75 protein-coding genes, 1 tRNA gene, 37 pseudogenes and 1 riboswitch (1 of these 114 only partly in view) are annotated in these 115,343 nt (G+C 65.5%); of the genes and pseudogenes, 61 read left to right on the forward strand and 52 right to left on the reverse strand.

The features are described from left to right. Positions 1–354 carry the 5' end (the start) of a B12-binding domain-containing radical SAM protein gene (locus ACQEV2_RS42715; RefSeq protein WP_433055818.1) on the reverse strand. It extends 1,386 nt beyond the left edge of the window, so the window shows 354 of its 1,740 coding nt (coding positions 1–354); its start codon is at positions 352–354; its stop codon lies off the left edge, out of view. 744 nt (positions 355–1,098) lie between these two features. On the opposite strand from ACQEV2_RS42715, the gene ACQEV2_RS42720 reads away from it, so the two are divergent. Continuing rightward, positions 1,099–1,515, forward strand: a complete 417-nt coding sequence (locus tag ACQEV2_RS42720) for a hypothetical protein (RefSeq protein WP_433055821.1) — start codon at positions 1,099–1,101, stop codon at positions 1,513–1,515. 303 nt (positions 1,516–1,818) lie between these two features. After that, positions 1,819–1,912, forward strand: a tRNA-OTHER gene (locus ACQEV2_RS42725). Between the two features lie 366 nt (positions 1,913–2,278). On the opposite strand, the pseudogene ACQEV2_RS42730 reads toward ACQEV2_RS42725, so the two are convergent. Beyond that, a pseudogene (locus tag ACQEV2_RS42730) lies at positions 2,279–2,488 on the reverse strand (helix-turn-helix domain-containing protein); the annotation flags it as partial. A 653-nt stretch (positions 2,489–3,141) separates the two neighbouring features. Here ACQEV2_RS42730 and ACQEV2_RS42735 point away from each other — a divergent pair. Next, positions 3,142–4,349 (forward strand): annotated as a pseudogene (locus ACQEV2_RS42735) (IS110 family transposase). Between the two features lie 29 nt (positions 4,350–4,378). On the opposite strand, the pseudogene ACQEV2_RS42740 reads toward ACQEV2_RS42735, so the two are convergent. Both ACQEV2_RS42740 and ACQEV2_RS42745 read right to left on the reverse strand, forming a co-directional pair. Continuing rightward, positions 4,379–5,127 (reverse strand): annotated as a pseudogene (locus tag ACQEV2_RS42740) (transposase family protein). A gap of 467 nt (positions 5,128–5,594) precedes the next feature. Beyond that, positions 5,595–6,518 carry a methyltransferase gene (locus ACQEV2_RS42745; protein WP_433055824.1) on the reverse strand — a complete coding sequence of 308 codons (924 nt, stop codon included), beginning with the start codon at positions 6,516–6,518 and terminating at the stop codon, positions 5,595–5,597. A gap of 614 nt (positions 6,519–7,132) precedes the next feature. Between ACQEV2_RS42745 and ACQEV2_RS42750 the strand changes: the two genes are divergently transcribed. Next, entirely contained in the window at positions 7,133–7,900 is a 768-nt protein-coding gene (locus ACQEV2_RS42750) for a transposase (protein WP_433055727.1), read from the forward strand. A gap of 360 nt (positions 7,901–8,260) precedes the next feature. Here the strand turns inward: ACQEV2_RS42750 and ACQEV2_RS42755 are convergent, their stop codons facing one another. From ACQEV2_RS42755 to ACQEV2_RS42765, 3 genes are all read right to left on the reverse strand, one after another. After that, entirely contained in the window at positions 8,261–8,563 is a 303-nt protein-coding gene (locus tag ACQEV2_RS42755; RefSeq protein ID WP_433055827.1) for a hypothetical protein, read from the reverse strand. A 65-nt stretch (positions 8,564–8,628) separates the two neighbouring features. Beyond that, complete coding sequence (locus ACQEV2_RS42760) at positions 8,629–9,729, reverse strand: 2-oxoacid:ferredoxin oxidoreductase subunit beta (RefSeq protein ID WP_433055830.1); 1,101 nt, start codon at positions 9,727–9,729, stop codon at positions 8,629–8,631. Beyond that, positions 9,726–11,609, reverse strand: a complete 1,884-nt coding sequence (locus tag ACQEV2_RS42765; RefSeq protein ID WP_433055833.1) for a 2-oxoacid:acceptor oxidoreductase subunit alpha — start codon at positions 11,607–11,609, stop codon at positions 9,726–9,728. Before ACQEV2_RS42765 ends, ACQEV2_RS42760 begins: the two co-directional genes overlap by 4 nt. A gap of 365 nt (positions 11,610–11,974) precedes the next feature. On the opposite strand from ACQEV2_RS42765, the pseudogene ACQEV2_RS42770 reads away from it, so the two are divergent. Continuing rightward, a pseudogene (locus tag ACQEV2_RS42770) lies at positions 11,975–12,222 on the forward strand (IS1634 family transposase); the annotation flags it as partial. An 85-nt stretch (positions 12,223–12,307) separates the two neighbouring features. Here ACQEV2_RS42770 and ACQEV2_RS42775 read toward each other — a convergent pair. Beyond that, entirely contained in the window at positions 12,308–12,727 is a 420-nt protein-coding gene (locus tag ACQEV2_RS42775; protein ID WP_433056142.1) for a hypothetical protein, read from the reverse strand. Between the two features lie 375 nt (positions 12,728–13,102). Between ACQEV2_RS42775 and ACQEV2_RS42780 the strand changes: the two are divergent. The 4 pseudogenes from ACQEV2_RS42780 to ACQEV2_RS42795 form a co-directional block, all read left to right on the forward strand. Next, positions 13,103–13,478 (forward strand): annotated as a pseudogene (locus ACQEV2_RS42780) (NF041680 family putative transposase); the annotation flags it as partial. 591 nt (positions 13,479–14,069) lie between these two features. Beyond that, positions 14,070–14,251: pseudogene (locus ACQEV2_RS42785) on the forward strand (IS110 family transposase); the annotation flags it as partial. A 593-nt stretch (positions 14,252–14,844) separates the two neighbouring features. Beyond that, positions 14,845–16,053 (forward strand): annotated as a pseudogene (locus ACQEV2_RS42790) (IS110 family transposase). 21 nt (positions 16,054–16,074) lie between these two features. Continuing rightward, a pseudogene (locus tag ACQEV2_RS42795) lies at positions 16,075–16,372 on the forward strand (NF041680 family putative transposase); the annotation flags it as partial. 287 nt (positions 16,373–16,659) lie between these two features. On the opposite strand, the gene ACQEV2_RS42800 reads toward ACQEV2_RS42795, so the two are convergent. The 4 genes from ACQEV2_RS42800 to ACQEV2_RS42815 form a co-directional block, all read right to left on the reverse strand. Further along, positions 16,660–18,147 carry a pyridoxal-dependent decarboxylase gene (locus ACQEV2_RS42800; RefSeq protein WP_433055836.1) on the reverse strand — a complete coding sequence of 496 codons (1,488 nt, stop codon included), beginning with the start codon at positions 18,145–18,147 and terminating at the stop codon, positions 16,660–16,662. Between the two features lie 18 nt (positions 18,148–18,165). Continuing rightward, on the reverse strand, positions 18,166–18,576 hold the full coding sequence (locus ACQEV2_RS42805) for a nuclear transport factor 2 family protein (RefSeq protein WP_433055839.1): 411 nt from the start codon (positions 18,574–18,576) through the stop codon (positions 18,166–18,168). Between the two features lie 63 nt (positions 18,577–18,639). After that, positions 18,640–19,494, reverse strand: coding sequence for a cytochrome P450 (locus ACQEV2_RS42810; RefSeq protein WP_433055842.1), 855 nt, complete (start codon positions 19,492–19,494; stop codon positions 18,640–18,642). A gap of 338 nt (positions 19,495–19,832) precedes the next feature. Beyond that, positions 19,833–20,501 carry a class I SAM-dependent methyltransferase gene (locus ACQEV2_RS42815; RefSeq protein ID WP_433055845.1) on the reverse strand — a complete coding sequence of 223 codons (669 nt, stop codon included), beginning with the start codon at positions 20,499–20,501 and terminating at the stop codon, positions 19,833–19,835. 344 nt (positions 20,502–20,845) lie between these two features. On the opposite strand from ACQEV2_RS42815, the gene ACQEV2_RS42820 reads away from it, so the two are divergent. Both ACQEV2_RS42820 and ACQEV2_RS42825 read left to right on the forward strand, forming a co-directional pair. Further along, positions 20,846–22,126, forward strand: coding sequence for a hypothetical protein (locus ACQEV2_RS42820; RefSeq protein WP_433055848.1), 1,281 nt, complete (start codon positions 20,846–20,848; stop codon positions 22,124–22,126). After that, positions 22,126–22,476: a Rieske (2Fe-2S) protein gene (locus tag ACQEV2_RS42825; protein WP_433055851.1), complete on the forward strand. Its 351-nt coding sequence runs from the start codon at positions 22,126–22,128 to the stop codon at positions 22,474–22,476. Before ACQEV2_RS42820 ends, ACQEV2_RS42825 begins: the two co-directional genes overlap by 1 nt. 106 nt (positions 22,477–22,582) lie before the next feature. Here ACQEV2_RS42825 and ACQEV2_RS42830 read toward each other — a convergent pair whose 3' ends face one another. Next, entirely contained in the window at positions 22,583–23,497 is a 915-nt protein-coding gene (locus ACQEV2_RS42830) for a hypothetical protein (protein WP_433055854.1), read from the reverse strand. Between the two features lie 62 nt (positions 23,498–23,559). After that, positions 23,560–24,438 (reverse strand): MBL fold metallo-hydrolase, encoded by an 879-nt coding sequence (locus ACQEV2_RS42835; RefSeq protein ID WP_433055857.1) that lies wholly within the window; start codon positions 24,436–24,438, stop codon positions 23,560–23,562. Between the two features lie 12 nt (positions 24,439–24,450). Further along, positions 24,451–24,518, reverse strand: a riboswitch (guanidine-III (ykkC-III) riboswitch). Between the two features lie 344 nt (positions 24,519–24,862). Here ACQEV2_RS42835 and ACQEV2_RS42840 point away from each other — a divergent pair. The 4 genes from ACQEV2_RS42840 to ACQEV2_RS42855 all read left to right on the forward strand — a co-directional run bounded on the left by ACQEV2_RS42840 (position 24,863) and on the right by ACQEV2_RS42855 (position 27,920). Continuing rightward, complete coding sequence (locus ACQEV2_RS42840) at positions 24,863–25,726, forward strand: site-specific integrase (RefSeq protein ID WP_433055860.1); 864 nt, start codon at positions 24,863–24,865, stop codon at positions 25,724–25,726. Positions 25,727–25,735: 9 nt separating this feature from the next. Continuing rightward, positions 25,736–25,939: a tyrosine-type recombinase/integrase gene (locus ACQEV2_RS42845; RefSeq protein WP_433055863.1), complete on the forward strand. Its 204-nt coding sequence runs from the start codon at positions 25,736–25,738 to the stop codon at positions 25,937–25,939. Then, entirely contained in the window at positions 25,936–26,265 is a 330-nt protein-coding gene (locus ACQEV2_RS42850) for a helix-turn-helix domain-containing protein (protein ID WP_433055866.1), read from the forward strand. Before ACQEV2_RS42845 ends, ACQEV2_RS42850 begins: the two co-directional genes overlap by 4 nt. Positions 26,266–26,534: 269 nt before the next feature. Next, positions 26,535–27,920 carry a hypothetical protein gene (locus tag ACQEV2_RS42855; RefSeq protein WP_433055869.1) on the forward strand — a complete coding sequence of 462 codons (1,386 nt, stop codon included), beginning with the start codon at positions 26,535–26,537 and terminating at the stop codon, positions 27,918–27,920. Positions 27,921–27,951: 31 nt separating this feature from the next. Here the strand turns inward: ACQEV2_RS42855 and ACQEV2_RS42860 are convergent. The 3 genes and pseudogenes from ACQEV2_RS42860 to ACQEV2_RS42870 all read right to left on the reverse strand — a co-directional run. Further along, positions 27,952–28,131, reverse strand: a pseudogene (locus ACQEV2_RS42860) (hypothetical protein); the annotation flags it as partial. 103 nt (positions 28,132–28,234) lie between these two features. Further along, complete coding sequence (locus ACQEV2_RS42865; RefSeq protein WP_433055872.1) at positions 28,235–28,381, reverse strand: hypothetical protein; 147 nt, start codon at positions 28,379–28,381, stop codon at positions 28,235–28,237. A gap of 31 nt (positions 28,382–28,412) precedes the next feature. Continuing rightward, on the reverse strand, positions 28,413–28,538 hold the full coding sequence (locus ACQEV2_RS42870) for a hypothetical protein (RefSeq protein ID WP_433056107.1): 126 nt from the start codon (positions 28,536–28,538) through the stop codon (positions 28,413–28,415). Positions 28,539–28,685: 147 nt separating this feature from the next. Between ACQEV2_RS42870 and ACQEV2_RS42875 the strand changes: the two genes are divergently transcribed. From ACQEV2_RS42875 to ACQEV2_RS42910, 8 genes are all read left to right on the forward strand, one after another. Then, positions 28,686–29,545 (forward strand): IS5 family transposase gene (locus tag ACQEV2_RS42875; RefSeq protein ID WP_433055216.1). Its coding sequence is split into 2 segments (ribosomal slippage): positions 28,686–29,036 and positions 29,039–29,545, totalling 858 coding nucleotides; the frame shifts between segments, so codons are not numbered across the junction. Between the two features lie 51 nt (positions 29,546–29,596). After that, positions 29,597–30,295, forward strand: coding sequence for a site-specific integrase (locus tag ACQEV2_RS42880; RefSeq protein ID WP_433055875.1), 699 nt, complete (start codon positions 29,597–29,599; stop codon positions 30,293–30,295). Positions 30,296–30,306: 11 nt separating this feature from the next. Further along, a complete protein-coding gene (locus ACQEV2_RS42885; protein WP_433055878.1) occupies positions 30,307–31,023 on the forward strand; it encodes a hypothetical protein in 717 nt (238 codons plus the stop codon). Then, positions 31,023–31,649, forward strand: coding sequence for a hypothetical protein (locus tag ACQEV2_RS42890; protein WP_433055881.1), 627 nt, complete (start codon positions 31,023–31,025; stop codon positions 31,647–31,649). Before ACQEV2_RS42885 ends, ACQEV2_RS42890 begins: the two co-directional genes overlap by 1 nt. A 95-nt stretch (positions 31,650–31,744) precedes the next feature. Then, entirely contained in the window at positions 31,745–32,740 is a 996-nt protein-coding gene (locus tag ACQEV2_RS42895; RefSeq protein ID WP_433055884.1) for a hypothetical protein, read from the forward strand. Then, positions 32,737–34,914 carry an integrase gene (locus ACQEV2_RS42900; protein ID WP_433055887.1) on the forward strand — a complete coding sequence of 726 codons (2,178 nt, stop codon included), beginning with the start codon at positions 32,737–32,739 and terminating at the stop codon, positions 34,912–34,914. Before ACQEV2_RS42895 ends, ACQEV2_RS42900 begins: the two co-directional genes overlap by 4 nt. Then, positions 34,904–35,332, forward strand: coding sequence for a hypothetical protein (locus tag ACQEV2_RS42905; RefSeq protein ID WP_433055890.1), 429 nt, complete (start codon positions 34,904–34,906; stop codon positions 35,330–35,332). The genes ACQEV2_RS42900 and ACQEV2_RS42905 overlap by 11 nt, the downstream gene beginning before the upstream one ends. Positions 35,333–35,402: 70 nt before the next feature. After that, positions 35,403–36,209 (forward strand): hypothetical protein, encoded by an 807-nt coding sequence (locus ACQEV2_RS42910; protein ID WP_433055893.1) that lies wholly within the window; start codon positions 35,403–35,405, stop codon positions 36,207–36,209. A gap of 39 nt (positions 36,210–36,248) precedes the next feature. Here ACQEV2_RS42910 and ACQEV2_RS42915 read toward each other — a convergent pair. Further along, positions 36,249–37,066, reverse strand: a protein-coding gene (locus ACQEV2_RS42915) for an IS5 family transposase (protein WP_433054013.1) whose coding sequence is annotated in 2 segments (ribosomal slippage) — positions 36,249–36,724 and positions 36,724–37,066 — 819 coding nt in all. Because the reading frame shifts where the segments join, the coding sequence is not laid out codon by codon here. A gap of 85 nt (positions 37,067–37,151) precedes the next feature. On the opposite strand from ACQEV2_RS42915, the gene ACQEV2_RS42920 reads away from it, so the two are divergent. Together ACQEV2_RS42920 and ACQEV2_RS42925 are read left to right on the forward strand one after the other, a co-directional pair. Further along, a protein-coding gene (locus ACQEV2_RS42920; RefSeq protein ID WP_433056110.1) for an IS5 family transposase occupies positions 37,152–37,951 on the forward strand; the annotation gives its coding sequence in 2 pieces (ribosomal slippage) (positions 37,152–37,500 and positions 37,500–37,951; 801 coding nt in all). Positions 37,952–38,738: 787 nt separating this feature from the next. Beyond that, entirely contained in the window at positions 38,739–38,987 is a 249-nt protein-coding gene (locus tag ACQEV2_RS42925) for a hypothetical protein (protein ID WP_433055896.1), read from the forward strand. A gap of 152 nt (positions 38,988–39,139) precedes the next feature. On the opposite strand, the gene ACQEV2_RS42930 is transcribed toward ACQEV2_RS42925, so the two are convergent. After that, positions 39,140–39,907, reverse strand: a complete 768-nt coding sequence (locus tag ACQEV2_RS42930) for a transposase (protein WP_433055727.1) — start codon at positions 39,905–39,907, stop codon at positions 39,140–39,142. Positions 39,908–39,983: 76 nt separating this feature from the next. Between ACQEV2_RS42930 and ACQEV2_RS42935 the strand changes: the two genes are divergently transcribed. Both ACQEV2_RS42935 and ACQEV2_RS42940 read left to right on the forward strand, forming a co-directional pair. After that, positions 39,984–40,535 carry a SigE family RNA polymerase sigma factor gene (locus ACQEV2_RS42935; RefSeq protein ID WP_433055899.1) on the forward strand — a complete coding sequence of 184 codons (552 nt, stop codon included), beginning with the start codon at positions 39,984–39,986 and terminating at the stop codon, positions 40,533–40,535. Continuing rightward, complete coding sequence (locus tag ACQEV2_RS42940; protein ID WP_433055902.1) at positions 40,532–41,176, forward strand: hypothetical protein; 645 nt, start codon at positions 40,532–40,534, stop codon at positions 41,174–41,176. Before ACQEV2_RS42935 ends, ACQEV2_RS42940 begins: the two co-directional genes overlap by 4 nt. An 80-nt stretch (positions 41,177–41,256) precedes the next feature. On the opposite strand, the gene ACQEV2_RS42945 is transcribed toward ACQEV2_RS42940, so the two are convergent. Then, positions 41,257–42,291 (reverse strand): GlxA family transcriptional regulator, encoded by a 1,035-nt coding sequence (locus ACQEV2_RS42945; protein ID WP_433055905.1) that lies wholly within the window; start codon positions 42,289–42,291, stop codon positions 41,257–41,259. A 54-nt stretch (positions 42,292–42,345) separates the two neighbouring features. On the opposite strand from ACQEV2_RS42945, the gene ACQEV2_RS42950 reads away from it, so the two are divergent. The 4 genes from ACQEV2_RS42950 (at position 42,346) to ACQEV2_RS42965 (ending at position 46,545) form a co-directional block, all read left to right on the forward strand. Continuing rightward, positions 42,346–42,645 (forward strand): putative quinol monooxygenase, encoded by a 300-nt coding sequence (locus ACQEV2_RS42950; protein WP_433055908.1) that lies wholly within the window; start codon positions 42,346–42,348, stop codon positions 42,643–42,645. Between the two features lie 44 nt (positions 42,646–42,689). Continuing rightward, positions 42,690–43,226, forward strand: a complete 537-nt coding sequence (locus ACQEV2_RS42955) for a PaaI family thioesterase (RefSeq protein WP_433055910.1) — start codon at positions 42,690–42,692, stop codon at positions 43,224–43,226. Between the two features lie 38 nt (positions 43,227–43,264). After that, positions 43,265–43,591 (forward strand): DUF4326 domain-containing protein, encoded by a 327-nt coding sequence (locus tag ACQEV2_RS42960; RefSeq protein ID WP_433055913.1) that lies wholly within the window; start codon positions 43,265–43,267, stop codon positions 43,589–43,591. Positions 43,592–43,668: 77 nt separating this feature from the next. Then, positions 43,669–46,545 (forward strand): ATP-binding protein, encoded by a 2,877-nt coding sequence (locus ACQEV2_RS42965; RefSeq protein WP_433055916.1) that lies wholly within the window; start codon positions 43,669–43,671, stop codon positions 46,543–46,545. Between the two features lie 910 nt (positions 46,546–47,455). On the opposite strand, the pseudogene ACQEV2_RS42970 reads toward ACQEV2_RS42965, so the two are convergent. After that, positions 47,456–48,647, reverse strand: a pseudogene (locus ACQEV2_RS42970) (IS110 family transposase). A 342-nt stretch (positions 48,648–48,989) separates the two neighbouring features. Between ACQEV2_RS42970 and leuA the strand changes: the two are divergent. The 7 genes and pseudogenes from leuA (at position 48,990) to ACQEV2_RS43005 (ending at position 55,538) form a co-directional block, all read left to right on the forward strand. After that, entirely contained in the window at positions 48,990–50,840 is a 1,851-nt protein-coding gene (gene leuA / locus ACQEV2_RS42975) for a 2-isopropylmalate synthase (protein WP_433055919.1), read from the forward strand. A 232-nt stretch (positions 50,841–51,072) separates the two neighbouring features. Further along, positions 51,073–51,555: pseudogene (locus ACQEV2_RS42980) on the forward strand (methyltransferase domain-containing protein); the annotation flags it as partial. A 234-nt stretch (positions 51,556–51,789) separates the two neighbouring features. Next, positions 51,790–52,589 (forward strand): IS5 family transposase gene (locus ACQEV2_RS42985; RefSeq protein WP_433056110.1). Its coding sequence is split into 2 segments (ribosomal slippage): positions 51,790–52,138 and positions 52,138–52,589, totalling 801 coding nucleotides; the frame shifts between segments, so codons are not numbered across the junction. Between the two features lie 724 nt (positions 52,590–53,313). Further along, positions 53,314–53,466: pseudogene (locus tag ACQEV2_RS42990) on the forward strand (metallophosphoesterase); the annotation flags it as partial. Then, a complete protein-coding gene (locus ACQEV2_RS42995) occupies positions 53,463–54,143 on the forward strand; it encodes a 4'-phosphopantetheinyl transferase family protein (RefSeq protein WP_433055922.1) in 681 nt (226 codons plus the stop codon). The pseudogene ACQEV2_RS42990 and the gene ACQEV2_RS42995, both read left to right, overlap by 4 nt. 243 nt (positions 54,144–54,386) lie before the next feature. Continuing rightward, positions 54,387–54,671: a helix-turn-helix domain-containing protein gene (locus tag ACQEV2_RS43000; RefSeq protein WP_433055924.1), complete on the forward strand. Its 285-nt coding sequence runs from the start codon at positions 54,387–54,389 to the stop codon at positions 54,669–54,671. Between the two features lie 492 nt (positions 54,672–55,163). Continuing rightward, the gene (locus tag ACQEV2_RS43005) at positions 55,164–55,538 is read left to right on the forward strand and encodes a hypothetical protein (RefSeq protein ID WP_433055927.1); all 375 of its coding nucleotides are present in this window, start codon (positions 55,164–55,166) and stop codon (positions 55,536–55,538) included. A gap of 109 nt (positions 55,539–55,647) precedes the next feature. On the opposite strand, the gene ACQEV2_RS43010 is transcribed toward ACQEV2_RS43005, so the two are convergent. Then, entirely contained in the window at positions 55,648–57,204 is a 1,557-nt protein-coding gene (locus ACQEV2_RS43010) for a S8 family peptidase (protein ID WP_433055930.1), read from the reverse strand. Between the two features lie 784 nt (positions 57,205–57,988). On the opposite strand from ACQEV2_RS43010, the gene sph reads away from it, so the two are divergent. Together sph and ACQEV2_RS43020 are read left to right on the forward strand one after the other, a co-directional pair. Continuing rightward, on the forward strand, positions 57,989–58,996 hold the full coding sequence (gene sph, locus ACQEV2_RS43015; RefSeq protein ID WP_433055933.1) for a sphingomyelin phosphodiesterase: 1,008 nt from the start codon (positions 57,989–57,991) through the stop codon (positions 58,994–58,996). A gap of 471 nt (positions 58,997–59,467) precedes the next feature. After that, positions 59,468–60,742 carry an IS701 family transposase gene (locus ACQEV2_RS43020; RefSeq protein WP_433034744.1) on the forward strand — a complete coding sequence of 425 codons (1,275 nt, stop codon included), beginning with the start codon at positions 59,468–59,470 and terminating at the stop codon, positions 60,740–60,742. An 84-nt stretch (positions 60,743–60,826) separates the two neighbouring features. Here ACQEV2_RS43020 and ACQEV2_RS43025 read toward each other — a convergent pair. After that, positions 60,827–60,973 (reverse strand): annotated as a pseudogene (locus ACQEV2_RS43025) (transposase); the annotation flags it as partial. A gap of 1,503 nt (positions 60,974–62,476) precedes the next feature. Here ACQEV2_RS43025 and ACQEV2_RS43030 point away from each other — a divergent pair. Next, a complete protein-coding gene (locus ACQEV2_RS43030; protein WP_433055936.1) occupies positions 62,477–62,626 on the forward strand; it encodes a hypothetical protein in 150 nt (49 codons plus the stop codon). 794 nt (positions 62,627–63,420) lie between these two features. Further along, a pseudogene (locus tag ACQEV2_RS43035) lies at positions 63,421–63,530 on the forward strand (alpha-amylase family glycosyl hydrolase); the annotation flags it as partial. A gap of 82 nt (positions 63,531–63,612) precedes the next feature. On the opposite strand, the gene ACQEV2_RS43040 reads toward ACQEV2_RS43035, so the two are convergent. The 8 genes and pseudogenes from ACQEV2_RS43040 to ACQEV2_RS43075 all read right to left on the reverse strand — a co-directional run bounded on the left by ACQEV2_RS43040 (position 63,613) and on the right by ACQEV2_RS43075 (position 74,892). Then, a complete protein-coding gene (locus ACQEV2_RS43040; protein ID WP_433055939.1) occupies positions 63,613–64,428 on the reverse strand; it encodes a tryptophan 2,3-dioxygenase family protein in 816 nt (271 codons plus the stop codon). Between the two features lie 346 nt (positions 64,429–64,774). Beyond that, complete coding sequence (locus ACQEV2_RS43045; protein ID WP_433055942.1) at positions 64,775–66,328, reverse strand: carbamoyltransferase C-terminal domain-containing protein; 1,554 nt, start codon at positions 66,326–66,328, stop codon at positions 64,775–64,777. A gap of 207 nt (positions 66,329–66,535) precedes the next feature. Next, positions 66,536–66,967: a nuclear transport factor 2 family protein gene (locus tag ACQEV2_RS43050; RefSeq protein WP_433055944.1), complete on the reverse strand. Its 432-nt coding sequence runs from the start codon at positions 66,965–66,967 to the stop codon at positions 66,536–66,538. Positions 66,968–66,988: 21 nt separating this feature from the next. Further along, positions 66,989–69,730, reverse strand: coding sequence for a beta-ketoacyl synthase N-terminal-like domain-containing protein (locus ACQEV2_RS43055; RefSeq protein WP_433055947.1), 2,742 nt, complete (start codon positions 69,728–69,730; stop codon positions 66,989–66,991). Positions 69,731–69,786: 56 nt separating this feature from the next. After that, positions 69,787–71,634 carry a non-ribosomal peptide synthetase gene (locus ACQEV2_RS43060; protein ID WP_433055950.1) on the reverse strand — a complete coding sequence of 616 codons (1,848 nt, stop codon included), beginning with the start codon at positions 71,632–71,634 and terminating at the stop codon, positions 69,787–69,789. 76 nt (positions 71,635–71,710) lie between these two features. Then, positions 71,711–73,015 carry a condensation domain-containing protein gene (locus ACQEV2_RS43065; RefSeq protein WP_433055953.1) on the reverse strand — a complete coding sequence of 435 codons (1,305 nt, stop codon included), beginning with the start codon at positions 73,013–73,015 and terminating at the stop codon, positions 71,711–71,713. Continuing rightward, entirely contained in the window at positions 73,008–73,259 is a 252-nt protein-coding gene (locus ACQEV2_RS43070; protein WP_433055956.1) for a phosphopantetheine-binding protein, read from the reverse strand. Before ACQEV2_RS43070 ends, ACQEV2_RS43065 begins: the two co-directional genes overlap by 8 nt. Beyond that, positions 73,256–74,892, reverse strand: a pseudogene (locus ACQEV2_RS43075) ((2,3-dihydroxybenzoyl)adenylate synthase). Before ACQEV2_RS43075 ends, ACQEV2_RS43070 begins: the two are co-directional and overlap by 4 nt. Before the next feature lie 706 nt (positions 74,893–75,598). Here ACQEV2_RS43075 and ACQEV2_RS43080 point away from each other — a divergent pair. The 3 genes and pseudogenes from ACQEV2_RS43080 to ACQEV2_RS43090 all read left to right on the forward strand — a co-directional run. After that, positions 75,599–76,458, forward strand: a protein-coding gene (locus ACQEV2_RS43080; RefSeq protein WP_433055216.1) for an IS5 family transposase whose coding sequence is annotated in 2 segments (ribosomal slippage) — positions 75,599–75,949 and positions 75,952–76,458 — 858 coding nt in all. Because the reading frame shifts where the segments join, the coding sequence is not laid out codon by codon here. A gap of 214 nt (positions 76,459–76,672) precedes the next feature. Next, a pseudogene (locus ACQEV2_RS43085) lies at positions 76,673–77,916 on the forward strand (IS256 family transposase). Positions 77,917–79,073: 1,157 nt separating this feature from the next. Continuing rightward, positions 79,074–79,236 (forward strand): annotated as a pseudogene (locus tag ACQEV2_RS43090) (aminoglycoside phosphotransferase family protein); the annotation flags it as partial. A 95-nt stretch (positions 79,237–79,331) separates the two neighbouring features. On the opposite strand, the gene ACQEV2_RS43095 reads toward ACQEV2_RS43090, so the two are convergent. From ACQEV2_RS43095 to ACQEV2_RS43105, 3 genes are all read right to left on the reverse strand, one after another. Next, a complete protein-coding gene (locus ACQEV2_RS43095) occupies positions 79,332–81,134 on the reverse strand; it encodes a SpoIIE family protein phosphatase (RefSeq protein ID WP_433056113.1) in 1,803 nt (600 codons plus the stop codon). Positions 81,135–81,259: 125 nt separating this feature from the next. Next, positions 81,260–81,856, reverse strand: coding sequence for a response regulator (locus tag ACQEV2_RS43100; protein WP_433055959.1), 597 nt, complete (start codon positions 81,854–81,856; stop codon positions 81,260–81,262). After that, positions 81,853–86,580 carry a HAMP domain-containing protein gene (locus ACQEV2_RS43105; protein WP_433055962.1) on the reverse strand — a complete coding sequence of 1,576 codons (4,728 nt, stop codon included), beginning with the start codon at positions 86,578–86,580 and terminating at the stop codon, positions 81,853–81,855. Before ACQEV2_RS43105 ends, ACQEV2_RS43100 begins: the two co-directional genes overlap by 4 nt. 646 nt (positions 86,581–87,226) lie before the next feature. Between ACQEV2_RS43105 and ACQEV2_RS43110 the strand changes: the two genes are divergently transcribed. Both ACQEV2_RS43110 and ACQEV2_RS43115 read left to right on the forward strand, forming a co-directional pair. Beyond that, positions 87,227–87,511 carry a hypothetical protein gene (locus tag ACQEV2_RS43110; RefSeq protein ID WP_433055965.1) on the forward strand — a complete coding sequence of 95 codons (285 nt, stop codon included), beginning with the start codon at positions 87,227–87,229 and terminating at the stop codon, positions 87,509–87,511. A gap of 1,151 nt (positions 87,512–88,662) precedes the next feature. Further along, positions 88,663–89,145, forward strand: coding sequence for a MarR family winged helix-turn-helix transcriptional regulator (locus ACQEV2_RS43115; protein WP_433055968.1), 483 nt, complete (start codon positions 88,663–88,665; stop codon positions 89,143–89,145). On the opposite strand, the pseudogene ACQEV2_RS43120 reads toward ACQEV2_RS43115, so the two are convergent. The 4 genes and pseudogenes from ACQEV2_RS43120 to ACQEV2_RS43135 form a co-directional block, all read right to left on the reverse strand. Further along, positions 89,127–89,210, reverse strand: a pseudogene (locus tag ACQEV2_RS43120) (hypothetical protein); the annotation flags it as partial. The gene ACQEV2_RS43115 and the pseudogene ACQEV2_RS43120 sit on opposite strands and share 19 nt — an antisense overlap. 40 nt (positions 89,211–89,250) lie before the next feature. Beyond that, positions 89,251–89,995 (reverse strand): annotated as a pseudogene (locus ACQEV2_RS43125) (transposase family protein). 5 nt (positions 89,996–90,000) lie between these two features. Further along, positions 90,001–90,294: pseudogene (locus tag ACQEV2_RS43130) on the reverse strand (Tn3 family transposase); the annotation flags it as partial. Positions 90,295–90,362: 68 nt separating this feature from the next. Then, complete coding sequence (locus ACQEV2_RS43135; protein ID WP_433055971.1) at positions 90,363–90,797, reverse strand: Tn3 family transposase; 435 nt, start codon at positions 90,795–90,797, stop codon at positions 90,363–90,365. A gap of 127 nt (positions 90,798–90,924) precedes the next feature. Between ACQEV2_RS43135 and ACQEV2_RS43140 the strand changes: the two genes are divergently transcribed. The 4 genes from ACQEV2_RS43140 to ACQEV2_RS43155 all read left to right on the forward strand — a co-directional run bounded on the left by ACQEV2_RS43140 (position 90,925) and on the right by ACQEV2_RS43155 (position 95,303). Next, on the forward strand, positions 90,925–91,239 hold the full coding sequence (locus tag ACQEV2_RS43140; RefSeq protein ID WP_433056116.1) for a transposase: 315 nt from the start codon (positions 90,925–90,927) through the stop codon (positions 91,237–91,239). Positions 91,240–91,871: 632 nt separating this feature from the next. Continuing rightward, positions 91,872–92,150 (forward strand): hypothetical protein, encoded by a 279-nt coding sequence (locus tag ACQEV2_RS43145; protein WP_433055974.1) that lies wholly within the window; start codon positions 91,872–91,874, stop codon positions 92,148–92,150. Between the two features lie 472 nt (positions 92,151–92,622). Then, positions 92,623–93,897, forward strand: a complete 1,275-nt coding sequence (locus ACQEV2_RS43150) for an IS701 family transposase (protein ID WP_433034744.1) — start codon at positions 92,623–92,625, stop codon at positions 93,895–93,897. A gap of 131 nt (positions 93,898–94,028) precedes the next feature. Then, complete coding sequence (locus tag ACQEV2_RS43155; RefSeq protein WP_433034744.1) at positions 94,029–95,303, forward strand: IS701 family transposase; 1,275 nt, start codon at positions 94,029–94,031, stop codon at positions 95,301–95,303. 94 nt (positions 95,304–95,397) lie between these two features. On the opposite strand, the pseudogene ACQEV2_RS43160 reads toward ACQEV2_RS43155, so the two are convergent. After that, positions 95,398–95,658 (reverse strand): annotated as a pseudogene (locus ACQEV2_RS43160) (IS5/IS1182 family transposase); the annotation flags it as partial. 72 nt (positions 95,659–95,730) lie between these two features. Here ACQEV2_RS43160 and ACQEV2_RS43165 point away from each other — a divergent pair. Beyond that, entirely contained in the window at positions 95,731–96,015 is a 285-nt protein-coding gene (locus tag ACQEV2_RS43165; RefSeq protein WP_433055977.1) for a hypothetical protein, read from the forward strand. A gap of 535 nt (positions 96,016–96,550) precedes the next feature. Further along, positions 96,551–97,372 (forward strand): lysozyme, encoded by an 822-nt coding sequence (locus ACQEV2_RS43170; protein ID WP_433055980.1) that lies wholly within the window; start codon positions 96,551–96,553, stop codon positions 97,370–97,372. A gap of 9 nt (positions 97,373–97,381) precedes the next feature. On the opposite strand, the pseudogene ACQEV2_RS43175 reads toward ACQEV2_RS43170, so the two are convergent. Together ACQEV2_RS43175 and ACQEV2_RS43180 are read right to left on the reverse strand one after the other, a co-directional pair. Further along, a pseudogene (locus ACQEV2_RS43175) lies at positions 97,382–98,152 on the reverse strand (IS5 family transposase); the annotation flags it as partial. Positions 98,153–98,195: 43 nt separating this feature from the next. Then, positions 98,196–99,083 (reverse strand): phytanoyl-CoA dioxygenase family protein, encoded by an 888-nt coding sequence (locus ACQEV2_RS43180; RefSeq protein ID WP_433055983.1) that lies wholly within the window; start codon positions 99,081–99,083, stop codon positions 98,196–98,198. A gap of 144 nt (positions 99,084–99,227) precedes the next feature. Between ACQEV2_RS43180 and ACQEV2_RS43185 the strand changes: the two are divergent. After that, positions 99,228–100,348 (forward strand): annotated as a pseudogene (locus tag ACQEV2_RS43185) (IS256 family transposase); the annotation flags it as partial. 96 nt (positions 100,349–100,444) lie between these two features. Here ACQEV2_RS43185 and ACQEV2_RS43190 read toward each other — a convergent pair. Beyond that, on the reverse strand, positions 100,445–100,972 hold the full coding sequence (locus tag ACQEV2_RS43190; RefSeq protein ID WP_433055986.1) for a hypothetical protein: 528 nt from the start codon (positions 100,970–100,972) through the stop codon (positions 100,445–100,447). A gap of 315 nt (positions 100,973–101,287) precedes the next feature. Between ACQEV2_RS43190 and ACQEV2_RS43195 the strand changes: the two are divergent. After that, positions 101,288–101,835: pseudogene (locus ACQEV2_RS43195) on the forward strand (transposase family protein); the annotation flags it as partial. 1,521 nt (positions 101,836–103,356) lie between these two features. On the opposite strand, the pseudogene ACQEV2_RS43200 reads toward ACQEV2_RS43195, so the two are convergent. The 3 pseudogenes from ACQEV2_RS43200 to ACQEV2_RS43210 all read right to left on the reverse strand — a co-directional run. Then, a pseudogene (locus ACQEV2_RS43200) lies at positions 103,357–103,817 on the reverse strand (IS701 family transposase); the annotation flags it as partial. 138 nt (positions 103,818–103,955) lie between these two features. Beyond that, a pseudogene (locus ACQEV2_RS43205) lies at positions 103,956–104,680 on the reverse strand (winged helix-turn-helix domain-containing protein); the annotation flags it as partial. A 74-nt stretch (positions 104,681–104,754) separates the two neighbouring features. After that, positions 104,755–105,371 (reverse strand): annotated as a pseudogene (locus ACQEV2_RS43210) (transposase family protein); the annotation flags it as partial. On the opposite strand from ACQEV2_RS43210, the pseudogene ACQEV2_RS43215 reads away from it, so the two are divergent. The 3 genes and pseudogenes from ACQEV2_RS43215 to ACQEV2_RS43225 form a co-directional block, all read left to right on the forward strand. Beyond that, a pseudogene (locus ACQEV2_RS43215) lies at positions 105,331–105,468 on the forward strand (IS630 family transposase); the annotation flags it as partial. The pseudogenes ACQEV2_RS43210 and ACQEV2_RS43215 overlap by 41 nt on opposite strands. Before the next feature lie 34 nt (positions 105,469–105,502). Continuing rightward, a pseudogene (locus ACQEV2_RS43220) lies at positions 105,503–105,757 on the forward strand (transposase); the annotation flags it as partial. A gap of 427 nt (positions 105,758–106,184) precedes the next feature. After that, on the forward strand, positions 106,185–106,433 hold the full coding sequence (locus ACQEV2_RS43225; protein WP_433056119.1) for a transposase: 249 nt from the start codon (positions 106,185–106,187) through the stop codon (positions 106,431–106,433). A gap of 36 nt (positions 106,434–106,469) precedes the next feature. Here ACQEV2_RS43225 and ACQEV2_RS43230 read toward each other — a convergent pair. The 4 genes and pseudogenes from ACQEV2_RS43230 to ACQEV2_RS43245 all read right to left on the reverse strand — a co-directional run. Further along, positions 106,470–107,061, reverse strand: a pseudogene (locus ACQEV2_RS43230) (transposase); the annotation flags it as partial. A 99-nt stretch (positions 107,062–107,160) separates the two neighbouring features. Further along, complete coding sequence (locus tag ACQEV2_RS43235) at positions 107,161–107,856, reverse strand: hypothetical protein (protein ID WP_433055989.1); 696 nt, start codon at positions 107,854–107,856, stop codon at positions 107,161–107,163. A 670-nt stretch (positions 107,857–108,526) separates the two neighbouring features. Then, positions 108,527–109,251, reverse strand: a pseudogene (locus ACQEV2_RS43240) (transposase family protein). Between the two features lie 163 nt (positions 109,252–109,414). Further along, positions 109,415–110,163, reverse strand: a pseudogene (locus ACQEV2_RS43245) (transposase family protein). A 1,090-nt stretch (positions 110,164–111,253) separates the two neighbouring features. Here ACQEV2_RS43245 and ACQEV2_RS43250 point away from each other — a divergent pair. Then, positions 111,254–111,777: pseudogene (locus ACQEV2_RS43250) on the forward strand (helix-turn-helix domain-containing protein); the annotation flags it as partial. 20 nt (positions 111,778–111,797) lie between these two features. On the opposite strand, the pseudogene ACQEV2_RS43255 reads toward ACQEV2_RS43250, so the two are convergent. Beyond that, positions 111,798–112,097: pseudogene (locus tag ACQEV2_RS43255) on the reverse strand (transposase); the annotation flags it as partial. Between the two features lie 423 nt (positions 112,098–112,520). On the opposite strand from ACQEV2_RS43255, the pseudogene ACQEV2_RS43260 reads away from it, so the two are divergent. Next, positions 112,521–113,612 (forward strand): annotated as a pseudogene (locus ACQEV2_RS43260) (IS110 family transposase); the annotation flags it as partial. A gap of 8 nt (positions 113,613–113,620) precedes the next feature. Here the strand turns inward: ACQEV2_RS43260 and ACQEV2_RS43265 are convergent. After that, a protein-coding gene (locus tag ACQEV2_RS43265; RefSeq protein ID WP_433056098.1) for an IS5 family transposase occupies positions 113,621–114,480 on the reverse strand; the annotation gives its coding sequence in 2 pieces (ribosomal slippage) (positions 113,621–114,114 and positions 114,114–114,480; 861 coding nt in all). Between the two features lie 46 nt (positions 114,481–114,526). On the opposite strand from ACQEV2_RS43265, the pseudogene ACQEV2_RS43270 reads away from it, so the two are divergent. Further along, positions 114,527–114,700 (forward strand): annotated as a pseudogene (locus ACQEV2_RS43270) (IS110 family transposase); the annotation flags it as partial. 20 nt (positions 114,701–114,720) lie between these two features. On the opposite strand, the pseudogene ACQEV2_RS43275 reads toward ACQEV2_RS43270, so the two are convergent. Continuing rightward, positions 114,721–115,323 (reverse strand): annotated as a pseudogene (locus tag ACQEV2_RS43275) (transposase); the annotation flags it as partial. Between the last annotated feature and the right edge of the window lie 20 nt (positions 115,324–115,343).

The raw sequence follows: 115,343 nt of genomic DNA on the forward strand, positions 1-115,343 counted from the left end.
TTCGATTTCGGTGAAATAGTCGTAGAAGAGGTACTGCTCGCGACTTTTGAGCACGCGGTGAAGCTCGCTGATGTCACCCTTGAATTCTCGTGAGTCCAATCGCACGTTGTTGCGTTCGACCGCGAAAGATTCGGATGGCGATGCGACTCTCGCCGATACCCTCTCAAAGACTACACGTGCGTCATAGCGTTGCAGAATCGAGGCCGCAGGGTCGCGAACAGTGCGCAGTGCCTGATCGACCGACTCGCCCCCGTGTCGTCTCAGAACGTACTCGACGGCTTCGATATGGCCGTAGTGCTGAACGACGCGATGCCCGTGCTGTTCAAGGACTGCAGCAAGATAGGCGGTGCCCATGGGGATATGCCAGACACTGGACACGGGAGGATAGGTCAGGTATATCGAGCACTGCTTACTCACAGGATTTCCTCCTGTTAGCCAATAAGGATGCAACCAAAAATATTCAGATCGCTTTGGGCCTGCCTGGGTATGTGGTACTCAGATCGCTTTGGTCCCAGGGTCTGTGCGGGATCGCGATTGGTCCGGTTCGCGTGTGACGTGACGTCATGTCCTCTGACGGGCCTGGGAAGCAGCACAGGCACGGTCCCGATGATTATGTGAGGGTCGAGTCCGTTGGCCACCGAGCGAGCCCGTGCCAGGCCCTGCATCTTCCCTCACGCCCGCTGTGCTGGAGCAACTGGTCCACGTCGATGCCCCGGCTCCTCTCGCTGACGCCGTCTGTTTGCGCGGCTTCCTGGAACTGCTACCCGATCCGCGTGACCAGCGAGGCCGCCGTTGCGCATTGGCCGCGCTCTGGGCGCGGTGGCCGCGAGCGTGCTGGCCGGCGCCCGCCCTGACCGCGCTCAGCGAGTGGATCGCGGACGCGCCGGTGGGCACTGCGCGCCCTGGGCTTCGCGTGCGATCCGCTGACCGGCCGCCTGGCCGTGCCGCACCCGGGCACCGTGCGCCGCCTGCTGGCTGCTGGCCCGGCTCGACGGCGACGCTCTGGACAAGGCCATCAGCGCCTTCCTCCGCGCCCGTCGACCCCCTCCCCCAGCGGCACCTCACCCCCGACTGCCCGTGACAGCCCTGCTGGCCGCCATGGAACCCACCGGGGAAGTCCTCGCCCAGCGCCAGGTCGCAGACAAGAGCAACGAGATCACCGCCGACGCCCGGCCCACCCGGCACAACCAGGGCGCCTACCTGAGCGAACGTGGCGCGCACTACCTCGCCGTCGTCAAGAAGAACCACCCCGGCCTGTTCAAGAGCGTCCGCACGCTGCCCTGGCGGGACATCGCGTTCGACCACTACGACCGCACTCGCGCCCACCATTGCATGGAGATCCGTCGCCTCAAGATGGCCGCCTTCCGCCACCTCGACTACCCCGACGCCCGCCAGGCCCTCCAAATCGTGCGCTGGCGCCGCGAGCTGGGCACCGGCAAGCTCACCATCGAACGCGTTTACCTGATCACCAGTCTGCCGCCCGGGGAGGCCACCGGCGAGCAACTCGCCACCTGAATCAGGAGCCACTGGCACATCGAGAACCTGCTCCACCACGTACGCGACCGGACCTTCCGCGAGGACGACTCCGAGATCCGCCCTGCTCACCTGCCCCGCACCATGGCCAGCCTGCGCCACCTCGCCATCGGCGTCCACCGCCAAGACGGCCGCACCAACATCGCGGACAGGCGGACGATCAAGAACTACAGCCGCCGTGTCAGATCGCTTTGAGCCTGCCTGGGTATGTCGTACTCAGTTTTCCTGCGAATAGGATTTCAGGCTTCACGTGAGTCCGGGCGGCTGTTAGCTTTGAAAGCGCAAGCCGGGGTGGCGGAATTGGCAGACGCGTCCGACTGTTTTGGTCGGATGCCCCCAGTTTGGGGGCATGAAGGTTCGAAACCTTCCCCCGGCACCAGCACTCAAAAGGCCTTCAATGCTAAGCAATTCGTATGCCTCGAGAGCAGGCGCCTCAGGCCGTAAGACTGCGGAGTCGGGCTCCACGTCCTCGATCTGATCCGCTGCCCACTCGCACCGTAGTCGACATCGCGATGGACAGGTCGTCACCAACGTCAAATCTGGGAGAATGCGGTCCGGGATTCGGGCCGAGCGCGGCGAGCCGAGCGTCCTCATGCACCAAAATCCTGTCAGATCACCGTGACCTCGGGCAGTCCCGAGAAATCCTGGCGAGGCTGCAGTTACCCGCCACATTATTGCCATTCGCCGGCTGCTGGGCTGTCTCACCAGTCTGCTACTGCGGCACCAGATCGGCGCTGCTGCCGCGAGACGCGTCACCCGCCGACCGCAGGGCACGCGGACCGCCCTTGTCCCAGGCCCGCCGCCACCGCTGCACCGACCGGACGCTGACCCGTAACCCCTTCGCGATCGCCGCACTCGGCTCACCCTCGGCGAACCGCTCGGCCGCCCTCATCCGGATCCCCTCGCCGAACCGCCGACGCTCGTCCGTCAAGCCCCCGCCCTGCACGTACCTCATGACAACGGCGTACCGCGACGATCAAACCCTGTCAGCAGCCACGACAAGCCGAGTTCAAGCTCAGCACTCTCAACCCCAACCCCACCGAGGACAACCGCCAGCTTCCCCCGCCCGAACCGAATCAGCTCGGCCGGTGACTACACCACTCGGCGGGACGGGATCTCGAGCCTGCGCTGGGCGAACCGGCACAAGTCGCGATAGCCGGCTCGGCTGACACGCAAGGCATCCAGCGGCCGCAGGCGGGCACCGACGGCGACAGCTGGCCAGGACGCTTTGTGTGGATCGACAGCGATGATGAGCTGGCCTGATATGACGTCATCAGAGCGTTGTGATGTCACGGAGATGCACGCCGAACGAAAGCCAGACCGCAGGAGGTGTAGCTTGCCGGCCGTCACCCGCTCGGGGTCCACTCTGAAGAGCTCCCTACGTTGTTCTGCGGGAGGTGGTGAGCCCTTCGTATGGTTCACCCACCCAGGGGCGTCGGGTGTGGTTCAAAGAGCTCTGCCACTTGTGGCTCGCACTGATTGGCCGCCCGGCGCCCCACGACGACTCGGCTGCCACTTGGGAATTGCGAATGATCGCTTCGTAGGGAATCGACAGCGAGGTCGTCCGTCGGGAGGCACCAGCAACTCACCGCACGGCGGCACCACCACATGGCCGCGATCTGGGCCGGCATCGACGCAGGCAAGACGCACCACCACTGCGTCGCGATCGACGAGAGCGGCCGTCGGCTGCTGTCGCGTCGCCAACGACGAGCCCGAACTGCTCGAACTCCTCACCGACGTCCTGGCTCTGGGCGACGAGGTGACCTGGGGCATCGACCTTGCCGACGGCGGAGCCGCCCTGGCCATCGCGATCCTGCTCAACCACGGCCAGCCGGTGCACTACATCTCCGGCCGGGCCATCCACCGCGCCTCCGAAAGCTACCGAGGCGAGGGCAAGACCGATACCAAGGACGCCGCGGTTATCGCCGACCAGATCCGCGTCCGCCGCGACCTGCACCTCTTACGCGCGCGACCTGCACCTCTTACGCGCCGACGACGACACCGTCACCGACCTCAAGATCCTCACCGGTCGGCGCATGGACCTGGTCGCCGACCGCACCCGCACCGTCAACCGCTTGCGAGCCCAGCTCACCGGCGTCTTCCCCGGCCTGGAACGAGCGCTGGATCTGACCAACACCGGCCCGCTCACGTTGCTGACCGGCTACCAGACCCCGGCGGCCATCCGCCGAATCGGCGCCAAGCGGCTGGAGGCCTGGCTGCGCAACCGTCACGTTGTGCGCCCCGGCCGGCTGGCCGAGATCGCCGTCCAGGCCGCGGAACGGCAGCACACCAGCCTGCCCGGCGAGAAGCTGGCCGCCCAGCTGGTGCACACGCTGGCGCAGGAGGTGCTGGCGCTCAACCAGCAAGTCGCCGCTCTCGACAAGGACATCAAGGCCCGGTTTCGCGACCACCAAGCCTTCGACGTGATCACCAGCATGCCCGGCCTGGGCGTCATCCTCGGCGCCGAGTTCCTGGCCGCCACCGGCGGCGACATGACGGTCTTCGGCACGGCTGACCGCCTCGCCGGCTTCGGCGGCGTCGTCCCAGTGCCCCGGGACTCAGGGAAGATCAGCGGCAACCTACGGCGCCCGCAGCGATACAACCGCCGCCTGCAACGCGTCTTCTACACCTCAGCGTTGTTCAGCCTCCGGCACTGCGACGAGTCGCGTCAGTTCTACGACCGCAAACGCGCCTAAGGCAAACGCCACACCCAGGCCGTCCTCGCCCTTGCCCGCCGCCGCGTCAACGTCCTCTGGGCCCTCCTACGCGACGGACGGTGCTACGAAGTCGCACCGCCCCGCGCTCTCGCCGCTTGACAGACGACATTAGGAATCGGTGAGGTCTTTCAGCGTTGCCGCTCCAGGGTGAGGACCGCTGCGGCCATTGACGTCATTCGATTCGGGCTGCACCGGGATCGGCGGAAGATCCGCCAGGACTTCAGACGGGCAATTCCACCCTCGACCGGGGCCCGTGCCTTCGACAGCGCCCGGTTGACGGTCTGCTGGGTCAGCGTCAGCTCGCCTCCCGCAGGCCGTCTGGTCGGAGTGGTCGCCCACGCGCCGGCACCGATGTAGGCGCGATCGGCCAGGATCAGCACCCCCTGACGCTCGCAGATCCTGATGATCCGATGGGTGCGGGCCGCGGTCAGGTCGTGGCAGCGCCCGGGCAGGGCCGGAGACAGCCACAGCACTTCGCCGTGCGGATCGGTGACCACCTGCACGTTCACCCCGTGTCGGCGGTGCTTGGCCGCGTAGTCGGCCCGGCTGTCACCGAGGCGGTCGCACTCGGCCAGGGGCCGTCCAGCAGGACGAACTCGGGGTCCGCCTCCCGCAGAGCACGCAACAGACCCGGGGCACGGGCGGCCAGCAGCTCGATGACCGCGCTGGTGTAGGCGTGCGCGGTGCCGACCGAGATGCCGAACCCGGCGGCGATCTGTGCGAGGGGCTCGTGCTTGCGCAGGTACACCAGAGCGACAAGGGCACGCTGGTGTGGTGGGAGCTTGCAGCGGCGGTCACCCTCTCGGGTGACGATGAGCATGGTGACCCACTCGATGAGCGCATGGGGCAGGTCGAGTGCGGCAGAATGAGGGACCAACAAGGCTCCTGCGCCGATGGGTTGAGACTTCGAACACCTCCCTCAACGGCACGGGAGCCTTGTGCGTTGTGGCCACGGCACCTGTCACTCGATCGGTGGCCACCCTGAAAGACCTCAGTGAACGCATCCCGCTTCCGTCACTTCGGCGACCGCCCGCCAAGGACAGCCCGTGGACAAACCCCTAAATGTGGCGTGGGCCCGTAGGTCCGTAGTCGTCTTCATCGGGAAAATCTCTCAACCCGCCCCTCAAGGCGAAGCCCGACAGCTGCTGAGCTCAACAGGGACACGCGGCCTGACTCATCGAGAGCACAAAGCGAGGATCGAAAACACCCACCTACGCCGCCGATATGTCTACACCGTTTGAGGAATCCAGCCCCTAGCGCCCTCACTCGCCTGGCAAGGTGTTCCTCGACCGGCTCGTCCAGGCATCAGAAAGCTGCCTCCCCTTTCCCAGACGCCTTCTTCTATCATTCTTTAGTTGCCGCTAGCAGAAATTGAGGATATGTTGCAAGATTCTGGTGCCGACTCGGACTTGAGAGGCCATCGGTAATCTCCTCTACCTCCGCCTCCGAAACGATCTTCGGGTTGGTCAAGCGAAAGACCTTCATCATATTATTGACCAGATCATAGAATTCCTGGCCGGCTTCCACGTTATTGCGTAGTGTGATATCGAACGCATCTATTTTAAATCCAGCCTTTGTTACGAATCCTGGAAGATACCTTCCGATTTTACTGTTACTCCCGCCCGCCAGAGTGACGCGCCTCCAAATGTCAAATGCAATCTCCATGGGACCCCACTTTGGCTGTGAGGTGAGAAACGCATCATCCTCTTCGATTATGTACAACTTTCCGCCAGAGGGTAGGGAATCGTAAACCGCACGAAGGAGACGAACTGGATCTGAAACATGATATAGAACGAAACGCAGGAGACACTGATCAAACTTTCCGGAAATTCTCTCTGGGAGCGGTTCGTCACCCACCTTGCAGATTTCTATTCCGTAGTTGTCGGGGCACTTATCGACGTCCATAAGGGAAGCTAGATTCGGGTTTGCCTCAAGGCCATAAATTTGCTTGTTGGGGAAATTCCGAGCCAAGTAGGATCCGTAGTTTCCGTTGGCGCTACCAATTTCCAGTATACCTGCCTGGCCACCCCCCATTCCGTTCACTCTTAGCCACGAAATTTCTCGGGCGCCAAGCATCTTTGTCTGAACATCAAGAAAAGTATCCCAGGCATTCAAGAGATTCTCATCGTCTATCTTTTCCATAATCCCGAGCGTGAGCCAAGGATTATTTTGGTCATCTGCGAGCAAATCATGGATGCCGCTATCCCTGTCGCCCCTGAAGGTGAGGTCTCCCCAGGAAGTGGGTTCTGAATTAGTCATGTCGCCCATATCTTTCTATCCAACAATCTTGAATATCGCTGGATTTCCAAAGGTCCACTTCAGGTTCAAGGCTCACGTTAACCAGAGGCCCTGACATGCCAAGTGAGTAGCTGTTACTCATTTATCATCTCCGAAGGTGGCGATGCAGTCGTGCCTAAGATATGATGCGCCCCCTAAAAGAAAAATCACAAAGAAACTCTCCTGCAGCGACTGTGATGCTCACTCGAAGATCACCGCATGCTGGAGCTGCAATTGAGCGAGCAGGTCATCGCAGAGCCATTTGGCCGGTCGGCTGTTGGGGATCACGCAACGGCTCAGATCCGTCACGGCAGCTGTAGTTCTTGATCATGCTGGTCGGGTCATGTCGTCGCGGCGGCGGTGAGGTTGTTCCAGCGGCGGTGTGCTTCGGCCGCGCGGTGCTGGTGTTCGTGGCGCCAGGCGGACCAGTGCAGCAGGTGATCGCGGTCACGGCTAGGGCAGCACGGTGGCCCGCGGCAGGCGGAGCAGTTCGCGGGCACTGACCGGGACGAGTCCGCCGCGGGTGGCCTGGGCGGTGGCGCGCGGGCGGGTGACGGCTAGAGGTTGTCCCGTAACCGGTGGGACGGTTGGTGCGTTGGCTGGGCATGGGTGGGGTGATCTCAGCGGATGATCCGAAGTGGATCGAGCCGTTCTCCGGGCTGACCGAGTCGCAGTTCACCAGGCTGGTGGCCTTGGTACGGCGTCGCGGTGGTGACGTTCAGCGCGGCCGTCCCTGGCGGCTGCCGCTGGAGAACCGGGTGTTGCTGGTGGCGACGTACTGGCGCACGAACCTGACGTTGCGGCAGGTGGCGCCGTTGTTCGGGGTCTCGAAGTCTGCGGCCGACCGCATCCTCGATCACCTGGCGCCCCTGCTGGCCATCTCGCCGGCCCGCCGGCCGCGCAAAGACACCGTCTACATCGTCGACGGCACCCTCGTGCCCACCCGTGACCGCAGCATGGCCGCCTCCAGCAAGAACTACCGGTACTCGACGAACGTGCAAGTCGTGATCGACGCCAACAGCCGCCTGGTGGTGGCGATCGGCCTGCCGCTGCCCGGCAGCCGCAACGACTGCCGGGCCTTCACGGAGTCCGGCGTCGACCGGGCCTGCCGCGGCGCACCGACCATCGCCGACGGCGGCTACCAAGGAACTGGCCTGCTCATCCCGCACCGCAAACGACGAGGTCAGACGCACCTCAGCCCACAGCAGGAAGCGGAGAACGCCGTCCACCGCCGGGCGCGAGCCCGGGTGGAACACGCCCTGTCGCGGTTGAAGAACTGGAAGATCCTGCGGGACTGCCGGCTCAAGGGCAACGGCGTTCACCAAGCCATGCTCGGCATCGCCCGACTCCACAACCTGGCCCTCACCGGATAACTCACACCCCATACGGGACAACCTCTAGTGTCATTCGCTTGTCATGACTACCGCCATCCACGGGCCGCCGCTCTGCCCGACAAGGCCTGACACGACGTCAGACACCTCACGCCAATGTGACCGCGTCCCCATGACGACTCACGGCCGACATGATCTCTCATCGGTTTGTCACCTTTGAAGGCGCTGGTGCCCCAGCCGCGCCAGTACCGCTCGCATCCTGTAGCGCGCCCACCGATGCCATCCTGCCGTGGTTATCTCACTCACCTCGCTTGCGTCCGATGGCGGAGTTTGTTGCTCCTGGTGGCCCTACGCGGACCGGTGGAGAAGGAAGGCGGCCAGGCCGTCCAGTTCGTCGAGCGCCTAGGTGTGGAACCGGCCGTTGTCCAGGGCCGCGAGGCTGCCCTGGACCAGGCGGCGGGCCTCGCGTGCGGCCTGCTGGTAGCCGCCGGCCTCGGCGACGAGGTCGCCGACTTGGGCCAGGTCCTCGTCGTCGGAGCGGGCCCGGTCCTCATCGCGGAGGCGGTCGTCGGCGACCATGACGGCACGCAACTGAGCTCTGGCGGGGCCCAGTGCGGAGAGTGCGGCCAGGACCGGGTAGGCCTTCTTCCGGGTCCGCAGGCCGCAACCGTGGCCGCGGCTCCGGAACCACCGTGGCACAGGCATGGCCGAGGACGGCCGGACGCGGCCTGACCGCGGTCGTGAGGTCGGGAGATATCAGAGACATACGGCTATTCCCCGTTCGGCTCCGGGTGACGTGGAGGTGGGACTTCGTGCCACGGTGCCGCCGGTACGGTCCAGGTGTCGTGGCCGTGTAGGAGGGCTCCGAGGTCACCGCGGCCCCGGTCGGCGACCGCGCGCTCCAGCTGCTCGGCCATCAGGTCGTCGTACACCGGCCGCTCGACGCTGCGCAGCACCCCGATCGGGGTGTGGTGGAGGGTGTCGTTGTCGGCGAGGCGGGTGAGGGCGAAGACGGTGGTGGGGCTGGGGTGGTGGGCGTCGTGGACGAGCAGGTGGGCCTCGTTGTCGGCGGTGACGGTGTCGATGCGCAGTTCGCCGTCGGGGGTGCGGAAGACGCCGCGGTCGATGCCGAAGCGGACGGGCTTGCCGTGTTCGAGGCGGATGAGGGCCTCGTCGCGGGTGCCGGGCTCCTTGAGGACGTCGAAGGCGCCGTCGTTGAAGATGTTGCAGTTCTGGTAGATCTCCACCAGGGCGGTGCCCTCGTGTTGGGCGGCGGCGCGCAGGACCGAGGTGAGGTGCTGGCGGTCGGAGTCGATGGTGCGGGCGACGAAGCTGGCCTCGGCGCCGATGGCCAGGGAGAGCGGGTTGAAGGGGGCGTCCAGGGATCCCATCGGGGTGGACTTGGTGATCTTCCCGACCTCGCTGGTGGGGGAGTACTGGCCCTTAGTGAGGCCGTAGATCCGGTTGTTGAAGAGCAGGATCTTGAGGTTGACGTTGCGGCGCAGGGCGTGGATGAGGTGGTTGCCGCCGATGGACAGGGCGTCGCCGTCGCCGGTGACGACCCACACGGACAGGTCGGGGCGGGAGGCGGCCAGTCCGGTGGCGATCGCCGGGGCGCGGCCGTGGATGGAGTGCATCCCGTAGGTGTTCATGTAGTACGGGAAACGGGAGGAGCAGCCGATGCCGGAGACGAACACGGTGTTCTCGCGGCGGATCCCGAGTTCGGGCATGAACGCCTGGACCGCGGCCAGGATCGCGTAGTCACCGCAACCCGGGCACCAGCGCACCTCCTGGTTCGACTTGAATTCCTTCACCGACTGCGGCTGGTCGCTCTTGGGCACCAGCCGGAGCGAGGGGAACGCGTCACTCATCGGTTGTCCTCCTCGTTCTCCTTCAGGTTGCCGATCGCCGCCCACAGCACGTCCGCCAACTGCGCCGCCTTGAACGGCAGACCGCGGACCTGGTTGTAGGACTGCGCGTCGACGAGGTACTTGGCGCGCAGCAGGAGGGCGAGTTGGCCGAGGTTCATCTCCGGGACGATGACCCGGTCGTAGCCGCGCAGCACCTGGCCGAGGTTGGTCGGAAAGGGGTTGAGGTGGCGCAGGTGCACCTGGGCGACGTGGCCGCCGTCGGCGCGGACCCGCCGCACGGCCGCGGTGATCGGCCCGTAGGTGGAGCCCCAGCCGAGGATGAGAACGCGGGCCCGGCTGCTCGGGTCGTCGACTTCGAGGTCGGGGACGTCGATGCCGTCGATCTTGGCCTGTCGGGTGTGGACCATGAAGTCGTGGTTGGCCGGGTCGTAGGAGATGTTCCCTGTCCCGTCCTGCTTCTCGATCCCGCCGATCCGGTGCTCCAACCCCGGTGTGCCGGGCACCGCCCACGGCCGCGCCAACGTCTGCGGATCACGCTTGTACGGCCAGAACACCTCACTGCCGTCCGCCAACGTGTGGTTCGGCGTGGTCGCGAACTCCACCGACAGGTCCGGCAGGTCCTCCACCGCCGGGATCCGCCACGGCTCCGAGCCGTTCGCCAGATACCCGTCCGACAACAGGAACACCGGGGTCCGGTAGGTCAACGCGATCCGCGCCGCCTCCACCGCCGCCGTGAAACACTCCGCCGAGGTCGCCGGAGCCACGATCGGCACCGGCGCCTCACCGTTGCGACCGAACATCGCCTGCAACAGGTCCGCCTGCTCCGTCTTGGTCGGCAGGCCCGTCGACGGACCACCGCGCTGGATGTCCACGACCAGCAGCGGCAACTCCAACGACACCGCCAACCCGATCGTCTCCGACTTCAACGCCACACCCGGACCCGACGTCGTCGTCACACCCAAAGCACCGCCGAACGCCGCACCCAGCGCCGCACCGATCCCGGCGATCTCGTCCTCCACCTGGAACGTGCGCACCCCGAAGTTCTTGTGCCGGCTCAACTCGTGCAGGATGTCTGAGGCTGGCGTGATCGGGTACGAACCCAAGAACAACGGCAACCTGGAGCGCTCCGCCGCGGCGATCAGGCCGTAGGAGAGCGCCAGGTTTCCGGAGATATTGCGGTAGGTGCCCGACGGCAGCGCGGCCGGGGCGATCTCGTAGGAGACCGCGAAGTCCTCGGTGGTCTCGCCGAAGTTCCAGCCGGCCCGGAACGCGGTGATGTTGGCCTCGGCGATGTCCGGCTTTTTGGCGAACTTCTGCCGCAGGAACGCCTCGGTGTCGGCGGTCGGGCGGTGGTACATCCAGGAGAGCAGGCCGAGGGCGAACATGTTCTTGGCCCGTTCGGCGTCCTTGCGGGCCAGCCCGCTGTCCTTGAGCGCCTCCAGGGTGAGCGTGGTCAGCGGCACTGGGTGCAACCGAAAGGCCTCCAGCGAGCCGTCGGAGAGCGGGTCGGCGGCGTAGCCGACCTTCGCGAGGGCGCGCTTGGTGAACTCGTCGGTGTTGACGATGATCTCGGCGCCGTGCGGCAGGTCCGCCAGGTTGGCCTTGAGGGCGGCCGGGTTCATCGCCACCAGCATGTTGGGGGCGTCGCCTGGGGTCAGGATGTCGTGATCGGCGAAGTGCAGCTGGAAGCTGGACACACCCGGAAGGGTCCCGGCGGGGGCCCGGATCTCGGCCGGGAAGTTCGGTAGCGTGGACAGGTCGTTGCCGAACAACGCTGTCTGAGAGGTGAAGCGGTCACCGGTGAGCTGCATGCCGTCGCCGGAATCGCCGGCGAACCGGATGATCACACGGTCGAGCACGGTCCTGGTGGTGAAAGCCACGGGCGAACTCCCTCGGGCGACGACATCACAGCCGCCATCGCGCAGACGCGGGCGGGTACTCGCCGCAGGGACGGGCCGCCCGGGCGCGCATCGCGCGCCTGCTCCCACCGTGACCCGGGCCCCACCGGGGCCAGGTGAGTAATTGGTACCTATAGGGGGATTTACCCAAACAGCTCGGGAACTGGCGAACCATGGAAATTTGCGGATGCAGCTGAGTTCCGCAGTTCGTGGGCGCGGAGGAGCCGCGCGCTCGGCGTCGGTGCAGGTCACGGGGTCGCAGGGTGTCCGGCAGCGCGGAAAAGCGTGGGTCCACGCCTATGAGTAGAGGTTTGTGGTGGACAGGTGTGGCCGTTCATGCTGGGGGCATGTACCTGCGGACCACCCAGCGGCAGAACAAGAACGGCACGACGGTCCGTTACGTGCACCTGGCCCAACAACCGGCGCATCAACGGAACCGCGCAGGCTGAGGTCGTGTACAAACAACTTCGGCCGCGAGGGCCGCTCGACACCGACGCTGCGCCGCCTGGTCGCCTCGGTCAACCGCTACCTCGGCGAGGACGGCATCGACCCAACTGCCCCGGTGGCCGGCGGCGGCCTGGAAGTGACCGACTCGCCATGCGCCAGCCGGCCCACGCCCTGCGGGATCTCACCGAGCGACTGCTGGAAGCACACCAGACACCCGAGGCCCAGCATCAGCCCTACGTGCTGCTGTGCGCGACGAGTCTGGACGCCAACATCGCCTGGAAGTTCGCCGACGTCATCGACAAGGCCGCCACGGTGCCCGTCACGCTCATCGCCCCCGCAAGCTCCCCGCCCCGCATTTCCCCGACGCAGAGATCGTCAACGCGTCCATCGATACGCCGCAGCACTTTGACTACCTCGGCGTCGAGAACACTGTGCAACGCCTGGAGCACGCCGCGTACCAGCAGATCACGACCACACTCGCGGTGTCCGGGCAGTCGGCTGAACCAGCCGAAGGGGCATGGCAGGAAGTTCCCGGCGGATCCGCACTGGGATGGCAGGCCGAACTGGCCGACTTTCCGTGGCCAGACGAGCCCGACCTTGACACGGAGACCGAGCCAGCCGTGCCGGAGCACAACACCGACGAAGGGATCCACGAAGGCGCTGGCACCGGTACCGAGACCTCTCCGCCGGCAGCGGCGGCGGACGTGAGCGGCGAGGTGTTCCTGGCTCTGCTGGCCGCCACTACCGATCCGTCCGGACTTTCATCTCCTGCCCACCGCCGCGACGTCGGCTCAGGAGGTCGACGCACCCGGCCCAGACGCCGAAGCAGCGCTCCAGACGGCCGCGGAGCCCAGGGCCGGTGAGGAGGCCGCGGCGGCCGACGACCACGAGGACTCAGTCGAGGACCATAAGGTGCCAGCGTCGACGCAGCCGTCGCCTACACAGACGACTCCGTCTGGGAACCCCTGTCCCACCCACACATTCTTCACCTACGTCCGGCTCTGGCTCGTACCTAGGCCCGGAAAGCCCGTCGGCGCTCTGGCCGAGCTACTCGCCGCCATCGGCCGTCGCAGCACGAGCACCGCGAACGCACCGCTGAACGCCTTAGCTTGTCCTACCCCCAGGGCGGGCGACCGCCGAAGCACGGCGAGGAGTTCCGCTTCGCCAAGCCGGAGACCTGGGGCGAGCCGGACGCGGCCACGACGCAGGTCACCGACCGGTACGGCACCGCCCGCGCGATGGCCTGGGACCGCATCCACCCCCGGCTGACCACCCGCTCCGCGTGGATCGACCACACCGGCGAACTCCCCATCATCGAAGGCACGCTGATCCGCCTCCAGGTCGACCAGCTGCCTGTGGACCCGCCCGAAGCTTCGCACCCCCGAGGCCAGCGACCGCTGGACCTAATTCCTTTCCAACGGCCCCGGTGGGTCAGGTCGAGTCACCGGGGCGTTCGAGTGGTGAGGGTCGTCACGCCTACTTCGAGCTGGGCTTGTGAAGCCTCTGGTTAGAGCGTGCGGACGGTCCTCCTGCTTGTGGTGGTGGCGATCGTGTAGGCGTCGAGCGGACGTCTTCACGCGACTTGGTCGAGGAGAGACCTATCCAGAGAACGGCGACGCTCGACGTCTTCACGACCGCCACGACCGACGCGTGGGTGGTGATGCTCCATGGGCGCCGAGCGGACGTCTTCGCTGGACCGGGCCTCGATGCCTCTAGCCAGAGCGACGACGTTCGGCGCCCTTGAAGCGTCAACACCTACTCGCTTGATCACTCGTTGGAGTTGATGGTACGAGCCCTCCGCACGGTGACCTCTTGATGCACCCGAGCCGTCCGAGCTCCCGAGTAGACCGAGGCCCGCGCGGTGCGCTGGTGCCACGAACACGGCTAATGAGGTGTCGGACCAGCCCCGGCGGCTGAGTCCTGGAATTAGGTCGCTGCGTGGCCCGCATGCGCTCGTGACCAGCGCAAACACCCGCACCTTGGGGAGGGAACATCTTGATCTACTGCGGTATCGACTGGCGGAACGGCACCACGACGTCGCCGTGGTCAACGACACCGGCGAGTTACTCGCCAAGCGCCGCATCACCGACGACGCGGCCGGCTACCGGCTCCTGCTGAACCTTCTCGCCGAGTACGGCGACACGGAAGACGCCCCGATCCCGGTCGCTATCGAGACCTAATCCGGTATTAGGGCGGTTCGAAGCGGACGGCACCTGCTGATGGCGCCGGACGGATGCCTTGTTGCCTACCGGCCCTGAGGCCTTGGTAGAGAGCGGCGGCGTCCGGCGTCGTCGCAACTGCCGCCAACCGCCGTGCAGCCCATCGGGGCCGGACGCATGCCTGATTGAGACCTGGCTGGAATGCCTTGCGGGAGAGCGGCAGCGTCCGACGCCTCGAGCTCGTCAACGCTGCCGCATTGATCACTCGTTGGTGTTGGTGGTGCGAGCCCGTCGCACGGGGACCCCTTGCAATGCCCGAGCCGTTCGAGCTCCCGCAAAGACCGGGGCCCGTGGGACGAGCTGGTGCCACGAACGGCTACCGAGGTGTCGGCCCGGCCTATGAAGGCCGGGGCCTGGGATTAGGGCGCCGCGTGGTTCCGCATGAGCTCGTGACCTGCACGAACTGCACCATGGGAAGGAACATCTTGATCTACTGCGGCATCGACTGGGCCGAGCGGACACACGACGTCGCTCTGGTCGACGACAGCGGCCAGTGAGCCTTTTCAAGTTGAGCGTCCGGGGACGAGCGCAGTCCGTCCTGACCTGCTCAGATCCCTGTGGGGTGTCACCCGATCGGTGGGCGAGTTGAAGAAGCTCAGTTACTGGCCAAGCGGCACATCACCGACGATGCCGCGGGTTACAAGATCCTGCTTGACCTGCTGGTTGAGTACGGTGACAGCGAGGAGAACCCGATCCCGGTCGCCATCGAGACATCCCGCGGTTTGCTGGTTGCCGTGCTGCGGACCGGGAAGCGCAAGGTCTCGCGATCAACCCAATGGCCGCATCCCGCTACCGCGACCGGCACTCCGTCTCCCGCAAGAAGTCCGACCCCGGCGACGCCCTGGTCCTGGCGAACATCCTGCGCACCGATATGCATGCCCACCGGCCCCTGCCGCAGGACACCGACCTGGCCCGCGCGATCGCCGTCCTGGCACGGGCTCAGCAGGACGCGACCTGGAACCGGCAGCAGATCTCCAACCAGCTCCGGTCGCTGCTGCGCGAGTACTACTCCTGCGCCCTGGACGCCTTCGCACCCTGGCAGAACGGTCTGTGCCGTCCCGAGGCCCGCGAGCTGCTCAAGCTCGCGCCCACACCGGCCACGGCCGCGCGGCTGAGCCGCACGCAGATCCAGGCCGCGCTCAAGCGCGCCGGCCGCAAACGAGGGATCGAGACCGAGGCCGACCGGATCCGTGACGTCTTCCGGGCCGACTGGGCCCACCAGCCGGCACTCGTCGAGGAGTCACTCGGCAAGCAGATGCTCGCCCTCCTCATCCAGCTGGAAGCCGCCTGCACCGCGGCCGATGACCTCGCCAGGGCGGTGGAGGAGGCCTTTCCCTCAGCACCCGGACGCTGAGATCCTCCTCAGCTTCCCCGGCCTCGGCGTCCAGCTCGGCGCCCGGGTGCTCGCCGAGATCGGAGACGACCACAGCAGGTTCGCCGACGCCCGCGGATTGAAGGCATACGCCGGCTCCTCACCCATCACTCGGGCCTCCGGCAAGAAATCGAGCATCCCCCGGCGGCGGGTGAGGAACGACCGTCTCAACCACGCTGGCTACCTGTGGGCTTTCGCGGCCCCGAACGGGTCACCCGGGGCCAAGGCCCACTACCGCCGTCGACGCGACGAGCACGGAGACTGGCACGCGGCCGCCCTGCGGCATCTTTTCAACCGGATGCTCGGCCAGCTCTACCGCTGTCTGCGGGAGCACGAGTTGTTCGACGAGCAGACAGCGTTACCCGCCCCGTTGGCCGCTGCAGCTTGACTCTTAGCTCCATGAGGTGTCTGGCTCGTCATCGCCGCCCATACCCAGCTCCGGCTCGTCCGTAAGGTTTGCCGCCGACCTGCGCCGACCGTGGGAAAGGCCCTCCGAGCCTGGTCGGCTCACCCCCGCCCGAGTCCGCCGGGGGTTTCGGCACCTCCGCCCGTACCTGGTCTGCCCGGCCCGTGCACCAAAACCGTCGCGTCCGGGTCCGGGAGGGCCGCTCGGTTCGAAGAACCGGCGCCCAGCCCCTCGTCACGACGTCGGCAAAACCGCTCAACGCCCCGGGACGATCATCGAGCGGAACCGTCTCAGTACCTGAAGCGCGTGCTCAGTGTCGCCTCAGGAGACAAATCCTACCGTCTTCACCGTAAGTCGAACTTCGCAACTACCGAAACCGTTGAACGACTGCGCCAGCATTCCGCTATCAATATTGAGGGAGGCTAGCTCCTCCCTAGTAAAAGTCCCGAAGTCATGTGAGTCCAAGCAGATCTTCTCGGTTTCACCACCGGTGAAATAGTCACCCAACGCCACACCCACCTTGACGCTCCCTGTAGGCAACGGCCATCAGCAACGATCCACCCCATTGTGTCAGCCGTTGTAAGAAGCTCAATAATGTTCCCTTACGCGTTGAACTTCAGTGGCTGCTTCGCAAATAATGATCCACGCTTCTTCCACATGGCGGCGCTCGGTCATCGGACTACCTACGCATAGACGCAGTGTTAGTTTGCCCCCCACTTTGGTGTGAGTAATGAAAATTCTTCCGTCGGCGTTAACGGCATTCATCAGAGCCATGTTCTGTGCATCCACATCTGTGCCGTCACCATCGCTGCGGAGACGGAATGTCACTAGGGCGAGCGGGTGTGGGGCAGGGATTTCGAACCTCTCGTCCTGTCCTACGAGTGCGGCAAACTGGGCCGCAAGATTAATCTGCTCCCTGATGTAGCCGCGCAATCCCTGGGCGCCGTACCAGCGCATGACGGCCCAGAGCTTAAGGGCCCTAAATCGCCTCCCGATGGGAACTTGCCAGTCACGGTAATCAATGACTGCTCCCGACTCTGAGGCAGAATTGCGCAGGTACTCTGGATGGATCGACAGGGCATCCATGAGCGCGGCCTTGTCTCGCACCCAGAACGCATCACAATCAAAGTTGGTCAGGAGCCACTTATGCGGGTTGGTAGCGTAGGAATCAGCGTACTCAATTCCGTCATTGATCCAACGCAATTCCGGACAAATCGCGGAAACACCCGCGTAAGCGGCATCAATGTGCAGCCAGAGGGCCTTGCGGCTACAAATCTCGCCAATATCGCGAAGTGGATCGATCGCGGTGGTAGACGTGGTGCCGACGGTCGCCACTACCAAGGCCGGCTCCAGCCCCGCGGCACGGTCGTCTTGGATGGCCTGCATGAGAGCGTCTGGCTCAAGCCCCCCGCTGCGGCGATCTATAGGGAGCAGGCGTACTGCGTCCTCACCTAGACCAGCAAGTACGGCAGCCTTAGTGACGGACGAATGGGCTTCGGTACTGGCGTAGAGCGTGTACCGGCCACGAGTACCGTGCTTCCGAGCTAGGCCACCGCTTACACGATGTAGCGCTGCGACGAGCGCTACCAACGTGGCGCTAGATGCTGAGTCTTGTATTACTCCGCCGCCTGTACCGGTCGACTGAAAATGGGCGGGGAGCCCAAGCAGCTCAGCGAGCCAGTCCAGGACATGCTGTTCGAGTTCGGTGCACGCTGGGCTAGTCAGCCACAACATGCCTTGCACGCCCAGCCCCGCACAGAGCAGTTCACCAAGAACGGCTGGGCCAGAGGAGTTCGCCGGGAAGTATCCAAAGAACCGAGGGTGCTGCCAGTGTGTTATTCCCGGTAGGATCACATGGTCGAGATCCTCCAGCAGGGCACTGAACGGCTCAGGGTGCTCCGGGGGATGCTTAGGGAGAGCAGCACGGACTTCACCAGGGTATGCTTGGGAGAGCACAGGCAGACTTTCGATGCCGGCCCAGTAGTCAGCGATCCAGTCTACAGTCTTGTGTCCATAATGGCGGAATTCTTCCGGGCTCATATGATCGGGCCTGGCGTGTGACGAGTAGTCAGTCATCTCCTTTTCTCCTCCGCTTTACCGGCCCCACCCTTCCGGAGCGGGCACGTGGGCCCCAAGCACTGCATACCAATATTCTCTCAGCTCTTCGCAGAGCCCGTTTTCCGCGAATCGCAGAACCATGCATCCTGGCAGAGTAACCCGATCGTCAGCGTGTGGCTGGGTCAGCCTTACATCGCGGAACATTGCCCACCATTCAACCGTTGCGCGACGTCCGACAATAAGCGGCTCGGAGAAACGCAGGTTCATTTCGTGCTGTGTCGCTGTCACCTCCCTCCAATAAGTCCTGATTCGAGCGCGCCCGCAATGCGGTTTCTCGGCTACGTGAGGGAAGTACAGGGCGTCTTCGGTGAAGAGCTCGGCCGCCCGATCAGCATCCTTGGTGCACCAAGCCGACTCGCATTGCTTAATCCATGACCAGATATCCATGAGTTCCTGCCTGACTATGTTCTCCGTTGACGTGGACAGAGTGACGCAGAGACTCGGCCGTATTCAGTCCCATACGACATACAATGCTCGGGGCCCTCTGAATTCCCAACCCCTCAGTAAGGTAGGTTTAGAGCCATCGGGCCGCATGTTCGGAAGGGCGTGCAAGATAACTTCCAACATCACCTGCGACGATTTTCGGGTGAACAGGGATCCAACACAGGCGTGTGGCCCAAACCCAAAAGCGGCGTTGCGCCCGTCTCTTCGATAAATATTGAATCTGTCGGGCTCCTGGAAGATTGCGTTGTCCCGGTTAGCAGACGAGATGAGGGCAGCTACCCGCTCACCCTGAGGAATTCGCGATCCCGCGATGGTGACCGACTGGGTTGTCTGCCTAGTTTGTGTGCCGATGGGAGACATCCAGCGAAGCGTCTCGTTGACGGCGCTCCCCAGCAGGGAGGAATCTTCCTGCACGTCCCGCAACTGGTCAGGGTGGCAAAACAGCGCGTAGAGCGTTGACGCGGAAGCATGGCCGGGTTCCTGCGCCCCGCCGATCATCAGCACCTTCAACGTCGGCAGGACTTCGTCCGGACGCCGGGGACATCCCTCCTCGCGGCCTCGGTGAAGCAGGTCGGATATGAGGGACGTACTCGGCTGAGCCGATTCCTGCTCGATCAGCGGCTGCAGTACGCGACTCATTTCCGAAGAGGCAGCATCGGCTGTTCCCTGCATGATAGGGTCTTTATCAAAATTGGAAGCACCGATAGCAAGATCCCTAACCCAGTTCCGCAGTGAAGAGATATCTTCTCTATCGATCCCTAGCACTACTGCCTGGGCCAGGATGCTGATTGGCTCGAAGTAATCGGCCAACAGATCTGCATGGCCTTGGTTGCGGATCTCCTCAACACGTTGCAGAGCCAAGGGCCTGACAAATGTCTCTACTAGCCGGTGCGTCCTTCGTGGAGTGTACTGGGACTTAATGCTTTCCCTGAGTTGAGCATGAAGACTCCCCTCGGAGGTGAGTACTGTGGGCCGCCCGCATGTACGGTCGAGGGGAGAGTCTGTAAGTTTCGCTGCAAATATCTCTGGAAGCGTCGCCACCTTAACTACATCTTCCCAGCGAGTCACGAACCAGAGTCCCGTTGATGGAACCCAACAGACCGGAGCCTCAGAACGAAGTTGTGCGTAAATAGGGTATGGGTCCTCCATCAATTCTTCTACGGCTACAGCTTCTCCGATCGCTGTCATGGTCGCCCTCACTACTGCACTCGCAGCGCTAGTGTTATTCCGTCTGCCATCGGCAGAAGGGAAATTTCCACCCTCGAGTCACCGTGTACCTTCATGTTAAACTTACGCAGCGCGACCGTCTCGGAATCATTTGCTTCTGGATCGGCTACCGCCCCACCCCAAAGGGTATTGTCTGCGGCGATCAGGCCGCCAACCCTGACCAAGTGCAAGGCAGATTCGTAGTAGAATTCATAGTTCTCCTTGTCTGCGTCAATGAATGCAAAGTCGAAGGCGCCCCGATTTGCAGACTCCGCTAGGAGAGATCGCAACGTTTCGCTGGCATCTCCAATACGCAGGTCAATTTTATGACTGATTCCTGCACGCTCCCAATGGCGGCGGGCGATCATAGTCACTGTTTCGTTGTTATCCAGTGCTATCACAGAGCCGTCGATCGGGAGCGCTCGTGCGGTACATAGGGCGCTGTATCCCGTGAACACACCTATCTCCAGCACCCTCTTTGCTCTAATTGCCTTCACGAGGAGTGAAAGAAATTGTCCCTCTTGTGGAGGGACCTGCATCTCGGCATCAGGGAGCCTCGAGGTTTCTTCTATCAACTCCCGTACCTCCGGCGTGGCTCTCCGGACGGCTATTTGGTTAATGTAGTGATTTAGTTGCTCAGTAACTTCCAGGGATCGCAACATTGAGAAGCCTCTTATCGAATCCCGACTGCACGAAGTCGGCGTGCGTCCCTCCGTGCGACGGTCGCCGGCCGCTTAGCGCACGAGTAGCTACGGCCAGCGTGCTCCATGGTTCCCTTGAACGCAATTGCTCCCTGAGCGACGAGCCCGCACGCGGCGGGAGTGGGATCCGTGGGCCGGCGGGCCCGGATGCCCAAGTGCCGGGGCGAGCCGTGGGTGCCGAGCCCGTAGGTGAGTATCGATTACTCACGCAAGAGGAGCCCAGATGCGCACACGGTAGAGTTGTTCTGCTGATCGGAAGGGCTGCGGAAGGCACACGAACCGCCCGAGCGCCCTGGGAGACAGACATGATTCTGGTCGAGCTGCCGTCCAAAGAGGCATCTGGAGCGATCGCCTTGGAGGCCAGCGAGTTGTATCGACGCCGGAGCGCCTTTTTGCCCATAGATGCAGTTCCCCGCCTTTCTCCCGAACTTTTGCGTGAGGGCAGGCCTGGGATTGCAGGAGTGCGCGCTCATCTCACCGAAGGTGCCCATGCGGCGCAGACCATCGTGCAGAAACTGTCGCAGGTCCCTCTCGCTCCTTTTATTACAAGCGGTTACATAGCAGGTCTTCGCGCGTATGCAACACGAGGCGCGGCGCTGCTGGAAGACGAGCTGGCCGACCTCAATGCTCATCATAATGATGACACCAGTGCTGAAGCGGTGCGCTGCTGTGTCACGGGTGACGAGCTACTCCTCCTCGGCCACACGCTTCAAGACCGATACTTCGGAATCCGTCGTGTGCCCGACATAACCTGGGGGCAGCTTGCGGCGCAGGTGTGCTCTACCGCCGAGGCCGTTCTGATCGATCTTCCCTTTACCTGCATCGACTTCGACGAGACAATCGCGATCACCAATGCACTGTCGCATGCATGGGGAATCCTCGGGAATGAACCTCCGAAGGAGCAGGCGACAATCTCACAGCCGCTTACAGTAAACGGCTCCGTCGAGCAGATATGGCGGCAGGCCTGGTCGTGGTCTAGTGAGACCGAATCCTTCGCCCGTACTGTTGCTGAGTACCGGTGGATCACCGGCCATCACTTCCTCAATCTGTGCTTCCTCTTCTGTCGCAGTGCCTTGCGTAGAGCGACAGAAGAAATGGGAAGGCAAAAGGTAGAGCGGGCGGCCAAAGCTGTGGACCAAGCAACAGTGTTCCTGCGCGGCACGACAGCAGCGATGCGGTATGCGGGAAACTTCCCGGCACACATCTATAACACTTTCACGCGCCCATCTATGGACAAAGTAGGCAGAGCGCACCCATTCGGCTTCTCCGGAACGCAGAATTGGGATTATGCCGCCTTCCGATCTACTATGCAGGCACTCACCGCCGAAGTCGAAGAGAATCGTGGCCCTCTGCGGGAACCAGATTATGCTCAGCTCCTCAAGGCGCTCCAAGTTTTCCGCGAAACTTACCTTGCCGACATGGAGCAACACGTCCTCATTGCGGCGTCCAAGGTGAGTACCGACGCTTCGCTCATGCAGAAAGCGGCCCGCCGGGGAATGCCAAGTTCATGCTCTATGAAAGAAAAGAGCGGAACGGAAATACTTCGCGACCTGGCCGCCCTTCGCAGAGAGGAACTCAACTGGTGATGTCGAAAAGCGAAGGATCTCCGATAATCAGGACGCGTCTGTGTGGAACAAGCGATATTCTGGACGGTCAGCTAAGGGTGACGGACGTAGGGCATAACGCCGTCGCAGTTTACCGGCATGACGGCGAATATTATGCAGTCGAGGGCACTTGCCCTCATAGGGGACTTCGGCTTGAGGGCTCGATCGTGGAGCAGGGAACAGTGATCTGCCCCAGCCACTTCTGGCGCTTCGATGCCGCATCTGGGCAAAACGTTTGGCCTAAAACGTCCCAGTGTCTGCGGCGCTATAGCCTCATAGCCGAAGGGGATAGCCTGTTTCTTCAGTTGGACCGGGATGGAAAGCCTGTGTAAGAGGCCCTTTTCATTGGCCGGATCACCACTAAAAAGATGGTGCGATGGGCATTGCTATGAACCGAAACTCTTCGATTGCCTTGTTCGTTGTGGTGCGTCCGGTTCGCTACGGTTCCCGATCTCCCAGGAGGACCGCGGCGCCGCCCACCCAGATGCCGCGCCCTTTCCCCTTCGTCAGGGTGAGGATCGCCGAACGGCTCGCCTGGGTGTATTGAGCGATCTGCAGCCGTTGACCTTCGCTGACGCGGGGGTCGGCGCTGACCTGGGCCGCGTTTGAAACGCCGGTGGCTCGGTCCACGGCAATCCGGCCGAGGTATGCGTTCGCCTGGATCGCGCGTTCGGGCATACCCGTGATGCCGTTGCGGCAGAACAGGTGGATCCCGTTGACGTTCAGCTCGCGCTGCAGGGCCATCAGCCGGTCGTAATCCAGACCGTCCAGTTCACGCCGCAGCCGCGCAAAAACGGCGGGTGTCACCTCGACGGTCAGCTTGGGCGAGCCGACGGACAGGACCGGCAGGCCGCCGGCCAAAGATGGCAGTGGCACATGGAAGATCTCCTCGAGTGCCTGCTCACGCCCGTATACGATCAAGGGCTCACTGGAGACGAAGTGCAGCATGACCGTGCAGCCGCCGGAGAGTGAGGCGCGCGCCGACCCTCCCGACGGCGTAGTGATCACCAGATCAAGGCCTACGGTGATGGGCCCGGTCTCGGCCAGCGCGTGCACGACGCCGATGAAGCCGTGGGCGCACGCCCCGAGTGTTTTCCCGGTCGGTGTCAGGACGGTGAGATCGAGCTCGTACTCGGAAGGGCGGTGGGGCTCGCACCGTTGGCGGACGGCGTCGATGAACACGGTTTCGGGTGTGCCGGTGCGGCGGGCCAGCGTCCGGCGTTGCGCTGCGCTCAACCTCCCCACCTCGGCACCCATGACGACGGCAAAGGGGTTGCCCACTCCGTTGCCAGGATCGCGGGGGTCGACGAAGGCCGAGCCGAAGACGACACGGATCCCGCCCGGCAGTATCACTTGTCGGATTGACATCTTCCCAGTCGAAGCACTGGGGAGGGGACCCGGTCTGTTCATGCCGCTCATGTGCTGGGGCAAAGGACGAAGAGCGGGAAGGCCCGGCGGCTGGGCCGGTCGTCGATCTCCTCCAACGCTGCGCGGATCTCGCGCAGGTGGTCGGTGGTCATCTGCAGCGGGGGCTCGTCGGGCTGGTAGACGGTACGGATCGGATAGTCCACACCAGGTTGCCGAGACATTTCGATGTGGCAGCCGAGCACGTGGGTGACCGTCCGGTGGTCGCAGAAGTCGATCAAGCGATCGATCGTCCGGATGAATGCCGGCCAGTCCTTGATGTAGAGCCGGCCGGGGTAGACCGTGTCACCGGTGAGGAGGAATCCGGTCCACGGATCGTAGAACGTGACCGCCGCCTCGTGGTGGCCCGGGGTCGCCAGGCACTCCAGCACTCGGCCCCCCAGGTCTACCTGCGCCACGGCATCAGGGTCGATGGCGAATCCGAAATACGGCCAGGCGGTGTCCGGCTCCGCACTGACCACCGTGGTGTCAGGACGATCGGTGAACTGGCCGTCGCCTGCGACGTGATCACCGTGCGGATGGGTGTGCAGCACCAGCAGTTGGTATCCGTGCCGCGGGTGACGCGCGAGCCAGGACTCCATGAGCTCGTCGACCACCTGGCGAAGAGGGAAGAACTCGGCGGATGCGGTGGCACCGGTGTCGATCAGCACCGCCTGCTCATTGCCGAACAGTAGGAATAGGAACGGCGCCTCATAGTCGATCGCCATGTTCTGCCGGAGGATGAACGTGTGCTCGTCATAGCCGTGGACCTGGATGTTCGGATCGGTGTTGTGCTTGGCCGACGGCGAGCCGTGAATCCACCGGACATTCAGCGCACGAGGCCTGGGAGTCGCTCCCGTGAAGTCGATTAGGGAAGTGCCGGCACCCATGACGTCTCCTTGAGCGCGTCGTCTTGGCGGGCCGGGTACGGCGCACATCTCGTCCGGGGCAGGCACATATGAGCCTCCGCGAGGACGGTAACACGCACACAGGGGTCGGTCAGGTGCCCAACACAGTCGCGAAACAGGTCCGGTGGATGCCGCTCCTTTCACCTCTTATAAATGAACAGATGCGAGAGCTCTGCGAGGGCCCCTGAGGTGATCATGTTTCCGCAGGCCATCGTTTGCAAAAGTCCTCTCGAATGTGCGACATCCCATGAGTTCCCCTGAGCCCCGCTGAGTCCTTGTCCCCGTGGCCAGGGTGTTCTGTCTCCTTGGGGTGTTCTTCGAGCCGGTGACGTAACTTCAGGATTCTTGAAGCGTTCTCACTTCGTCCGATCGGTCTGCGATCGGGGTGAAGGTGAGGAGGCTCGGGTTGGCGCTGGCAGCCGTACGCGACCTGCGCGAGTTCCGCGATCCGGTCTCGGCGGAGGAACTGGAGCAGTTCGAGACCGACGTGCTCGCCGGGTTCGTTCTCGCGCGGGCTTCGGCGGGGCTGGCGGACGGCACCATCCGGGGGGACGTCGGGCACCTGGACCAGATGCGGGCCTGGTTCGGCCGGCCGCTGTGGGATATAGAGCCGGCTGATGCCGACGCGTACTTCGGGAAGGTGCTGCGGGGCTCGCCGAGCGGCACCCGGCTGGCCCGCGCGCAGGCGCTGACCACGTACTTCCTGTTCCTGGAGCTGCGGCACAAGGTCCAGATCCATCGGATGACCGGTCGGGTCGTCGAGTGCCCGATCGACGAGATGAACCGCCCGCGGGGATCCAAGGACGCCGCCCTGCAGATCCCGCCGATCGAGCCGGAGATCAAGGCACTGTTCACCGGCTGGGGCGGCGAGTTGGCGACCTGCCGCAAGTTCGCTCCCACCGCGCGGAACTACACCGCATCGAAACTGATGTCGCAGGTCGGACTCAGGGTGAGTGAGGCGTGCAAGCTCGATCTGGCGGACATCAAGTGGGACCTGGGCCGCTTCGGCAAGCTCCATGTGCGTCACGGCAAGGGCGCCCGCGGCTCAGGCCCGCGCGAGCGGATGGTGCCGCTGATCAACGGCGCCGACCGCACGCTGCGGTGGTTCATCGAGGACGTCTGGGGCCAGTTCGACGACGACCACACCCGACCCGGAGCCCCGCTGTTCCCCTCCGAGCGCAAGAACACCGACGGCTCCTCGCGGCGCGTCGGCGACGACGCCTTGCGCAACGGCCTGGCCACCGCAGCGAAGACCCATCTGCCCGGCTGAGCCGACACGTTGACGCCGCACGTCCTGCGACACTTCTGCGCGTCCGAGCTCTACCTCGGAGGTCTTGATCTGCTCGGGATCCAAGCGGTCCTCGGACACTCCTGGATCGCCACCACGATGCGGTACATCCACGTCCAGCAGACCCGGGTCGAGGACGCCTGGGTGTCCGGGCAGCAGCGGGCCGCGAAGCGGCTGGAAGGACTGATGGGATGAAGTGGAACCTGCGGCTGACCGCCGCGAACAAAGGGATCTGGAAGGCGTCCGAGCTCCAACGGAGCCTGGCCGAGCACGGCTTGGTGATCTCGGCCGGGAAGATGTCCGGCCTGTGGTCCGGCCAGCCGGTCTCCCTCAAGCTGGAGGACCTGGACGTGATCTGCGTCGTGCTCGGCTGCGAGATCGGCGATCTGCTGATTCCCGAGCCCGGGAAGGTCCGGCGCCCAGGGCAGGAGGCTGGCGTTCAGGAAGCCACGACCGGCTCGGTGGTGACCCCGGCCGTCGTGCCCAAGCGCCGCCACGGCCGTTCCCTGCCGCCGATGTGACCTGGTCACCATCACCATGGGAAAGATCAGCGAGAACAAGCCGGCGGCCTCCTGCTCAGGCTGTTTCGCCTGGGGACAATTGCCCGGCCGGTTCTGCCGCGGCTGCTACACCTACGGCCAGCAACACGCCGTCGGCGAATGCGTCGGCTGCCGACGGCAGGTCCCGGTCGATAACAAAGCACGGCTACTGCCGACTATGCCGGGCTCAGGCGACCTGGGCGATAAAGGCCAGCGGCAAGGCATCGGTGATCGAGCCGTACCTGCGACAGGTGACCTGTCAGCAGCTGTTCTTCGCGAACCTCCAGCGGCCCAAGAACGGCGGACCCCGGGTCGGCAAGGCCGGGCGGCACGTCCTGAAGCCGCCACCGCTTCCCGAACCACACCGCCTGATCACGACGGCAACGCAACTGACGCTGTTCACTGCCACTCGGGACTTCCGCCGGTTCGACCGAGAACTCCACGCCGACCTGGCCAACCCCTGGCTGGTCCGGGCCCAGCAGGCCGCTCGGGCCCTGGGAGAGGCCCGCGGCTGGAGCCGCTGGATCACCAGCGATGTGAACCGAGCCCTGGTCATCGTGCTGTCCAGCTATCGCGAAGACGAGTCGATCCGATACTCCGAGCTCTTCCCGGCCCTACGAATCCGTGGGCTTCCCGTCGTGCGGACAGCCGAAGTCCTCGACCGTCTCGGCCTGTTCGCCGACGACCGGGCCCCGGCCGTCGACCGGTGGCTGGAGCGAAAACTCGACGGCATGCCCCCAGGCATCCATCGCGCCGTCGAAGCCTGGGTTCGCACTCTCCTCGACGGTGGCCCACGGTCCGAGCCCCGGTCCCGGCATACGACGTGGGCCTACCTGGGTGAGATCCAGCCAGTGCTGCTGGAGTGGTCCAGCCGCTACGACCACCTGCGAGAGGTTGCCCGGGAGGACATCATCGCGGCCCGGGACGCTGTCACCGGCAAACAGCGCGAAAGCCGGATCGTCGCACTGCGGTCACTGTTCCGGCACGCGAAGAAGAACGGCCAGATCTTCCGCAATCCCACGATCCGTATCCGTGTCCCCCGGCAGACCGGCGGTGTCCTCCAAGCCCTAATCCAGGCGGACATCGACGAGGCCGTCGCCACCGCCACCACCCCGGACATCCGGCTCATCGTCGCCTTGGCCGCCATCCACGCGACACGGCCGAAGATGATCCGGACGATGCGGCTGGACGACGTCGACCTGGGCAACCGCCGCATCACCGTCGGCGGCCACGTCCGTCCGCTCGACGACCTCACCCGCCATGCGGTTCTGGACTGGCTCGACCACCGCCGCAACCGCTGGCCGAACACGGCCAACCCTCACCTACTGATCGCCCAGAAGACCGCCGTCGAACTCGGCCCGGCCGGCAAACTCTGGACCACCCGAGCCACCCGCAACCTCACCGCCACCCTCGAACGGCTCCGCGTCGACCGCCAGCTCGAAGAGGCCCTCACCCACGGCGCCGACCCCCTCCACCTCGCCCTCGTCTTCGGCATCGACGAGAAGACCGCCATCCGCTACGCGGACTCGGCCCGGCAGCTTCTCCAGGCCGACCTCGAAGCCGATCCCGTGTGTTCGCCACGAACCCACGGGTCCACCCCCGAGAATGGCATCCCTGGACCCTCGGGTTCCCGCTGAAGAAGCTTCAGTTTCCGCGAACTCACGGGGATCACGGCCCCGGACTCCTATCTCTGACCCCAGCCGCAAAGTAGCGATCAGGGCGTCGTGAGCGCCCTCTTCTTGGGTTGCCGCGGCACGGTCTTGTCCCGATCCAGGCGGCCGTACACGTGGAGCGGGGCACGCCGAACATGTCGGCGATCTGCTGGACGGTCTTCTCCCGCTCGTCGTAGAGCCGTTGGGCAAGCGCGGCCTGGTCCTCCGTGAGCCTGGGCCGGCGCCCGCCGACCCGGCCGCCGGCCCGTGCGGAGGCGAGTCATGGGTGTCCGCCACGATCAGTTCACGCTGGAGCTCAGCCAGTACGGACAGCATCCCAACATCGCCCGGCCTTCCATCGTGGACGTGTCGATGCCTTGCTCAATGACATGCAGGCCGATGCCCCGCTCACGCAGGTCCGCGCCGAGGGTCACCAGATGGAGCACGAACGGGAGGGCCGGTCGAGACGGGCGACCTTCAAGGTGTCGCCCTCGCGCAGCAGCTGGAGACCAGGTCAAGCTTGGGGCGGGAGGCTTTCGCGCCGCTCGCGATGTCGATGTGGATGTTGTCGCGTTCGACGCCAGCTCGCAGCAGGGCGTCGATCTGGTGATCGGGGTTCTGGTCGGCGGTCGAGACCCGCGCTTTAGCTCTGCGGTTTGAGTGTGTCTCGTGAGGGTGAAGTTCTGTCCCTCGTACGAGTGTTAGGGTCCGTCTTCAAAGATCATCTCGTAATGGATCATGGTGGGTGTGATGCGCCGCCATGAACTCACCGACCGTGAGTGGGAGTTACTCGCTCCACTCATACCGCGAGCCGTGACGGGCCGACCTCGCGTCGAGGACCGGAAGATCGTCAACGGCATGGTGTACAAGATCCGCACCGGGATCTCCTGGCGCGACCTGCCGGCCCGTTACGGCCCGTGGAAGACGGTGTACACCCGCTTCCGCCGCTACGCCCTGGACGGTGTGTTCACCCGGGCCCTGCAGCAGATCCAGGCCCAGGCCGACGCAGTCGGCGACATCGACTGGCTGGTCCAGATCGACTCCACCGTCGTCCGCGCCCACCAGCACGCAGCCACCACCGGCCGAAAAGGGGGCAGCAGCGGGCGGACGAACCGGACGATCACGCCCTCGGCCGATCCCGAGGAGGACTGACCACCAAAATCCACCTCGCCTGCGACGGCAAAGGACGCCCGCTCGCCATCCTCCTGACACCGGGCCAACGTCACGACAGCATCTGCGCACACCCACTGCTGGAACGGATCCGCGTCCCTCGCATCGGCCTGGGCCGACCGCGCTGCAAGCCCGACCAGGTCGTTGCAGACAAGGCCTACAGCTCCCGCGGCTTCCGCGCCTACCTGCGTAAACGTGGCATTGCGCATGTCATCCCCGAGAAGATCGACCAGCGACGGCACCGACACAACCGCGGCCGCCGCAGCGGCAGACCGCCAGGATTCGACCGGGAGACCTACCGCCGACGCAACATGATTGAGCGCTGCTTCAACCGGCTCAAAGGCATCCGCGGCATCGCCACCAGATACGAGAAGACCGCCACCTCCTACGAAGCGGCGGTCACACTCGCGTCATTCCTGCTCTGGGCAAGATCCGTTTGAAGACGGGCCCTAGCTCTTGCTCTGTCTCGTGTCTCACTCCAGGTTCGTTCCGTGATCCTGCACTACTTCAGTTCCGCCGGGTGGGAAGAGTGGGGCCTTTACGAGCGGCCCGTCATCCGGGAGGCCATGCCCGTCCTCATCGACGAGGACCTTCGCTTCGAGGACTCTGCGGGGCCTCGGCCCACGGTGGTGATGAACCTGTGGCTTCGGGAGTTGCCGGTCAGCGGGGCGCCGTCGCCGAAGTCGTGGCGGACGTACGCCCAGGCGCTCAAGGGCTGGGCGGAGTTCCTCGTTGCCCGCGGAATCCCCGTCTTCGCCGAGCGGCAACGGCTTCGGGACGCGCTGTCGATGTACGCCGAGTACCGGCTGTCCGGGCCGCTGGAGGTGCGGCTGAGTCCGGCGAGCTGGAATCTGGCGGTCAAGACGCTTTCGTCGTTCTACCAGTGGGCGGCGGCCGAGGGGCACGCGCCGACGGTCCCGTTCTCCTACGTCCGGCAGTCGATGACCCGCCCGGACGGTGCGCGCGTGGAGGTCACCAGGAACCCGGCGACGGTGCGTACGGGCAACGCGCACGCGACGCGGAAGTACCTGGAGAAGCCGTACACGGACTTGCTGATGAACGCGCTGGCGGGCAACAACCCGGCGAGCGAGCGGGACGTCTCGTTCCGGGGGCGGGAGACGGGCCGCAACGCGGCCGTGATCGGCCTGGCGCTGTCCAGCGGCTGCGGTCACAGGAGTTCACGCACCTGACGGTCTACGAGGTGCCGCCGCTGCCGCGCCGCCGCACGGCGGTGCCGGTGCCGCTGGTGCTCGCCCCGCCGACGGCGAAGGGCAGGAAGGGCCGGTCGACGTGGATCGGTTACGAGGACCTGGCCCGGGTCCACGACTACATCGGCTGGGAGCGCGCCGCGGCGACGGAGGGCTCACGCTGGCGGCCCCGTGACCCGCTGTTCGTCGAGGCCCCCACGCATGACGGCGCGCTGATCAACGGGACGCGCCGTCGCTGGCACACCCTCACCCCGGCCGAGCGGTTGCGGCTGGTGGCCCCTGGCGGGGGCAGTGCCCTGCTGGCGGTGCAGTCCGGCGGGAGGCCGTTCGTCGACTGGGCGACCGTCCTGCGCCGGACCGCGCAGCGGATCCGGGGCCGCTTTGAGCCGTCCTTCCCGCATGTCCATCCCCATGTCACTAGGCACACCTTCGCGATGGCCACGTTGGAGCGGCTGGTACGCGGCTACTACCAGCAGGCCGCCCAGCTCGTCGTGGACACGGGCGGCGACGACGCCCTGGCGCTCTATCTGACCAAGGCCGATCCGCTGCTGGTGCTGCGTGATTTGTTGGGGCATACCAGTGCCGCCACCACTCAGGCGTATCTGCATCTGCTCGACACCCAGCGGATCTACCGAGACGCCTACGCGGCCACCGAAGGAGCCTTGGCCGTGGATGCCGCTGCAGTCGCCGAGTTCGAGGGCGAGGTCTGATGCCGGCCGAGATCCAGCAGCCCTTGGCGGTGCTGTTCACTTTGCCGGACGGCGTCATCCACCACGGGGTCCTGCATGATCTACCGAACCAGCAGCTGGCCGCGGACCTGGCCGTGGGGCTGGTGGCGGCCACGCATCCGCACGGACCGATCCGCACCCGCTCGGTGGCCCGGCAGTACATGACGACGATGCGCCGGATGGCGCGCGACCTCGACGCCTGGGGGGTCACGGGCGGTCTTGCCGATCTGACCCCGGCCACGCTGGTGCAGTACTGGCTGACCTGCGATTACCACCGCGAACGGCGCATTCGCGTGGTGCTGAACGCGTTCCAGGAGACGGCCGGAGGACTGGATCCGGGTATCTGCCGTCACCTGGCCGGGCGGCGGATCAACAAGGTGAGGAAGAGCCGGCCCAACCGGCCCTACAGCGACGGTGAATGGCGGCGGCTGGAAGCCTCCTGCACCGATCAGATCGCCGCGGCCCGCCGCGCACACCGTCAGGCTCTGGAGGCACCGTCCGGGGCGCCGATCCGTCCGTCCACGGCGTCACCTTCGACAACCTCGCCTGGCTCTGGCTCCACGAGGGCCCCGCGGAGGCGAGAAGGGCGGTTGAGCGGTTCGGCATGATGGGCGCCGGTGTTCACCGGGCCCAGTTCACAGAGGTTGAAGCCGCGCTGTTCCCTGCCTCAGAAACGGCGTTCGCCTACCTCACGCTGTTCGCGATGCGCACGGGCATTGTCCCTGACGGCATCGACGCCCTGCGACTCGACAACATAACCCGGACCTCGGCAAACACCGTCCTGCTCTCCTACCGCAAGGGCCGCACCGGGGATGAGGCCCTCAACCTGCCCCGTGATGCCGTGCGGCTGCTGGACCGCTGGCTGGAGCACTCGGCCCAACTACGTGAGCACGCCGGGGATTTGGCTGATCGGCTATGGCTCTATGTGGGCTGCGACGGACTCGGAAGGGGGCAGGGCCGGATCTTTGACCGCCCCCGCAGCCAGCGCCAGCGCCGGGCCTGGATGGAGTCCTCGGGCGTGCTCGGCGACGACGGGCAGCCCCTGCCGGTGCACGGCGGCCGGGTCAGGGCCACCTACCACCACCGGCGCGACCGCACGACCTGGACCGGCCGCACGACGATCGACCCCAACCACAGCGCCCGCGTCGAGGGCGATCACTACCTCAGCTCTCACACCCCGGCCCAGCTCGACGCCCTTGAAGGTGTCATCGAACAGGCCCAGGGCGAAGTGCGCCGCAAGGCCGCCCCTCCGGTCGTGATCAGCAGTGGGGACGCTGCCGCGTTCGCCGCGGACTTCCCCCGCCTGGTCGAGGACGCCGGCCTGGACGCGGCGGCCATCCAGGCCCTGCTCTCCGGTGAGCAGGACATGTTCGTCGCCGCGTGCGCCAGCCCGCTCAACGGCCCGCACGCCCCGGCGGGAACCTTGTGTCCGGCCCGGCCCTGGGTGTGTCTGCTGTGTCCGCTCGCCGCGTTCGCCCCCCGTCACCTGCCCAACCTGCTCAGCCTCAAGGAGTACTTCTCCCGGCAGGCCCAGCAGATGACCACCGGGCAGTTCCTGCGGATCTTCGGTCCATACACGGCCCGCCTGGACGAGGACGTCCTGCCCCGGTTCGGCCCGGCCGCCATCGAGGCCGCCACCCGGCAGAGCGCCGAGACCGCCGCCTTCTTGCCGCTGCACCTGGAGGAACAGCCCCAGTGACGACCGCCCATGCCTCTTCCCCGGCCCTTGCCGGGCGGCACCCCTTCCGCGGACTGCCGGTCATCGAGACCGCCGGCCTGCGGCGCGAGCCCGGCAGTCCCCGCCCCGTCTTCGACCAGGTTGTCTGGGACCTGACCGGCCTCGCCGACGCCCCCGTGGTGATGAGCGCACACCGCAAGATCCTGGACTTCACCGCCATCATCAACCCCCGCTGGCGGCAGGTTGCCCGCGAGTACCTGATGGCGCGGATGGCCCCGCTCCATCCGGACGTGGCCGTCTTGCCGCAAGCGTTCCGCACCCCACTGAACCCGAACTCTCTCTGGTCCGAACTCAAGCACCTGGCCCTTTGGTTCAACCACCTCGCCGCGGTTGGCATCACATCGCTGTCGCAGGTCCGCCAGCACCACTGCAACGCCTATCTCGCGGCTGCCTCGCGCAGTGTCACCGACCCTGACCGGCTGCTGTCACCCGCGACCACGGTGGCCAGGGTCCGCATTCCACAGTTCCTCGTCCTCTACGCAGAGATCCTCAGCGACCGCTACCAGCCCGGCTTCAGCCCGTGGCCGGGCCGCAGCGCGGACGAGGTCATCGGATACGTACGCAGTGACGGCAACCGGGTACCGCCGGTCCCGGACACCCTGCTGCGGCCTCTGCTGGCGAACTGTCTGTACTTGCTGGAGACGATCGGCCCACAGCTGGTGGCCGAGGCGGCCACGGCCCACGCCGCCGATGAACATGAGGCCGCCTCGCGGCGGAGCCTGCCGGTCACAGAGATCGACGGTCTGCGTGAGGCCATCGGGCGACGGCGAGAGACCGGGATTCCTGCTTCACGGGCTACCGAGTCGACGGTCACTCAGCGTCTGAAGAGTGGATGGTCCCCCAACGACCCGCTCCTGCACATGTCGTGGCACCCCTTCGTCGTGGAGGCCGCGGGGGCCATGGGGCACCGCAGGGACCTGGAGATTCTCCGTCCCGAGTTGGAACGGTGGGTGAGTGAGTGCGGCCTTCAGCAGCCCTGGTGCCGCGACGCGGCACCGGTGTCCCGACACGATGACGGCACACCAGTGCCCTGGGCTCTGCCGATGGCTCGGCACCAACTGGATGCCACGGTCTATGCCGTCACCTCGGCGGCCTACTTCCTGACCTCGGCGCTCTCTGGGATGCGTGCCTCGGAGCTGGCGGAACTGACGAGCGGCTGCCGTCGGCAGGAAGAGCTGCCTGGCGGCGGAACCCGCTACCGCCTGGTCTCCCGCCGCATCAAGGGCGAGGCGTTCGGCGGGACTGAGGACGCGTGGGTGGTCACCGAAGACGTGCGCCGGGCCATCGCCACGGCCGAAACTCTCACCAGCGCTACCGCAGGCCAGCTGCTCTTCTCCAAGGCATCCAACAACAGCAACAAGCGCTATACAGCCTTGCGGTCATGGGTGAACGGCGAGTACGGGCAGCGGCTCGGACTGGAGCCCATCCCTGACGGACCGATCAACCCCCGAGCCCTGCGGCGCACCCTCGCGATGGCCATCGCCCAGCGCCCGCACGGCCTGATGGCCACGAAACTGCATCTCAAGCACGTCAGCGTCGCCACAACCGAGGGCTATGCCGCTCGCCCCGGCGGGCACCAAGCCGCCTTCGCCGCCGAGGTCGCCGCCGAGGAAGAAGCCGAACACCTGCGGCTGACCGTCGCCGCCTACGAGGACTACCAGCGCGGCATCCTGCCCAGCGGACAAGGAGCCCGCGACCTGATCACAGCTTTCAAGGCCGTCGACCAGGTGCTGGACCAGCACGACGCGGGGCCGGTCACCGTCATCGACGACCGTCGCGTCGAGCGCGTCTTGAAGGCGAAGGCCAAGACCCTGCACGTTGGCATCGGCAACTACTGCTGGTTCTCCGACCCCGGCAAGGCGTTGTGCCTGAAACTCGCCGGCACCCCGGACGCCGACGAACCCCTGCTGGGGATGTGCGACTCGGCCAGCTGTCCGCAGGCCACCCACCACTCCCAGCACCGGAAGATCTGGGCCGACCACGCCGAGAACACCCAGGCCGTCTTCCTCGGCAACCCCAGACTCTCCAAGCCCGAACGCGCCCGAGCCCAGGCCGCGTTCGACCGCGCCACCCGCGTCGTCGCCGAGATCGATGCCACCGTGCACACTCCCGAGGAACTCGAAAGTGACGCATGACCGCCAAGCGGAAACCGAGACCAGGATCCGAGCAGCGATGCGCCAACTCCTCGCCGGGCCAGTCCCCGAGGGCCTGAAGTGCGACGTCAAAAGCCTGTGCAGCCTCGCCGGAGTGCCACGGGCGACGCTCTACCGCACCTACCCCCACCTCAAAGCCGACTTCGATCGCCAGCGCACCGCTGCCCAGGAAGCTGGCCAACAACCCGACCCGCGCCTCGCCCAGATCGAACGACTCAAAGCCGAGATCGCTGGCCTACGGGAACGCCTCGGCAGGAGGGACACCGAAGTCGACCAGCTCCGAAGCTTTCGAGCAGGGGTTCTCTCTCGGCTTGCCGCTCAGCACGACGAGATCATCGCCCTCCGGCGCGAGCTGGAGTCCGTGGCAGGCGCCAAGATCCGCACGCTCCCGACCCGATAGGCCCTCTCTCGAACTTCAGCCCCCGTAATGCGAATGCCACGATGAACCGATCAGCGCCAGGATGGTGGCCATGAGCGAGAAGCCGATCTGGGACGAGTGGGCACAGCGGGTCTACCTGACCTGGCTGGTACGCGACATCCGATACGCGCAGGTCGCGCTCCTGGAGATTCGAGCGCGGGCTGGCCGGACACCCCCAGATCCACTGATCTGGATTCCGCTTGAGACCTTCCTGATGTTCACGGCCAAAGTCTCCAAGATGCTCAAGCCCATCGGCGCGGACAAGGACAGGCCGAAGAAATCCGGGCCTGCACAGGACGCCTACGATCGCCGCAAGCTCCGTGGAGAGCAACTGCGCGCCATCTTGGACGTGGACGACGCGTCACCTGTCCTTGACCGGAAGGTCCGGGATGCCAGCGAACACTTTGACGAGCGCTTCGACACGTGGACAGGCGAGCAACCCCGAGTCACAGCCGAAGAGATGGAAACCGGTGGTCTGCCGACCTTCCCTGCACCACCGATGCGGAGAGTGGACCACGGTTCGTGGGTTGTCGAGGTAGCGGGTGAGACTCTCAATCTAGAGGTCATCGAGGTCGAACTGCGGCGGATGCTCGCTCGGGCGATGGAACTGGAGCCGCTGGCCACAGTGGAGGATCCCGGCCTGGCAACGCTGCTGGCCGGACTTCCGCCGTTCCCGGCGGAGCTTCGGCTGCACGCGCCGACCCGTCGTCCAGACGAGAATGTGCGCTCCGGGATCGATCGACAGGCAGCCGCAGGAGACCAGAGAGAGTTCGACGAGACGATCGCACGGGCCATTGATGCTCTCGCCACTGCCGAAGGCGCGGATGAGCAAGGGCCAGAGGCCCCCGAGGCCGGATGAGACACGGCCCCGACTAAACAGACCGACTTAGAGCGTGTCCTACGTGGTGAGGCGGACGAGGCGCTTGTAGCAGCACAGGGCGGCTGCGAGTCCGAGAAAGGCCAGGTAGTTGCGGGGATGGCGCTCGTAGCGGGGGTTGAGTCGGCGGTAGCCGGACAGCCAGGACATGGTTCGCTCGATGACCCAGCGGCGTCGCCCTAATCGTTCGCTGGACTCGATCCCCTTGCGGGCAATGCGTACTCCGATCCGCTTCCATCGGAGCCATCTGCGCAGGTCGGCACGGTCGTAGGCTTTGTCCGCGTGCAGGCGCTGGGGCTTGAAGTACCTGCCATTGTGAGGGTCGTGTCTCGTTTGGTGACCCTCGATCATGGGCTTCAACCCTTCGCTGTCGTGGGTGTTGGCGGCCGAGACGCCGACGAGGAGGGGCAGGCCGTTCGCGTCCGACAGGATGTGCATCTTGGAACCCGGCTTGCCCCGGTCCACGGGGCTCGGACCTGTGTGTTCGCCCCCTTTTTGGCCCTGACATGGGCGGTGTCGAGGACGACGCGGGTGACGTCGATGAGGCCGGCGTCATCGAGCTGATGCAGGACCGCTTCGTGTAGGCGCCCCCAGACGCCGGCTCTCGACCAGATCAGAAACCGGCGATGCGCCGTCGACTTCGATATGCCGAAACAGGGCGGCAGTTGACGCCAGGCACAGCCGCTGACCAGCACATAGATGATGGCCGCGAACAGCGTTTCATCAGGTGTGTCCTGCGTACCGCCGCCCTGCGGCCGCACCTTCGGCGGAGGGATCAGCGGCTTCGCGATCTCCCACAGCCCGTCCGGAACAATCCAACTCCACGTACCCCGCCCCATGCCTGGACCAACGATGCCTCACCACGTAGGACACGCTCTTAGACGTCATCTCATTTGGGTCGGTAGCCTGTCGGTCGTGGTTTCGATCGTGGAGCGGCTGGTGCCGGATGAGTTGTGGGAGTTGTTCCAGCGGGTGGTCCCGGAGGCTCCATCGCGGCCTCAGGGTGGTGGCCGACGCCGACACGGTGACCGGGAGGTGCTGGCCGCCATCGTGTTCGTGGCCACGTCGGGCTGCACGTGGCAGCAGTTGCCGTCCGCGTCGTTCGGGCCGTCGGGAGCGACGGCTCACCGGCGCTTTGCCGAGTGGTCGAAGGCCCGGGTGTGGGCCAAGCTCCATCGCCTGGTCCTCGACGAACTCGGCTCCCGCGGCGAGCTGGACTGGTCCCGCTGCGCGATCGACTCGGTGAACATGCGGGCCCTGAAAAGGGGGAGCTGACAGGCCCGAATCCTGTCGACCGGGGCAAGTACGGCTCGAAGATCCACTTGATCACCGAGCGGACCGGTCTGCCCCTGTCCGTCGGAATCTCGGGGGCGAACCTGCACGACAGCCAGGCGCTGATCCCGCTGGTGAAGGGGATACCGCCGATCCGCTCCCGGCGCGGACGCCGGCGGCGCAGACCGGGAAAGCTCCACGCAGACAAGGGATACGACTACGACCACCTGCGGCGATGGTTACGCGGGCGCGGCATCCGGCACCGCATCGCCCGCAAGGGCATGGAGTCCTCGACCCGTCTGGGCCGCCACCGCTGGACCATAGAACGCACGATGTCCTGGCTTGCCGGATGCCGCAGACTGCACCGCCGCTACGAGCGCAAAGCCGACCACTTCCTGGCCTTCACCAGCATCGCCTGCACCCTCATCTGCTACCGCAGACTCACCAAATGAGATGGCGTCTTACGAGGCGAGTCATCCGTTCAAGAGCGGGACACTTTCACTTGAACACGTCTCATGCCCGGCTATCGCGCTTAGCCGATGAGCATGTGTCGGAATCTATCGGTCGGACCGTTCGTCGACGTTGATTTCCGGCGCGAGTTGTCGGCACTGCCCACCTGCGGGTTCATGATCACGGCGATGAGTGTCGGAAGACGTTCGTTTGCCGACACTTGGAGCTCGATCATTGGCCGCCAGAAGGAAACGCGGCGGGAGTCTACAGCGCCATGGCCGCCACCTTTGGAGGTAAGCAACGGCTGCGGTGCCCGCCCATCCGTTTGCGTCTGAAGAACCGCGGAGCTTTCGCGTGTGACGAGTGCCACATGCAGTGGCGTGCCGCGTGAAGCAGCGTTTTGCAGCAGGGGTGCCGTCTGAGGGGTGGATGGGACGAGGGCCTGTCTGCTCCGGTCCCGATGGCTGGAGGCTGGTGCTGTTTGATCTATAGGAGTTATTGATGACTTCCATCGGTTCGCACAGGCGGAAGCGCGGATGGCTGGCTGTTGTTGCAAGTGCTGCGGTACTCGCGACGGGCACGGGGGTGGCGGTCGCCTCGTGCGTAAGCGCGTCGCCAGTGTCGGCAGCGCCCGCCGTCGCCTCCCTCCAGGCCGCCTCTACGGCCGGTGCTGTGAAGGTGGTTGCGCCGGGTGAGCGGATCGCTGGTGCCGGCAACAAGCTGTGGCTTACGGCGAAGGGCCTGCACGTTGTTGCCCCGAAGTCTTCGGGTACTGACAAGCCGGATGTCATGCGGGTCGCAGACGTTCTTCCTGGGAAGGTGTCCACGATCGCCCGTGGCGGCGCTTCCGGTGTGCTGTGGGCGGGGATCTACCGCGGTCCGGTGACGGCGACGACCAAGGTCACCGTCAAGCTCGGGGCTCGGACCCTTCAGGCCAAGGTCGTCACTCTTGCCGGCAAGCCCGGCTGGGGTGCCTACTACGTCCTCGCCGCGAAGGGCAAGGCGGACATGAAGCCGTCGATCACCGTCCAGAGCTAGTCAAGAACTGCCGCTGCCGTCCACGGATGGGGCGGCAGCGGCGGCTCCAGCAAGTGCCACTTCGCGCCGCCTGTCTCTTCCCTGCCGAGGTTCAGTCGTGACAAACACCGCGGAATACCGCAGGCTAGAGGTTGTCCCGTATGGGGTGTGAGTTATCCGGTGAGGGCCAGGTTGTGGAGTCGGGCGATGCCGAGCATGGCTTGGTGAACGCCGTTGCCCTTGAGCCGGCAGTCCCGCAGGATCTTCCAGTTCTTCAACCGCGACAGGGCGTGTTCCACCCGGGCTCGCGCCCGGCGGTGGACGGCGTTCTCCGCTTCCTGCTGTGGGCTGAGGTGCGTCTGACCTCGTCGTTTGCGGTGCGGGATGAGCAGGCCAGTTCCTTGGTAGCCGCCGTCGGCGATGGTCGGTGCGCCGCGGCAGGCCCGGTCGACGCCGGACTCCGTGAAGGCCCGGCAGTCGTTGCGGCTGCCGGGCAGCGGCAGGCCGATCGCCACCACCAGGCGGCTGTTGGCGTCGATCACGACTTGCACGTTCGTCGAGTACCGGTAGTTCTTGCTGGAGGCGGCCATGCTGCGGTCACGGGTGGGCACGAGGGTGCCGTCGACGATGTAGACGGTGTCTTTGCGCGGCCGGCGGGCCGGCGAGATGGCCAGCAGGGGCGCCAGGTGATCGAGGATGCGGTCGGCCGCAGACTTCGAGACCCCGAACAACGGCGCCACCTGCCGCAACGTCAGGTTCGTGCGCCAGTACGTCGCCACCAGCAACACCCGGTTCTCCAGCGGCAGCCGCCAGGGACGGCCGCGCTGAACGTCACCACCGCGACGCCGTACCAAGGCCACCAGCCTGGTGAACTGCGACTCGGTCAGCCCGGAGAACGGCTCGATCCACTTCGGATCATCCGCTGAGATCACCCCACCCATGCCCAGCCAACGCACCAACCGTCCCACCGGTTACGGGACAACCTCTAGCCAGACGCCGAACTTTGGCGAGGTCTGATTGAGTAACGCCAGTGATGACGAATTCCACAACTTCATGACAGGCCGGTGGGCCAGCCTCGTACGCACCGCGTATCTGCTGACCGGCAGCCATCACGATGCCGAAGACCTGGCCCAAAGCGCCTTGGCCCGCGCCTATGCCAAGTGGGACAAAGTGCGGCACAGCGACGATATGGCCGCGTACGTTCGCAAGATCATGATCCATGTTCACGCGGACGGGTTCCGCAGGCGAACCGTCCGGGAATGGTTCACTTCCCGGCTTCCGGAGACTGCGGTGGCCGACCGGACCGCCCAGGTAGAACACCGCAGTGTGCTCGTCGATGCGCTCGCCAGGCTGCCGCTGCGGCAGCGGTCCGCAGTGGTGCTCCGCTACTTCGAGGACATGCCCCCCGCCCAGATCGCTGCAGCCTTGGGTATTAGGGAAAGCACCGTACGCAGCCAGATCACTCGCGGCCTGGCTGGACTCCGCGACGACGGCGTCCTGGCCGAACACCCTCAGGAAGGCCGTACGCACCCGAGCGACTCGGTCGCGCTGAAAGGAATGCCCCGATGAACCAGGACGAGACCCTGGCCGCGGCGCTCTCCGAGGCCGCAGCAGGCGTGCCGGTGGGAACGGCCCCCACGGCGGCTGTGATGCACCAGGGAAAGATGATCCGCCGACGCCACAAGGCGATGCGGTCTGCTGTCGTGGCAGCCGCGGTTCTCGTCCCGGCGGTCGGCGTGGCGTTCTCTGCAACCTTTGATCCTTCCTCTACGCCCCAGGTGCCCGCAGCGTCGACGGCTGTGAAGGTGGTTGCGCCGGGTGAGCGGATCGCTGGTGCCGGCAACAAGCTGTGGCTTACGGCGAAGGGCCTGCACGTTGTTGCCCCGAAGTCTTCGGGTACTGACAAGCCGGATGTCATGCGGGTCGCAGACGTTCTTCCTGGGAAGGTGTCCACGATCGCCCGTGGCGGCGCTTCCGGTGTGCTGTGGGCGGGGATCTACCGCGGTCCGGTGACGGCGACGACCAAGGTCACCGTCAAGCTCGGGGCTCGGACCCTTCAGGCCAAGGTCGTCACTCTTGCCGGCAAGCCCGGCTGGGGTGCCTACTACGTCCTCGCCGCGAAGGGCAAGGCGGACATGAAGCCGTCGATCACCGTCCAGGATGCCGACGGCGCGATCCTGGCGTCGCTGGCCAAGTCCGGCAAGAGCTGAACCGGCCTACGCCTCTACTGCCCTTGGTGACCGATTCGCGACACTCGAATAGGCGACTCTGCCAGTCCGCAGCCCCGGGGTCAGATACCCCGAAGGGCCATAGTGGTCTTGCCGGTGCGTTCGCGAAGGAGTACGCGCAGGGTGTTGGGGTGCTCGTAGCCGACTCTCCGAGCGATGGTTTCCAGAGGCAGCTCGGTGGTGCGCAGCAAGTGGGAAGCCTGCTCGATCCTGAGGTCCTGGATGAAGCGGATGGGTGAGGTTCCCAGGGTGCGCTGGATGGAGCGTTGCAGCGTGCGGTTGCTGACGCCGATGGCTTGGGCGGCTTCGGGGATGCTGATGGGTCCGGCCAGACGTTCACGGACCCAGCGTTCGAACGCCGCGACGGTGGAATCGCTCTGCGCCAGGGCACTGGGGATGGTGTAGGCGGACTGTGACGGGCGTTCGTCAACCACCAGGTAGCGGGCCACCAGGTCGGCCACGGCAGGGCTGCTCGCTCGGACGATCGCCAGGGTGAGGTCAACGTGTCCGAAGGCTGCACCTGCGGTAGTGACGCCGTCCGAAACGATGACCATCCGGCTCTGATCTAGCTGAACCCCCGGGTACCTCGCGCGGAAGACCGGCGCCAGCCACCAGGTCGTCGTTGCGCGCAGGCCATCCAAGACTCCCGCCTCAGCCAAGAGGAAGGTGCCCGTGCAAGCCGAGGCGATGGCGGTGCCGCGTTCACGGGCTCGTGCGATCAGATTCCGGACGGGAAGCGACTGGTCACCACTGACGTGGTCGAGCAGCGCTGCGGAGCGGCGTGCCGCCAGGGCGGGGACAATCAGCAGATCTGCCGCATCGGCGTGCGCGAGGGGCTTGGCCGCAACCAAGTGGCCGGCGCCGGTGCGTATCTGGGGCTGGAGGCCGACCGTGGTCACATTCCAAGACGGCGGTTCGACGATCTCCTCGCCCATCGCGTCGGCTTCCTCGCCCATCGCGTTGGCGCTGTCCAGTACGTCGAGGATCGCCGCGAGGCCGGAGTCGAATACCCCGTCGTAGACGAGAACCGCAACCTTCATGGCGTAAACACTATCAATGATGTCGTTCTTGCCGCTGATGTGGTTGCTGATCTGCAACGTAGGTTCATTGCGTGCCGGAGATTCGGCGGCTTTCCCACACAAGGAGTGATCATGATGAAGATAGGTCTGCTGGCCCGTATCGAGGCTAAGCCCGAGTACGCCGACAAGGTCGAGACGATGCTGCGCGGCGCGGTGGCGCTGGCCGAGCAGGAGCAGCACACGGTGACCTGGTTCTCATTCCGCCTGGACGCCACCACCTTCGGGGTGTTCGACACGTTCGACGACGAGCAGGGGCGTCAGGGCCATCTGGAAGGCGAGATCGCCGCCGCGCTCATGGGTGCCGCGGAGACCATGCTCAGCTCGGCTCCGGTCATCACCCCTGTGGACCTGCTCGGGGTCAAGATCTCCTGACGGGGTTGGCGCATCACATTCGAGCGAGGAGACGGAGAACACTCATGACAGCGACCGCGAACCCCCCCGGGCTGCGTTCACGCACCCACACCTGGCAGCAGCCACTTCCCTGGAGCGAGGTCAGCGATCTGACCGGTCTGGAGCTGCTGCAGAAGATTCTCAAAGATGAGATTCCGGAGCCGCCCATCGCCGGAACGCTCGGATTCCATCTGGTGGAGGCTGGGGAGGGCACAGCAGCGTTCGAGGGCGACCCCGGTGAGCACCTGCTCAACCCGATGGGGACTGTGCATGGGGGCTTCTTGGCCACGCTGCTCGATTCCGCCCTGGGCTGTGCGATCGCCACCGTACTGCCCAGGGGCCGCGCCTATACCACGGTGCAACTCAACGTGCACATGGTGCGCCCGGTCTTCGCCCACACCACCCGGCTGAGGTGCGAGGCGGTCACGGTCCACGTCGGCCGGACCACAGCGACGGCTGAGGCACGGGTCATCGGCACCACCGACGCCAGGCTGTACGCCCATGCCACGACGACCTGCGCGATCCTCACTTCAAACGCGGGCCCGGGCCAAAGCGCCTCCTGAACCGTTTACCCGAGAAAAATCACCAAAGAAGCAAGACCATGAGCCGTACGACGGTCGTGAACCTCAAAGGCCATCGAGACGACCCCGACTACGCTGACGTCGTCTACGTGGGCCGGGCGATGACCAGAGGCGGCTGGTATCTGGAAGGATCCCCGCTGGCCAGCCCCTTCCGCCATGGGCCTGACGGCACGCGTGAAGAAGTCCTGGCCAAATACCGCGCCTACCTTCTCGAGCGAACGGATCTCCTGGCACTCCTCCCGGGTCTGCGTGGCCGCCGCCTCGGATGCTGGTGCCTCCCCCAGCCGTGCCACGCCGAAGTGATCGCTGAACTTGCCGACTCTGATGAGAATTCCAATCTCTATTGATCTGACACTCAAAGGGTTCTTTTCGAGAATTGGGAAGGCTGATGGCGGACGGGGGTGGGAGGTGGGAAGGTGGGGGTATGTCGGGTGCGGTGCCAGGGGGTTTGTGGGAACGGGAGGTGGAGTGCGCGGCGGTGGCCGGGGCGGTGAAGGCCGCGGTACAGGGGCAGGCTGGTGTGCTGCTGGTCCAGGGGCCGGCGGGGATCGGGAAGACGCGTCTGATGGCCGAGGCCCGCACCCGCGCGGAGGAGGCTGGCGCGCTGACAGCCGCAGCGCGGGGCACGGAGCTGGAGCGGGAGTTCGCCTTCGGGGTCGTGCGACAGTGGTTCGAGCCGCTGCTGGCCGTCGCGGAGGCTGAGCGGCAGCAGGCGTGGTGGGCGGGGCCGGCCGCCCAGGCACGGGAAGTGCTGGCCGCGGTTGGCGCGCCCTCGGTGCCGTTGGGAGACTTCGCAGTGCTGCACGGCCTGTTCTGGCTGGTCGCGAATGTTTCCCAGGACCGTCCGTTGGTGCTGCTGGTTGATGATCTGCAATGGTGCGATGTGCCGTCCTTGCGGTTCCTGGCCTATCTGCTGCCGCGGCTGGAGGGCTTGCCGGTATTGGTGTCGGCCGCACTGCGCAGTGGGGAGGCGGCCACCGACGAGCGGCTGCTGGCCCAGGTCACTGCCGATCCGTCGGTGCAGGTGGTGCGTCCAGGCCCGCTGAGTGCTGCTGCGGCCGCCCGGCTGCTGGAGCAGGCCCTACCCGGACCGGTAGAGGACGCCTTCACGGCCGCCTGCCATCGAGCGAGCGGCGGCAACCCGCTGCTGCTGGCCGAACTCGCCCGCACCCTGACCGCGCAAGGGATGGCGGCCAACTCCGCCAACGCCGACAAAGTGGCGGAGCTAGGGCCCCAGGCGGTGGCCCGACTGGTGGCGGCGCGGATGGCCCGGCTCCCGGCCGCCACGGCGGCCCTGCCCCAAGCGGTCGCCGTGCTCGGCGGCGAGACCGACTTGGCCACCGCCACGAGTCTGGCTGGCACCCTGGCTCTGAGCATGGGCACCGCCAGCCCGGCCCAGGCCACTCCCACCGCTGGGCTGGAGGCCGCGGCGGCCCTGGAGCAGCTGGAGATCCTGCACCTGGGCCAGGAAGGCGCCAGAATCCGGCTGTCGTTCGTGCACCCGCTGGTCCGCTCCGCCGTCTACCACGCCCTCAACCCCGCCGAACGGGCCGCCGCCCACCAGCACGCCGCCCGGCTACTCACCCGTGCCGGGGCTGACCCCGAACGCATCGCCGCCCACCTGCTGCAGACTTTTGCCACCGGCAACCCGGACACGGTCGACACGCTGCGGGAAGCCGCCACCGTCGCCACCAGCCGCGGCGCCCCGGGCAGCGCCTACGTCTACCTGCGCCGCGCCCTGATCGAACCACCTCCACCCAACCAGCACCTGCAAGTGCTAATCGCGGCCGGACAGGCAGCTCTCCTGGTCGACGTCGAAGCCGCCGCCAGCCTGCTGCAGCAGGCCTACGACCACACCACCGACCCCGTCAAGCGCGCAGACCTCGCCGCCCTGCTCGGCACCGCCTACGTCTCCTTGTGCGCCCCCGATCGCGGCATTGCCCTGCAGGCTGAAACCCTCACCAAGCTCCCGGACGCCGACCAGGACCGCAGACGCCGCCTGCAAGCAGGCATCCTCACCGCAGAGACCGTGTACCTTCCAGACCGTGATGATGCCCAGATGAACTGGGACGGAATACGCCACCTGCCCGACTATGACTGCCTCGGCAGCCACCTACTCAACTGCGCCATCGCCTGCCGCGAAACCGCGCTGTGTGACCCAGCCGCCGCACAACGCGCCCGCCGTGCCTTCGCCGACGGAACCCTCATCAGCAAGGCCGCTGGCGATATCGCCTTCGACGGCGGAATCATCGTTTTGCTAGCCGCCGAGGATGACACGGTAATGAGGAAGCTCGACACACTGATCGAGCAGGCACATCACCATGGCTCACTGCTCGCTCTGGCGCCGACGTACGCCCAACGCAGTTACGGCTGGCTGGGTCGAGGCCAGCTGTCCGAGGCCGAGTGCGACGCCCGGGAATCCCTGCGCCTGGCAGCGCTGTCGGCAGTCAGCGTCGGCTCATACTTCGCCGACTCGTTCCTTGCCGAGACCCTGACCGAACAGGGCCGCTTGGACGAGGCCGAGCAGGCGCTGGCCGAGATTGGCGTCACTACCGCGACCAACCCCGAGGGTCCCACATACGTCGCCTGGACGATTCTCGTCCGCCTACAGCGACTGCACGGCGATCATGAAGCCGCGCTGGATGCCGCTCAACGGGCCAGGGAAGCCTGTGATGCTTACGGCATCCGCAACCCGGCCCTCTGCGGCTGGCGCAGCGAGGCGGCGCTGGCGCTGCACGCCCTGGACCGCCGCGAGGAGGCCCGTGACATGGCGACCGAAGAACTGGCCCTGGCGCGGCAGTGGGGTGCCCCGCGGACGCTGGGCCGAGCGCTACGGGTGTCCGGCCTGGTCATTGGAGGCAGTAAGGGCCTGGACCTGCTGCGGGAGGCGGTGACAGCGCTGGAGGGTTCCACGGCCCGGCTGGAGCACGCCATGGCGCTGACCGACCTGGGGGCGTCTCTGCGCCGCGCCGGGCACCGCATCGAGGCCCGCCCGCCGCTGCGGCAGGCTCTGGATCTGGCCACCCGATGCGGCGCGACTCCCCTGGCGGACCGGGCCCGCACCGAACTCGCCGCCGCCGGCGGCCGCCCTCGGCGCACCGCGCTGACTGGACCCGCCGCGCTGACACCCAGCGAACGCCGGATCGCCGCACTGGCCGCCGAAGGAGCCACCAACCGGCAGATCGCCCAGCAGCTGTACGTCACCCCCAAGACCGTCGAGGTCCACCTGTCTGCTGCCTACCGCAAACTCGGTATCACCACCCGAACCCAGCTCCCGGCAGCCTGTTCGTTGACCGAGTGAGTGATCATCAAGGCGCAAGCACACCGGCATCCTGACGGACGGTAGGCCGCTCTCCGGATCCAGTCCTTCACCGAGACCATTATCGAGGCAGGGCAGATCGCCCAGATTCTTTCCACGCATGTCGCGACCAGCGGCCGGCCCTGGGAGACCCGCGAGCGGCTGCTGGACCACTGGGCCCGCCAGTTCTGAAGATCGCGATGACCGGGCGGGAGCTCTCCGCCCCGAGTTGGGCGGATGCCGGCCAAGCTGATCGCCGAGGCCGCCTGGGTCACAGCAGCGAGGGCAGCATGCGCGAGCACCTGCATCAACCTCAACCCGTAGTGTCCGGCGGTGACGTTCGCTGAGCAGGTCGAGGGGCTGACCAGCCCGCATGCCCGGTACACTCCGCTGCTGAGCATGCTGCTCACCTCGATCGCCGCATCTCTGGCGGGCCCGCCAGGTGCGCGGTTCGCGGCCGCGCTGAGCATCTGCGTCGCCAAGGACAAGCCCCTTGAACTCCTCAGCGGGTACCGGAGTTGCCGCAGGCCAGTGTGCGTGCCCTCGAGGTCGACGGCTTCGCACTGCGCAAGGCGACTCCTACGCCACGATCCTGGTGGACCGGGAAGAGCGGCCCTGGCGATGTGCTGCCGCGACCGGGCCGGGGCTACGCCGAAGGCGCTCGCAGCGAGGCTCCGCCAGCCCGGCAAGGGGCGGACGCCTAGGCACCTGCTGGCGCAACCTCGCCGAGGCGGTGGAAAAACGGTCGGCGCCCATCCCCCGTCAAAGCCACCACCGGGCATGATCCTGGAAGACCACAGGCCCTACCTGCACGAACGCTGGCGCACGGGCTGCCAGGACATCCCCCAGCTGCACCAGGGACTGCGCCCACGGGGCTTCACCGGCAGCATTCAGTGATTCCTAGTGTCGTCTGTCAAGCCGCGGGGGCGTTTGGCGGCGTGAGTTCGTAGCACCGTCCATCGCGTAGGAGTGCCCAGAGGACGTTCACACGGCGGCGGGCAAGGGCGAGGACGGCCTGGGTGTGGCGCTTGCCCTCGGCCCGTTTGCGGCCGTAGAACTGACGCGACTCATCGCAGTGCCGGATGCTGAACAACGCCGAGATATAGAAGACGCGTTGGAGGCGGCGGTGGTATCGCTGCGGGCGCCGCAGGTTGCCGCTGACTTTCCCGGAATCGCGGGGCACCGGGGCCACTCCGGCGAAGCTGGCGAGACGGTCGGCGGTGGCGAAGAGTGTCATGTCGCCGCCGGTGGCGGCCAGGAACTCGGCGCCGAGGATGATGCCTAGGCCGGGCATGCTGGTGATCACGTCGAGGGTGGGGTGGTCGCGAAACCTGGCCTCGATGTCCTTGTCGAGCTCGGCTATCTGCTGATTGAGGCCCATTACATCCTGCGCCAGTGTGCGGACCAGCTGGGCGGCCAGCTTCTCTCCGGGCAGGCCGGTGTGCTGCCGTTCGGCGGCTTGGACGGCGATTTGGGCGAGTCGGTCGGGGCGCACCACGCGACGGTTGCGCAGCCAGGTCCCCAGCCGCTTGGCGCCGATCCGGCGGATGGCCACCGGGGTCTGGTAGCCGGTCAGCAGGGTGAGCGGGCCGGTGTTGGTCAGATCCAACACTCGTTCCAGGCCGAGAAAGACGCCGGTGAGCTGGGCTCGCAAGCGATTGACCGTGCGGGTGCGGTCGGCGACCAGGTCCATGCGCCGGCCAGTGAGGATCTTGAGGTCGGTGACGGTGTCGTCGGCGACGGGTAAGGGGTGCAGGTCGCGGCGGACGCGGACCTGGTCGGCGATGACTGCGGCGTCCATGGCATCGGTTTTGCCCTCGCCGCGGTAGCTCTCGGAGGCGCGATGGATGGCCCGGCCGGAGACGTAATGCACCGGCTGGCCGTGGTTGAGGAGGATCGTGATGGCCAGGGCGGCTCCGCCGTCGGCCAGGTCGATGCCCCAGATCACCTCATCGCCCAGGGCCAGGACAGCGGCGAGGAGTTCGAGCAGCTCGGGTCCGTCGTTAGTGACGCGACAGCAGCCGACGGCCGCTCTCGTCGATTGCGACACAGTGGTGATAGCTCTTGCCTACATCGATGCCAAGAGCCTGCTTGAAACAGCCCAGCTACCGCCACAGCGAGTTCAGTTCACGCTTTCGGGCGTAGATGAGCCAGGAGACATGCTCGATCAGCCAGCTCATGCGGGACATCGAGCATGGAAGGGTACGGAACCAACGGAGCCCCTTGGTCGCCTGTGTGATGAGTGAGATCACCACGCCAACGACGAGGGGCTCCGCCATGCCACCGCCCCTGCTGACCAGCCCATTCACCCCTGCAGCACGGGATGAAAGAGGCTCAGTAAGCATCCATTACTCATGCAGGACCCCCTCCCTCGGGCGCACGGTGTCTCAGTGGCGGCCCGACTCCCGCCTTATTTGGCCTACAGCGGACGTGAGGGAGGACAATAGATGCCCGGCGATAGCGGATATCGACGCGGTCCCACGTCCGTCACGAATGCGACGCACACTCAGAAGCCCTCAGGCATGCCGGTCCACAAGTACGGCCGCTACGAGCAGGTCGACATCCCTGACCGCACCTGGCCGGAGAAGCGGATCACCCAGGCCCCCCGTTGGCTGTCGACCGACCTGCGCGACGGCAACCAGGCCCTGATCGACCCCATGTCGCCCGAGCGCAAGCGCCGGATGTTCGACCAGCTGGTCAAGATGGGCTACAAGGAGATCGAGGTCGGCTTCCCGGCCTCGGGCCAGACCGACTTCGACTTCGTACGGTCGATCATCGAGGAACCGGGGGCCATCCCCGACGACGTCACCATCTCCGTGCTGACCCAGGCCCGCGAGGACCTGATCGAGCGGACGGTGGAGTCCCTGAAGGGCGCCAGGCGCGCGACCGTGCACCTGTACAACGCCACCGCGCCGGTCTTCCGCCGGGTCGTCTTCCGCGGCTCCAAGGACGACATCAAGCAGATCGCCGTCGACGGCACGCGGCTGGTCATGGAGTACGCCGAGAAGCTGCTGGGCCCGGAGACCGAGTTCGGCTACCAGTACAGCCCCGAGATCTTCACCGACACCGAGCTGGACTTCGCGCTGGAGGTCTGCGAGGCGGTCATGGACGTCTGGCAGCCCGGTCCGGGCCGCGAGATCATCCTCAACCTGCCCGCCACCGTAGAGCGTTCGACGCCGTCCACGCACGCGGACCGCTTCGAGTGGATGGGCCGCAACCTCTCCCGCCGCGAGTACGTCTGCCTGTCGATCCACCCGCACAACGACCGCGGTACGGCCGTGGCGGCGGCCGAGCTGGCGCTGATGGCCGGCGCCGACCGCGTCGAGGGCTGTCTGTTCGGGCAGGGCGAGCGCACCGGCAACGTCGACCTGGTCACCCTGGGCATGAACCTGTTCTCGCAGGGCGTCGACCCGCAGATCGACTTCTCCGACATCGACGAGATCCGTCGCGTGTGGGAGTACTGCAACCAGATGGAGGTCCACCCGCGCCATCCGTACGTGGGCGACCTGGTCTACACGTCCTTCTCCGGCTCCCACCAGGACGCCATCAAGAAGGGCTTCGACGCCATGGAGGCCGACGCGGCCGCCAAGGGCGTCACCGTCGACGACATCGAGTGGGCCGTGCCCTACCTGCCGATCGACCCGAAGGACGTCGGCCGCTCCTACGAGGCGGTCATCCGCGTCAACTCGCAGTCCGGCAAGGGCGGTATCGCGTACGTCCTGAAGAACGACCACAAGCTGGACCTGCCGCGCCGGATGCAGATCGAGTTCTCGAAGATCATCCAGGCGAAGACGGACGCCGAGGGCGGCGAGGTCACCGGCTCCGACATCTGGGCGGTCTTCCAGGACGAGTACCTGCCGAACCCCGAGAACCCGTGGGGTCGCATCCAGCTGATCACCCATGACCTGGATCGCGCCCCCTCAGGACACGAGCGCCTCCGCGCGCACGTACTGCTCGACGGACGACTACTGCAGCTGCGTGGTGAGGGCAATGGCCCGATCGACGCGTTCTTCGACGCCCTGGCCAATGCAGGTGTTCAGGCGCAGCTGACCGACTACGTCCAGCAAACCCAGGCTCAAGGCGCGGCAGCCCGTTCGGCGGCTTACGTCGAGTGCAGGATCGGCGACCACGTGGTGTGGGGAGCGGGCCTCCAGGTGAGCATCGTGCGTGCAAGCCTCGAAGCGGTCCTCAGCGCGGTGAACCGGGCAGCGCGGCTACCCGTAAGAGGCAGGTATTCATCTGGTCACTCCAACCCCGAGGTTGAAACAATCAACCCGAGCATGGCGCAACGCGCGTAAAGCTATGGAGAAAGAAAACGAGATGCCCGGCTCAGACTTCCCCGGATGGGGCGATATTGCCTTCCAATCGAAGGACTCTGACGCCATACGATCGATGATCGCTCAGGACGGCGATAACCCCTGGCTGACCCTGGGAATCATGGAGCAGATTGAGGACGAGGACCTCCTTGCCGCCTGGGACGCCGTGCTCGACGTCCAGACTCAGCTCCTCGCCGATGGTGAGGTTGCCTGGATGAAGAGCCACGGTCTGGGGGAGGGTGAAGTGCCCGGAATTCTCGAGATTGGAAGTGCCAACGGATTCTATGGATCCCACCTGGCCTGGAGTCTGCCCGAAGTGCCGGTCTTCGGCGTCGAAGCCAATCCCTACCTCGCGGCCCGTCTGGCCGACGCCCAGTGCCCCCCGAACTACGGGATTCAGATCTGCAAGGTGGGCGACGACCCGCTTCCCGGGCACATCGAAAACCACTTCAGCAGCTGCGTGTTGCGCTTCGTGGCTCAGCACGTCTCCGACCCAGTCAAGCTTATGCGCGCCGTATACAAGGCTCTGCCATCTGGCGGCAAAATGTTCATCATCGAGGAGGATGACGCCCTGTTCGCCTCGTACCCGCCCTCGGCTCCGCTGGAGACGGCGTTCGACATCTGGCGTCGTGTCACGAGGGCTGGTGGCAGCAACAGCAAGATCGGGCGTGCGCTCCCTTCACTTGTGAAGCGGGCCGGCTTCGAAATCGAGGTCTTCGACATCGTCCTGCGTAACAGCGTGGAGGCCGGGCCGCTGCTGAGTGCACTGTTCGCTAACGCCACCCGGGTGTTCCGGCTCACGGACCCGTCCCTGGTGAGCGAGCAGGAGCACGACCTCGTTGCGACCGAGCTGAGAGCCCCCGCCCCCACACTGGCCGAGGTGCTAAGACGTCATCTCATTTGGGTCGGTAGCCTGTCGGTCGTGGTTTCGATCGTGGAGCGGCTGGTGCCGGATGAGTTGTGGGAGTTGTTCCAGCGGGTGGTCCCGGAGGCTCCATCGCGGCCTCAGGGTGGTGGCCGACGCCGACACGGTGACCGGGAGGTGCTGGCCGCCATCGTGTTCGTGGCCACGTCGGGCTGCACGTGGCAGCAGTTGCCGTCCGCGTCGTTCGGGCCGTCGGGAGCGACGGCTCACCGGCGCTTTGCCGAGTGGTCGAAGGCCCGGGTGTGGGCCAAGCTCCATCGCCTGGTCCTCGACGAACTCGGCTCCCGCGGCGAGCTGGACTGGTCCCGCTGCGCGATCGACTCGGTGAACATGCGGGCCCTGAAAAGGGGGAGCTGACAGGCCCGAATCCTGTCGACCGGGGCAAGTACGGCTCGAAGATCCACTTGATCACCGAGCGGACCGGTCTGCCCCTGTCCGTCGGAATCTCGGGGGCGAACCTGCACGACAGCCAGGCGCTGATCCCGCTGGTGAAGGGGATACCGCCGATCCGCTCCCGGCGCGGACGCCGGCGGCGCAGACCGGGAAAGCTCCACGCAGACAAGGGATACGACTACGACCACCTGCGGCGATGGTTACGCGGGCGCGGCATCCGGCACCGCATCGCCCGCAAGGGCATGGAGTCCTCGACCCGTCTGGGCCGCCACCGCTGGACCATAGAACGCACGATGTCCTGGCTTGCCGGATGCCGCAGACTGCACCGCCGCTACGAGCGCAAAGCCGACCACTTCCTGGCCTTCACCAGCATCGCCTGCACCCTCATCTGCTACCGCAGACTCACCAAATGAGATGGCGTCTAATAACCTACCCGCAATTCCTACTGACCGCGGTGAAGAAGTGAGCACATACCCCCGCGAGCACCGGCGCTTCAGACCAGCCAATCTTCAAGCGCTTCGAGTCTTATGGGGGCTCAACCTATCCCGAGTTGTGTGGGGTCGGTTAGTGGAATCTCAGCTCCGTCATGATCGGCCCCTTCAACAGCAGGTAGCAGGTCGCCATGTGTCGCGACCAGCGTGGAGAGTTGGGCGCGCCGAACGCTGGGATCGCTACAGAGAAGCCTGTTCAGGGCTGCGCATTCTGGAACCCGACTCCATTCCGACCCAGAGCAGACCACTTCCACACAACTCGATGCAGGCCGGAGCCTCCACCGATCCCCGAGCGCTTCACTCGTGCACGACGTCCAACGGCGGCCGGTTCAGACGCTTACGATCCCAAATCAACAAGGCGTATGCCGAGCTCGGGGCGTTGGTCGAGCCGGCACGAGCCTCCAAACCGAAGGACAAGCCCGCCTCGAACGTCCCACGCCCTATTGAGCTTCTTCAGCGTTGCCGCTCCAGGAGGGAGGGCGGCTGCGAATCTTCAGGGTGCAGCAAAGCCCCCAACTTGGTTCGCACTCTAACGAGGTTCCAGATGCCCAGTTCTTCTCGCCATACGAGACGGATCTCAGCTTTGGCAGCATCAAAACCGTAGCCCCACACACGCGTGCAGTCGTCGGAGTAGGAGCAGACATGCCACGTCCCCATCCCGCGGACCACCTGGCACGAGGGCGTCCGCTTCGAGGAGGTGTCGGTGGGCTACCCCCGCGAGTGGCGCAAGCGACCGGACCCGCCGGGACGACTGCGCCGGATTCTGCCCGGTGTGTCCAGGGAGGACGGGGCCCGTTGATCGAGGAACTGCTGCCGGACACGGTGGTCACCGTCGAGGCGTTCGGCGACGAAGAGCCCCCGAACACCGTCCTGTACCCCGAGGAGGAGGCGGTCGTGCTCCGGGCGGTCGACAAGCGTCGCCGGGAGTTCGCCGTCGTACGCTCCTGCGCCCGCCGTGCCATGGAGAAGCTCGGCGTGTCACCCCAGCCGATCCTGCCCGGCGAATGCGGCGCCCCCGCCTGGCCGGCGGGCCTGGCGGGCAGCATGACCCACTGCGACGGCTACGGCGCCGCCGCACTGGTCCGCGCCACCGACCTGGCCTCCCTCGGCATCGACGCCGAACCCCACCAGACGCTCCCGGAAGGCGTCCTCCCGGCCGTCGTCCTGCCCGCCGAGGCGGACCGGTTGCGCCGGCTGGCCGGCGACCGCCCCGGCATCCACTGGGGCCGGCTCCTGTTCAGCGCCAAGGAATCCGTCTACAAGGCGTGGTTCCCCCTCACCGGACGGTGGCTGGACTTCACCGAGGCCGACATCGACGTCTTCGCCGACCCCGGTGAGCAGTACAGCGGTGGCTTCCGCGCCCGGCTCCTCGTCCCCGGCCCGTGGGTGGGCGACCGCCGGGTCGACCTCTTCGAAGGCCGGTGGACGGTCCGGCGGGGGCTGGTGGCGACAGCGGTGAGCGTGCCCCACAGTTGAGCCCTTGGGGCGCCCGCGGGAGAGTCTCCATTACCGTCTTCGTGGCCCTGCAAGGGGGGCACCTCAAGTGATCAGCGCACCACCCGCAGATGATCATGTGGTCGTGGAGGAACAGGTGCGTGACTACGGGTTTTCGCCGGCTCAGCAGGACGAGATCTGGAGACGCTGGCATTAGGGGCAGTCGTTCAGCTTCTCGGGGCGCCGATGCACCACGGCCGCCGGTTCCTGCACCAGAGCGGCGGCGTGCGCCAGGCGCCACAGCGGCGGTCAACGCGGCATCTGACCGGCAGCGAACGCGAGGAGATATCCCGCGGTATCGCGGCTGGCGAGTCTGCCCGGCAGCTGGCGTGGCGCCTGGGCAGGTCACCGTCGACCGTCTCCCGGGAGATTGCCCGCAACGGCGGTCGGGCCCGCTGCCGGGCCGCAGACGCGACCGCCTACGCGCGCGGGCGCCGACCCAAGCTGGCCAAGCTCGGCCAACAATCTGCTCTCCGTTCGCTGGTGGAGGCCAAGCTGGCGCTGTGCTAGTCGCCCGAGCAGATACGCGGGTTGGCTGCGGCGACAATTCCCCTGCCCGTCTCCCTGCAGGTCGCGCACGAGGCGATCTACCTCTCGCGCTACGACCCGCGACGCCGTCAGGCGATCGACCGCAGCCTCACCCAGCAGCGGTGGACAGCCCGTCCTATGCGCCGGCCGAAGATTGCCCGTCGGCCCACTGGGCGCCGGGACGTCGCCAATCCAATTTGATTCAAGGGTGATTGATGACAGGGTTTGGCGACAGATAAGCTCCGCTCCCCCACACGGAAGGCGCGCAGATGGCGAACCTGATCTAAAAGCGGGTCTCGACCCACCAGCAGTCGACCGCCCGACAGAACCTCGTCCTCGCTGAGGCCGGATCGAGGAACCGGTCACCTTCGAGGAAGAGGCCAGCGCCTCCACCCGCTCCAGCGCCCAGTTCGCGAGCTGCTGACGTACGCGCGGCCGGGCGACACCGTGCACATCTCCGAGATGCTCCACTTCGTGCGCTTCACCAAGCACATCCTCGACGTGCTCGTCCTCCACCGCGACCGCCTCGCCCTGCGCATCCACGACGGTACGTTCTCCACAATGGACCTCACCGCACGCCACCCGCGTACAGGAAAGCTACTGTCCACGGTGAAGTTCATGGCGCAGACCCTCGCGGCCGCCGGCGAGCGGCGTGATCCACAGCGCGAGCTGACCTATGACAGGCTGCGGGCCGCCGAGGCGAAGGGCAACAAGGGAAACCGCCTGAAGAAGGCCATGGTGGACCAGAGGTTCAAGGGCGAGGCCATCATCCACGCTCGAGATCGCCTTCGAAGGCAGCCTCACCCCCAGCCACTGCCACTCAACAACCAAGGCGGGCCCTTAAATTGACACCCCTCGCCCGCAGCAGTCCACAACGCTGCGGGCGAGGGGCCGGAGACTGCCCTGCGGGATGTTTCCCGCAGGCATCAGCTTCCGGCCCCGGTCCGTTGTGTTTGCGTCAGAACCGCAGCGCCCAGGAGTCGACCTTTCCGGTGTCGTACCAGGCGTTGTCGCTCACGCGGAGTTTCCAGGTGCCGTTGGCTGCCTCCGTGGAGGCGTTGAGGGTGTAGGTGGTGTTGACGTTGTCGCTGCTGCCACCGTCACGGTAGTTCTTGAGCCGGTAGGCGGAGCCATCGGGGGCTACCAGATCGATCTGCAGGTCACCGATCCAGGTGTGTTTGATGTCGACCGAGACGCGGAGGGTGGAGGGTGCGTTGCCGGGGACTCCGCTGACGGTGATCGGGGATTGGGTGGTGGTGAAGTCGGAGATCGGATAGTCGGCGGTGTTCTCGAACCGGCTACCGCCTGGGGTGGTCCCGACAAAGAGGAGTCGGTTGGGGGAGCCGGTGCCGGGGCTGGTCACTGCACCGGTGGTGGCGGTCAAGGTCAGTGCCGAGGCGACCTGCGAAGGGGCGGACGTGGGGTTGGCCGCGAGATGCAGTGCGGCGGCGCCAGCCACGTGCGGCGTGGCCATCGAGGTGCCAGAGATGGTGTTGGTGGCGGTGTCGCTGCTGTTCCATGCCGAGGTGATGGACGAACCGGGTGCAAAGAGGTCAATGATGCTGCCGTAGTTGGAGTAGCCGGCGCGTGCGTCGGTGTTGGTGGTGGCGCTCACCGTGAGTGCTTCGCTGACCCGGGCCGGCGAGAAGCCGGAGGCGTCGGAGTTGGAGTTGCCCGCTGCGACGGCGTAGGTGATGCCAGCGGCGATGGAGTTGCGGACCGCTGTGTCCAGGGTGGCGTTGGCGCCTCCACCGAGGCTCATGTTGGCTACGGCGGGCTTGACTGCGTGCTGAGTCACCCAGTCGATGCCAGCGATTACGCCGCTGATGGTTCCGGAGCCATTGTTGTTGAGTACTCGCACCGCGACGATCTTGGCCTTCTTGGCCACACCGTGTGAGGTTCCGGCCACGGTGGCGGCCACGTGGGTGCCGTGGCCGTTGCCGTCGGCTGCGATGTGGTCACCATCGACGGCGTCGTAGCCGTAGGAGGCGCGGCCGCCGAAGTCCTGATGCGTGATGCGCACGCCGGTGTCGATGATGTACGCCGTGACGCCTTGGCCCGCGCCGTCGGGATAGGTGTAGCTAGCGTTCAGTGGCAGGGCACGCTGGTCGATGCGGTCCAGTCCCCAGGACGGCGGGCTGGGCTGCGTAGCGGAGGCTGTGACGATTTGGTCCTGAACGACGGATTCGACGGCGGGGTCTGCGGCCAACCGCCTGGCCTGCTGTTTCGTCAGCTTGACGGCGTAGCCGTTAAGGGCCTGGTCGTAGGTCCTGGTGATCCGGGCGCCGAACTTCTTGGCCACGTCCTTGGCTCTGGGTGAGCGGGCGTCAACGTTTGCGCGTAACGTGACGATGTAACTGTCCTTGATCACTTCGGGCGCGCCGGCATTGGCAACAGCGCCTTCCGAGGGGCCAGCTATGGTCACCGCGGTGCCCACTGTGCCGGCGCCGAGCGACAGCGTGACAGCCAGGGCAACTGCGGAGATATTGCGCCAGGTGGTACGCATCACTGCCATCAGAGGATCCTCCTCTTCGGTGGTGCGCAGATGGGGGGGCGGCCTGGCTCGGGCACAACGAGGCCCCGAGAATGCAGGGGGAGAACGTGGGCTCCATGGCATTCGTATCCTGGGCCGACCACCGTCAGAGTGACGCAACATCAGGTAAGGGACAAGGCTTGCTTTGGAAGGCTGGCTACGTTATCCGCGGGTGCGGTGTAGCGGGGCTGAGAATTGTTGGGCGCGTGTGCCGACTGCGTGTGGGAAGACCCATCGAGCACTGATGGACGGCCGGGAGCGGAGCGGGCGGAGTGCGGGTGGGCAGGCCGTGGGCACCTGCTCGTAACCCGGGCTCCCGGTCGAGGGATTGTTCGACGCTGGATACCCGTGTGCGATGCGACTCCAGTACCAGTGTCGATCCGTCTGCGGGGGGCCAGGCGCCGTGGCTCACAGCGGGACCTCTTGACGTGGTCACTACATGGCGGTTCTCTGGGTGAGCCACTCATCCACCGTGAAGGGCGGGGTGTCCATGGCTGTCTCGCGTCGAAAGCTGCTGGAGGTTGCCGCGCTGGGTGCAGCGGTAACGGTCGTGGTCGACTGCAGTTGGCGGTGGTCGAAGGTAGCGTGTCGCCGGTAACGACGCTGGCGTGCAGCCAGAGCAACACCGTCGCCCCCTGGGGCTGGCGGTTTCCGCGGCGGGATGGGTGCTGATGTACGAGCACTGCTGCTGCACCCCAACATCATCCGCGCTGATCTACGGGCATAGCCACCGGACACCGCCTCCCACCCACAGGAGGAAACTCTCATGCCCTACTACAGCGCGAAAAACTCACGGACTGTGCGAGGCCTGCTGGTCATCGCCTGCACCGCCGGGATGCTCCTCCAGGCCAACACCACCGCGGACGCCTCCCCCAGCAGAAAGCCGGACGCCGACACTGCGACCGTCTTCCCCACCGTCATGACACACAACCTGATGCTCCTGCCCAGCGGCATCACCAACTGGGAACCCGACCTGCGCGCCCGCCTCGCCGGCGATGCCAACTACCTAAAACCCGACGACATCCTGGTCCTGACCGAACTGTTCGACAACAGCGCCACCAACGAGCAACTCTTCCCCCGTCTGACCGCCCACCACCCTCACCGCACCCCCGTCATCGGCCGCAGCTCATCGGGATGGAACCGCACCACCGGCGGATACTACGGCACTCCGCTGGAAGACGGCGGCGTCGCCATCGCCAGCAAATGGCCCATCATCTACCGGGCCCAGCACATCTACGGCGGAGGCTGCGGCGCGGACTACTGGGCCGCCAAAGGATTCGCCTACGCCGTCATCGACGTCGCCGGCACCCGCGTCCACATCGTCGGAACGCACCTGCAGGCCAATGACCCCGGCTGCAACACCGGCGAAGCCCGCCAGGAACGAGCCGCCCAGATGACAGCCATCACCTCCTACCTGGCCCAGCGGGGCATTCCCACGTCCGAACCGGTGATCATCGCCGGCGACTTCAACATCCGCCAGACCAGCACCGAGTACCCAGAACTCGTCTCCCGCCTGCGCGTTAGCACACCCCCAGTGGCAACTCTGTCCGCGGCCAGCTACGACCCCGCGACCAACTCGATCACCAAGTACCGCGACCCGGGTGGCTCCCCCGGCCGACTGGACTACGTCTTCCTGCGTACCGATCACACCCGCCCGCCCAAAGGCTGGGTCAACAAGATCCTCCCCTACCACTCCTCCCCCTACCTGATGCGCGGCCGCACCTTCTGGGACTACGCCGACCACTATCCGGTCAGCGCCAGCCCCGCCCCCTGATCCGGAGGGCGGTATGTGTCGGCCACACCCGCCGACGGAGTGGCTCGAGAGAGATCTGCACAGCCCCACGTTGGTCGACCCTCCCTGGCACCCACCGCTGTCCGTCAGGCCAGCTCGCGCTGATCGGCTATCGTCACAGCGGCGGCCAGTCCAGCGGCAGCAGCAAGCCCCAGCTGAGGACCGAGGCCACCTGCCAGATAAGCGCGGTGGCCACCGAGAAGGGCCCTGACCGCCATCCCAGCGGCGATCAACGCCCCCTCCCCGAGCGAAACAGGTGGCTGCCCGGCGAAGGATCGGATCTCACGCTCCAAGCGCCCCTCCTTCTCCGCGTGTCGCAGTCGGGCGTTTCTCAGCCCGCAGCCCAGTCAGCTCCTCAGCCGCGCTCCCGTCGGCACGACGGTGTTCGGGCACCCGCCTAGTAGTGCTTCGTTAGGTCTATTCGTTGGTGCTGATCAAGAGCATGTTGGTCGTGTGGATGCGCATGAAGTGAACCGATTACGGGCGGCGTTGGCGATGTTCGTGGCGGATGTCTTCGCCTCGGTGCCGCGTACGGATCAGCGGGCCAAGGGTGAGTGCTATCTGCGAGGCCTGATGCTCGACGGTCGGCGCAAGTCGATCCAGCCGATGGCCGAGCGTCTGCCGGACGGGAACATGCAGGCCCTGCAGCAGTTCGTGAACCAGTCGCCGTGGGATCCGCTGCCGGTCAGGCGGCGGATCGCCGAGCGGCTGTCCAGAGTCGTCAGGCCCGAGGTGTGGGTGATCGACGACGTGTCGTTCCCCAAGTGCGGCAAGGCCTCGGTCGGGGTGGCCCGCCAGTACTGCGGAGCGGTCGGCAAACGGGCGAACTGCCAGGTCGCGGTCAGTGTCCATGCCGCCACCGACACCGCCTCGTGCCCGTTGGAGTGGCAGTTGTATCTGCCGCGGGAGTGGACGGACGAGCCCGACCGCTGCCGCAGGGCAGGCGTCCCCGAGGACGTGGTGCACCGGGAGAAGTGGCGGCTCGCGCTCGGCCTGCTGGACACACTCGCCGAGTGGCAGCTGGAGGCGCCGGTCGTGGTCGCCGACGCCGGCTACGGCGTCAGCACACCGTTCCGGCTCGGTCTCCAGGAGCGAGGGCTGTCCTATGTCCTGGCCCTCAACGGGAAGGAAGTCGCTCATCCGGAGGATGTCGAGCCGCACCAGCCCGCTTATGGCGGGCTCGGGCCGCCCACCCTTCCCCGCTACCGCACCCCGCCGCGAGCCATTTCCACCCTCGCGGCGCAGGCGGGTGCCAAGCGATTCTCCGAAGTGACCTGGCGGCAGGGCAGCAAGGGCGCGATGACCTCACGGTTCACGGTGCTGACGGTGCGGCCCGCGGGCAAACAGTCCCTGGCCGCCGCTCAGGAATCTGGCGGGGGCCGCAGCCGGTGGGACGGCGTCCTGCCCACCCAGACCCTCCTGGTCGAATGGCCGGACGGCCAGGACGCCCCGACGGACTACTGGATATCGAACCTGCCCGCCACCACACCCGTCGCTGACCTGGTGCGGTGGGCGAAGATGCGCTGGCGGATCGAACATGACTACCGCGAGCTCAAACACGGCCTGGGACTGGACCACTTCGAAGGCCGAACCTGGCGCGGCTGGCACCACCACGTCACCCTCGTCACCGCCGCGCAGGCATTCCTCACCCTCCGCAGGCTCGACCCAAAAGTCGAGACACCGACGCGAGCCTCTACCAGACCCTCGACGCACTCCAAGACCTGCTGAGGTGCTGGACCGGCACCTGCACCACCTGCGGTCGCCCCCTCAAAACCAGCAGAACCAGAACCTAACGAAGCACTACTAGGACCCGTCCTTGCGGACCCACGTCCGCAGCGACTCGGCGGTGATACCGAGATCCGCGGCCATCGCCGCATACGCGCGCTTGCCGTCGACGGCACGATAGAAGCCGACCGCGTCCGTTCTGAACGCCTTCGGATAAGGCGACTTGCCTCCCACCTGGACATACCTCCCTGGACTACCAAGGTCCCTTGTCAGGGTCTCCAGAGGATCAGCCTCACTGGATACAGGTGGCCGGAGGGGCCGCCGGTCAGCGAAGGCTATCGGGCGGAGCGAGGGCGAGCGACAGGACGGCCAGGGAGTTGCGAATGGCGGCGACCCGCCAGCCGACTCCGCGCCGCCAAGCACTCTCAGCCTGAGTAGCGGATCCCACGAATCAGCTCGGTCGACCTGGTGCTGCACCGGTGCCCCGTCGCACCACCCCGGATGCGCCGACTGCAGATTCAGGCGATGGGCGCCTGGTACAGGCCACGCCCTGCGGTGAGCGCGGGAGGTGGCGACGAGACGGTTGAGAGTGCTGTGGACGATGTTGATATTGGCTGTGGTGTCGTCGTGGCCGAGAGCCTCGGCCACGTCCCTGGCGCGCAGTGGGACGCCGGCATTGGGGGCCAGGACTGCCATTACCCACTCGGTAAGACCACCGGTGTCCTGAGCGCTCTCGGAGTGTGTGATGCTCTGTGACTTCCTGGTCTTCTTCGATGTCTTGGTAGGAACGGGCTCTGTCGCCGGGTGACGCCTGGCCGGTTTGCCCGCGGGCTTGGACGCGTCCGTCTTCGTGTTCGTGGTGCCGGTGCTGTTCTTGCGGGCCTTGCGCGGGGGTCTTGTCTTCTGGGGTGCCGCTGCGGGCTCGTCAGGCGATGCAGCTGTGGCCGCGGCCGGTTCGAGTTCCGGGCTCGTGTCGGTGGCAGGCTTGCTCGAGGCGGAGGCCGCTTCGGCGCCAGTGCCAGCATCAGGCTCGGCGGCGCGGCGGTGCGGGACCGCAGTGGTCGACAGAGCGCTTAATGCCACCACGACGGTGTGGACCGATTCCAAACGCGCCGAGACGGCGGCGAGTTCCTTCTGGTGTTGATAAAGCGGAACTGCGTCCCGTCCGGGTGTTGCTTGCCCTCGATGGTCTTGGCGCCTACCTGCATGGGATCACTGAATTCGGCTCTGTCCGCAGTTGCGTGAATCCCCACGTCAGCGGCGGGAACGGGGGATCGTTTCGGCAGGGTGCTCTCTGCCGTGGCGAGCAACACGACTGAGGATGTGCTGTTTCCCGGGATCGATGTGCAGGTGGAGCGGGTGACCGCCTCCTCGGACATGCTGGTCGTGGAGGCGGTGTCAACGGCTCGTCCGGGCTGGTGCCCGGACTGCCGGAAGCAGGCGAGACGCACACGCAGCACATAGCAACGCGCCCTGCACGAACGGCCGTTAGGCTCTCGCCGGGTCATAGTCGGGCTACGCGTCCGCCGGTACTTCTGCGACCGGACGAGCTGTTCCCGCAAGGCGTTCGTCGAGCAGGTACCGGGCCTGTCCGAGCGGCACCGCCGTTCCAACACCGGACTGACCGGCTGGCTATGGTCGATCGAGCTCGGGGGCCGTCCGGCTGCCCGGCTATGCTGACATCTGCGACTGACCGCGGGCCGGACCCGATTGCTCAGGCTGCTGAAGGCGTCGGCGGTGTCGGACCGTGCTCCGCGGGTGCTGCGGGTGGACGAGTTCGCCTTCGGCAAGGGACGCACCTACGGCACCGTGTTGGTCGACGTCGTGGCAGGCCGAGTCGTGGACGTGCTGCCCGACCGCACCGCCAGGCCTTTGCGGCCTGGCTGACCGAGTATCCCGGAGCAGAGATCATCTGCCCGGATCGGGCTACCGCCTACACCAGGGCTGTCAAGGAGGCCGCCCGGGACGCCCTGGAGGTCGCGGATCGGTGGCATTTGATCCAGAACCTGCCACCAGCACCGCGGCCGCCCGTGCAAAAGCGCCGGCAGGAGGCGGCACCAATGGTGCCGGAACCGGTCCTGCCACAGCTGCAGGTGCCGCAGTTGCCCCGCACCCGGGTCGTCGAACGGACACGCCACCGCTACGAGGATATCCACCGCCTGGTGGATATGGGTTGGACGATCAGCGCGATGGCCCGACGGCTGAACCTAGACCGCAAGACCGTGCGCCGCTTCCGCGACACCGACCTCGACGAGCTGCTGGCCTCCGCCCGCGACCGCCGTTCCAACGGCGTGTTGGAGTCGGTTAAGGCATACCTGAATGCCTGTTCGCCGAGACGGAAGGCCAGGTCAGTGGTCTCGCCTGTTCCTGGAGACCTACGAGCGCGGTTACCGGGGCAGCCGCCAAGTAACACCTTGCCGCCCTCCGCGCGGGCACCGCCGAACCGGTCCGGGCCGACATACCCAGCCCGCGCAAGATCACCGTCGGCTTCGCCCGGTCCACCAGCTGGCTGACCAGCTGGTGGACCGGCGCGTCCAGCGCCGTGGCGGGCTGTACTTCCTCGACGGCCTCAGCCGAGACGATGACGTCTGTCATCAGGTGTTACTTCCTGTTCGAAGATCCACCGTTGAACGTACAGACCCCGCCCCCCCAGTAGACGACCGAGAGGATCGGTGAGGACCTGGCGCATCCCCGAGATCGGCGCCGATTCGACCGGATGCTGTGCTTCTGGCTGGACCGGGGCATCGACGGCTTACGCATCGACGTTGCCGCCGGCCTGTTCAAGCACCCGGTCAGGGCCCGCACAGCCTCGGAGATGTTGCGGCAGACGGTTTCGATACCGATGGCGAGTCCGGTCGCGAGGGCGGCGCCGGTCACAGCTTGCTGCGGAATTCCCATAGTTCCGGGAAGAGTCGTGTCATGGCCCTGTTTTTGAGGTGAGGGGCTCCGGTGGTGCCGCCGGTGCCGGGTTTGCTCCCGATCTGGCGTTCGGCGATGAGGAGGTGGTGGGTGCGCCACTGGGACCATGCCTGGTCGTGGCCGATCAAGGCCTCGGCGAGATCGGCCAGTGGCTCCTGGGCCGAGTCGTGGGTGATGCCGGTGAGGGCAGCGTCCCGGTTTTCGTGGGTGGATGTGTCGTAGCCCGCTTTGGTGAGGAGGTTCAGGAATCCATCCCACACGCTGGGCTCGGCCAGGCGCCGCTCTAGGTGGGTGCGCTCGGCGGGGGTGAGCCAGCCCATGCGGCCGATGCGGTTGGGATCCTTGCGCCCGGAGAGGATCTCGACTTCGTGGTACTGGGCGGACTGGGCGCCGCTGGCGGTACCGAGCCCGCTACGGAAAGCCAGGAAGTCCGTCGGCGTCATGGTGTCCAGGAGATGCAGCGTATCGAGGAGCGCCTGTTCGATCGCGTGGCAGCGCTGCAGGCGCAGCTGCGGCAAGTGTGCTTCCCCGGTGAGCATCCGGTCCCGGGCATCGGTGAGTTCGATGAGCAGCAGTTTGAACCACAGTTCGTGTACGTGGTGCACGGTGATGAACAGGTGCTCGTCGTGTGCCGACGGGCAGAGGGGGACGTGCTGGGCGAGCAGGTCGTCCAGGTGCAGGTACCGGCTGTAGGTGAGGGGTGGCGTGGCGGTCATCGCCGCCAGCTCTTCTCGTTCTGATGCCTGACTGCTGGCCTGGTAGATGGCCATGGTGCATGAGAGAACAGCGGCTCGTGCGCTGTGCACGGCCTCGCGGAGTTGGTCCAGCTGCTGCCGGTCAGAATTCCACAGGGAGGCGAGTGCGTGCAGGGCGGTTTCCACGGGTTGTTCTGCTGTTCACTCGATGGCATCGGTGTTGGGTATGCGGCGGGAGGCCGTGGTCGCATGCAGGGTCCCTGACGCTGCTGTGAGGAGCGCGTACGTGTCATCGGCAGACGCGGGCCTTGGATGGCCAGCAGAGTTTGGTTCGCATCCGGGGGGGCCGGCACGGCACTGGTCCGTGGAGCGGTCTGGGGGGCGCTGTCGGCTCCGGCCCGGTGTTGCCTTTGCGCACTCATCACCGGCCTCCTCCGGAAGTGGGCATGGGCGCTGGTCTGATTGTGTCCTCGCTGGGCCGAGAGGTGTGGGCGAGGTCGACAAGGCGGTCGTCCAGGATGAGGAAGTCGAGCCCAATGGTGCGGGCCGATCGGATGGCTTGGTCGGCGGTATCGACGATGGGCTCGCCGCGTGTGTTGAAGGACGTGTTGATCAGCACCGGCGGTGCGCCCGCCTGCTGGAGGTGGTCAAGGATGGCCCAGAGGGGTTCAGCTGGGTCGGTGATGATCTGAGGGCGAGCGGTGCCGTCTATGTGGACGGCGGCCGGGATGCCGTTGTGTCCGCGGTCGGTGACCTGGGCGGCGCCGAGCATGTAGCGGTGCAGGGTGGGATTGCCGGTCCAGTAGGTGTCCTCGGCCGTGGAGGGGCCGACCGGGGACAGCGGCCGCCACAGTTCGCGGCCCTTGGCGAAGTTGAGCCGGTCCCGCATGTGCGGGTCCTGGGGTGAGGCGATGATGGAGCGGTGGCACAGGGCACGGGGGCCGATCTCGGCCCGGCCGGTCACGATGGCGCCCATCTGGCCCGTCAGCAGGCGTTCTGTCACGGCATCGGGCGAGAACGGCTGGGGCGTTGCGTCGTGCAGGGACAGGGCCCGGTCGATCTCGAATATGGGGATGGCACGGCCGAGGTAGGGGGTGAGCGGCGGATTCGGGGTGCGGGGCGGGGCGATGGCCCAGGCGGCGCCGAGTGCGACTCCGGCGTCGTGCGGGACCGGCGGCACGTACACCGGTTGCGGTAGGTGGCCGTTGGAGGAGCAGTTCAGCGCCACACCCCCGGCCAGGCACAACGCCTCCAGGCCAGTGGCACGGCGGGCGCGCTCGGCGAGCAGCGCGAATACCTGCTGCAGGCTGGCCTGGGCACTCCAGGCCAGGCGGACCGCGTGAGCATTCTGGTCGAGCTCGCTGGTGGGGGTCTGCTGTCTGCGGTAGCCCAGCTTGCGGAAGTGGTCCCACCAGGCGAGGATGATCTGCCGGTCAGGTGTGTTCGGCGGCAGGGTGAATGGCGGGGTGAAGGTGTCGCCGTCAAGGTCAAAGACCGGCCACGGGGCTGCGGATTGGGCGCGGCCGTAGGCAGCCAGTCCCATGGTCTTGCCGGCTTCCAGCGTGTGCAGGCCGATGATCTCGGAGACCGCGTTGTACATGTGCCCCAGCGAGCTCGGGATGGGCCAGCGGTCCCGGCGGATCAGCGGCTGGCCGTGCCGGGCGTCGTAGATGGAGGCGCTCTCCTCATCCCCATAGCCGTCAGCGACCACCACGGCCGCCTCGGCGTAGCCCGAGGCATAGAACGCCGACGCGGCGTGTGCGTAGTGATGAGGCACAAACACCAGATCGGGATGACGCACCAGGTCCAGCTCCCAGCCCAGCGCATCCGTGAGGAACGTGCGGCCGTCACCGAACTGCCACGGCCTGCCCAGGACGGTCGGATCCAGTCGGCCCAGATCGGTGCGGCATGCATGCCGAGGCAGATCCCACCCCAGCGCCACCACATCCACATCTGCCGGCTTGATGCCAGCCATGTCCAGGCACGCCTGTGTGGAGGTGCGTGGGTATGAGTTGAGACCGTGCTTGATCCGGGAGATCCGTTCCTCCTCGATTAGAGCATGGACGACGCCGTCGCCGTCGATGAGACAGGCCGCGGGGTCATGCCAGCCAAGAGGAGGAGCATTCAGTCCGAGGATCCACATGGAAGGGCCTCAAATCGTAGTGGTAGGAGGTCGCCGGTCTCAGCCGGAAGGGGCAGCCAACTGCTTGCCGACAGCCTGGAGCGCGACTGCGCGCCACTCGCCCGCACATTTCTCCCAAATGCACAGGAACCGGACGTCTTCGTGCTCGGTCCGCCCGTCGGAGTAGGTGTGGTCACCGAGGAATTCACCGGTCACCAGCGCCACCGCTCCGTCGGCCAATAGCTGCACGCAGAAGTTCTCGATGCCGTGGATGTCCGTCCCGCCGTCCTCGGCCAGCGCCTCGTAAAGGCACCTGTATCCGGCGAGATCGAAGGTCTCCCCCGTGAAATGGGTATATCGGAACTCGGGTGCCATCACCCGATCCACGAAAGAAACGTCCCGCTCCTTGATGGACGTCATCCACGCCTCGAAGAGCTTGCGCAGTTCGATTTCTATTCCATCTGGCACTTCTTCCCTCTTTCGATTCAGCATCGGTTGCTAATCAGGTAGCTATTACTGGTAAATCTGGTCGAGTGTTGCGGCAAGGCGGGTGAAGTTGTCCGGGTCGCTGTAGAGCGTGTAGTGGTTGCCGGGCAGGGAGACGGTGGTGAGATTTCCGGTGGTGTAGGGCTGCCAGGCCTCGGGAGGCAGATCCTTGATGCCGATGACGTCGTATACGGGGTTGCGGCGCTCGGTGGCGGCCAGGTTGGTGATGTCGGCGTTGATGGCCAGTGACCGAGGGGCGGTGGACAGTGCCATGCCTGTGCGCACGACCATGGTCACGAAGCGGCGCATAGTCTCCTCGGTGGTGCGGGACCAGGTGGGCTGACGTAGGAGGGCCATGGCCTCGTCGGCAGTCTCGGCGGTTCCGTCCGGCAGAGGCAGCCCGAGGAAGTAGGCCAGGGTGATCGGCGTGGCGCGCAGGTAGTCGGTCTCGGAGAACTGGCGAGGGTAGGCCTCCAGCGGAATACCGTCGATCATGACAATGTCTCTGACCGTCTCGCCTGTCTGCTCTAGCTGGCGGGCGGCTTCGACGGCCAGATTGCCGCCCAGGGAGTAGCCAGCGAGCCGGTAAGGGCCGTGCGGTGCGACGGTGCGGATCTCGGTGATGCACCGGGCGGCCATCTTCTCCAGCGTGGTCGGCGGGCTGTCTTCCTCGAAGGGGTAGCCGATGGCGTAGGCGGGCCGGGCAAACCGGGTGTGCTGGGCGAGCTTGTGGTAGCAGAACACGGTGCCGTTGGCCGGATAGAGGAAGAACACCTCCTGCCCGGGCGTGCCTTGGCGGAGCGGGACCATGACGGGGTCGACCAGGTTGCCAGCCGGCCAGGTGCGGATCTCCTCGGCTATCCGGCGCGGGGTACCCATGCCAATGAACCGGCCCAGGCCCAGAACCGGGCCGATCTGGTCGGCGATGGCGTCGACGATCTCCACTGCGGTGATGGAGGACCCGCCGAAGGCATCGAAATGGTCGTCAGGACCGAAATCATCCGCGCCAAGGTGGGTGCGGAAGATGCCGGTGATCTGCTCGACCAGGTCACCAGGCACATCTGCGCTATCTTCGACTATCTGGCCTGCCAGGGCGGGACTATAGGGTTGAGCTGCGGGTGGGTTGATCCAGTGTCGCTCGGGATGCAAGGGATGGCCGGGCAGCGAAATCTTGACTGCATGGGACGGAGCTGTGGGGTCCGTCAGCGTGGCGCACAGGGGGTTCGCCGCGCCATTGAGGTAGCGGTTCAGGGCGTCGCGGGCTTCATCGAGGGTGCGGGCGTGCAGGGTGACGCTGTTGGGCCAGCGGGCCCGGCCCTGGGCGAGGGTGTAGGCCAAGTCGTCTATGCGTACGTCATGGGTGGCCAGGTGGGCGTGCAAGTCATGGGCTGTCTGACGCAAGTCGGCGTCGGTGCGGGCGGACAGATACAGCTGGTAGTCCTGCTCGGCAGGCCCAGGGCGGGGTGCGGTCTCTGGCCGCGTGGAAAGGATCATGTGGACATTGGTGCCGCCCATGCCCAGTGAGGACACCGCCGCCGCCTTCATCGGCGCCGCCGGGGAACGTAGGTGGTCGTAGACGGTGAAACCTTGCTGCTCCAGATGGAGCAGAGGATTGGGGATGGTGTAATTGATCTGCGGCGGGATGGACTGGTGGTAGAGCACGAGGACAGCCTTGATCAGGCTGGCGATTCCTGCCGCAGTGTCCAGGTGGCCGAGATTGGCCTTGATGCTGCCCAGTCCGCAACCGTCCGCGACGCCGCCGGCGGATGCGTAGGCCTTAGCAAGCGCGTCCACCTCGATCGGGTCTCCGAGCTGGGTGCCGCTGCCGTGCGCCTCGATGTAGCCGATGTCGGTCGTAGGAATGTCAGCGTTCGTGACGGCCTGGGTGATCGCATCGATCTGAGCGGAGGTGCTCGGTGCGGCGAAGCTGATCTTATCGGCGCCGTCGTTGTTGACCCCGATGCCGCGAATGACGGCGTAGACGCGGTTCCGGTCGGCGACCGCGTCGGCCAGCCGCTTGAGGACCACCACGCCGGCGCCGTTGCCGCCGACCCACCCCGAGGCGGCCGCATCGAAGGGCCGGCAGTGCCCGTCCCGGGAGAAGGTGCCACCCTCCGAATACACGTATCCCGCGGGGTGCGGCAGACGCAGGGATGCCGCGCCGGCGATCGCGGTGTCGCAGCGGCCCGTCGCTAGCGCTGTGCAGGCCGCATCGACGCCCACCAGCGCGCTGGAGCAGGCGGTCTGCACGGCGACGGCGGGACCGGTCAGGTTCAGGGTGTGGCATACGCGGCTGGCCAGGTAGTCCACCTGGTTCCCCAGCCGTACCGAAGCTGGCAGGTCCGTCCCTGCGTACAGGCCAGCGGGCAGCACATTTTGCGTGAGGTAGCTGTTGGCTCCCGTGCTGGCGAACACCCCGGTCCGCCCGCCGGGCGGCGCACCGGCATCTTCCAGTGCACGCCAGGCGCATTCCATGAACAGCCGGTGCTGCGGGTCGGCCAGCGCGGCCTCGGCCGGTGTCATCCGGAAGAACGCCGCATCGAACTCCCCTACACCGGACACCAATGTGCCGTAGGGCACATAGGCAGGATCGGACAGCAGATCCTCCGGCACCCCTGCTGTCTGAAGCTCTACAGGGCTCAGGAGGCGTACCGCTTCCCGGCCTTCGGTAAGCGACTGCCACAGCTCGGTGACACTGTCCGCGCCTGGAAGGCGCCCGGCCATTCCGACGATGGCGATCTCGGTTCGAGAAGTGGTCGGGAAACTCATGATCCATTCCGTTTCCGATTGGGCAGCGTTACTGTTTGCGCTCGGGGGCGTCGGGGTCATGTCTGGCGGGGACTGGCCTTGCCGACGGACGCGTCGAGGAGAGAGGCGACGTGGTCGGTGTAGCCGCGCAGAGTGGGATACGTGAACAGATCGAGTGGGGTGAGGGAGGCGGGAGCGGTGAGCCGTTCGGTGATACAGGCGTGGATCCGCGGCACGTCGAAGGAGGTGCCGCCGATGTCGAACAGCGTGTCGTCGGGGGCGATGTCGTGCTCCACATCGCGCTCACGCAGGATCTCCTGCCAGACGGCCCGCACCTGCCCCAACAGGTCCGTTGCCGGTGAGGTGGCAGGTGACGGGGCGGTATGGAGGGCTGCGGGGGCTGGAAGGGCGCTACGGTCGATCTTGCCGTGGGGGTTCAGGGGCAGCCGGTCGAGCCAGATGAAGATGGCAGGGATCATGCGGGACGGCAGGATGGCGCCCATGTGGTCATGGAGTTCCGCTTCGCTCGCCGGTTCGTGATCTGCGGTCCGGACGAGGTAGGCGACCAGTTCGCCCTCCCGGTCGAGGGCGGTCGTGTGACGGGTGACGACGGCCTGTGAGACGGCGTCGTGGCTGCACAGGGCGTTCTCGATCTCGGCGGCCTCGACACGCAGGCCGCAGATCTTGAATTGGCCGTCGCGGCGGCCGTGGAAGGCGATGGTTCCGTCCTGATGCCAGCTGGCGACGTCTCCGGTGCGGTACAGGCGCGCTGCGTCGTCGTCGCTGAACGGGTCGGGAATGAACCGTTCAGCGGTCAGCTCCGGGTCGTTGAGGTATCCGGCCGCGACCCCGTCACCGCCGGTGACCAGCTCTCCTTCCTCACCGATGTCGGCCAGGGTGCCGTCGTCGCGCAGGATGTAGCAGGTGGTGTTGGCAATCGGAGTGCCGATCGGCATCGCCGTGGCGTCGGCGGGCAGCTCATTGACCAGATAGGCGGTGGTAAAGGTGGTGTTCTCGGTCGGCCCGTAGGCATTGATCAAATGCTTGGGCGGATGATGGACCAGCACCTCTCGGGCCAGGTGAAGGTTGAACGCGTCCCCGCACACCAGCACATCACGGACCGCCGTGAACAAGTCAGGCCGTTGGCCCACCAACTGGTGGAAGATGGCCGTGGAAAACAGCGCCACGGAGATTGCGTGCCGGTCCAGCAGCCGGCCTAGATGATCGGGGGAGAACTCCACCTGCCATGGCGCAACGACCAGAGCTGCGCCGTTGAGGAGCGCCCCCCAGATCTCGAACGTCGACAGGTCGAAGGTCAGGGCCGTGATCTGCAGGACACGGTCGGCCGGGCTGAAGCTGATGTAGTCGGTGTTGACCACGAGGCGGGTAATGCCGCGCTGCCGGACGCCGACGGCCTTGGGCCGGCCGGTGGAGCCTGAGGTGAACATCACATACGCCAGGTCCTCTCCGATGACGGGGCGGGCCAATGCCGGCGGATGGTCCGTCATCCGGTTCTCTAGCCGCAGCGCCGAGCCGCCGACGACGTCGAGATCACAGTCTGCACCGGGCAGCGCGATGACCAGGTGGACCTCGGCGTCTTCGGCCATGGCTTTCAGCCGCGGCAGTGGATGGGCCGCGTCCAGCGGTACATACACCGCGCCGGCCTTGACGATGCCCAGAAGCGCGACGATGGCTTCCGCGCATCGTCGGCCCAGCACGCCTACCCGCTGTCCGGGCTGGACACCGCGGTCGGCCAGGGTGTGGGCGACGGCGTTCGCCCGCAGGTCCAGCTCCCGGTAGGACAGTCGGTGCTCGCCGTCGATGACGGCGCACTCATGAGGTCTCTCGTCGGCCCAGCGGCCAAACAGTTCCGCCAGACTGGCGTCGCGCGGGTAGGGCCGGGCGGTAGCGTTCCACTGCCGCACCCGGGCCGTGTGCAGGGACTCGGTCGTACCGCTCTCGGCTGGTGTTGGTGTGTGCTTCATGTCCGGTCCAGTGCTGTCAGGAGACGGGGCTCGGCGTCGGGGCAGAAACGAGCAGGCCAGTGAGTTGGTCGAGGTGCATGGCCAGCTCAGCGGGGGTGTAGCAGTGGGGGTTTGCGTCGAGTTCGAGCACGGGCGGCTTGCCGTCGGCGCGGGCATGTAGATAGATGGCGAGATCTTCGACGAACGCCGCACCAGCGGACAGGTTGGTGGCCGTGGCCGGGTGGCCGGCGAAGTGGAGTCCGTAATCGAAGGGCATCAGGTTGACCATCGGCCCGAACAGCCGTCGCGAGCCGCCGACGAGCTGCAGGTCGCGTCGCAGTTGCTCGCTCCGGTAGCGCTGGTGGGGCCGGATCGCCCGCATCTCCGCCACGACGGCCCGCACCACGCCTGCCGTCCCGGTCTGCGCAGTGACGGGTACACGCAGTGGCATGGTGTTCATCACCATGACGGGTGTGCGTGCGGCGACCGACCCGAGGCGGCCCATGACGGGGACGCCCAAGATCACCTCGTCGGCCCCGGTGTGTCGGTGCACGTAGAGGGCGGTGAGGCCCAGGACCACTTCGGCCCAAGTGGCACCGTTTTGCTCGGCCAGTGCGCGCCAGCGGTCCACGGCGTGGGCCGGAAGCCGTTTACTGCACCGGATGAGCCGCCCACAAGGAACCGATACACGCTTGCTCAGGCTCACCGCCTGCGGGGCGTCGCCGAAGCGGGCTTGCCAGAACTCCCGGTCTGCCTCGCACCGCGCAGAGCGGCGATAGGCGGCCTCATCATCGACTACCGCCCGCAGGGAACCGAACCGCCCGGTGGCACAGGGGCTTTCGGTGACGAAGGCGGTGTACAGCTGCGCCACCCGGTTAGCGATGAGAGAGAAGCTGTAGCCGTCCAGGGCGATGTGATGCGCGCGGTGATACCACCGGTAGCGGTCGGAGCCGAGGCGGAACAGGGCGTGCGCGAACAGCGGACCCTGTTCCAGATCGGTCACGGTCTGCAGGTCTGTGCCCACCCAGTCGAGCGCGGCCCGGTCCGGGTCTGGTTCGCTGCTGACGTCAATGACAGGAAGCTCCCACTCACCAGGGGGGTGCAGAACCTGGATCACGCCGCCCGGATCTGCCTCGAAGCGGACATGCAGGGCATCGGTCTCGGCGATGGTCTGGCGCAGGGCCTGGGCGAAGCTTGTCGTGTCCAGGGGGCCGTTGACCTGGAGGTATTCGGCGGCGTTGTACAGCGTGCAGGTGGGGGCCAGTTGCTGGCCGATCCAGACGCCTTGCTGGGCAGCGGTCAGCGGCAGCCGCTCCGCCGCCTGCGGCCTCTTCTTAGGCATGGCGTCCGGCCTGGGAGGTGAGCAGTGCGCTCCACTCGTTCAGGGTGGGCCGTTCTGCGAGGTCGGCGAAGGTGACGGCGGCGCCGGCAGCACGCCATCGCTCGACCAGCGTCATCAGCCGGATGGAGTCCAGCCCCTGCTCCATCAGCGGCACATCCGCCGCGATGAAGGCTGGCATCACGCCGAGCACGGCGGCTACATCCTGACGCAGCCTGCCCAGGGACAGCTCACTGTTCACGCTCATGATGCGCCTCCAGCGGGCCCAGCCGCGGCGGCGATGCGGTCCCGTAGCTGTTGTTTGCTGATCTTGCCGACGGCTGTGCGGGGCAGGGCGTCGATGAACTCGATCCGGTCGGGCACCTTGTAAGCGGCCAGCCCCGGCTACGGACGAAACCGAGCAGCTCGGACGCCTTGGCGTGGCCGTTGCGCGGAACGATGTAGGCGCAGATGCGTTCGCCGAGGAAGGCGTCCGGCATGGCCACCACGGCGGTCTCGGTCACGTCCGGGTGCGCAAGCAGGTGGTTTTCGATCTCTTCGGCGGCGATCTTCTCCCCGCCGCGGTTGATCTGGTCCTTGGCCCGGCCGACCACCACCAGGTGCCCAGTGGGGGTCTGGCGGACGATGTCGCCGGTGCGGTAGAAGCCGTCCGCGGTGAACGCGGCCTTGTTGTGGTCCGGGGCCTTGTAGTAGCCGCGGATGGTGTTCGGGCCGCGCACGAGAAGGTGCCCCGGCTCACCGGAGGGCACGTCGTGGTCGGCGTCATCGACCACACGGATCTCATCGGCCGGTGACAGCGGCTGCCCCTGGGTAGTGAAGACGGTCTCGTCGGGGTCATCGAGGCGGGTGAAGTTCAAAAGCCCCTCGGTCATCCCGAAGACCTGCTGCACCTGGCAGCCCAGCACGGGCCGCACCGCGCGGGCCAGCTGTGGACTCACCTTCGCCCCGCCCACCTGCAACAATTCGAGGCTGGAGAGGTTCTGCCCAGTGTGCTCGGCGGCCTGCAGCCATAGCGCAGCCACCGGAGGCACCACAGCAGCCACCGTGGCCCCTTCCTGCTCGATCAGGGGAAAGACAGCGTCCGGTGCCGGGTGCGGCCCGAGCACCACTCGGCCGCCGGACAGGAAGGTCCCGAGCGCCCCAGGGGCGCTGAGGGAGAACTGGTGTGCCACCGGCAGTGAGCACAGATACACGGTCTCGGGGCCGAAGCCGCACACTTCGGCGCTCGCCCGAGCCCCGTACAGGTAGTCGTCGTGCGTGCGCGGGATCAGCTTCGGTGTGCCGGTCGTCCCGCCCGACAGATGCAGCAATGCCACACCGCCCGCATCGGCCGCCGGCCACTCCTCGGCCCCGCCCTCCGGCGCAGCGTCACGCACCGAATCGAGCGAACAGAAGTCACCTGGGGCGCCCACGACGAACACATGCCGCAGCGTCGGCGCCTCCATGAGTACCTCCGCTGCCAGCACACCGAAGTCGAAACCGGCATGCCGCTCGGCGACGACATAGGCGACAGCCTCGGTGAACCTGCAGAAGTAACTCACCTCACTGCGCCGGTACGCCGGCAGCACCACCACGGGCACCGCACCGATCTTGAATAGGGCGAACAGCACCTCGAAGAACTCGGCGACGTTGGGCAGCTGGACCACCGCCCGGTCCCCGGGTATGACGCCCAGGGACCGGAAGCCAGCGGCCAGGCGGCTGGAGCGCGCATCCAGCTCCCGGAAGGACCAGCGCTCTTGACCTGCCACGACCGCAACGCGGTCACCGAACCGCGCCGCCCACTGACCCGGCAGCTCGCCCAGCGCCTGCCCCGACCAGTAGCCAGCCCTGCGATAGCGCTGTGCAAACCCTTCGGGCCAGGCCGTAAAACCATCCAGCATGATCACCCTTGGGGGTTGTCGACGAGGACCGCGGCAAGCGATGCGGCGGCCAGACGTGGGGCGCATGATGCGGTCGGCGCAGTAGCCAGGCCGCCCACACCAGCGGTCAGCATTCGGCCAACGGCTGCTGCTGTCTGGGAGACAGGGCCGGTAAGGTCCGCACCTCCACAACAGAGGAGACATACATGGCTTTGTTGCTCTCAAAAGCCCTTAATTCACCCTCAGCCCACACCCACTCGAATCACTTGAGTAATTGCTACTCAGCAGAGATGGATGGAACTCCACCACCAAGTACTACAGCCTCAGATCTTGAGGTTGTGATCGGTTCTGCTCGGGCCGCCGAAGCAGCCGCCGCGGAACTGCCGCGAGTGCAGCCAGGTGCGGCGGCATGCCGGACTGGGCCCGTGCTCGGCCTGCTGGCAACAGCACCCCGACCGCCCCCTCATCCGCGGCGAACACCTTCGCGGCCAGCTCTCCGATCCGCCCGCCTGGCTCGAGGACTCCGTCACGCATGTCGCAGCCCATCTGCGTCGCCCGGGCCTGCGGCCTCGTCACCGCCTGGGCCTACTCTTGGAGGACGAGCGCTCCAACTCGCTCCAGGCCCTGCTGGAGCGAGCCCGCAGCCCCAGACGATCGATGGGCTCCTTCGCCCGCGCACTAGGGTCCGTCTTCAAAGATCATCTCGTAATGGATCATGGTGGGTGTGATGCGCCGCCATGAACTCACCGACCGTGAGTGGGAGTTACTCGCTCCACTCATACCGCGAGCCGTGACGGGCCGACCTCGCGTCGAGGACCGGAAGATCGTCAACGGCATGGTGTACAAGATCCGCACCGGGATCTCCTGGCGCGACCTGCCGGCCCGTTACGGCCCGTGGAAGACGGTGTACACCCGCTTCCGCCGCTACGCCCTGGACGGTGTGTTCACCCGGGCCCTGCAGCAGATCCAGGCCCAGGCCGACGCAGTCGGCGACATCGACTGGCTGGTCCAGATCGACTCCACCGTCGTCCGCGCCCACCAGCACGCAGCCACCACCGGCCGAAAAGGGGGCAGCAGCGGGCGGACGAACCGGACGATCACGCCCTCGGCCGATCCCGAGGAGGACTGACCACCAAAATCCACCTCGCCTGCGACGGCAAAGGACGCCCGCTCGCCATCCTCCTGACACCGGGCCAACGTCACGACAGCATCTGCGCACACCCACTGCTGGAACGGATCCGCGTCCCTCGCATCGGCCTGGGCCGACCGCGCTGCAAGCCCGACCAGGTCGTTGCAGACAAGGCCTACAGCTCCCGCGGCTTCCGCGCCTACCTGCGTAAACGTGGCATTGCGCATGTCATCCCCGAGAAGATCGACCAGCGACGGCACCGACACAACCGCGGCCGCCGCAGCGGCAGACCGCCAGGATTCGACCGGGAGACCTACCGCCGACGCAACATGATTGAGCGCTGCTTCAACCGGCTCAAAGGCATCCGCGGCATCGCCACCAGATACGAGAAGACCGCCACCTCCTACGAAGCGGCGGTCACACTCGCGTCATTCCTGCTCTGGGCAAGATCCGTTTGAAGACGGGCCCTAGAGGACTTCTTCTCCCTGAGTAACCTGGCCCTGCCACCGACCAGGATCGCGTCCCATGAAGTGGTGTAGCCGGGCCGCGTCCCGGAACGCGCGGGTGTCTGCCCGGGGCGTGCATCCGCTGATGGTGCATGCTCCCTGAGCAAGGGCAGGCCATCGCGCAAGTCTCCCTGGTGAACGGGCAGTTCAACCGGAGGAGCACGCGATGGCCTTGTCCCAGTCTGAGCTGATGCGGCTGCTGGAGTCACTACGTCGGGCCGACGGAGTTGAAGCAATCAGGGTGGTGTGCGAGCGCATCCTGCAGGAGCTCATCGAGGCCGAGGCCACGGAGGTGATCGGGGCCGCCCCGGGCGAGCACTCCGAGAAGCGCACGACCTGGCGCAACGGGCACCGGGAGAGGCTGCTGACCACCCAGGCCGGCGACCTGGACCTGAAGATCCCGAAGGTGCGGACCGGGTCGTTCTTCCCCTCGCTGCTCGAGCGGCGCCGGCGTATCGACCGGGCTCTGTTCGCTGTGGTGATGGAGGCATACGTGCAAGGCGTGTCCACCCGTAGCGTGGACGACCTGGTCAAAGCACTCGGTGCGGACTCGGGGATCTCCAAGTCGGAGGTGTCGCGGATCTGCGGTGAGCTCGATACCGAGCTGACCGCGTTCAAGGAGCGGCCGCTGGATCACACCGTCTTCCCCTACGTCTTCCTGGACGCCACCTACTGCAAGGCGAGGGTCAACCACCGGATCGTCTCGCAGGCCGTGGTCATCGCGACCGGGATCTCCGCCACCGGGCATCGCGAGATCCTCGGGCTGATGGTCGGCGACAGCGAGTCGAAACCGTTCTGGACGAAGTTCCTGCGCTCCTTACGGGCCCGTGGCCTGGACAACGTCCAGCTGGTCATCTCCGACAGTCACAGCGGGCTGGTGGCCGCAATCCGCACTGTCTTCCTCGGCGCGGCCTGGCAACGGTGCCGAGTCCACTTCGTCCGCGACGTCTTCAGCGTGATCGAGAAGGGCTCCGGCGAGATGGTCGCGGCGACCATCCGCACCATCTTCGCGCAGACCACCGCCGAGCAGGTCCGCACCCAGCTGGACGTGGTCGCCGACATGCTCGGACGACAGTTCCCGCAGGTCAAGAAGATGCTGCTGGACGCCGCAACCGACATCACCGCGTTCGCGGACTTCCCGCCGGCGCACTGGAGAAGATCTGGTCGACCAACCCGCTGGAGCGGCTGAACCGGGAGATCAAACGGCGGGCCGACGTCGTGCAGGTGTTCGCCAACCCTGCCGCTCTGGACCGGCTCGCTGCCGCGGTTCTGGCCGAACTCCACGACGAGTGGCAGGTCTTCGACCGCCGCTACCTGTCGGAAGCCTCCATGGCCGAGCTCTTCACCACCAAGCCATCCGCATCTGAACCGCAGATCACCTCGCAACCGGAACCGAAGCAGCTGCCGTGACTACACCACCCCACGGGACATGACCCCGACCAGGCCGATCGGCTCGCCGTCGGGCGGCGCAAGCGCCGCATCGTCGCCGTCACAGAACCGCTCGGCAGGACGGCTGTTCAAGGGCTTCGAGGACTGGTCATCACAGCGGCGCACGGCACGTGGGGGATGGTGGTGAGGCTCAGTTCCCGCCGTGACACGGGCTCGTGTCCGGCCCATGGCCAGGCATCGACACGTGTGCATGACCGCTGCGAGCGTCGTTTGCAGGATCTTCCGCTGGCCGGGCATGCGGTACGGATCCTGCCTCAGCGCACGCTCGCCGAGCAGATACGGCCCGCCCATACGCCCCTGTCACGGATCGCGCTCGCGCTGGCCGGCCGTGCCGGGGCGCGGGTGGCCAACGCCCTGAAGCCGTCAGTGGGGCGAATGGGGCTGTTGAACCGATTCGGGCAATGCCCGAGCCGTTCTATGACACGCCATGAGCCCTCGGCGTCGACGATTTGCCACCATGCGCGGCCACTCGTACGCCACGTGATCACGGGTGACGGCACCGGCCCATCGAGGTGCTGCCAGGGCTCGAGGCAGCGCCACTGGCCGCATGCCTGACGGCTCACCCCGGAATGGAGGTGATCTGGCCGGTACCGGGCCGGCGCCTACGCCGAAGGCGCCGGGCGCGGCGCCCCGAATGTCTTGCAGGTCGCAGACCGGTTCCAACTGTGGCAGAACCTCGGCCAGGCGGTCATGAAGTGCCTCGCATCCCACCGTGACCAGTTGTGCGCCGTCACCCGGAGGGCGCCGCTGTCTCGACCGGCAGCTCCCGTCAAGAGAGGTTGATGCCCGCCATGCGTTGCCGACCGGGCGCCGGACTGAACATGCGGGCGCATCATGCCCTCGTCCCCGGCCCGTTGAATGCGGGGATGGACCTGCACGCCATCGCCCAGCATCTGGGCTGGGGACGTCACACCGTCCAGTGGTTCGCCCGCCCTGCCCGCTGGCAGGACGCCGTCTCCGGGCCGCCGCACCCGACCCGGCCTCCTCGATGCGGTCACCGGCTGGCTTACCGTCACCCCTCCACGTTCACCGAGGACGAACATCAGCAGTTCAAGACAGTGCTCAATGCCTGCCCCGAACTGGCCACCACGCACCGGCTGGTCCGCGACTTCGGCGACATGCTCACCGGGCAGACCCTGGCATGGGTGAGCCGGCACTTGGAGGTCGGCGAACAGGTCGTCAGAACCGAGTCGCTGCACGGCGGCATCACTGCCGAAATGCGGCGGCTGATCGTCGGCACGGTGGGACGGCGGCACCCGTGACCTGGTGCTGCGGGGGTACTTTGTGGCACCTACCGAACCTGCTGCCATCTGCCGAGGCGATCACGACTGGCTTCACGACCGCAGCAGAATCCGGTTGAGTCGACCTTCAAAATCCTACCGGGCATGGAGGACCAGCAGTGCGAGATCGTCATGGGGAGGTTCGGCAGCGAAGGTGTATACGGCCTGGCGAACTTGTTCGGCCACTTCTGCTGCCTCGAGTCCGGCGCAGCAGGACAGGATGCGTGACAGTCCGTCGTCGTCGTCCAACTGGCGTTGTCCGCTGCGTCGTTCTGTTACGCCGTCGGTGACGCAGATCAAGGTATCGCCCGGTGCAAGGGTGATGGTCTGGCACCGGTAGTCGGGGGCCTCCATGACGCCAAGGAGCAGCTGCGATTCTGCGACGGGATACACGCGGCCGTCGGGGTGGAGCAGGAGAGGGAGGGGGTGTCCGGCGCTTGCGAGTGTGCACTGGATGCTTCCGTCTGCGGCGGGTACCAGTTCCCCGTACAGCAGGGACAGGGAACGTACCTCGTCCCAATGGCCGTTGTGTCCGGTGCCTTCGGCAGCCGAGAGAGCGTCGTCGACAAGGACCTGGTTGAGACGGTCGAGGATCTTCGGGACCCCGTAGCCGTCTTCGGCCAGCAGCTTCAGCAGGGGTCGTATGAGGCCTATGACAACGGCTGCTTCTGGTCCGTGTCCGCATACGTCTCCGAGTGCGAAGCACCATCGGCCATCGTTGGTCCGGAACAGGTCGTAGAAGTCGCCGCCCGCGGTGGCTCCTTCGCCCACCGGCTCGTACACGATGTGTGTGTCCATGTTCGGAATGGCGGCCAGGCTGGCGGGCAGCAGGCCCCGCTGGAGGACCTTGCTGGTCGTGGCGTGCTGGGTGTACTGCCGGGCTGAGGCTATTGCCATGGCCAGTCGCCGCGCGAACTCTGCTACAAGGGCGACGGCCTCGTTGTTCAGGCGAGCCGGTCCGGTCTGTCCAAGGATGAGTGTCCCCACCGGGCGGCCTGCGGAGATGAGCCGACAAGCGAGTGCTGCGCCGGTGGCGGGTCGCGGCTGCGAAGCGGTGGACGCCGCGGGACGAGGGGGAGGCCAAGGTAGCGGGACTGGCCAGGTCTGGCCCTGTCGCACCAGCTCACAGGGGAGGTCTTCGAGGGTGGTTCGCAGTTCCGTGGTGAGGCTTTCGCGGGCGTGCCAGACCCGGGCGAGCCGGGGAGCGTCCTTCGACTGCGCACTATGTGGTTCCAGCCATACCGCACACCAGTCCGCGAACCGAGGGACGAGGAGCTGTCCGGCCAGCGCAGCTACCTTGTCCTCGTCGAACTGGCCTGAGAGCAGGTCTGATGCCTCCGCCAGGAAGGATAGCTCTCCCCTGTTTTTCCATTGAGCCTCGTACTCATCCAGGGGTAGCTGGTAGGGAAGGTGCTCAGCGGCACGGGTGGGCGCGGTGTCCGGCGCGGGGGGCTGGTGAGTCGTTACCGAATCGGCGAGGTCTTGTCCGGTTGCGGGGGTATTCAAGGAGAGGCGGAACCATACGGTCTTAAGGCCGCTGCGATAGCTGACGCCCCAGGACTGCGCGATGGTTCTGACGAGGTGAAGCCCGCGGTGGCAGGTACCTGTGGTATCCAGCTCGCTCAGGAGCAGGGTCTTGGACGGGTAGTGGTCGGAGATTTCGACCACCAAGGCGGCCGGACCACAGCCTTGGGCGCAGGCGTTTTCTAGACGGCAGCACAGTTCGACGGGGGTACCTGCGTGGAGCACGGCGTTGGTGACCACTTCGCTGGTCAGGAGCAGGGCGTCCTCGACGGGAAGTACGGCTGTCTCGACGGGCAGCTTGTGCCGTGCCCAGGAATTGAGCGTGGCCCGGACGAATCTGCGTGCGGTGGCAGGAGCACGAAGATTACCCGGCACGGAGCGGAGTCTGGCCTGGGTTTGCTCACGGCACATACGGCTTGTTCTCCTCGGGCGGCTGTGACAATGGGCATCCCTCACGGCTCATATGACTGCCTCCATGAAGAGGTGGGGGTGTCCTGCTGTCAGGTGACGAGGAAGTGGGGGGCCAGTTCTTCGCGCAGTTCACGGATCGATTCCCGCATGCGGGTGAGGTGATGGCGCATTCCAGCGACATCGGGGCCCCTGCTGGCGGCGAACTGGCTCTCGATGCGCTCCAGTCGTTCACCGAATTCGTCGAGCCGTTTCCAGTCGCGGGCCAGGATCTCCTGGAGCTGGCGGTTCTTGAGGTGAAGGTCGAGGAAGACAGAGACTTTGGCGCGAAGGACCCAGGGGTCGAAGGGCTTGGCGAGGTAGTCCACGGCGCCGGTGGCGTAGCCTCGAAATAGGTAATTGGTGCTGGTTTCCACGCCGGTGAGAAAAATGATCGGTACGTCTTTGGTCTGGTCAAGCCGTTTGATGTTGGCTGCGGTCTCGAAACCGTCCATGTCAGGCATGACGACGTCGAGCAGAACGACAGCGAATTGCTCGCGAAGCAGTGCTTTCATGGCCTCCGGCCCTGAACGTGCACGTACGAGACGCTGGTTCAAGGGGTCCAGCACGGCCTCGAGGGCGGTGAGATTGTCTTCCATGTCATCGACGAGCAGGATGCTTGCCGTGTTCCGGGATGCGATGGCTGTCATGATGTCTCTTCTGAGGTGTCGCCGGCGGCCTGGTGTGTTGTGTCTTCCTCGTTGTCACTGGCATGGGAGGCCGCTGCGGCGCCCTCGGGGTCCAGCAGGTCGCAGGCAATACCGAGCAGCAAGTCGATGTCCACGGGTTTGGGGACGTATTCGTTTGCGCCGCGGGTGATAACCTCCTCGCGGTCGCCGGGGATGGCTTTGGCTGTGACTGCGATGATGGGCAGGTCAGCATAGCGGGGGGTACTGCGGATTTCCTCGATGGTCTGGTAGCCGTCCATCTCGGGCATCATGATGTCCATCAGCACAATCGCCACGTCGGGATTGCGCCGGAGGACTTCGATGCCCTCCTTGCCGTTTTCCGCGTAGAGTACGGGCATCTTGGCGCGTCCCAGCGCCTGGGTGAGTGCGAAGACCATGCGGATATCGTCGTCGATGATGAGGACACGGCTGCCGGACAGTACTCGGCCCGGGCGGCCTGAGGTCCATTCTTCCAGTCGCTTTGTGTTTGAGCAGGCATCGCCCTGGGCTACCGAAGTCTGCCAGGAAACGGGGGCTGCGGCGAAGTCACGCAGGGCGGGGCGTGGGTCGAGAGCGGTGACCTCCTGCTCTGTGGCATCCGGCTCCGACCCTGCGGGATCGTCGGGATCGAATCCGGGGGTGACAGCGGGAATGTAGAGAGTGAAAATGCTGCCCTTGCCCTGCTCGCTTTCCGCGACGATCTTGCCACCGAGCAGGGTTGCGAGTTCCCGGCTGATGGAAAGACCCAGACCCGTACCACCGTATTTGCGGTTGGTCGTACGCTCTGCCTGTTCGAACGCCTCGAAGATTGAGCTGAGTTTTTCACCCGGGATGCCGATGCCTGTGTCTTCCACGATGAAGGCGATGACAGAGCTGTCTTCCTTCAGCGTGTACGGGGGCGCTGCGCAGCGCTCCACGCGCAGGGTGACCCGGCCGCGCGAGGTGAACTTGATTGCGTTGGACAGCAGGTTGCGCAGGATCTGCTGGAGTCGCTGCTCGTCGGAGTAGATCTCAGGCAGCACATCTTCTCCGACTGCGATCTCGAAGGCTAGGCCCCGGTCTATGGCGATGGGCCGGAACGTGTCGCTGACGTAGCTGACGAGTTTGGCCAGCGGAAGTCTCTTCGGGCGCACATCCATCCGGCCGGCTTCAACCTTGGACAGATCGAGGATGTCATTGATCAGCTGCAGCAGATCGGACCCGGACCGGTAGATGGTCGTGGCGAACTGGACTTCTTGGTCGGTGAGATGGCCTTCAGGATTTTCCGACAGCAGCCGGGCGAGGATGAGCAGTGAGTTCAGTGGGGTGCGCAGTTCGTGCGACATGTTGGCCAGAAAATCTGACTTGTACTGGGAGGATGAGGCCAGCAGGGCAGCCTTCTCCTCCAGTTCGGCGTTGGAGCGCTGCAGCTCGGCCTGCTGGCTTTGCAGCTCGTCAGACCGTTCCTGCAGCTGCATCGCCAGCCGCTGGGACTCGCCCAGCAGTGCCTCGGTGCGGGAGTTGGCGATGATGGTGTTGATTGCCACGCCGATCGTGTTGACGAACTGATCGAAGAAGGCAAGGTGGACATCGGAGAAACGGGAGAACGAAGCCAGTTCAATGATGCCGAGGACGGTGTTCTCGAAGAGGATGGGGATGATTACAACGCTGGCCGGTGCTGCTTCCCCGAGGCCTGAAGTGATCTTGATGTAGTCAGGCGGCGCCTCCTCAACGAGAATGCGCTTTTTCTCCAGCGCGGCCTGTCTCACCAGCCCGTGGCCTAGCATGCCGGGAGGGTCGACGGTCGCTCCCTGTGAGCCATAGCCGGCGATGAAGGCGAGCCCCCTGTCCTGGGTGGCCGTGCGGTCGGCAGAGACGTCGGAGCCGTCTCCACTGCTGACGTCGGCCAGGAAGAAGGCGCCGAACTGTGCATTGACCAGCGGGGTGAGCTCGCGCAGGATCAGTTCAGCAACTTCTCTGAGGTCCCGGTGGCCCTGCATGAGGCCGGCCAGCCGGGCTAGATTCGACTCCAGCCAGTCCTTGGCCCGGGTGGTCTCCCTGAGCTTGGAGACCATGAGATTGACGTTGTTCTTCAGCTCGGCCACTTCGCCGCTGGCCTCAACGGCAATGGAGCGTGACAGGTCGCCCTGCGACACCGCCGATGCCACTTCGGCGATGGCCCGGACCTGGGTAGTCAGGTTCAGGGCGAGGCTATTGACGCTCGTTGTCAGGCTCTTCCACGTGCCATGGACGCCCTCGACGCGGGCCTGCCCGCCGAGTTGGCCTTCGCTGCCGACCTCGCGTGCCACGCGTGTGACTTCTGAGGAAAATGAGGACAGGGTGTCCACCATCGTGTTGATGGTGGTCTTCAGTTCCAGGATCTCGCCGCGTGCGTCGACGTCGATCTTTTTGCCGAGGTCGCCCAGGGCGACGGCTGTGGCCACCTGGGCGATGTTGCGGACCTGTGAGGTCAGGTTGTCGGCCATGAAGTTGACGTTGTCGGTCAGGTCCTTCCAGACCCCCGAGACGCCCCGCACGTGCGCTTGCCCGCCCAGGTTGCCCTCGGTGCCCACTTCATGGGCCACCCGGGTCACCTCGTCGGCGAACGCCGACAGCTGATCCACCATCGTGTTCACCGTCGACTTCAGCTGCAGGATCTCCCCCTGCGCATCCACGGTGATCTTCTGTGACAGGTCGCCGTTGGCCACCGACGTCGTGACCTGGGCGATGTTGCGGACCTGTGAGGTCAGGTTGTCGGCCATGAAGTTGACGTTGTCGGTCAGGTCCTTCCAGACCCCCGAGACGCCCCGCACATGTGCCTGCCCGCCGAGTTGGCCTTCGCTGCCGACCTCGCGTGCCACGCGTGTGACTTCTGAGGAAAATGAAGACAGGGTGTCCACCATCGTGTTGATGGTGGTCTTCAGTTCCAGGATCTCGCCGCGTGCGTCGACGTCGATCTTTTTGCCGAGGTCGCCCAGGGCGACGGCTGTGGCCACCTGGGCGATGTTGCGGACCTGTGAGGTCAGGTTCGATGCCATGAAGTTGACGTTGTCGGTCAGGTCCTTCCAGACCCCCGAGACGCCCCGCACGTGCGCTTGCCCGCCCAGGTTGCCCTCGGTGCCCACTTCACGTGCCACCCGGGTCACCTCGTCGGCGAACGCCGACAGCTGATCCACCATCGTGTTCACCGTCGACTTCAGCTGCAGGATCTCCCCCTGCGCATCCACGGTGATCTTCTGTGACAGGTCGCCGTTGGCCACCGACGTCGTGACCTGGGCGATGTTGCGGACCTGCGAGGTCAGGTTCGATGCCATGAAGTTGACGTTGTCGGTCAGGTCCTTCCAGACCCCCGAGACGCCCCGCACATGTGCTTGCCCGCCCAGGTGGCCCTCGGTGCCCACTTCACGTGCCACCCGGGTCACCTCGTCGGCGAACGCCGACAGCTGATCCACCATCGTGTTCACCGTCGACTTCAGCTGCAGGATCTCCCCCTGCGCATCCACGGTGATCTTCTGTGACAGGTCGCCGTTGGCCACCGACGTCGTGACCTGGGCGATGTTGCGGACCTGCGAGGTCAGGTTCGATGCCATGAAGTTGACGTTGTCGGTCAGGTCCTTCCAGACCCCCGAGACGCCCCGCACGTGCGCTTGCCCGCCCAGCTGGCCCTCGGTGCCCACTTCACGTGCCACCCGGGTCACCTCGTCGGCGAACGCCGACAGCTGATCCACCATCGTGTTCACCGTCGACTTCAGCTGCAGGATCTCCCCCTGCGCATCCACGGTGATCTTCTGTGACAGGTCGCCGTTGGCCACCGACGTCGTGACCTGGGCGATGTTGCGGACCTGTGAGGTCAGGTTCGATGCCATGAAGTTGACGTTGTCGGTCAGGTCCTTCCAGACCCCCGAGACGCCCCGCACATGTGCTTGCCCGCCCAGCTGGCCCTCGGTGCCCACTTCACGTGCCACCCGGGTCACCTCGTCGGCGAACGCCGACAGCTGATCCACCATCGTGTTCACCGTCAGTTTCAGCTCAAGCAGCTCGCCGGTGGCCTCCACGGTCACCGACCGTGTTAGGTCACCGCGGGCCACCGACGTCGTCACGACAGCGATGTCCCGCACCTGAGCGGTCAGCCGGGTGGCCATCGTGTTCACGGCCTCCGTCACGTCCCGCCAGCTGCCCGACAACCCCCGCACCTTGGCTCGCCCCCCCAACCGCCCCTCGATGCCCACCTCACGTGCCACCCGGGTCACCTCGTCGGCGAACAGCGACAGCTGGTCCACCATGTGGTTCACCCCACGGCCCAGACGGCGCATATCGCCCCGCAACTGACGGTTGCCGTCGTGCAGATCCACCCGCTGGGTCAAGTCGCCACCGGCCACCGCATCCAGCACCCGCGTGGCATTGGCCATCGGCACCACCAGAGCATCAAGCAGTGTGTTGGCCGCAACCACGCTTCCCGTCCAAGCGCCCTGCCCTGGACTGGCCGAAAGGCGCTCGTCGAGCCTGCCCTGCCGGACTATCTCCCGCCGTACGCGGGCCAGCTCCTGCGTGAAATGCTCGTTGCGATCAACGATCTGGTTGAATATCGCGGAGAGTTCGTTGACAACGCCTTCCCCCTGAACAGGCAGGCGAGATCGGAAGTCACCATCACGCAATGCTGTCATTGCCGCCAGCAGCGGACGCAGGTCACTTGTCCGGGCCCAGCCGTCACCCGGCGGCTGGGACACATCATTCTCAGGACACATCACGTCGACTCCGCTTATCTGCTACATGACCACGGTGAACCCAAAATGACGGCCCTTTTCGGTGCAGTACCGCCCCTGCTGTGATCCCGACTTCCCTACCGTCCTGCGGCGACAGCTTCCCGTCCGGCCGGTGGGCGGACACCTTCGAAACAGTGCAGAACCCGGCAAGTCATTCACACGGCTACAGACCCCCGTTCGTGGGCAGACAGGACCTGACCAGGCCTGCAACTGCGGCACCTGACACAGATCTGCCTCCCCCGTGCACAGGCCAGCGCCCTGCCCCACAACCTGCAGCGGCCAATCCTGACGGAGGGGTTCCTCATTCAGTGGTCCATAGCTATCTCACCGTTGAACCGAGGCGTATGAGTAACCCATGCCTAATGCTCCAGCGGTGGTCCCGGGGAACGGAAGTCAGTGCTGGTCAACGGCCTGGTGATTTTTCGTAGGCAGCCCAACATGATCATTGACCACTTTCACCGGGAGGGTTATTCACGGGGCTGTCTTCATGATCACACGGACAGCCCCGTTCGGTAGCTTGGCGTGTTTCACGACATCAAGACGAATACCAGGCGGGGCCGTTGAGCTGGAACGTTACGACAGGCTGGATGACGAGCAACTGACCGCGCTGGTGGCGCGTGTCCGCCAGGAGCTGCGGATTGCTCCCCAAGGACCATCGCTGGGGCGGATGCGGGCGCTGGGCCTGTTCCGGTCGGTGGTGCTCGTTCTGTATCTGCTGCGGCAGAACCCCGTCCAGCAAACCGCCGCGGAGTTGTTCGGCGTCAGCCAGCCGACGGTCCCCCGGCGTTGGATGCTGCTGCTGATGGAGACAGTCCTCGCCGAGCGCGTCCCTGACCCGGCGGAAGCCTCCCGCCGCCGGATCGTCCTCATCGACGGCACTCCCGTCCCCACCTGAGACTGGGCAAGTGAGGGCACCACCATGTCCTCTGGGAAGCACGCGATACCGGTTTCAATCGCCAGATCGCTGCCACTGTCGCCGCAGACCTCCTCGCGGTCTCCACTCTGGCGCCCGGGAACCGGCACGACACCCATGCCTGACGCCAGTCGAGCTTCCCGGATGCCTTCACCGGCCGGGACCGACCCAAGGACGACAAGGTGTTCAACCAGAGCATCAGCACACTGCGTGCCGCAGTCGAGCGAGCCATCACCCACCTCAAGGACAAAGAGATCCTCGCCCCCGCTACCGCGACCCCCTCACCGCCCTGCGTGGCATCGTCAAAACCACTGCCCTCACCTTGTACTGGACTGGTAGCCCCATGGGTACCCCCTCCAGGGCTTACTCGAAGCGCAGGACGAGAAGGGATCGATAACTGCACGCTTGCAGGGCGAAGTGAAGATAGCATCTTCACGGCAATGGTGCTTTGTTGACGCGCGAGAGGCGGCTCATTCACGCGACAGAATAGCTGCAACCTTAGCATTTATTCAATATCACACTCTCCCCCTCCGCGGCAAGACTCGAACCCGCCATGGAGTAATGAATACTCAATTTTCGGTGCTTCGGGGGATTCACTCAGCTTCACCACGGCCACCAAGACGACCACCTTGGCGTCATGCCTCGATCACTTGACAGGAGTCGTTAAGATCCACGAAGTTGACAGCTCGCGCCGCTTAAGAGGATGATGTCTGGCCGGAATTAGTTACCGAGTAGGTACTGGATAGGCACAAGGTCAAACATTTCTCGTCGAGGTTTCGCCCCATTGCCAATACCGGCATGGCTTTTACGGCCGCTACTGCGCCTAGGGCACGGGCAACGCACCGACCGCGGGGCCAACCAGCGCCACGCTGCTTGACATAGGACGCCCTGCCATCGCGATGCGCTAAACATTTACGCCGAACAGGGCGAGTGCCAATTGTTCGTCGTCCTGACGTGACGCACACTACTGATCAACTCGGAGAGCGGGCATGGAACTCGATCGACACGTCCTCGGCGATTCTCACACAGCCGGACTAACAGTGCGTACAGGCTAAGTTTTTCCGCTTTTCAGAAACGGCCACAATCGCACACCTATATTTCACCCTTAGGGATTTCATGGAACTTGGACGGCCATGCATTGGCTAACGGATACGGAGCGGCACGCCTGGCACACCTACCTGGAGGCCAGTAGATTGGCAAAGCGGCAGCTTGAAACAGACCTCCGGCCCTTCGGGCTGACGATGAATGACTACGAAATCCTGGCTCACCTATTTGGAGCTGAGGACATGCGGTTACGAATGAGCGACCTCGCGTCTGCCACCTTTCAGTCCAGGAGCCGGCTGTCGCACCAGATAACTCGCCTGGAGAACGCCAATCTGGTGCTCCGTCAGAAATGCGAGTCCGATCGGCGTGGCCTCTACGCGCGTCTCACAGAGCAGGGCTTGAACACAGTGAGGAAAATAGCGCCGTTTTATGCGGCGTCCGTGCGGAGACACTTCATCGCGTTCCTGTCCCCCGAGTCACTGACACAGCTCCACAAGACTCTGAAAACCATACGTCTCGGCCTTGTTGGTGGCCCGCTGGATCTACTCCGAAGCGCGGGATCCGAGAGGTAGCGCAGCAGCACCATCGTGCGCATGGCGCGGCCAACCTTCCGGAAGGCGTGGTAGATCTGGCTCTTCCGTGACCGGTTTGTTCAGCCGGCGCATCGGTGAGTTTCTTCAGCGTTGCCGCCCCAGGGTGAGGACGGCTTTGGCGATTGACGTTATGCGGTTTGGGCTGCATCGGGCTTTGCGGAAGATCGCCAGGCCTTCAGGCGTGCGACGCCGCGTTCGGCCGATGCCCGTGCCGTGGCCAGGGCCCGGGTTGACGGTCTTCTCGGTGAGGGTGAGTTTCTGCCGGGGCCTGCGTTTGATGCCTGTGGTCACCCAGGAGCCGCCGCCCTGGCAGGCGAGATCGGCCAGGACGGGGACGCCCTGGCGCTCGCAGATGCGGATGATCCGGTGGGTGCGATCAGCTGTCAGGTCGTGAACTCGGCCCGGCAATGTGAGTGAGAGCCACAGCAACCAGCCGCCCGGATCGGTGACCACCTGCACGTTCACCCGTGCCGGCGGCGCTTGGCCGAGTAGTCGGCCCGTCCGTCGCCGACTTGGTCGCACTCAGCGAGCGTGCCGTCCAGCAGGACGAAGTCCACATCGGCCTCACGCAGGACCTTCAGCAGACCCGGCGCACGTTCGCAGAGCAGGTGGACGACCGCTCTGGTGTAGACGTGAGCAGTGGACTCGCTGATCCCGAACCCGGCAGCAATCTTCGCCAGGGTGGTGTCCTCGCGCAGGAACACCAGTGCCACCATCGCGCGCTGAGACGGGCGGAGCTGCAGCGCCGGTCACCCTCACGGGTGACGACGAGTGCGGCAGGATAGATGACCACGAGGCCCCCGAGCAACGTGGTTGAGACGTCAGACATCTCGATCAACAGCTCGGGGGCCTCGCTCGTTGCGCTTCGTGAACCGTCACCTGATCGGTGGCCAGCTCGAAGAAGCTCAATGTCACGGAGGAGACGGTGCCCTGGTGGACGGAGAGGGCGACCTGCATGACGTCGGGCCAGTGGCGGCGGATGGACTCCCAGTCGATCGCAGTGCGCGGGTCGGTGGAGAACAGAGGGTCGATGTGCCGGTAGGGCACCGCCGGGTCGGGGCGATGGAAGGTGAGGTCCTGGAAGTTGCGGATCGTCGGCAGCAGATCGATCCCCATCACGTGCGCGAGCCCGAAGACCGGGAACGACTAGCTTGCGTATCGGCCTGGACTTGTTCCGGTCGTGCCGCGGAAGGGTTCTATAGGAGGGAGTCGATCAGGTAGACGGCCTCCCAGACTCCGCAGGGGACGAATCTTGAGAAGGGCGCGACGTAGGTGTCGGCGACCAGGTGGTGGACAATGCCGCCATAGCGGATCGAGGTCTCGGCCAGGAGGTTGTCGACGGCGGCGTCCATCATCGTGTCGTCCAGCTGCCACCGATCCGTCCCCCTCGACCGGACCAGGTCCAGGTCGAGATGGGCATCGACGACATCGGCGCCCACCCGGGCGAGGTTCTTCGCGGTCCAGGGGCGTTTGGCGATCGCGGCCAGCTCGTGCGCCGTCACGGTGTTCATGTGCCGGGCAGCCTGGGTGGCGCCAAGGCCGGAGCCGTAGGTGAACGCGGTGACCACGTACCGGGCGGGTGGCTCTTCAGCTTCGCGTCCGAGCCGGACAGCGGGCCAAGGCGGTGCCACCAGCCGGTCCAGTGCGCCGCCCTGGCGAGGTGTTCCAGGATGCCGCGGCCGGCAGCCGCCGGTCCAGCTCCGCCTCCAATGCGGCGGCGAAGGCGGTGCGCTCGCTTGCCGTTGCGCTGCTTGAGTGATGGAACCCCGTGAGGGGGTCGATCGTGAGGTCGGTGTCCACCGCTCCAAGGCCGTCCAAGCGTGGCTGCGGGCAATTGCCGACCGCGTTGAGCTGCATTTGATGCCCGGCTACAGCCCGGAACTCAACCCCTATGAGCTTCTTCATGCCGATATCAAGCTGCATGTCCACGCGTCAGGTGCCCGCACGGCGAACTCGTCTACGAGACACGCCGCTTTCTTCACCGCCACCAGCGCCAGCCACACATCGTCCGTGGTACTTCCACCCGCCGTGCTCGCTACACAATCCGATAGGAACCAGATCCTTTCGACTTAATATGTCGCAATCTGCCAGGTGATGCTCCACTCAACCGGCCGCTCAGCAGCTGCTAAGGAGGTCCGCGCGGCCAGTCATGACTCTACCCCCTTGAACAAGTTCGCGAGCGTCGCAAAGAAACCCTCGAACCAGGCCACCCACAACTCAACATCACGCAACGTCTCCACGAGCAGAGCAACGCTTCACCCATCAGCTGATCGCCCCCCCCTGTCGCGCCAGGTGCGTATAACCCTCCTGATGGAGAGTTTCAGTGGGGGCAATCGTCTCGTTTGGGAGAATTTCGCCTGACTGGCACTTTCCCGCCCAGGTGGCGCCTGAAAATCGCCATCACCGAGGCTAAATGTTAGGTAGCAATTACTCTTGAACCAATTACGCGCCTCATACTATTTTTTGCTGCGCACGGTGATCATTCGTGAAGTAGAAAAGAGCGTGATTTCACGGTGGGTAAGGTAAAAATCGGGCTGATTGCCACCTCCCTTGCGGCTACACTTTCAGCGGGAGTCTTGGCTAGTGCGGGGTCGGCCAGTGCGCAAGGTAGTCTTTGCAGCTCCCAAGGCCGAGTAGGCTCGAGTACGTTGTTCGGATTCACATGTGGTACTGGGATTACCGAGTGGGCGCATGGCAACGCACGCGTGAACAACATCAACACCAGCAACAGCTCTGTGTACGTGAAGAAAATTGAGATAACTTACGGATCGTCTGGCGAGTGGGGCCGCACGGTCTGCGGCATCGAGAGGTGGGTCGCCAACGGCTCCGGGGCAGAGTGCTACGGCCAGTCTGGTTGGATTAACCTGCCGCATTGGCAGCTACATCAGGCCATTCCGGTGAAGGCGAACGTTACTTACTGGACAGGTTCGTCCTACATCACTCAGCCGCTGCCTCAGTCGCTTGCTTTTGTAGATGGGGCCTAAACTTCGATCCTTCGTGACAGCCCGCCGGATTCTGCGGCGGGCTGTTTCGCTGTCCGACACAGCAGTCGGGATGTCACGGCCAGTGGTCGCGTTGGCCGCTGATTGGGTGCAGAGGATCGAGAGATCACCGACATCATCTTCGCGTCGGACTGCCTGACACCGAAACGCGCGAGCAACTGCAGCTGCGGGCCGCCGGAGAAGGCCAGGACCTGGGCGCCACACGGGCAGACCCCTGTGATCAAGGTCACCAGCAAGGGCTACGGGCGCGTGGGCCTTCACTCCGGCTTGTGTGCGCCACGCCCGGCCACCGCACCCGGTCGATCTACCGCACCCTGGTGCGGCGCGGCCGACGCGGCGAGCCGAGGGGCTTCATCGCCCGCGCTACGCCCGCCGAGCTGGACGCTGCCCACGCCCAGCTAGTAGTGCTTCGTTAGGTCTATTCGTTGGTGCTGATCAAGAGCATGTTGGTCGTGTGGATGCGCATGAAGTGAACCGATTACGGGCGGCGTTGGCGATGTTCGTGGCGGATGTCTTCGCCTCGGTGCCGCGTACGGATCAGCGGGCCAAGGGTGAGTGCTATCTGCGAGGCCTGATGCTCGACGGTCGGCGCAAGTCGATCCAGCCGATGGCCGAGCGTCTGCCGGACGGGAACATGCAGGCCCTGCAGCAGTTCGTGAACCAGTCGCCGTGGGATCCGCTGCCGGTCAGGCGGCGGATCGCCGAGCGGCTGTCCAGAGTCGTCAGGCCCGAGGTGTGGGTGATCGACGACGTGTCGTTCCCCAAGTGCGGCAAGGCCTCGGTCGGGGTGGCCCGCCAGTACTGCGGAGCGGTCGGCAAACGGGCGAACTGCCAGGTCGCGGTCAGTGTCCATGCCGCCACCGACACCGCCTCGTGCCCGTTGGAGTGGCAGTTGTATCTGCCGCGGGAGTGGACGGACGAGCCCGACCGCTGCCGCAGGGCAGGCGTCCCCGAGGACGTGGTGCACCGGGAGAAGTGGCGGCTCGCGCTCGGCCTGCTGGACACACTCGCCGAGTGGCAGCTGGAGGCGCCGGTCGTGGTCGCCGACGCCGGCTACGGCGTCAGCACACCGTTCCGGCTCGGTCTCCAGGAGCGAGGGCTGTCCTATGTCCTGGCCCTCAACGGGAAGGAAGTCGCTCATCCGGAGGATGTCGAGCCGCACCAGCCCGCTTATGGCGGGCTCGGGCCGCCCACCCTTCCCCGCTACCGCACCCCGCCGCGAGCCATTTCCACCCTCGCGGCGCAGGCGGGTGCCAAGCGATTCTCCGAAGTGACCTGGCGGCAGGGCAGCAAGGGCGCGATGACCTCACGGTTCACGGTGCTGACGGTGCGGCCCGCGGGCAAACAGTCCCTGGCCGCCGCTCAGGAATCTGGCGGGGGCCGCAGCCGGTGGGACGGCGTCCTGCCCACCCAGACCCTCCTGGTCGAATGGCCGGACGGCCAGGACGCCCCGACGGACTACTGGATATCGAACCTGCCCGCCACCACACCCGTCGCTGACCTGGTGCGGTGGGCGAAGATGCGCTGGCGGATCGAACATGACTACCGCGAGCTCAAACACGGCCTGGGACTGGACCACTTCGAAGGCCGAACCTGGCGCGGCTGGCACCACCACGTCACCCTCGTCACCGCCGCGCAGGCATTCCTCACCCTCCGCAGGCTCGACCCAAAAGTCGAGACACCGACGCGAGCCTCTACCAGACCCTCGACGCACTCCAAGACCTGCTGAGGTGCTGGACCGGCACCTGCACCACCTGCGGTCGCCCCCTCAAAACCAGCAGAACCAGAACCTAACGAAGCACTACTAGTAGTGCTTCGTTAGGTCTATTCGTTGGTGCTGATCAAGAGCATGTTGGTCGTGTGGATGCGCATGAAGTGAACCGATTACGGGCGGCGTTGGCGATGTTCGTGGCGGATGTCTTCGCCTCGGTGCCGCGTACGGATCAGCGGGCCAAGGGTGAGTGCTATCTGCGAGGCCTGATGCTCGACGGTCGGCGCAAGTCGATCCAGCCGATGGCCGAGCGTCTGCCGGACGGGAACATGCAGGCCCTGCAGCAGTTCGTGAACCAGTCGCCGTGGGATCCGCTGCCGGTCAGGCGGCGGATCGCCGAGCGGCTGTCCAGAGTCGTCAGGCCCGAGGTGTGGGTGATCGACGACGTGTCGTTCCCCAAGTGCGGCAAGGCCTCGGTCGGGGTGGCCCGCCAGTACTGCGGAGCGGTCGGCAAACGGGCGAACTGCCAGGTCGCGGTCAGTGTCCATGCCGCCACCGACACCGCCTCGTGCCCGTTGGAGTGGCAGTTGTATCTGCCGCGGGAGTGGACGGACGAGCCCGACCGCTGCCGCAGGGCAGGCGTCCCCGAGGACGTGGTGCACCGGGAGAAGTGGCGGCTCGCGCTCGGCCTGCTGGACACACTCGCCGAGTGGCAGCTGGAGGCGCCGGTCGTGGTCGCCGACGCCGGCTACGGCGTCAGCACACCGTTCCGGCTCGGTCTCCAGGAGCGAGGGCTGTCCTATGTCCTGGCCCTCAACGGGAAGGAAGTCGCTCATCCGGAGGATGTCGAGCCGCACCAGCCCGCTTATGGCGGGCTCGGGCCGCCCACCCTTCCCCGCTACCGCACCCCGCCGCGAGCCATTTCCACCCTCGCGGCGCAGGCGGGTGCCAAGCGATTCTCCGAAGTGACCTGGCGGCAGGGCAGCAAGGGCGCGATGACCTCACGGTTCACGGTGCTGACGGTGCGGCCCGCGGGCAAACAGTCCCTGGCCGCCGCTCAGGAATCTGGCGGGGGCCGCAGCCGGTGGGACGGCGTCCTGCCCACCCAGACCCTCCTGGTCGAATGGCCGGACGGCCAGGACGCCCCGACGGACTACTGGATATCGAACCTGCCCGCCACCACACCCGTCGCTGACCTGGTGCGGTGGGCGAAGATGCGCTGGCGGATCGAACATGACTACCGCGAGCTCAAACACGGCCTGGGACTGGACCACTTCGAAGGCCGAACCTGGCGCGGCTGGCACCACCACGTCACCCTCGTCACCGCCGCGCAGGCATTCCTCACCCTCCGCAGGCTCGACCCAAAAGTCGAGACACCGACGCGAGCCTCTACCAGACCCTCGACGCACTCCAAGACCTGCTGAGGTGCTGGACCGGCACCTGCACCACCTGCGGTCGCCCCCTCAAAACCAGCAGAACCAGAACCTAACGAAGCACTACTAGGACTTGTCCGGTCGATCAGGTTCGCAGCCAGATGACGAGGGCTGCTGCTGTGGCGGTGCCGAGGAAGACGTACCCGCACTTGTCGTAGCGGGTGGCGACTGCCCGAGCCTGCTTCAGTCGGTTGATCGCCCGTTCGACGGTGTTGCGTTTCTTGTAACGGTCTTGGTCGAAGCCGGGCGGTCGTCCGCCACGCGAGCCCTTTCGCAGGCGGGCGGCCTGGCTGTCGGTCTTCTCCGGGCTCGTATGCCGAATACCCCGTCGTCGCAAGTACTGGCGGCAGGGTCCGTTGCACTGGCCGAGGCGGATGCGCCCGCCGAAGTGATCGGTGGGGTGTCACAGCGGAAGCCGGTGAGACCGCGCCGGGCGCTGCCTCACCGGCAGAACGCCACGGGGGCCGAGGAGTTGTCGCCGGACTATCAGGCGTTGATGGCCGCCGCGGTGGAGGCGTCAGAAGACGAGTTGATGGCCGCCGCGGTGGAGGCGTCAGAAGACGAACTGGGTGCCCGGCGGGCAGCGGTGGTGCTGGGCTGGGACAGCGCCTCCGCTTCCCGCGTCGAGGGAGCGCGGGCGCCCATGAGCATGGTCATCGACCACAGGACGACGGCTTCGCTGGTCTCGGTGCGTCGCTCGTAGCCACGGACCAGGCGCCGGCTGCGCAGGAGCCAGGTGAAGGATCTTTCGACGAACCGCCGTCGGCCCAGATGCGCGCCAGTCGCCGGAAGTGATTGAGCTTCTTCAACTCGCCCACCGATCGGGTGACACCCCACAGGGATCTGAGCAGGTCAGGACGGACTGCGCTCGTCCCCGGACGCTCAACTTGAAAAGGCTCACTCTGCGAAAAATTGAACTCGGCATGGGCCGCCTCAAGGTGGTAGACCGTGGACCCCACAAGGCCGGTGCTACCCAGCGGCAGCACTCGGGCGTTCTCCGCGCGACGGGACACTCCGAGACGCGCCTGGGCGCGCGGTGCCCGTTTGACGGGACGACGTCCGGCCGATTCAACCGCCTCCTGGCTCTGGCCAACGGTTAGCGCACGCCCCTATCTTCGGACCGTTCGACCGAACCACAAGCTGCAACGCCCCTTCTAATGAGTGCACTTTGCCTTCGCGGAAGGGTTTGCCAACCCCCACACAGGGCCTACGGGCTCTAGACTCGGAGGCATCCCCACATGCCCGTCTCCCGGCTCCGCCGACCCCCTTGCGCCCTGCGCGTGGCCGTACTCACCGCCGCTACCGCGCTACTGTGCGTCCTTTCCCCGGCCGCCGCACCTGCGGCCTCGGCCTTTGCTCCTGGCCCTGTAGGCGCCGAGCAGGTGCCTGGGATGGACGTGAGCCGCCATCAGGGCACCGTCGACTGGCAGGGCGCCTGGAACAGCGGTGCTCGCTGGGCCTATGTCAAGGCCACGGAAGGCAAGGGCTTCCAGAGCCCCACCTTCGCCGAGCAGTTCCAAGGCGCGTACGACGTCGGCATGATCCGCGGCGCCTACCACTTCGGCCGCCCAGACACCTCCGGCGCCGCCGAGCAGGCCCGCAACCTCGTCGACCACGGCGGGCAGTGGGCCGACGACGGGCGGACGCTGCCGCCCGCGCTCGACATAGAGTACAACCCGACCGGCGGCGACGCCTGTTACGGGAGGAGCCGGAGCGAAATCGTGGCGTGGATAGGCGAGTTCAGCGACACCGTCCACGAACTCACCGGCCGCTACCCGGCTATCTACACCACCACCGACTGGTGGACGCAGTGCACGGGCAACGACGGCAGCTTCGGCGCGACCAACCCACTGTGGATCGCGCGCTACGCGGCCTCGCCCGGCACGCTGCCGTCAGGCTGGTCCGACTACACGTTCTGGCAATACGCCGACGCTGGAACCTTCCCTGGCGACCAGAACTGGTTCAACGGCACGCTGGAGGAGCTGGAGGCCCTGGCTGAGGCTGATGCCACCGACTGTCTCCCGGCGGGGCGTGCGTGCCACGCCCCGCCGGGAGATTAGGGTCCGCTCCACCACCCATCGGGGAGGCAGAACGACGAAGCCCTTGACGTCGTCGCTGCGCCTGACAATCTCCACGGTGAGCGCAAGTTTCTCCTTCGCCCAGGTCACGAGCTTGTCGGCATACCCTGCGTCGGCCCAGACCAGACTGATGCGATAGTGGATCTGCCGCAGCCGGGACAGCAAGGGTCGGCGGCCGTCGCGGTCCAGGACCGAGGCCGTCGTGACCAGCACGACAAGCAGCAGCCCGATGGTGTCCACCGCGATGTACCGTTTCCGCCCATTCACCTTTTTGCCGGCGTCGTAGTTCCGGCTGCCGGAGTTGACGATCTCAGCTGCCCACAGCGACTGGGAGTCGACGCTTGCCGCGCTCGGCTCGGTATCCCGCCCGTCCCGCTGCCGCAGCCGCTCACGGAGCTTGTCGTGCAGGTCATCGACGTACTGGGCGGGTTCCCAGCGAACGAAGAAGGCATACACCGTGGGGTGGGGCGGGAAGTCAGCGGGCAGTGCGCGCGATTTGCATCCGTTGTCGACCACGTATCGGATCGCGTCGGCGATCCTGCGGCGGCAGTGCTCCTCCGGTCGCCCACCGCGGCCCCACCTCCAGCCGGGAGAGGCAGCGGCGGCTCCGTGACCTGCCACTCCGCGGCGCTCATGTCCGACGGATACCGCCGCGGGCGGGGAGGCCGGGTGGCGCCCCGCCCGAACCGGCACGTCACGCGTGGACAGCGGGGTGCCAACTCTGGCTTGGGGGGTATCAGCTTGAGCAGAGTCGAACGGCACGTGGGGCTCCTGATGAGAACGGTAGACGATATGACCGCCGCCGCTACTGCTGGGAGCCGTGCCATGTAGACGGGCGCTGCAGCTTTGAGATTGCCAGGATGGGGACGGGATAAAAGCGCGGTATCTGCTGGTATCCGAATGGCCCGGGCAGGCGTCTGTGCCGACACTCAGCGGCGGGCAGCGTAGCCCGTACTACGGCAGTGGGCCATCGGCTGGACCGGTCAGGGGGCGGGGGTTTCCAGCAGGCGCTTGGGGTGCATTCCGTCGACCGCTCCGATGAACGGCGGGTGGATGCTGTAGCCGAGCATGCGGCGGATGTCTTCGGAGACAGCCCGGGCGGTGACACGGGTGTCGAGAGAGTGAAGGCTTCCTGCGGACGTAGCCAGGGTTCGCAGTACTGCGCGGTGACGGCCAGCCGGTTGTGGTCGGAGCGGTTTGCGCCGCCGCCGTGCCACAGGGTGCCGATGAAGAAGACACAGGCTCCCGGCGGCATCGTGGCTGCCACGCGTTGGTCGTCGTCGCCGGGCCTGCGCTCGTCGTCCCACCGGTGGCTGCTGGGCAGGACAACAGTGGCACCGTTCTCCTCGGTGAAGGGATCGATAGCCCAGACTGTTGCCGCACTGAGCGGCGGACGCGGGCGCGGGAGGGGATAGAAACCGGCGTCGGGATGGAGTAGTTGGCCGCTTTCACCGGCGTTGATGTTGATGACCTGGAGTTGTGAGAGCAGGGAGTTCGGAAGAAGCAGCCGGTCCAGGAGGGCCAGGATCCGTGGGTGGTCGATCAGTCGGTCACACGCCCGGGTCTTGTCCAGGACGCTGTAGACGCGCTGAGTGCGTTCCCCCTCGAAGGAGTTGCGGCCAGTGCTGTTCAGCAGGGGTGTCACGCCTGCACGGGTCTCCTCGCATTCCTCCTGGCTGATGAGCCGTTCCAAATGACATATCCGTCCCGCTCGACAGCGGCGAGATCAGCGTCGACGACGGCTGCGTGACTGTGTTTCTCCTTCACTTGGATAGGGCTGCAGCACCGGAAACGAAGGCCCACAACTGGCTGATGACCGCCTCGGCAGGCGGACTAGGTCAACGCCTACATAGCCGAGCTGGCCGACCAGCGTGACGGGCACGGCCGCCGCCTGGTCGTCCGCAGCGGCTACCATCAGCCGAGGAAGGTCACCACCGCGGCCGGGGCGGTCGAGGTGAAGGCCCTGCGCGTGAACGACAAGCGCATCGACGAAGCCACGGGCGGGCGTAAGCGGTTCTCCTCGGCGATCCTGCCACCGTGGTACCGCAGGTCCCCGAAGCTCAGCGGTGCTGCCGCTTCTCTACTTGCACGGCTTGTCCTCCGGGGATTTTCGTACCTGCGCTGGAGCAGTTCCTCGGCTCCACGGCCGGGCTTTCGCCGACCACGATGACGCCGGCTCACCCAGCAGTGGCAGGCCGACCACCCGGCCTTCGGCGAACGCGACCTGTCCGCCACCGCCTACGTCTGGGCGGACGGCATCCATCTGTGCATACGCCTGGCAGAGGCGAAGTCATGCGTGCTGGTGCTGATGGGCGTGCGCGCCGACGGCAAAAAGGAACTGATCGCCATGACCGACGGCTACCGCGCATCGGCCGGCTCGTGGGCCGACCTGCTACGCGAACTGCCAACGGCGCGGAATGCGCGGCCCCGTCCTGGCCGTCGGTGACGGCGCGCTGGGCTTCTACAAGCCTCTGGCGAAGGTGTTCCCCGAAACCCAGCAGTGCTGGCTTCACAAGACCGCGAACGTACTCGGCAGCCTCCCGAAGTAGGCCCAGCCCGGTGTCAAGAAAGCCCTACATGATCTACGTCGAGGACCGCGAGCGCGCACTCAAGGCCGTCGCATCGTTCGAGAAGAGCCACAGGGCGAAGTTCCCCAAGGCGGTCAAGAAGATCACCGATGACGTCGACGAGTTGCTGGCGTTCTACGACTTCCCCGCCGAGCACTGGATCCACCTGCGGACCACCAACTCTATCGAGTCGACGTTCGACACGGTGACGCTGCGGACGAAGGTCACCAAGGGAGCCGGCAGCGCGGCAGCCACCCTCACGATGGTCTTCAAGCTGGTGGAGTCCGCACAGACCCGCTGACGGACCGTGAATGCACCCCACGCCGTCGCCCTCGTCCGTGCCAGCGCCCACTTCGAACGCGGGCCACCTCGTCCAATGCCCCGAACCTGAGCCGCATGAACAACTTCACTCGATCTGCAACTCTTGACCGTCACCCGCAAGCTGGTGCCGTGTTCTGAGCTCCAGCCTGGAGCACCGCAACTATGCTCAGCCCAGATCAATTTCCGAGATCTCGAGAAGAGCCGTGGCCTCGTCACCGGCAAGAACGCGCCGGGGAGACGGGCTTCCGAAGGCCTTTCCCTGCTCAAGATGTGCGACCACGACCCGACCGCATTTCGGGCAGTACTCGAGGCAGAGGCGAACCCCGTGCTCCTGAGATTGCCGTGGCCGCGCCGCTATCGCACCGACGATGGCGGCCGCATCGCCACGCGCCAGCGCGTCGGCTACGCCGATGGCAGCCGACTTCGAAACCATGACGAACCGATCTGGGTAGAGCCCGACTCCGCACAAGCGACACCGAAGCGCCCGTGCCCCGAGCGCAAGAATCAAGAGCCCAATCAACGCTACGCAGCCAGCGAACAGCCCAAAGGGAAAGAGTATCGGACTGTCGGTCCACTTCAATACATAGACGAGAAACTGGAGGAATAGCAAAGCAGCGGCGATGGCAACGACGAAGATCCCATCGCGAATGTGGTATTCCGATCGACCCGTAACGACTAGATCTTCGTTGCCCATGGACGGCAGTCTCGCAGACCGGCAGGGCTGTTTCAAAAATCCGTCACGACAGCTTCAGTCGTGATCTCCGTCGGGTCGGTGTCGGTCAGCCAGGTGCGGTGTCCGCACAGCGCGCTACCGCAGGTGGCTTGGCGGCTCTGTGCTGGTGGCCCCTACGCCAGGCGGGCCACTGCACGACGCGTACGGTGTCACGCTGGGGCGCGCGGGGAGGACCAGCAGCCTGAGCAACCTCACTGAACCTCTTTCATCCTGTGCCGTGGGGATGAAATGGGCTGGTCAGGTGGGGGTGACATGGCGAAGCCCCTCGTCGTTGGTGTGGTGATCTCACTCAGCACGCCATCGGCCGGGGGGCTTCGTTGGTTCCGTATCCTGCCATGCTCGACGTCCCGTACGAGCTGGTTGAGCACGTCTGGTGGCTCATCTACGCCCGAAGGCATGAACTTCGCACGCGTTGGCGGAAGTTGGGGTGCTTCAAGCAGGCCTTGCTGGTTCTGGCCCACCTGCGGAAGAACGAGACCCTCGCACAGGTGGCCGCCGGTTTCGGAGTGTCGGAAGCGACAGCCTGGCGCTACGTCGGCGAGACCGTGGAGGTGCTGGCCGCGTGGGCACCGGGCCTGCACGAAGCCCTCGTCGGTCTGGGCGAAGGCGACTTCGTCATCCTCGACGGGACGCTGATCCCCACCGACCGGATCACGGCCGATGAGCCGTACTACTCGCAAAAACACAAGAAGCACGGCATGAACGTCCAGGTCATCACGCGTCCGGACGGCACACCCCTGTGGTTTTCGCGGGCAATGCCGGGACGCACCCATGACCTGACCGCAGCCCGCGCCCACCGGACGCTCGGCGCGCTGCTCGCGCGAAGTCGTCCACGCCCAGCACCCGTGGCGTCACGACGGCCGCAAAACCACTCTCATCAGCTGGAACAGCTCACTGGTGCGCGAGAGCGGCGCGTTCAGCAGCCCAGGAACCGGGCACGCCCCACCCGGCCAGCACGACACTGGCCGTCTCAGCCAACTTCTGCAACAACGGGGTGCGGCGCTGATAACGCACTGTCAGTCCGCCAGTGTGTTCGGCGAACATGACCTTCCAACAGGCCAGGTTCTCGCAGTACAAGCGGCTCACACTCAGCTCGATGCGCACCGGCCGACCACCGATCGCCCTGTCGGCCAGACCACGTACAAAGCGGCTGTCCATCCTCGCTGGTGACTCCGCAACCCGTACACCGAGCAGGCGCTTCTTCGTCACAGGTACGAACTCGGACGATCGCGACAGGGCCTGTCGCGTCGATCGTGATCATCAGCTACGAAAAAATCTCGCCAGAGCCACATAGACAAGTACGCCGACAGCAGACCGATCGCGTCACCACCAGGCAGCTGTTGGCGTCGATCACGACCTGCACGCTCGTCGAGTTCCGATAGTGCTTACCGGACGCGGAGCGTGAACGCCCGTACCCGGTGCCCAGCTATCCCTGTGCAACCTGGACGAGGGCGTGCACCACCAAGTCTTCCTCACCGACACCCAGAGGCGAAGGCTCCTTGCAGCACGTGGAGCTCCGCCACCGCACGCACCCGCGTCGAGGACCGCATCCGCTACGGCAAGACCACCGGATTCGGCCGCCTTCCCTTCCGGCGCTTCACCATCAACACAGCATGGCTGGAGCTGCCCTCGAAGCTCAGCGGATCGGAGCGATCGCCCAATCCACTCTCACCCCAACAAACGCATGGCGACCACGAGAAGACCTCATTGTTGAGCAGTGTCTACTCAAGTCGACGAGACAACTTCCTGCGAAAGTAGACCTCGACGATCAACAGTCTTGCGGGAGAGTCGCTTTGGCCACGTTACGCTGTGACGAGTGCGGGGAAACCTCTAATCAAGTTGGGGACTTTGGCTGGGGACTATACTGCTCCAGACGCTGCAGGAAGCAATCGCTGAACCGAATGAGAAGTGCGGTCAGTAACACTGTCACTTCCATAACCGACCATTCCCCCACAGCTGACATCCTTCCGGTGCCCCAGGCCGACGGGTAAGGCTCTTCAGGGCGGCCCCCGCTCGTGACGGTTGCAGCCACAGACCTGGTGAGGCAGTCAGGGTTGCTGAGAAGCCATCCGCTTACCGGTCAAGGGCTTGTCTGGGCGAACAGGGATCCTGATCGGGTGATCACGGCGCGGCCGGCGCACGAAGGCAGTGGCCTCGCGGTGGCTCGGGGTTGTCGAAGCGCACGAGTTCCGGGAGGCGCTGTTGCCGCAGCCTTTCGCGCTCGCGTGTGTGGAGTCCAACTCAGGTTCTCCGTCGTGTGACTGCCTTGCGCAGATGTTCGACAATGCGGCCGACAGCCCAGACCTGCCGCGCGCTGCGGCTCGGACATGACGGAGGCGAAATGTCGGCGGATACAGCTCCCGGTCCACCAGCGCCCGTCCTCGGGACGAAGCGTAGTCGGCGAAGACTCCGATCTGGCAATTCTCGGTCCGCCGCCGGCTGTGCCGGAAGACTGCCGCTGCACCCCGGCGGAGACGCAGCCCTTCTTGATGAAGCCGGTGTCATCCACGATCAGCACACCATCCGGCACGCCGAGCCGCACGGCCCCATAGTCCTGCAGGTCATCGCGGAGCCCATCGACATCCCAGCGCCTACCGGACAGCAGGTGCTACAGCCCGTACGGGCCGGTGTGACCGGCGTATTCGGCCAGCTACCAGCTGTTCTTGCGCCCGACCGGGCCAGCAGGCCCCGCACGTAATCCCGCATCCGGCGCGCGCTTCGATACCCGGCCGAACCGGCTGCCCACCCGCAGGAACAGCTCCTCCAACTCGGCCGTCCACGACCCCGTGACGAAGTCCCCCATCATGACCCGATCGTGCGCGGCCTCGCTCACCGCATCGACCAGCCTGTCGGAACCAGTCACTGATGAGCCGTCAGCCCGCTAGGCTCGAAACTAAGCCTCTGACCAGCGGGAATGGTGAAGTCCCACTGCAGCACTAATACTCCAGGCGAAGCTCTTGCGGCCGTCGCCCCGGCCGTCGTCGCGACGTGGCCGGTAGATCAGCCGGGATCGTTCGCCGCTCATGTAGCAGGTCAGAGCGGCAATCGAGATGCGGCGGCGGGAGCGGCCACGGACCCGGACCACGGGCGTGTGCCCGCGTCGGGCCCAGGTGCGGGAGGTGGGCGGCGTCATCGAGAAGCCGGACTCGTCCTTGAAGACGATCCAGGCGTCGAGCACCGCCGCAGCCCTTCCACCTGCGGCCACGTCTCCTTCACCCAGCCGGTGACCTGCTCCTCGTTGCGTTCGACGGCCCGTCTGGCCGGCACCTGACACGAGAAGCCGTGCCGGGTCAGCAGCTTGCGCACCCCCTGCAGGGTGTAACTCTTGGGGAAGCGACGGCCGCTCACGGTCTTGACCCTCGACAGTCTCCACCGCTGATCCGGCCAGCCGTGCGCCACCGGCCCCTTGGCCAACTCCCGCTCCAACTGGACGAACTGGACTTCACTCAACCGTGGGGGTGAGGCCGAACCCGTCGACCGCAAAGCCCGCGAACCGCCCTTGTCCCAGGCCCGGCGCCACCGCTGCACCGACCGGACGCTGACCCGTAACTCCTTCGCGATCACCGAGCTTGACTCGCCCAGGGCGAACCGCTCAGCGGCCATCAGCCGGACACCTTCACGGAATTGCCGGCGCTCATTCGACAGACCCCCGCCCTGCGCATACCTCATCCCAACGGCGTCAAGCGAGGATCAAACCCTGTCACCGGTTACGACAATCCGAGTTCAAGCTCATTGAACGCTTCTCATCCTGAACGCCAGGCGATCTCTGTGGCGTGAACGGCGGCGGCTGTGCGGCTGATTCGGTTGGTGCTGCATGGGCTTTGCGGAGGATCTGCCATCGTTTGAGGCTTGCGAAGGCACGTTCGCCCGGCGCCCGCAATCGGGCGTGGTCCCGGTTGAACTGGGCGTACTTCTCGGGAAGGTCGCGGCCGTAGTAGGGGGTGCGGACGGTGGCTCAGGCTCCGCGGTAGGCCCGGGTCGGCCAGGACGAGGAGCTGACGGGACAGGCAGGCTTGGATCGCACCGTGGGCGCGGGCCGCGGTCAGGTCGTGCGTGCGGCCGGGCAGCGCGCGCCCGCGAGGACCACAGGGGTGTCCCGTCCGGGGCATCCACAACCTGCACGTTCATCCCGTGACGGCGGTGTTTCATCGAGTAGTACGGCTCGTCCGCCGCGATGCGGTCGGTGGCGATCAGGGTGCCGTCGAGGATGACGAACCCTTCCGGCGGCAGCTCGCGCAGAGCCTCGTGCAGGTTCGGGGCGCGTTCGGCGAGGAGCTCGACTGCCTCGCTCACCGTAACGGCCGGCGGTGGCGGTGGAAACGCCGAAGGCTGCTGCGACCTGGACCAGAGTCTCGTTCCTGGTCCGGGGCTGCTCCCGCCGTCGCATCTCAATTGCTGCGCTGGCCTGCTACAGGAGCGGCGAACGGTCCCGGCTGATATACCGGCCCCGCCGCGACAGGGTGTGTCAACGAGCGATGTAACTGGGTTGTTCAACTCTACGAGGGGCGCGAGGGCGAAGACCTCGCCGCATGGCTCCGCGACCACCCCGAGGTGAAGGTGATCTGCTGGGACCGGTCCAGCGGTTACGCGGAGGGCGCACGCATCGAAGCGCCGCAGGCCGAACAGGTCGCTGATCGCTGTCATCTGTGGGCCAACCTCGGCCAGGCGGTCGAGAAGACGGTGAACGGTCATCGCTCTCATCTGGCCGAACCGCCTTCCCGCAGCCCCCCGACGAACCGCAGGTAGTCCAGCTGCCGACATAGCTGAAGATCGTGACTCGGCTACGTGAACAACGTGCTGCCGCCCACGAGCTGTGGCAGCAGGGGATGTCGAAGGCGGGGGTCGGCCGGAAACTCGGACTGCACCAGGCCACCGTCCGCAAACTGGTTAACGCCCCCTCCGCAGACGGCGTCGTCGCCAAAAGTCTGCAGCGGGCGCACGTCGTCTACCCATATGTCGGCTACCTGCATCGGCGCTGGAACGATGGCGTCAGAAACGCCACCCAGCTCTACCACGAGATTCAGGAACAGGGCTACCCCGGAGGAGAGTTGGCCGTCCAACGTCAACTGCGGCAGTACCGCAGCAGGCGCGGACACGCACCCGATCCGGAGCCGAAGCCTCCGTCGGTCCGCGAGGTCACCTCATGGATCACGTCAGGAAGTTCGCCGTCATGATGACCGCACGCCACGGCGACCGCCTCGAGGACTGGATCACCGAGGTCGAACGAGACTCCCTCGCTCCATTCGCGAGTTTCGCCCGCAACCTCCGCCGCGACTTCGACGCCGTCCGCAATGGCCTGTCCCTTCCTCACAGTTCAGGCACCGTTGAAGGCAACATCAGCCGGTTGAAGATACTGAAACGGCAGATGTTCGGCCCGGGCCAGCCTCGATCTCCTTCGCAAACGCGTCCTGCCGCGCGATGAGTTCAGCACGTCGGGACACAAGATCAACGACAGAACCCGGGTCTTCACGTGGATGGCGTCGATGAAGACCACCGGATAGACGGCATCGAGAGGCCGACTCTGCCATTCGACCATGCCCTCCAGGGCCCTGTCCGTAATGGTGGAGATGGTCTGGCGGGAGACCTCGGCACCATAGACCCCCTCGAGATGGGCCTGGACCTCGCCGGCGGTCAAGCCCTTCGCGGCCAACGAGATGACCATCTCGTCGACGCCCGTCAGGCGCTTCTGCCGCTTCTTTACGATCTTCGGTTGGAAAGAGCAGTCCCGGTCGCGGGGCACGGATATGTCCACCGGCCCGACATCGGTCAGCACGCTCTTGGAACGTTTGCCGTTGCGGGAGTTGCCGCCGTCCTTGCCTGTCGGATCGTGCTTGTCATAGCCGAGGTGATCGGTGATCTCGCCCTCAAGAGCGGACTCCAGCAGCCGCTTGGTCAGCTGCTGGAGCAGCCCGCCTTTGGCCGCTCAGCTGCAGGCCCTCGGTCTGGGCCCGGCTCACCAGCTCATCGATCAACTGGTCGTCCACGGCCTTCGCCGACACAGCCGCTGCCGACTCAACATCCTTCTGCTCGGCCACATTCTCACTGGTCATCGATGCATCTTCCATGATCGGGAGTTACACCGAGCGTCTTACAGTCCCCGACTCACCAAATAACCCTCACAATTGAGCAGCAGAGTCGCCCTGCAGTCCTCACAACCTCTTGATGACGTATGCACCTTCAATGACGACGCTTCTTGTTGGGTCAGAGGAGAAGCCGGCAAGTTCTACTCCACCACGGTCAGGGAAGAGACTCAGCCCGTCCGCTCTCCGGGCTGGAGCAAGCCCGTACGCTGCAGTGTGGCTACGTGATTGACTATCAATATTCCCGTCCCTTTGGATCTCGTCCGGATTCACTTCAGTGTTGAGATATCTGTACGAGTCATGAATCCTAACCATGTGGTGATCCTCTGGATGGGGCCCATGGGTGTACCAACCCGTACCCACGCTCTCCGTCAAAGTGACAATATGTCCGCTTGTGTGCTCGGGCAAGCCGAGGGCTGAATCTTTCCAGGTCCAGAGGCGAAGGAGTATCAGATTGCGGCCCCGTCCGGCGCTGCCGAGTTCAGCCAGCCGGTAGCTTGGGTTACGCACGTCCTGGAAGTCTTCATATTCCGCACGGAGGGCTTGGCCGTATCCATGGTCCGCGAAATAGTCATTCAGACCGTCGACCGCGCCCGACACCGTCGTGCCGTCGTACGGCCAATCGCCCGTATCCATCCGGCCGGCAAGATCGCTGATGAGACTGGTCACTCCTTGGTAGTCCACCTGATTACCGCTGCTTGATGGATTGTATGCGGGAACCAGATTAGGATACCCGTTGTTGTCGAGCCAATAGAGGGCGTTCATAGCCGAGGTTGGAACGCAGTGCCAATTGCCATCGCTGGGGAGACCCCTTCGGCGTTGGTCGATGTCGGGGAGGCCACACATGCGGTAGGACCAGGCGGTCTGGCTGATTGCTGCGCTGGACCTGCAGATTCCCATGGAGTCATCAGCAGCTGCGGGTGTGGAAAACAGCACTGATCCAGCCAAGCTGGCGGCAGTCATTACTCCTGCTGCGGCGAGCCGCGTTAGGCGTGAGGGAGCGAACTTCATAATCTTCTCCATGGGAAGGGCTTTGCACTTAGGCCCTAAGAAGGAAGAGAGCCAGAAAGTGTATTGCAGAACTGTCAGCAGATCTTCGAGCGACTTGTCACACAAGATCGAATAGGGTCTCAGGTGGCATCAAATCGGGACACCGCGATTCCCAGAAGCATCTGCTAATTATGGCCGGATTGGAGTGCTGGGCTGGTAATGAATTTTAGTTATAGCGGTGCCGACTCGGCGGAGCAAGAGTCTTTTCTACTCAACTTGCTCTTTAAGGTTTCTGTCGCCTCCCGTGCTGAGGTTGCCTGTGGCCCAGCTGCGTTGTCAGACCGCCTCTGTACGGTCGGCGCATGAGAGCTACGGCAACTTTCACCGTCAAAGCGTTCGTCCCGACTGAGCTGAAACCCGAACCGGCCGTGCCCACTGAGCCGTTTCATCCTGAATAGTCGCGAGTCAGCAGGGTGTGGACGGCTTGGAGTGCTGTACCGATACAGCGGGCTCGGCGAAGTAGTCGCCAGTTCTTGAGTTGGGCGAAGGCGTGTTCACCGGGAGCCCTCAGTCGGGTGTGCTCACGGTTGAACTGCTGGTAGTGCTCTGGCTGTTCGCGGTGGTGGTAGTAGGGGGTCCGGACGGTGGCGCCGGCGCCTTGGTATGTGGTCCGCGAGGACGGGGATCTGTCGGGTCAGGCAGGCTTGGACGATGCCGTGGGCGCGGGCCGCGGTTAGGTCATGGGTGGCGACCGGGCGTGGCCCGTGAGAACCACAACGGTGTACCGTCCGGGCGTGCGATGACCTGCACGTTCATGCCGTGTTTGTTGTGCTTTTGGCTGTAGTACGGCTCGTCGGCCTCGATGCAGTCGGTCGGGATGAGGGTGCTGTCGACGATGACGAAGTCGCCCTCGCCCAGTCCGACCAGGGCCTCGTGCAGTCCCGGTGCCCAGGAGGCGAGGACCTTGAGAGTCTCGTCGACATAACGCCAGGCAGTGACGGTGGAGACACCGAATCCAGCTGCGAGTTCGGGCAGTGTCACGTTCTTGCGCAGGTGTACCAGGGCGAGCAGGGTCTGCTTGAAGCAGCCCAGCTTCCGCCAGCGCGAGCGGCGTTCACACCATCGGGCATAGACGAGCCAGAAAACGTGCTCCACCAGCTCATACGGCACATCGAGCGTGGCACGCTACAGGACCAAGCGAGGCTCCTCGGACGATGCATGGTGCGTGAAGACCACCAGCGCAACGACCAGGAGCCTCTCCTCGTCACACCACCCCGCTAACCAGCGACTTCACCCCACCGAGGCAGGATGAAAACAGCTCATTGAACGCTTCTCATCCTGAACGCCAGGCGATCTCTGTGGCGTGAACGGCGGCGGCTGTGCGGCTGATTCGGTTGGTGCTGCATGGGCTTTGCGGAGGATCTGCCATCGTTTGAGGCTTGCGAAGGCACGTTCGCCCGGCGCCCGCAATCGGGCGTGGTCCCGGTTGAACTGGGCGTACTTCTCGGGAAGGTCGCGGCCGTAGTAGGGGGTGCGGACGGTGGCTCAGGCTCCGCGGTAGGCCCGGGTCGGCCAGGACGAGGAGCTGACGGGACAGGCAGGCTTGGATCGCACCGTGGGCGCGGGCCGCGGTCAGGTCGTGCGTGCGGCCGGGCAGCGCGCGCCCGCGAGGACCACAGGGGTGTCCCGTCCGGGGCATCCACAACCTGCACGTTCATCCCGTGACGGCGGTGTTTCATCGAGTAGTACGGCTCGTCCGCCGCGATGCGGTCGGTGGCGATCAGGGTGCCGTCGAGGATGACGAACCCTTCCGGCGGCAGCTCGCGCAGAGCCTCGTGCAGGTTCGGGGCGCGTTCGGCGAGGAGCTCGACTGCCTCGCTCACCGTAACGGCCGGCGGTGGCGGTGGAAACGCCGAAGGCTGCTGCGACCTGGACCAGAGTCTCGTTCTTGCGCAGGTGCACCAGGACGAGCAGGGCCTGCCGGAAGCAGCCCAGTTTGCGCCAACGGGAGCTCAGCTCACACCATCAGGCGTAGATGAGCCAGGAAGCGTGCTTCACGACCTCATGCGGGACGTCGAGCATGGCTCGATACGGGACCAACAGGGCTCCTCTGTCGAGACGTTGGCGAGTGAGATCACCAGCCGCAACGACCAGGGGCCCTGACAGACGGGCCCCGACTACCAGCCGTCATCACCCGCGAACCACAGGATGAAAAAGGTTCAGTGACCACACTGAACAAGCTCGTAGTCCCGTATCCGCCACCATGGATTCGCCCGACCGAACGAGCCCCCCGACAGCGACTCCAACTCGGCCACGCAGCAAGCGACTTCAGCCATCCCCTCCCACACCAGGACAACGACAACCAGCTCAGGACACGAACCGCTACTTGAGTACTCCAACAACTCACCCCACCCCAACTACATCGCCGGATGAACAGACCCTTCACGGATTCAACCTCAAGAATAGAGTAGGCAACACTCAGTCCGAGCTCTCTCTTAGGAGGGTATCGTGATTGTCTACGTTCAACTCGAGGAGAGCCCACGTGCACCGAGCCGGAATCGTTATTGCCACTGCAGGCCTCATGTCGGCGGTGTTTCTTGTTCCAGCTGACGCCCACGCCGATATGCGAGACAACGGTACTACGTGTGATACGAGGCAGCAGTTGGGGCCAAAGACCTACTTCAGGGCGTGTATCGAGCGTTCAGGCGACTGGGTTAGAGCCCTCTCCGTAATGGAGAATAGCGGAGAGGCAAATGAATTCATAAAGACGCACACCTTTAAATTGATCAATGGGCCCATTGAACTTGAGTGTATTGTCAATTCCGGCTGGGTCAATCTGCCGCCGTCTCACGACAAAGTTCTGCCGACGACTCAGACATGCAAAACAAATTGGGTCAAATACCCTGTAGATAACAGCATGGACGCCCTGTTTGCGTCAGCTACCGATGCCACAACGGGTACTACTGCTAGATCGTCAGTCACCTATACGCGTGGAGGATGAGTCTTCGGGCCAAAGAGTCCACCGCTTGCTGGCTGGCCAGCCTGCCCGGACTACCGGAATTTCATCACGCCCTGGGCCGGGATTGCATATCGTTCGGTGCGGGCCACGGCCAACCGTGCACGAGATCGTAAAGCGTGTTGCGCAAGGCTCTGAGCTAGGCACCTCCCTTGTATGGCCAGCGCGTTAAGGGCTGGGGGGTGTGGCCTGGAGACGTTTACCGGGCTACAGGTGACACAATCTCGCGCGTCTGTAAAGGGTCGCGCGGGAGGCGGGGTGGCAACGGCACGTTATTGGGTGATGCCGTGGTCTTTGCCGCTGGCCAAGCGGGTGTTGGTCGTCGCGGTGCACCACCGCATGAGCCTGACCATGCGGCAGCCGGGCTGGTGGTTCGGCGTCTCTTCCTCCACAGTGTGTCGGGTCACCAGCGACTCGGGCCGTTGCTCGAACCCGTCGCCCGCCTGGCCGCCGCTGCTGACCGGTTGTGGATCGTGGACGGCCCATTGATCCCGGTGCGTGACCGGAGTGTGGCCGCCTCCAGCCGCAACTACCGGCTCTCGGCGAATGTGTAGGTCATCGCGGACACCGACACCCGGCTGGTGATCGCGGCCGCGTGACCGGTGCCGGTCACCACCGCGATCGCTCATGCCTGGCGCACCTCCGGACTGAGCCAGAACTGCGAGGGAATGACCGCGTTAGGGCCTGTGTGACGTTGTGATCAATCGGCTGCTTGCAAGAGATCTCCGAGCCAGATCATCGAGGCGCGGAGTTCGGGTCCAGCGAGGTAGCTCTCGGGCGTCTTGGCGAAGCGTGTGGCGATGCCGCGCCGGTTCTTCAGCCGGTTGATCAGCCGCTCGACGGTGTTGCGCTCGCGGTAGAGATCGGCGCCGAAGGTGACGGGACGGCCTCCCCGACTGCACTTCTTCTGGCGGTTGGCGGCTTGGTCCTTCTTCTCCGGGATGACTGCCTTGATACGGCGTTTGCGTAGGTGGGCGCGGTTGGCGCGGGACGAGTACGCCTAATGGGACCCGAAGGTCCGTATATGAGCCCTGATCTTGGGGTGACGCCGTTCTCCAGGGCGCGGAGCGAGCCTTTGAGTATGCCCGGACCATCGAGTCCTGTTGACAAGACGAAGCCGCTACCGCGCCCGTCGGCGTTCGTTCAAGGTGAGGCAGAGGAGTATCGACAATCGTGCCCGAGCGGTATCGCTGGTGACGGTTGAAAGCACGTTCCGTCACTGCACTCCTGGCCCATCGGCAACGCGATTCGCTGTTCGCAGTCCGAGCTGGCCGTGCGGATCACCTCTCTCCATTGCCTGAGTCTCATCTCTGAAGCAGACCGAGGGCCGCACGGCTTGCTGGGGTTGCGAACGGCTGGTAGGGAGCACGCGCACCCTGCACAGGCTCGGAACCGGCAAAGAGCCCCGGCAGAGGAGGATCACATGGAGGTCACCGCATTACCGGCGCCCGTGTTCTGCGGGGTGGATTGGGCAGAAGATCACCACGACATTGCGCTGGTCGATGCCGGTGGGAAGCAGCTCGCCAGGCAGCGGATCAACGATGATGCAGAGGGATTTGCTCAGTTGATTGCCCTGCTGGGCGAGCACGGCGACCGCGCTGACGTCATGATTCCTGTTGCGATCGAGACGTCCCGTGGACTTCTCGTCGCGTGTCTGCGGGCCACCGGCCGCCCCGTTTACGCGATCAACCCGCTGGCAGGTGCCCGTTACCGGGATCGTCATTCCGTGGCCCGGAGGAAATCCGATGCCATCGACGCCGCGGTGTTGGCGAACATGCTGCGGACCGACATGGCCGCGCACCGAGCGTTGCCTGCGGACTCCGAGCTCGTGCAGGCCATCGCGGTGCTTGCCCGAGCACAACGGGATGCCGTCTGGGACCGCGGTCAGGCCAGCAACAAGCTCCGCTCCCAGCTGCACGAGTTCTACCCGGCCATCCTGCACGCGTTCGCCGCACACAAGCACGGCCTGTGCGCACGGGAAGCCCGGACCATCCTCGCCGCGGCACCGACACCGACCATCGCCGCCACGCTCACGCGGCGTCGGTTGCAGTCTCTGCTCAAGAAGGCCGGCCGAGTACGCGGCATCGAGGCTGAAGCCGACCGGCTCCATGAAGTGTTCCAGCGCGACTATCTCCACCAACTTCCGCAGGTGGAAGCGGCATTTGGCCAGCAGACAACTGCTCTGCTCAGTCAGCTCAACACCGCCTGCCTCAATGCGGATCAGCTCGAGGAAGCTACGGCTGCCGCATTCGAAGGACACCCTGATGCACCGGTCATCCGCAGCTTTCCAGGTCTCGGATCCTTAACCGGCGCCCGCGTCCTGGCGGAGATCGGTGATGACCGGACCCGATTTGCGAGCGCCGACTCGCTCAAGGCATACGCCGGAAGTGCCCCAGTTACTCGGGCAAGTGGTATGAGCCGCACGGTCATGAGCCGGAGGATCAAGAATCAGAGGCTGGCGGCCGCTGGCTACGTGGGGGCCTTCGTATCGCTTACCAAGTCAGCAGGTGCTAGGGTCCGTCTTCAAACGGATCTTGCCCAGAGTAGGAGTGACGCGAGACTGACCGCTGCTTCGTAGGAGGTGGCGGTCTTGTCGTACCTGGTGGCGATTCCGCGGAAGCCCTTGAGCTGGTTGAAGCAGCGCTCAATGACGTTGCGCCGACGATAGATCTGCCGGTCGAATGCCGGTGGTCGGCCGCCGCGGCTACCTCGGTTCTGTCGGTGCCGCTGCTGGTCGGTCTTCTCCGGGATGGTGTGCGCGATGCCGCGTCGGCGCAGGTAGGCGCGGAAACCGCGAGAGCTGTAGGCCTTGTCCGCGATGACCTGGTCAGGTCGGCAGCGTGGTCGTCCAACGCCGGTGCGTGGGACGTGGATGCGTTGCAGCAGGGGGCGTGCGCAGATGCTGTCGTGGCGTTGGCCGGGTGTCAGCAGGATCGCGAGGGGCCGGCCGCGGCCGTCGCAAGCGAGGTGGATTTTGGTGGTCAGTCCGCCTCGGGATCGGCCGAGGGCGTGATCGTCCGGTTCGTCCGGCCTGTGGATCCCCCTTTTCGGCCGGTGGCAGCGGCGTGTTGGTGGGCACGGACGATGGTGGAGTCGATCTGCACCAGCCAGTCGATGTCGCCGGCCGCGTCTGCCTGGGCCTGGATGTGCTGGAGAGCTCGGGTGAACACGCCGTCCAGGGCGTAGCGGCGGAAGCGTGTGTAGACGGTCTGCCATGGGCCGTAGCGTTCCGGCAAGTCACGCCAGGAGATCCCGGTCCGGATCTTATAGACCATCCCGTTGATGACCTGCCGGTCCGACACACGAGGACGTCCCGTGGTGGCCCGTGGTATCAGCAGAGCGAGTAACTCCCACTCCTGGTCGGTGAGTTCATGGCGACCTATCACGCCACCATGATCCACCCTCCGATGATCTTTGAAGACGGACCCTAGAGCCCATTACGATCGCCGCAGGGAAGCCGGCGACCGCCACGTCGCGGCACAACGCAATCTCTTCAATCGCTTCATGGGCATGCTCTTCTACTGCCTCCAGCACGGCCAGCTCTACGACGAGCTCAAGGCATTTCCGATCCATCCGGACGATCGTTCCGCCTCCGCGGCTTGACTCTTATCCGCGTGGGATGTCTTGTCGGCGGCGACCGCGCCCGGCCATGTGCGGGGCCGACCGACGGCAGACGGACGCGGAGCGGCCTGCCCTGCGGTCAGGACGAACGACAAAGGCCGGCGCTTCCGGTCGGCAGCGAGGTGAATATTGCTGGTCAGTCCCGCCGCGGGACCTTCCAAGCAGGGCTTCCCTCAGACGAAGCCGTCGTCACCGGTGGACGCGTGGCCCGTTCTGTTCCGCCTCGTCGCCCCTTCTTGGCCTGCTCCTGCTCGGCTGCGGCTTTCCCGAGAGCCTCCATGACGTCCTTGCCAACGATCATCCCGGCGGCGTCGTGGTGAGCACGAACGGTCGTGGAGTCTATGCTGACCAGGGATACGTAAGTCTGTCTTGCCCTGGCGGGCGGCTTCGGCGGCCAGGCCCTCCAGCAGGGCGGTGAACACACCGGCGTTCCGCCAGATCCGGAAGCGTTCGTAGACGGTTCGGCCAGGGCCCGAACTCGCCGGGCATCTCACGCCGCTGCACACCTGTCCTGAACCACCAGATCACTCCCTTGAACTGATCCGTAGCCGCTCGGGGTACAGGCCGTACTCGCCTATCGGCAGGAACGGCTCGATCAATAACAACGCGAAGTAACGCCAACGGG

The organism is Streptomyces sp. CA-251387, assembly GCF_050936625.1.
In the GTDB taxonomy this organism is placed as follows: domain Bacteria; phylum Actinomycetota; class Actinomycetes; order Streptomycetales; family Streptomycetaceae; genus Streptomyces.

Excerpts from the sequence above, each read along its gene's own strand:
- ACQEV2_RS42720 (WP_433055821.1), top strand. The coding sequence starts at position 1,099 with ATGGAACCCACCGGGGAAGTCCTCGCCCAGCGCCAGGTCGCAGACAAG.
- ACQEV2_RS42745 (WP_433055824.1), bottom strand. The coding sequence starts at position 6,518 with ATGGGCGACATGACTAATTCAGAACCCACTTCCTGGGGAGACCTCACC.
- ACQEV2_RS42750 (WP_433055727.1), top strand. The coding sequence starts at position 7,133 with ATGGGTGGGGTGATCTCAGCGGATGATCCGAAGTGGATCGAGCCGTTC.
- ACQEV2_RS42755 (WP_433055827.1), bottom strand. The coding sequence starts at position 8,563 with ATGCCTGTGCCACGGTGGTTCCGGAGCCGCGGCCACGGTTGCGGCCTG.
- ACQEV2_RS42760 (WP_433055830.1), bottom strand. The coding sequence starts at position 9,729 with ATGAGTGACGCGTTCCCCTCGCTCCGGCTGGTGCCCAAGAGCGACCAG.
- ACQEV2_RS42800 (WP_433055836.1), bottom strand. The coding sequence starts at position 18,147 with ATGACTGACTACTCGTCACACGCCAGGCCCGATCATATGAGCCCGGAA.
- ACQEV2_RS42805 (WP_433055839.1), bottom strand. The coding sequence starts at position 18,576 with ATGGATATCTGGTCATGGATTAAGCAATGCGAGTCGGCTTGGTGCACC.
- ACQEV2_RS42815 (WP_433055845.1), bottom strand. The coding sequence starts at position 20,501 with ATGTTGCGATCCCTGGAAGTTACTGAGCAACTAAATCACTACATTAAC.
- ACQEV2_RS42820 (WP_433055848.1), top strand. The coding sequence starts at position 20,846 with ATGATTCTGGTCGAGCTGCCGTCCAAAGAGGCATCTGGAGCGATCGCC.
- ACQEV2_RS42825 (WP_433055851.1), top strand. The coding sequence starts at position 22,126 with ATGTCGAAAAGCGAAGGATCTCCGATAATCAGGACGCGTCTGTGTGGA.
- ACQEV2_RS42835 (WP_433055857.1), bottom strand. The coding sequence starts at position 24,438 with ATGGGTGCCGGCACTTCCCTAATCGACTTCACGGGAGCGACTCCCAGG.
- ACQEV2_RS42850 (WP_433055866.1), top strand. The coding sequence starts at position 25,936 with ATGAAGTGGAACCTGCGGCTGACCGCCGCGAACAAAGGGATCTGGAAG.
- ACQEV2_RS42890 (WP_433055881.1), top strand. The coding sequence starts at position 31,023 with ATGCCGGCCGAGATCCAGCAGCCCTTGGCGGTGCTGTTCACTTTGCCG.
- ACQEV2_RS42895 (WP_433055884.1), top strand. The coding sequence starts at position 31,745 with ATGCGCACGGGCATTGTCCCTGACGGCATCGACGCCCTGCGACTCGAC.
- ACQEV2_RS42910 (WP_433055893.1), top strand. The coding sequence starts at position 35,403 with ATGAGCGAGAAGCCGATCTGGGACGAGTGGGCACAGCGGGTCTACCTG.
- ACQEV2_RS42925 (WP_433055896.1), top strand. The coding sequence starts at position 38,739 with ATGCGGGTCGCAGACGTTCTTCCTGGGAAGGTGTCCACGATCGCCCGT.
- ACQEV2_RS42930 (WP_433055727.1), bottom strand. The coding sequence starts at position 39,907 with ATGGGTGGGGTGATCTCAGCGGATGATCCGAAGTGGATCGAGCCGTTC.
- ACQEV2_RS42940 (WP_433055902.1), top strand. The coding sequence starts at position 40,532 with ATGAACCAGGACGAGACCCTGGCCGCGGCGCTCTCCGAGGCCGCAGCA.
- ACQEV2_RS42950 (WP_433055908.1), top strand. The coding sequence starts at position 42,346 with ATGATGAAGATAGGTCTGCTGGCCCGTATCGAGGCTAAGCCCGAGTAC.
- ACQEV2_RS42955 (WP_433055910.1), top strand. The coding sequence starts at position 42,690 with ATGACAGCGACCGCGAACCCCCCCGGGCTGCGTTCACGCACCCACACC.
- ACQEV2_RS42960 (WP_433055913.1), top strand. The coding sequence starts at position 43,265 with ATGAGCCGTACGACGGTCGTGAACCTCAAAGGCCATCGAGACGACCCC.
- ACQEV2_RS42965 (WP_433055916.1), top strand. The coding sequence starts at position 43,669 with ATGTCGGGTGCGGTGCCAGGGGGTTTGTGGGAACGGGAGGTGGAGTGC.
- leuA (WP_433055919.1), top strand. The coding sequence starts at position 48,990 with ATGCCCGGCGATAGCGGATATCGACGCGGTCCCACGTCCGTCACGAAT.
- ACQEV2_RS43010 (WP_433055930.1), bottom strand. The coding sequence starts at position 57,204 with ATGGCAGTGATGCGTACCACCTGGCGCAATATCTCCGCAGTTGCCCTG.
- sph (WP_433055933.1), top strand. The coding sequence starts at position 57,989 with ATGCCCTACTACAGCGCGAAAAACTCACGGACTGTGCGAGGCCTGCTG.
- ACQEV2_RS43040 (WP_433055939.1), bottom strand. The coding sequence starts at position 64,428 with ATGGCCATCTACCAGGCCAGCAGTCAGGCATCAGAACGAGAAGAGCTG.
- ACQEV2_RS43045 (WP_433055942.1), bottom strand. The coding sequence starts at position 66,328 with ATGGCTGGCATCAAGCCGGCAGATGTGGATGTGGTGGCGCTGGGGTGG.
- ACQEV2_RS43050 (WP_433055944.1), bottom strand. The coding sequence starts at position 66,967 with ATGCTGAATCGAAAGAGGGAAGAAGTGCCAGATGGAATAGAAATCGAA.
- ACQEV2_RS43055 (WP_433055947.1), bottom strand. The coding sequence starts at position 69,730 with ATGAGTTTCCCGACCACTTCTCGAACCGAGATCGCCATCGTCGGAATG.
- ACQEV2_RS43065 (WP_433055953.1), bottom strand. The coding sequence starts at position 73,015 with ATGCCTAAGAAGAGGCCGCAGGCGGCGGAGCGGCTGCCGCTGACCGCT.
- ACQEV2_RS43070 (WP_433055956.1), bottom strand. The coding sequence starts at position 73,259 with ATGAGCGTGAACAGTGAGCTGTCCCTGGGCAGGCTGCGTCAGGATGTA.
- ACQEV2_RS43100 (WP_433055959.1), bottom strand. The coding sequence starts at position 81,856 with ATGACAGCCATCGCATCCCGGAACACGGCAAGCATCCTGCTCGTCGAT.
- ACQEV2_RS43115 (WP_433055968.1), top strand. The coding sequence starts at position 88,663 with ATGCATTGGCTAACGGATACGGAGCGGCACGCCTGGCACACCTACCTG.
- ACQEV2_RS43140 (WP_433056116.1), top strand. The coding sequence starts at position 90,925 with ATGGAACCCCGTGAGGGGGTCGATCGTGAGGTCGGTGTCCACCGCTCC.
- ACQEV2_RS43170 (WP_433055980.1), top strand. The coding sequence starts at position 96,551 with ATGCCCGTCTCCCGGCTCCGCCGACCCCCTTGCGCCCTGCGCGTGGCC.
- ACQEV2_RS43190 (WP_433055986.1), bottom strand. The coding sequence starts at position 100,972 with ATGGGCAACGAAGATCTAGTCGTTACGGGTCGATCGGAATACCACATT.
- ACQEV2_RS43225 (WP_433056119.1), top strand. The coding sequence starts at position 106,185 with ATGACCGCACGCCACGGCGACCGCCTCGAGGACTGGATCACCGAGGTC.
- ACQEV2_RS43235 (WP_433055989.1), bottom strand. The coding sequence starts at position 107,856 with ATGAACGCCCTCTATTGGCTCGACAACAACGGGTATCCTAATCTGGTT.